General features: G+C 67.6%; 83 protein-coding genes, 4 tRNA genes, 2 pseudogenes and 1 other annotated feature (2 of these 90 cut by a window edge). Of the genes and pseudogenes, 60 read left to right on the forward strand and 29 right to left on the reverse strand.

All coding sequences use genetic code 11. The annotated features are described in order from the left end of the window. The 3 genes in view from BMH31_RS07860 to BMH31_RS07870 are tightly spaced (at most 8 nt apart) and all read left to right on the forward strand, a layout consistent with a single transcriptional unit that may run on beyond the window. Positions 1-18, forward strand: the 3' end of a protein-coding gene (locus BMH31_RS07860) for a DUF3151 domain-containing protein (RefSeq protein ID WP_046454927.1). Its footprint begins 417 nt before the window's first position; the window shows 18 of its 435 coding nt (coding positions 418-435); the start codon falls outside the window, past its left edge; its stop codon occupies positions 16-18. 1 nt (position 19) lies between these two features. Further along, entirely contained in the window at positions 20-1,306 is a 1,287-nt protein-coding gene (locus BMH31_RS07865) for an adenylosuccinate synthase (protein ID WP_099724699.1), read from the forward strand. Positions 1,307-1,314: 8 nt separating this feature from the next. After that, on the forward strand, positions 1,315-1,617 hold the full coding sequence (locus BMH31_RS07870) for a chorismate mutase (protein ID WP_099724765.1): 303 nt from the start codon (positions 1,315-1,317) through the stop codon (positions 1,615-1,617). 45 nt (positions 1,618-1,662) lie between these two features. Here the strand turns inward: BMH31_RS07870 and BMH31_RS07875 are convergent, their stop codons facing one another. Together BMH31_RS07875 and BMH31_RS07880 are read right to left on the reverse strand one after the other, a co-directional pair. Next, on the reverse strand, positions 1,663-1,902 hold the full coding sequence (locus tag BMH31_RS07875; protein ID WP_099724700.1) for a hypothetical protein: 240 nt from the start codon (positions 1,900-1,902) through the stop codon (positions 1,663-1,665). Positions 1,903-2,005: 103 nt separating this feature from the next. Further along, positions 2,006-2,371 (reverse strand): hypothetical protein, encoded by a 366-nt coding sequence (locus tag BMH31_RS07880; RefSeq protein WP_099724701.1) that lies wholly within the window; start codon positions 2,369-2,371, stop codon positions 2,006-2,008. 198 nt (positions 2,372-2,569) lie between these two features. On the opposite strand from BMH31_RS07880, the gene BMH31_RS07885 reads away from it, so the two are divergent. The 3 genes from BMH31_RS07885 to BMH31_RS07895 all read left to right on the forward strand — a co-directional run bounded on the left by BMH31_RS07885 (position 2,570) and on the right by BMH31_RS07895 (position 5,645). Beyond that, the gene (locus tag BMH31_RS07885) at positions 2,570-3,580 is read left to right on the forward strand and encodes an Rv2578c family radical SAM protein (protein ID WP_199068407.1); all 1,011 of its coding nucleotides are present in this window, start codon (positions 2,570-2,572) and stop codon (positions 3,578-3,580) included. A gap of 179 nt (positions 3,581-3,759) precedes the next feature. After that, on the forward strand, positions 3,760-4,692 hold the full coding sequence (locus BMH31_RS07890; RefSeq protein ID WP_099724703.1) for an ABC transporter ATP-binding protein: 933 nt from the start codon (positions 3,760-3,762) through the stop codon (positions 4,690-4,692). Between the two features lie 71 nt (positions 4,693-4,763). Continuing rightward, positions 4,764-5,645, forward strand: coding sequence for an ABC transporter permease (locus BMH31_RS07895; protein WP_099724704.1), 882 nt, complete (start codon positions 4,764-4,766; stop codon positions 5,643-5,645). A gap of 91 nt (positions 5,646-5,736) precedes the next feature. Here BMH31_RS07895 and BMH31_RS07900 read toward each other — a convergent pair whose 3' ends face one another. Next, entirely contained in the window at positions 5,737-6,369 is a 633-nt protein-coding gene (locus BMH31_RS07900) for a lipase (protein WP_099724705.1), read from the reverse strand. A gap of 355 nt (positions 6,370-6,724) precedes the next feature. On the opposite strand from BMH31_RS07900, the gene BMH31_RS07905 reads away from it, so the two are divergent. Next, positions 6,725-8,137: a dicarboxylate/amino acid:cation symporter gene (locus tag BMH31_RS07905; RefSeq protein WP_099724706.1), complete on the forward strand. Its 1,413-nt coding sequence runs from the start codon at positions 6,725-6,727 to the stop codon at positions 8,135-8,137. A 72-nt stretch (positions 8,138-8,209) separates the two neighbouring features. Here the strand turns inward: BMH31_RS07905 and BMH31_RS07910 are convergent, their stop codons facing one another. The 3 genes from BMH31_RS07910 to BMH31_RS07920 form a co-directional block, all read right to left on the reverse strand. Further along, entirely contained in the window at positions 8,210-9,625 is a 1,416-nt protein-coding gene (locus BMH31_RS07910) for a dipeptidase (protein WP_099724707.1), read from the reverse strand. 52 nt (positions 9,626-9,677) lie between these two features. Next, the gene (locus BMH31_RS07915; protein WP_241898194.1) at positions 9,678-10,505 is read right to left on the reverse strand and encodes an HNH endonuclease family protein; all 828 of its coding nucleotides are present in this window, start codon (positions 10,503-10,505) and stop codon (positions 9,678-9,680) included. Positions 10,506-10,606: 101 nt separating this feature from the next. Continuing rightward, positions 10,607-15,289: a hypothetical protein gene (locus BMH31_RS07920; RefSeq protein ID WP_143469811.1), complete on the reverse strand. Its 4,683-nt coding sequence runs from the start codon at positions 15,287-15,289 to the stop codon at positions 10,607-10,609. 220 nt (positions 15,290-15,509) lie between these two features. Between BMH31_RS07920 and BMH31_RS07925 the strand changes: the two genes are divergently transcribed. Further along, complete coding sequence (locus tag BMH31_RS07925) at positions 15,510-16,883, forward strand: RNA polymerase sigma factor (protein WP_158234897.1); 1,374 nt, start codon at positions 15,510-15,512, stop codon at positions 16,881-16,883. A 259-nt stretch (positions 16,884-17,142) separates the two neighbouring features. Here BMH31_RS07925 and BMH31_RS07930 read toward each other — a convergent pair whose 3' ends face one another. Continuing rightward, positions 17,143-17,805, reverse strand: coding sequence for a hypothetical protein (locus tag BMH31_RS07930; RefSeq protein WP_099724711.1), 663 nt, complete (start codon positions 17,803-17,805; stop codon positions 17,143-17,145). 168 nt (positions 17,806-17,973) lie between these two features. Next, the gene (locus BMH31_RS07935; RefSeq protein WP_099724712.1) at positions 17,974-18,414 is read right to left on the reverse strand and encodes a MarR family transcriptional regulator; all 441 of its coding nucleotides are present in this window, start codon (positions 18,412-18,414) and stop codon (positions 17,974-17,976) included. Between the two features lie 50 nt (positions 18,415-18,464). Here BMH31_RS07935 and BMH31_RS07940 point away from each other — a divergent pair, with 50 nt between their 5' ends. The 3 genes from BMH31_RS07940 to BMH31_RS07950 are packed head-to-tail and all read left to right on the forward strand — an operon-like array spanning position 18,465 to position 20,312. Then, positions 18,465-18,887, forward strand: coding sequence for an organic hydroperoxide resistance protein (locus tag BMH31_RS07940; RefSeq protein ID WP_099724766.1), 423 nt, complete (start codon positions 18,465-18,467; stop codon positions 18,885-18,887). Between the two features lies 1 nt (position 18,888). Beyond that, positions 18,889-19,284, forward strand: coding sequence for a DUF1304 domain-containing protein (locus BMH31_RS07945; RefSeq protein ID WP_099724713.1), 396 nt, complete (start codon positions 18,889-18,891; stop codon positions 19,282-19,284). Positions 19,285-19,301: 17 nt separating this feature from the next. After that, positions 19,302-20,312: an NADP-dependent oxidoreductase gene (locus tag BMH31_RS07950; RefSeq protein ID WP_099724714.1), complete on the forward strand. Its 1,011-nt coding sequence runs from the start codon at positions 19,302-19,304 to the stop codon at positions 20,310-20,312. A 218-nt stretch (positions 20,313-20,530) separates the two neighbouring features. On the opposite strand, the pseudogene BMH31_RS07955 reads toward BMH31_RS07950, so the two are convergent. Then, positions 20,531-20,893 (reverse strand): annotated as a pseudogene (locus tag BMH31_RS07955) (helix-turn-helix domain-containing protein); the annotation flags it as partial. Positions 20,894-20,987: 94 nt separating this feature from the next. On the opposite strand from BMH31_RS07955, the gene BMH31_RS07960 reads away from it, so the two are divergent. The 4 genes from BMH31_RS07960 (at position 20,988) to BMH31_RS07980 (ending at position 31,465) form a co-directional block, all read left to right on the forward strand. Then, on the forward strand, positions 20,988-21,833 hold the full coding sequence (locus BMH31_RS07960; RefSeq protein WP_099724716.1) for an SDR family oxidoreductase: 846 nt from the start codon (positions 20,988-20,990) through the stop codon (positions 21,831-21,833). Positions 21,834-25,414: 3,581 nt separating this feature from the next. After that, positions 25,415-28,861 carry a SpaA isopeptide-forming pilin-related protein gene (locus BMH31_RS07970; protein WP_158234896.1) on the forward strand — a complete coding sequence of 1,149 codons (3,447 nt, stop codon included), beginning with the start codon at positions 25,415-25,417 and terminating at the stop codon, positions 28,859-28,861. 50 nt (positions 28,862-28,911) lie between these two features. Next, positions 28,912-30,429 carry a SpaH/EbpB family LPXTG-anchored major pilin gene (locus BMH31_RS07975; protein ID WP_158234895.1) on the forward strand — a complete coding sequence of 506 codons (1,518 nt, stop codon included), beginning with the start codon at positions 28,912-28,914 and terminating at the stop codon, positions 30,427-30,429. Positions 30,430-30,523: 94 nt separating this feature from the next. Continuing rightward, a complete protein-coding gene (locus BMH31_RS07980) occupies positions 30,524-31,465 on the forward strand; it encodes a class C sortase (RefSeq protein WP_099724720.1) in 942 nt (313 codons plus the stop codon). A 497-nt stretch (positions 31,466-31,962) separates the two neighbouring features. On the opposite strand, the gene BMH31_RS07985 is transcribed toward BMH31_RS07980, so the two are convergent. After that, positions 31,963-33,552 (reverse strand): Ig-like domain-containing protein, encoded by a 1,590-nt coding sequence (locus tag BMH31_RS07985; protein WP_099724721.1) that lies wholly within the window; start codon positions 33,550-33,552, stop codon positions 31,963-31,965. Positions 33,553-33,921: 369 nt separating this feature from the next. Here BMH31_RS07985 and BMH31_RS07995 point away from each other — a divergent pair. From BMH31_RS07995 to BMH31_RS08010, 4 genes and pseudogenes are all read left to right on the forward strand, one after another. Continuing rightward, positions 33,922-34,419 (forward strand): annotated as a pseudogene (locus BMH31_RS07995) (DDE-type integrase/transposase/recombinase); the annotation flags it as partial. A gap of 950 nt (positions 34,420-35,369) precedes the next feature. Further along, a complete protein-coding gene (locus BMH31_RS08000; RefSeq protein ID WP_099724723.1) occupies positions 35,370-37,460 on the forward strand; it encodes a P-loop NTPase fold protein in 2,091 nt (696 codons plus the stop codon). 110 nt (positions 37,461-37,570) lie between these two features. Continuing rightward, positions 37,571-39,049 carry an RNA-binding domain-containing protein gene (locus BMH31_RS08005; protein WP_099724724.1) on the forward strand — a complete coding sequence of 493 codons (1,479 nt, stop codon included), beginning with the start codon at positions 37,571-37,573 and terminating at the stop codon, positions 39,047-39,049. Between the two features lie 359 nt (positions 39,050-39,408). Next, entirely contained in the window at positions 39,409-40,659 is a 1,251-nt protein-coding gene (locus tag BMH31_RS08010) for a hypothetical protein (protein ID WP_143469812.1), read from the forward strand. Positions 40,660-40,707: 48 nt separating this feature from the next. Here BMH31_RS08010 and BMH31_RS15350 read toward each other — a convergent pair whose 3' ends face one another. Together BMH31_RS15350 and BMH31_RS08025 are read right to left on the reverse strand one after the other, a co-directional pair. After that, complete coding sequence (locus BMH31_RS15350) at positions 40,708-42,324, reverse strand: hypothetical protein (protein ID WP_143469813.1); 1,617 nt, start codon at positions 42,322-42,324, stop codon at positions 40,708-40,710. 1,374 nt (positions 42,325-43,698) lie between these two features. Next, the gene (locus BMH31_RS08025) at positions 43,699-45,270 is read right to left on the reverse strand and encodes an SLC13 family permease (RefSeq protein WP_306460336.1); all 1,572 of its coding nucleotides are present in this window, start codon (positions 45,268-45,270) and stop codon (positions 43,699-43,701) included. A gap of 261 nt (positions 45,271-45,531) precedes the next feature. Between BMH31_RS08025 and BMH31_RS08030 the strand changes: the two genes are divergently transcribed. Then, positions 45,532-47,187 (forward strand): AbgT family transporter, encoded by a 1,656-nt coding sequence (locus BMH31_RS08030; RefSeq protein ID WP_099724728.1) that lies wholly within the window; start codon positions 45,532-45,534, stop codon positions 47,185-47,187. A gap of 49 nt (positions 47,188-47,236) precedes the next feature. Continuing rightward, positions 47,237-48,778, forward strand: coding sequence for a leucyl aminopeptidase (locus BMH31_RS08035; RefSeq protein ID WP_099724729.1), 1,542 nt, complete (start codon positions 47,237-47,239; stop codon positions 48,776-48,778). Between the two features lie 567 nt (positions 48,779-49,345). On the opposite strand, the gene BMH31_RS08040 is transcribed toward BMH31_RS08035, so the two are convergent. The 3 genes from BMH31_RS08040 to BMH31_RS08045 form a co-directional block, all read right to left on the reverse strand. Further along, entirely contained in the window at positions 49,346-51,901 is a 2,556-nt protein-coding gene (locus tag BMH31_RS08040; protein WP_099724730.1) for a helix-turn-helix transcriptional regulator, read from the reverse strand. Between the two features lie 795 nt (positions 51,902-52,696). Beyond that, the gene (locus BMH31_RS15355; protein ID WP_143469814.1) at positions 52,697-53,143 is read right to left on the reverse strand and encodes a hypothetical protein; all 447 of its coding nucleotides are present in this window, start codon (positions 53,141-53,143) and stop codon (positions 52,697-52,699) included. A gap of 96 nt (positions 53,144-53,239) precedes the next feature. Next, positions 53,240-53,878 carry a DUF4190 domain-containing protein gene (locus tag BMH31_RS08045; RefSeq protein ID WP_099723106.1) on the reverse strand — a complete coding sequence of 213 codons (639 nt, stop codon included), beginning with the start codon at positions 53,876-53,878 and terminating at the stop codon, positions 53,240-53,242. A gap of 1,877 nt (positions 53,879-55,755) precedes the next feature. On the opposite strand from BMH31_RS08045, the gene BMH31_RS15360 reads away from it, so the two are divergent. From BMH31_RS15360 to BMH31_RS08060, 4 genes are all read left to right on the forward strand, one after another. Beyond that, positions 55,756-57,519, forward strand: a complete 1,764-nt coding sequence (locus BMH31_RS15360) for an Ig-like domain-containing protein (protein WP_143469815.1) — start codon at positions 55,756-55,758, stop codon at positions 57,517-57,519. A gap of 206 nt (positions 57,520-57,725) precedes the next feature. Further along, positions 57,726-58,133: a hypothetical protein gene (locus BMH31_RS15365; RefSeq protein ID WP_143469816.1), complete on the forward strand. Its 408-nt coding sequence runs from the start codon at positions 57,726-57,728 to the stop codon at positions 58,131-58,133. Positions 58,134-58,985: 852 nt separating this feature from the next. Beyond that, positions 58,986-59,114: a sequence feature (AL1L pseudoknot), on the forward strand. Between the two features lie 256 nt (positions 59,115-59,370). Beyond that, complete coding sequence (locus tag BMH31_RS08055) at positions 59,371-59,931, forward strand: DDE-type integrase/transposase/recombinase (RefSeq protein ID WP_099723469.1); 561 nt, start codon at positions 59,371-59,373, stop codon at positions 59,929-59,931. 711 nt (positions 59,932-60,642) lie between these two features. Then, on the forward strand, positions 60,643-62,358 hold the full coding sequence (locus BMH31_RS08060) for an RNA-binding domain-containing protein (protein ID WP_158234907.1): 1,716 nt from the start codon (positions 60,643-60,645) through the stop codon (positions 62,356-62,358). Positions 62,359-62,396: 38 nt separating this feature from the next. On the opposite strand, the gene BMH31_RS15375 is transcribed toward BMH31_RS08060, so the two are convergent. Further along, positions 62,397-63,047, reverse strand: coding sequence for a hypothetical protein (locus BMH31_RS15375; RefSeq protein WP_143469818.1), 651 nt, complete (start codon positions 63,045-63,047; stop codon positions 62,397-62,399). 208 nt (positions 63,048-63,255) lie between these two features. Between BMH31_RS15375 and BMH31_RS08065 the strand changes: the two genes are divergently transcribed. From BMH31_RS08065 to BMH31_RS08075, 3 genes are read left to right on the forward strand one after another with little or no spacing between them, the layout of a single operon-like run. Next, positions 63,256-63,705, forward strand: a complete 450-nt coding sequence (locus tag BMH31_RS08065) for a hypothetical protein (protein WP_143469819.1) — start codon at positions 63,256-63,258, stop codon at positions 63,703-63,705. Between the two features lie 4 nt (positions 63,706-63,709). Beyond that, the gene (locus BMH31_RS08070; protein WP_099723466.1) at positions 63,710-64,036 is read left to right on the forward strand and encodes a hypothetical protein; all 327 of its coding nucleotides are present in this window, start codon (positions 63,710-63,712) and stop codon (positions 64,034-64,036) included. Between the two features lie 12 nt (positions 64,037-64,048). Further along, positions 64,049-64,390 carry a hypothetical protein gene (locus BMH31_RS08075; protein ID WP_099723465.1) on the forward strand — a complete coding sequence of 114 codons (342 nt, stop codon included), beginning with the start codon at positions 64,049-64,051 and terminating at the stop codon, positions 64,388-64,390. Between the two features lie 18 nt (positions 64,391-64,408). Here the strand turns inward: BMH31_RS08075 and BMH31_RS15605 are convergent, their stop codons facing one another. Continuing rightward, positions 64,409-64,693: a hypothetical protein gene (locus BMH31_RS15605; RefSeq protein ID WP_143470027.1), complete on the reverse strand. Its 285-nt coding sequence runs from the start codon at positions 64,691-64,693 to the stop codon at positions 64,409-64,411. A 501-nt stretch (positions 64,694-65,194) separates the two neighbouring features. Between BMH31_RS15605 and BMH31_RS08085 the strand changes: the two genes are divergently transcribed. Both BMH31_RS08085 and BMH31_RS08090 read left to right on the forward strand, forming a co-directional pair. Continuing rightward, the gene (locus BMH31_RS08085) at positions 65,195-66,088 is read left to right on the forward strand and encodes a hypothetical protein (RefSeq protein ID WP_099723463.1); all 894 of its coding nucleotides are present in this window, start codon (positions 65,195-65,197) and stop codon (positions 66,086-66,088) included. Beyond that, complete coding sequence (locus BMH31_RS08090; RefSeq protein ID WP_099723462.1) at positions 66,085-67,794, forward strand: hypothetical protein; 1,710 nt, start codon at positions 66,085-66,087, stop codon at positions 67,792-67,794. Before BMH31_RS08085 ends, BMH31_RS08090 begins: the two co-directional genes overlap by 4 nt. A 212-nt stretch (positions 67,795-68,006) precedes the next feature. On the opposite strand, the gene BMH31_RS08095 is transcribed toward BMH31_RS08090, so the two are convergent. Then, positions 68,007-68,094 (reverse strand) — tRNA-Ser (locus tag BMH31_RS08095). A gap of 117 nt (positions 68,095-68,211) precedes the next feature. Next, complete coding sequence (locus tag BMH31_RS15380; protein WP_143469821.1) at positions 68,212-68,694, reverse strand: hypothetical protein; 483 nt, start codon at positions 68,692-68,694, stop codon at positions 68,212-68,214. A 77-nt stretch (positions 68,695-68,771) separates the two neighbouring features. Here BMH31_RS15380 and BMH31_RS08100 point away from each other — a divergent pair. Beyond that, positions 68,772-68,843 (forward strand) — tRNA-Thr (locus tag BMH31_RS08100). Positions 68,844-68,878: 35 nt separating this feature from the next. Continuing rightward, positions 68,879-68,952, forward strand: a tRNA-Met gene (locus BMH31_RS08105). Between the two features lie 116 nt (positions 68,953-69,068). On the opposite strand, the gene BMH31_RS08110 is transcribed toward BMH31_RS08105, so the two are convergent. Continuing rightward, positions 69,069-70,142 carry a GNAT family N-acetyltransferase gene (locus BMH31_RS08110; RefSeq protein WP_099723460.1) on the reverse strand — a complete coding sequence of 358 codons (1,074 nt, stop codon included), beginning with the start codon at positions 70,140-70,142 and terminating at the stop codon, positions 69,069-69,071. Between the two features lie 129 nt (positions 70,143-70,271). Between BMH31_RS08110 and BMH31_RS15490 the strand changes: the two genes are divergently transcribed. Beyond that, the gene (locus BMH31_RS15490; RefSeq protein WP_158234908.1) at positions 70,272-70,874 is read left to right on the forward strand and encodes a TetR/AcrR family transcriptional regulator; all 603 of its coding nucleotides are present in this window, start codon (positions 70,272-70,274) and stop codon (positions 70,872-70,874) included. 191 nt (positions 70,875-71,065) lie between these two features. Beyond that, positions 71,066-72,100 carry an agmatine deiminase family protein gene (locus BMH31_RS08125; RefSeq protein WP_099723458.1) on the forward strand — a complete coding sequence of 345 codons (1,035 nt, stop codon included), beginning with the start codon at positions 71,066-71,068 and terminating at the stop codon, positions 72,098-72,100. On the opposite strand, the gene BMH31_RS15390 is transcribed toward BMH31_RS08125, so the two are convergent. After that, complete coding sequence (locus BMH31_RS15390; RefSeq protein WP_143469823.1) at positions 72,057-73,748, reverse strand: hypothetical protein; 1,692 nt, start codon at positions 73,746-73,748, stop codon at positions 72,057-72,059. The two genes, BMH31_RS08125 and BMH31_RS15390, sit on opposite strands and share 44 nt — an antisense overlap. A gap of 132 nt (positions 73,749-73,880) precedes the next feature. Between BMH31_RS15390 and BMH31_RS15395 the strand changes: the two genes are divergently transcribed. From BMH31_RS15395 to BMH31_RS15825, 5 genes are all read left to right on the forward strand, one after another. Then, positions 73,881-74,552, forward strand: a complete 672-nt coding sequence (locus BMH31_RS15395) for a pentapeptide repeat-containing protein (protein ID WP_143469824.1) — start codon at positions 73,881-73,883, stop codon at positions 74,550-74,552. Between the two features lie 29 nt (positions 74,553-74,581). Continuing rightward, the gene (locus BMH31_RS15400) at positions 74,582-75,298 is read left to right on the forward strand and encodes a DUF1361 domain-containing protein (protein ID WP_143469825.1); all 717 of its coding nucleotides are present in this window, start codon (positions 74,582-74,584) and stop codon (positions 75,296-75,298) included. Between the two features lie 62 nt (positions 75,299-75,360). Then, positions 75,361-76,113 carry a class I SAM-dependent methyltransferase gene (locus BMH31_RS08135; protein WP_099723457.1) on the forward strand — a complete coding sequence of 251 codons (753 nt, stop codon included), beginning with the start codon at positions 75,361-75,363 and terminating at the stop codon, positions 76,111-76,113. Positions 76,114-76,400: 287 nt separating this feature from the next. Continuing rightward, on the forward strand, positions 76,401-78,968 hold the full coding sequence (locus tag BMH31_RS08140) for a fibronectin type III domain-containing protein (RefSeq protein ID WP_099747398.1): 2,568 nt from the start codon (positions 76,401-76,403) through the stop codon (positions 78,966-78,968). Positions 78,969-79,164: 196 nt separating this feature from the next. Beyond that, the gene (locus BMH31_RS15825) at positions 79,165-81,231 is read left to right on the forward strand and encodes a sigma-70 family RNA polymerase sigma factor (protein ID WP_099723455.1); all 2,067 of its coding nucleotides are present in this window, start codon (positions 79,165-79,167) and stop codon (positions 81,229-81,231) included. Positions 81,232-81,247: 16 nt separating this feature from the next. Here BMH31_RS15825 and BMH31_RS08150 read toward each other — a convergent pair whose 3' ends face one another. After that, positions 81,248-82,525 carry a TRAM domain-containing protein gene (locus BMH31_RS08150; RefSeq protein WP_099723454.1) on the reverse strand — a complete coding sequence of 426 codons (1,278 nt, stop codon included), beginning with the start codon at positions 82,523-82,525 and terminating at the stop codon, positions 81,248-81,250. Between the two features lie 88 nt (positions 82,526-82,613). Between BMH31_RS08150 and BMH31_RS08155 the strand changes: the two genes are divergently transcribed. The 3 genes from BMH31_RS08155 to BMH31_RS08165 are packed head-to-tail and all read left to right on the forward strand — an operon-like array spanning position 82,614 to position 84,778. After that, positions 82,614-83,381, forward strand: a complete 768-nt coding sequence (locus tag BMH31_RS08155; RefSeq protein ID WP_099723453.1) for an ABC transporter ATP-binding protein — start codon at positions 82,614-82,616, stop codon at positions 83,379-83,381. After that, positions 83,378-84,112, forward strand: a complete 735-nt coding sequence (locus BMH31_RS08160) for an ABC transporter permease (RefSeq protein ID WP_099723452.1) — start codon at positions 83,378-83,380, stop codon at positions 84,110-84,112. The genes BMH31_RS08155 and BMH31_RS08160 overlap by 4 nt, the downstream gene beginning before the upstream one ends. Positions 84,113-84,121: 9 nt before the next feature. Continuing rightward, the gene (locus BMH31_RS08165; protein ID WP_099723451.1) at positions 84,122-84,778 is read left to right on the forward strand and encodes a Maf family protein; all 657 of its coding nucleotides are present in this window, start codon (positions 84,122-84,124) and stop codon (positions 84,776-84,778) included. A gap of 53 nt (positions 84,779-84,831) precedes the next feature. On the opposite strand, the gene BMH31_RS08170 is transcribed toward BMH31_RS08165, so the two are convergent. Beyond that, the gene (locus BMH31_RS08170) at positions 84,832-86,556 is read right to left on the reverse strand and encodes a PucR family transcriptional regulator (RefSeq protein ID WP_099723450.1); all 1,725 of its coding nucleotides are present in this window, start codon (positions 86,554-86,556) and stop codon (positions 84,832-84,834) included. A 255-nt stretch (positions 86,557-86,811) separates the two neighbouring features. On the opposite strand from BMH31_RS08170, the gene BMH31_RS08175 reads away from it, so the two are divergent. Both BMH31_RS08175 and BMH31_RS08180 read left to right on the forward strand, forming a co-directional pair. Beyond that, positions 86,812-88,176 (forward strand): aspartate aminotransferase family protein, encoded by a 1,365-nt coding sequence (locus BMH31_RS08175; RefSeq protein WP_099723449.1) that lies wholly within the window; start codon positions 86,812-86,814, stop codon positions 88,174-88,176. 167 nt (positions 88,177-88,343) lie between these two features. Further along, entirely contained in the window at positions 88,344-88,655 is a 312-nt protein-coding gene (locus tag BMH31_RS08180; RefSeq protein ID WP_099723448.1) for a DUF2853 family protein, read from the forward strand. A 103-nt stretch (positions 88,656-88,758) separates the two neighbouring features. Here the strand turns inward: BMH31_RS08180 and BMH31_RS08185 are convergent, their stop codons facing one another. The 4 genes from BMH31_RS08185 to BMH31_RS08200 form a co-directional block, all read right to left on the reverse strand. Further along, positions 88,759-89,148, reverse strand: coding sequence for a hypothetical protein (locus tag BMH31_RS08185; RefSeq protein ID WP_099723447.1), 390 nt, complete (start codon positions 89,146-89,148; stop codon positions 88,759-88,761). A gap of 126 nt (positions 89,149-89,274) precedes the next feature. Then, the gene (locus BMH31_RS08190; protein WP_099723446.1) at positions 89,275-89,922 is read right to left on the reverse strand and encodes a dihydrofolate reductase family protein; all 648 of its coding nucleotides are present in this window, start codon (positions 89,920-89,922) and stop codon (positions 89,275-89,277) included. Positions 89,923-89,934: 12 nt separating this feature from the next. Next, positions 89,935-90,651 (reverse strand): helix-turn-helix domain-containing protein, encoded by a 717-nt coding sequence (locus tag BMH31_RS08195; RefSeq protein WP_099723445.1) that lies wholly within the window; start codon positions 90,649-90,651, stop codon positions 89,935-89,937. Position 90,652: 1 nt separating this feature from the next. Then, positions 90,653-91,105, reverse strand: a complete 453-nt coding sequence (locus BMH31_RS08200) for a VOC family protein (RefSeq protein WP_241898196.1) — start codon at positions 91,103-91,105, stop codon at positions 90,653-90,655. A 153-nt stretch (positions 91,106-91,258) separates the two neighbouring features. Between BMH31_RS08200 and BMH31_RS08205 the strand changes: the two genes are divergently transcribed. The 5 genes from BMH31_RS08205 (at position 91,259) to BMH31_RS08225 (ending at position 97,168) form a co-directional block, all read left to right on the forward strand. Beyond that, positions 91,259-91,714 (forward strand): MarR family transcriptional regulator, encoded by a 456-nt coding sequence (locus BMH31_RS08205; RefSeq protein ID WP_241898197.1) that lies wholly within the window; start codon positions 91,259-91,261, stop codon positions 91,712-91,714. A gap of 125 nt (positions 91,715-91,839) precedes the next feature. Then, positions 91,840-93,117 (forward strand): MFS transporter, encoded by a 1,278-nt coding sequence (locus BMH31_RS08210; protein ID WP_241898198.1) that lies wholly within the window; start codon positions 91,840-91,842, stop codon positions 93,115-93,117. A 278-nt stretch (positions 93,118-93,395) separates the two neighbouring features. Continuing rightward, a complete protein-coding gene (locus BMH31_RS08215) occupies positions 93,396-94,145 on the forward strand; it encodes an ATP-binding cassette domain-containing protein (protein WP_199068268.1) in 750 nt (249 codons plus the stop codon). A gap of 61 nt (positions 94,146-94,206) precedes the next feature. Continuing rightward, on the forward strand, positions 94,207-96,480 hold the full coding sequence (locus BMH31_RS08220; RefSeq protein ID WP_099723443.1) for a YhgE/Pip domain-containing protein: 2,274 nt from the start codon (positions 94,207-94,209) through the stop codon (positions 96,478-96,480). Positions 96,481-96,607: 127 nt separating this feature from the next. Next, positions 96,608-97,168 carry a TetR/AcrR family transcriptional regulator gene (locus BMH31_RS08225; protein ID WP_099723442.1) on the forward strand — a complete coding sequence of 187 codons (561 nt, stop codon included), beginning with the start codon at positions 96,608-96,610 and terminating at the stop codon, positions 97,166-97,168. Positions 97,169-97,196: 28 nt separating this feature from the next. Here BMH31_RS08225 and BMH31_RS08230 read toward each other — a convergent pair whose 3' ends face one another. Continuing rightward, positions 97,197-98,288 carry an alpha/beta hydrolase-fold protein gene (locus BMH31_RS08230; RefSeq protein ID WP_099723441.1) on the reverse strand — a complete coding sequence of 364 codons (1,092 nt, stop codon included), beginning with the start codon at positions 98,286-98,288 and terminating at the stop codon, positions 97,197-97,199. Positions 98,289-98,300: 12 nt separating this feature from the next. Next, positions 98,301-99,506, reverse strand: coding sequence for a pyridoxal phosphate-dependent aminotransferase (locus tag BMH31_RS08235; RefSeq protein WP_099723440.1), 1,206 nt, complete (start codon positions 99,504-99,506; stop codon positions 98,301-98,303). A 212-nt stretch (positions 99,507-99,718) separates the two neighbouring features. Here BMH31_RS08235 and BMH31_RS08240 point away from each other — a divergent pair. The 11 genes from BMH31_RS08240 to BMH31_RS08290 form a co-directional block, all read left to right on the forward strand. Continuing rightward, positions 99,719-99,794, forward strand: a tRNA-Trp gene (locus BMH31_RS08240). Between the two features lie 55 nt (positions 99,795-99,849). Beyond that, positions 99,850-100,122, forward strand: a complete 273-nt coding sequence (gene secE, locus BMH31_RS08245; RefSeq protein ID WP_241898199.1) for a preprotein translocase subunit SecE — start codon at positions 99,850-99,852, stop codon at positions 100,120-100,122. A 49-nt stretch (positions 100,123-100,171) separates the two neighbouring features. Next, positions 100,172-100,987 (forward strand): transcription termination/antitermination protein NusG, encoded by an 816-nt coding sequence (gene nusG, locus BMH31_RS08250; RefSeq protein ID WP_099723438.1) that lies wholly within the window; start codon positions 100,172-100,174, stop codon positions 100,985-100,987. A gap of 318 nt (positions 100,988-101,305) precedes the next feature. After that, positions 101,306-101,737: a 50S ribosomal protein L11 gene (rplK, locus tag BMH31_RS08255; protein ID WP_046455296.1), complete on the forward strand. Its 432-nt coding sequence runs from the start codon at positions 101,306-101,308 to the stop codon at positions 101,735-101,737. Positions 101,738-101,748: 11 nt separating this feature from the next. After that, positions 101,749-102,438, forward strand: coding sequence for a 50S ribosomal protein L1 (gene rplA / locus BMH31_RS08260; RefSeq protein WP_046455295.1), 690 nt, complete (start codon positions 101,749-101,751; stop codon positions 102,436-102,438). A gap of 173 nt (positions 102,439-102,611) precedes the next feature. Beyond that, positions 102,612-103,748 (forward strand): serine/threonine-protein kinase, encoded by a 1,137-nt coding sequence (locus BMH31_RS08265; RefSeq protein WP_241898200.1) that lies wholly within the window; start codon positions 102,612-102,614, stop codon positions 103,746-103,748. Beyond that, the gene (locus tag BMH31_RS08270) at positions 103,745-109,801 is read left to right on the forward strand and encodes an Ig-like domain-containing protein (RefSeq protein WP_099723437.1); all 6,057 of its coding nucleotides are present in this window, start codon (positions 103,745-103,747) and stop codon (positions 109,799-109,801) included. The genes BMH31_RS08265 and BMH31_RS08270 overlap by 4 nt, the downstream gene beginning before the upstream one ends. A 43-nt stretch (positions 109,802-109,844) precedes the next feature. Then, positions 109,845-110,837 (forward strand): MoxR family ATPase, encoded by a 993-nt coding sequence (locus tag BMH31_RS08275; protein WP_099723436.1) that lies wholly within the window; start codon positions 109,845-109,847, stop codon positions 110,835-110,837. Further along, entirely contained in the window at positions 110,834-112,186 is a 1,353-nt protein-coding gene (locus tag BMH31_RS08280) for a DUF58 domain-containing protein (protein ID WP_099723435.1), read from the forward strand. The genes BMH31_RS08275 and BMH31_RS08280 overlap by 4 nt, the downstream gene beginning before the upstream one ends. After that, complete coding sequence (locus BMH31_RS08285) at positions 112,183-114,684, forward strand: transglutaminase domain-containing protein (RefSeq protein WP_099723434.1); 2,502 nt, start codon at positions 112,183-112,185, stop codon at positions 114,682-114,684. The genes BMH31_RS08280 and BMH31_RS08285 overlap by 4 nt, the downstream gene beginning before the upstream one ends. Beyond that, positions 114,681-115,343 carry the 5' portion of a hypothetical protein gene (locus BMH31_RS08290; RefSeq protein ID WP_099723433.1) on the forward strand. It continues 63 nt past the right edge of the window, so 663 of the gene's 726 nt are visible here — the first part of the coding sequence; its start codon is at positions 114,681-114,683; its stop codon lies beyond the right edge, outside the window. The genes BMH31_RS08285 and BMH31_RS08290 overlap by 4 nt, the downstream gene beginning before the upstream one ends.

Raw genomic sequence — 115,343 nt, forward strand, 5'->3', positions numbered from 1 at the left:
CTCGAGGGAAGGGGCTGAGATGCCCGCTGTACTCATCACCGGCGCCCAGTGGGGCGACGAGGGCAAGGGTCGCGCGACCGACCTGCTCGGCAGCCGGGTCGACTACGTCGTCAAGTTCAACGGCGGCAACAACGCGGGGCACACCGTGGTCGTCGGCGACGAGAAGTACGCGCTGCACCTGCTCCCCTCGGGCATCCTCACCCCCGGCGTCACCCCGGTGATCTCGAACGGCGTCGTCGTCGACCTCGAGGTGCTGCAGGGCGAGCTCGAGGCGCTGGGCGGCCGCGGGGTCGACGTGTCGCGGCTCAAGCTCAGCGCGAACGCGCACGTCATCACGGCCTACCACCGCACGCTCGACAAAGTCACCGAGCGGTTCCTCGGCAAGCGCCAGATCGGCACCACCGGCCGCGGCATCGGGCCGGCGTACGCCGACAAGATCAACCGCGTCGGGATCCGGATTCAGGACCTCTTCGACGAGGGGATCCTGCGCCAGAAGGTGGAGGCGGCGCTCGAGTTCAAGAACCAGGTGCTCGTGAAGATCTACAACCGCCGCGCGATCGGCGTCGACGAGGTCGTCGACGACCTGCTGAGCTACCGCGAGATGATCGCGCCGATGGTGTGCGACACCGGTCTGCTGCTGCACGAGGCGATGCAGGCGGGCAAGACCGTGCTGTTCGAAGCCGGCCAGGCGACCATGCTCGACATCGACCACGGCACCTACCCGTTCGTCACCTCGTCGAACGCGACCGCGGGCGGCGCGAGCACCGGATCGGGCCTGCCCCCGCACCAGATCGACCGCGTCATCTCGGTGGTCAAGGCCTACACGACCCGCGTCGGCGCCGGCCCGTTCCCGACCGAGCTGTTCGACGAATCGGGCGACTACCTGCGCAAGCAGGGCTTCGAGTTCGGCACCACCACGGGGCGTCCGCGCCGCTGCGGCTGGTACGACGCGCCGATCGCCCGCTACGCGGCGCGCATCAACGGCGTCACCGACTTCGTGCTCACCAAGCTCGACGTGCTCTCGGGGCTCGACACGATCCCCGTCTGCGTCGCGTACGACGTGAACGGCGTGCGCCACGACGAGATGCCGGTCAACCAGAGCGACTTCCACCACGCGAAGCCGATCTACGAGGAGTTCCCCGGCTGGAACGAGGACATCTCGGGCGCCCGCCGCTTCGAGGACCTGCCGAAGAACGCGCAGGATTACATCCGTGCGCTCGAGGCGATGAGCGGTTCACGCATCTCGGCGGTCGGCGTCGGCCCCGAGCGCGAGCAGGTCGTCGTGCTGCACGACCTGGTGGGGTGAAGGCCGTCGTGTCCGAGCCGTCCGCCCAGGAGCAGCTCGACCGGCTGCGGTCGAGCATCGACAACATCGACGCCGCGCTGATCCACATGCTCGCGGAGCGCTTCAAATGCACCCAGGCGGTCGGGCAGCTGAAGGCCGAGCACGAGATGCCCGCCTCCGACCCCGGTCGTGAGGCGCGGCAGATCGCCCGCCTGCGCGAGCTGGCCGAGGGCGCGAACCTCGACCCGGAGTTCGCCGAGAAGTGGTTCAACTTCGTCGTCGCAGAGGTGATCCACCACCACGTGCGCATTGCCGAGCAGCGGGACGCGTAGCCGCTGGTCGAGCCGCGAGGACCGCGGCTCGACCGCGCTGCTCCGCTAGTCGTCGAGCAGTTCCTCTTCGAGGTTCCAGACCGGATCGCCGCTGTCGCTCTCGGCGAGGGCCACGATGAGATCGTGCTGTTCGGGGTCGTCGTCGCGGAGCATGCCGCGGGCGGCCGCGATGATCTCGTCGCGTTCGGCGTCGTCCCCGGCCTCGCGCTGGGCGTCGCCGAGCGCCCAGCGGTAGTTCTCGAGCGCGGTGCGCAGCTCGTCGTCGGTGATGTGCGTCTGGTCCACGGGCCACCTCCTGCGCCGGGCGCGAACCCCTGTGGGCCCGCTTTCTGCCTCTGCGCACAGCCTAACCCGCGCATGCCCCGACTGTCTCGGGGCGGGGCGTCGATCAGGCGGCGCTCCGCACCGCCACTTTCCAGGCCAGGATCCCGGCGGTCGCGGCCAGCGCGACGCAACCGACGGCGACGAACCAGAGCCACGGCGTGGCGAGGGCGAACATGCCGGAGATCACGCCGCCGCCGAGCAGCAGCACGGCCATGACCCAGAGGCCCATGTGCGGCTCGATAACGGTCGGGCCCGCGGCCGTCGAGGCCTCCGGCTTCGCGGTCATCACGATGTAGGCGGTCGCGAACGGCCCGAGGAGCAGCGAGAGCAGGAACCAGTTCAGGCGCGATCGGTTCTTCTGCTCGGCCAGGCCGGCGTTGACGAGCGCCAGGGCGAACCAGCCCCAGCCGCCCTGCTGCCATCCGTCCACGGGTCTCCCATCGTCGCGTTCCAAGTACCGAGTCAGGATACTGCTTTCCGGCCGGCGAGTGGGTTGCAAATCATTCGAACGTATGTTCGAATGATTTGCATGCGATGGGACGGTCAACTGCGGGATCGCGGCGCCGCTGAGGCGGTCGACGACGCGGGATCGCCCGTGCCCGAGGCCGGCGGGGCTCCGGCGAGGGCGATGGATCCGGCCCTGCCGGGCCTCGAACGGTCGACGCTGGCGGCGCTGCCGGGGTACCTGCGCACGGTGCGGGCACCGGAGTTCCAGGGCGCAGTGTTCCACGAGGTGCTGGCGAAGAGCGCCCTCAACCGGGTGCCGGGGCAGTCCTCGATGCCGTTCGCGTGGACCATCAATCCCTACCGCGGCTGCAGCCATGCGTGCGTGTATTGCTTCGCCCGCGGCACGCACCGCTACCTCGACTTCGACGCTGGGGCCGACTTCGACCAGCAGATCGTGGTGAAGGTCAACGTCGCCGAGGTGCTGGCGCGCGAGCTCGCGCGGCCGAAGTGGGCGCGCGAGACCGTCGCGCTCGGCACCAACACCGATCCCTACCAGCGGGCCGAGGGACGGTACCGGCTCATGCCGGGCATCATCGAGGCGCTCTCGCGCAGCCGCACCCCGATCTCGATCCTCACCAAGGGCACCCTGCTGCGTCGTGACCTGCCGCAACTGGCTGATGCCGCCGAGCGCGCCCCGGTCGACCTCGCCATGTCGATCGCGATCGGCGACCACGACCTGCAGCAGTCGGTCGAGCCGGGCACCCCGAGCACCCGGGCGCGGCTCGAAACCGTCGCGCGGGCGCGTGAGGCGGGCCTGCCCATCGACGTCTTCGTCATGCCGGTGCTGCCGCACCTCAGCGACAGCCCGCAGCAGCTCGATGCGCTGCTGCGCGAGATCCGCGAAGCCGGAGCGCGGTCGGTCATGTACGGGCCCCTGCACCTGCGCGCCGGAGTGAAGCCCTGGTTCTTCGCCTGGCTGCGGCGCGAGCACCCCGACCTGGTCGCGCGGTACCGCGGCCTGTACCCCGAGGGCGCGAGCCGCGCGCCCCAGGAGTACCGCCGCGCGCTGGCCGCCAGGGTCCGCCCGCTGATCCGCAGGCACGGCCTCGAGCGGGCGCCCGGTCGGCCGGCGATCCGCGAGACTCCGGAGCCCGCGATCCCGCAGCTGCAGCCGCAGCCGACGCTGTTCTGACGACGCCCCTCCTCCGAGCGGACGATCTCCTCCCGGGGTCGGAGCCTCCGGGAGGGAAGTGGTACCTCAGGGGGACGTGCTCGATGGGGTGCCGCGCCTACCGTGGAATCATCCCGGAGCGGACCCACCGCTCGGAACCGACCCCTCGCCTTCGCGCGGGACCACGAGAAGGAGCCCCCATGATCGAGGCCACCGGACTCACGAAACGCTACGGAGCCAAGACCGCCGTCGACGGCATCAGCTTCAGCATCCAGCCGGGGCAGGTCACCGGCTTCCTCGGGCCGAACGGTGCGGGCAAGTCGACCTCGATGCGCATGATGGTCGGACTCGACCGGCCCACCAGCGGCACCGTCACCATCATGGGCAAGCCCTACGCCGAGCACGATGCCCCGCTCGCGGTCGCCGGTGCGCTGCTCGACGCCAAGGGCGTGCACCCGGGCCGCTCCGCCCGCAGCCACCTGCGGGCGCTCGCCGCGACGCACGGGATCCCTGAGCACCGCGTCGACGAGGTGCTCGAGATGACCGGTCTCTCCGCGGTCGGAGCGAAGCGCGTCGGCGGCTTCTCGCTCGGCATGGGTCAGCGGCTCGGGATCGCCGCGGCGCTGCTCGGCGATCCGAAGGTGCTGATCCTCGACGAACCCGTCAACGGTCTCGATCCCGACGGCGTGCTCTGGGTGCGCCAGCTGGTGCGCTACCTGGCCTCCGAGGGGCGCACCGTCCTGCTGTCGAGCCACCTGATGGGTGAGATGGCGCAGACCGCCGACCACGTGATCGTGCTGGGGCGCGGCCGCATCGTCGCCGACGCGCCGATCGATCGGCTCATCGCGAGTGCCCAGACCGACCGGGTCTCGGTGCGCGCCCCCGAGGCTGCCCGCCTGGCCGAGCTGCTGCTGCGAGTCCCCGAGGTCCGGGTCGAGCACGGTGCCGACGGCTCGTTGACCGTCGAGGGCGTGCCCGCGGCCGTGGTCGGTCGTGCGGCCTTCGAATCGGGGGTCGAGCTGCACGAGCTCACGCCGGTGCGGTCCAGCCTGGAGGACGCCTACCTGGCGCTCACCCGCGACGACGTCGAGTACCGCACCGACGCCGCGCACGCGTTCCCGCCGGCCGCCTGAGCCGAGCCGTCAGACACCGACTTTTCGCCTCGCGCTCACCCGCGACGCACCAGACGAACAGGATTCACACCATGACCACCACCGCTCCCGCCGGAAGCGCCCCGCAGGCGCCCGCCCGTCGATCCGACGCGCAACGGAACGCCGTGCGCCCCCGTCTCCGCTTCGGCGGCGTGCTGCGCTCGGAGGGCATCAAGCTCTCCTCGCTGCGCAGCATCCGCTGGACCCTCATCGCCACCGTCGTCGCCGGTCTCGGACTCAGCTTCCTCATCTCCTGGGGCCTCACGTCCACGGCCGGCATGGAGGGCGCCCCCACGATCCCGACCGAGACCTACGCGCTCTCCTCGGCCACCATCGCGGCACCGTTCATCGCGCTGGTGTTCGGCGTGCTGGGCGTCTTCGCGATCTCGAGCGAGTACTCGAGCGGCATGATCCTCTCGACGCTCACCGCGGTGCCGAAGCGCACCCCGGTGTTCCTGGCGAAGGCGATCGTGCTCGCCGTCGTCGCCGTCTTCACCGCGGCGATCCTGGTGATCGGCGGCCTGCTCATCGCGCTGCTGTTCAACTCCGAGGTCGGCTCGGTGATCTTCTCGAAGGTGGTCGTCTCGGGCGGTATCGGCGCGATCGTGTATCTGACGCTCATCGCGCTGCTCGCCTTCGGCGTCGCGACCCTGTTCCGCAGCACCGCCGGTGGCATCGCGGTGATCGCGGGAGTCACCTTCGTGCTGCCCCTCGGCCTCCAGATCGCCACGATGACCGGCTGGGAGTGGGTCAGCACCGTCTCGCACTACATCCCGGCCGCGCTGGGCAACACCATGTCGGCCGGCATCGCCGAGGCGGCCGTGCCTGGCGCGACGGGGCCCGACTACTGGGGCGCGATGCTCATCATGCTCGCCTGGGCGCTCGTCGCGGTGATCCCCGCCGGGATCCTGTTCCGCACCCGCGACGCGAAGTAGTCGCAGCCGGCGCCCGGTGGGGCGCCGGAACGGACGAAGGCCCGTGATGCGTGAGCATCACGGGCCTTCGTCGTCCGCGGAACGGGAAGTCTTAGAAGCGCCAGACGACGGCCTGGAAGCCGGCGGGGGGCTCGGGAGTCCAGTTCTCCTTCTTGGTCACGAGACCCGAACCGCCGGGGCTGTTCGACTGGATGATGGTGAGGGTGCCGTCCTTGTCGACGCCGGTGACGAGCACGGTGTGGACGCCGGTGACCCAGGAGGTGGGGGAGGCGATGTTCTCGTACTGGATGATGTCGCCGGGCTGGGCCTCGGACAGCGCGAGGCGGGTCGCGCCGGCGTAGTTCGCGACGGGATCGCCGCTGCCGACCCACTTGCCGCCGCCCGCGAGGATCCAACGCTGGGCCGACATGATGCACTCGCCGGGGGCGCTCCACCCGGTGGGGCGGCTGGTGCCGACCTCGCTCTCGGCGGCCGCGATCGTCTTCTCGACATCGAAGCCGTGCGGGGCGTTGGCGACATCGCTCATCTTCAGCATGGAATCGAGCGTGTTCGCGCTGACGTCCTCCTGCTGCGTGCGGAGCGTCTGCGCGGGCGGCTGGACCACTTCTGCCGCAGCTGCGGCGAAGTCGACCGGTGCGGGGGCTGCGCTTGCGGGCGCTGCGCCGAGGGCGAACGTCACGGACGCGACGAGCGTCACGATGAACGCCTTGGCGGGAGTCTGCACGCTGCGTTTCTCCTTGGATCCTCGGTTGAAGTTTCACGCTCTGATCGAGCGGCACAAGTTCCAGTATGCGTTACCGTACCGTTACAAAGCAAGTCTTGCCGCAAAATCGGCGGATTCATGCGGGTGAATCGGGTGCGGTGGGTCGCCTCGCGAGCGCTTCGCGGCCCACTGGGGAGCGGTTTGGTCACGGCCCGTTATGAAACATTGCGACATGGGTGGCATAAGCGGACGTGATGTGAGGCTATGCTGGACCGCTGTGGGTCCGCACGGACCCCTCCTCCGGATCCGGGTCCGGCCGAGCGCCGTCGATCCGCCACGACCTCGAACCCCGCGCACCGCGCAGGAAGGACGACCCATGTCGACCACCGCTCAGGCTCCGACCGCGAAGCGGAGGCTGCCCCGCTGGGCGACCTCCTTCGGCTGGCAGATCCTCGCCGCGCTCGTGCTCGGCGTCGTGCTCGGCGCGATCGCCCTATCGCTCGGTAAGGACGGGGCCGGCAACCCCAACGGCCTGCAGGTCACGCTCGACACCATCGGGTCGAAGTACGTCTCGCTGCTGAAGGCCGCGGTCGTGCCGCTCATCTTCACGGCGATCGTGTCGAGCATCGTCGGTCTGCGCCGGGTCACCAACGCGGCGCGCCTCGCGGGACAGACCCTGCTGTGGTTCGCGATCACGGCGCTCATCGCAGTGACCATCGGCATCGTCCTCGGCATCGTCATCCAGCCCGGATCCGCGGCCGCGCACGGCGAGCTGAAGACCGGTGATCCTTACACGGTCGGCACCTGGTGGAACTTCCTCGCGGGGCTCGTCCCGGGCAACTTCCTCGGCCTCGAGGTCCGCGGCGCCATCGCCGACCCGGCGACCGGCGCGCTCGACCTCGCCCCCAATTTCAACGTGCTGCAGGTCATCATCGTCTCGGCCGCGATCGGCATCGCCGCGCTCAAGATCGGCGAGAAGGCGGAGCCGTTCATCCGCGTCGTCGAGTCGGCGCTCGCGATCATCCAGAAGGTGCTGTGGTGGATCATCCGCCTCGCTCCGATCGGCACGCTCGGCCTCATCGGCAACGCGGTCGCCGAGTACGGCTGGAGCACCATGGGGTCGCTCACCTGGTTCGTCGTGACCATCTACATCGGTCTCGCGCTCGTGCTGTTCGTCGTCTACCCGATCCTCGTGAAGACCCACGGCCTCTCGATCAAGCAGTACTACTCGGGCGTCTGGCCCGCGGTGCAGCTCGCGTTCGTGAGCCGCTCCTCGATCGGCACCCTGCCGCTGACCGAGCGCGTGACCGAGCGCAACCTGGGCGTGCCCCGCGGCTACGCCTCGTTCGCGGTGCCGCTCGGCGCGACCACCAAGATGGACGGCTGCGCCGCGATCTACCCGGCCGTCGCCTCGATCTTCATCGCGCAGTTCTTCGGCCTCGAGCTCTCGTTCACGCAGTACCTGCTGATCGTGCTCGTCTCGGTGGTCGGCTCGGCGGCGACCGCGGGCACCACCGGCGCCACGGTCATGCTGACGCTCACCCTCTCGACGCTCGGCCTGCCGCTCGAGGGCGTCGGCCTGCTGCTCGCGGTCGACCCGATCCTCGACATGGGCCGCACCGCGGTGAACGTCGCCGGCCAGGCGCTCGTGCCCGCGATCGTGGCGAAGCGCGAGGGGATCCTCGACCTCGACCTTTACAACGCGCCGCGGAACGGCCGCGCGTTCGACAACGACGATGCGGACGCGGATCGCGGCGCGGAACTGGATGCGGAGCCCGCGAAGGCCTGATCGAGGGCCGCAGGATGACGAAGGGCCGGTGCCGGGATTCGATTCCCGGCACCGGCCCTTCGGCGTTCGGGGCTACGCCCGCGCGCCGAGCCGCTGCAGGAACAGCGCCTCGCCGAGCGCGATGCGTCGGATCTCGTTCGGGTCGACGCTCTCGTTGGTGGAGTGGATCCGGCTCTCCGGATCCGGAACGCCGAGGAGCACGATCTCGGCCTCGGGGTTGATGCCTGCGAGCACGTTCGTGAGGGGGATCGATCCGCCGCCGCCGCTCGTGACGGTCGCGACGCCGTCGTAGGCGTCGGTGAGCGCATCGCTGAGCAGGGTGAAGCTCTCGCCCGTCGTGTCGGCGCTGAACGGGTGGCCGAGCTCGCCCGCGCTCGTCTCGACGTGCACGCCCCACGGCGCGATCGCGTGCAGGTGCGCGATGAGCGCGTCGCGCAGCGCGGCGGGGTCGGCGCCCGGCGGCACGCGCAGGTTCAGCTTCGCGGCGGCGCGGGGCTGGATCGCGGCGACCGCGCCCACCACGGGAGGCGCGTCGATCCCGAGCACCGTCAGCGTCGGTCGCGCCCAGAGCTGGTCCGCGACCGCGCCCGATCCGATCCGCTCGGTGCCCTCGAGCATGCCCGCGTCGCCGCGGAACGCGTCCTCGCCGTACTCGACGCCGGGCCAGACCTGGTCGGTCGGGATCCCGGGCACGCTGAGGTCGCCCCGCTCGTCGCGCAGGGTCGCGAGCATGCGGATGAGTGCGGCGAGGGCGTCGGGTGCCGCGCCGCCGAACTCGCCGGAGTGCAGCGAGGCCTCGAGCGCGGAGACCTCGACGACGACGTCGACGGCGCCGCGCAGGCTCGTGGTCAGGGTCGGCACGCCGTTCGCGAAGTTGCCCGCGTCCTGGATCAGGATGACGTCCGCCTTGCGGAACAGCTCGGGGTTCGCCTCGGCGTAGCGGTCGAGGCTCGCGCGGCCCTGCTCCTCGGAACCCTCGGCGACGAGCACGAAGCCGACGGGGTAGGCGGCCGGGTCCGTCGCGGCGGTATCGGCGCGCAGGGCGCGCAGGGCCGCGAGGTGCGCGATGAGGTTGCCCTTGCAGTCGGCGGAACCGCGACCGTAGAGACGGCCGTCGCGCTCGGTGAGCTCGAAGGGCGGGCTCAGCCACTCGTGCTCGTCGAGGATCGGCTGCACGTCGTAGTGGCAGTAGAGCAGCACGGTCGGCGCCCCGGCGGGCGCGGGGCGGTGGCCGATCACGGCGTAGGTGCCGTCGGGGGTCTCCGTCAGCTCGGCCGGGATCCCCTCGGCGAGGAACGCCTCGCGCACCCACTCGGCTGCCCGAACGCACTCGGCCGGATCGACGACGCGCTCGTCGGCGATCGACGGGATCGCCACGAGCTCGGTGAGGTCGGTGAGCGCCTGCGGCATGAGCGCGTCGATGCGCGCGCCGATCTCGACGCGATCGGCGGGCGGGGTGAACGGGGTCTGGACTGCTTCGTCGGTCATGCCTCTATTCTGTCGCGCCCGGGCCCGCTCGGGCGAGCGCCCGGCTGCGCAGTCAGCCGGCCGGCAGCGGTTCCGCGGGGCACCGGTCGAGCACGACGCGCATCGCGTTCCGCTCGGCGTCCGTCACCCAGAGCGCGTACTTCGCCTTCACCGCGATCTGCCGCGCCACGTAGGCGCAGCGCGCCTCCGACCGCGGCGGGAGCCAGCTCGCGGCATCGGAGGCCTCCTTGCTGGAGTTCTGCGCACCCGAGACGGCGAGCAGGTTGAGGGGATCGTTCGCGAGGGCCTCGCGCTGCGCCTGCGTCAGCTGCTGCGCGCCCTTCTGCCAGGCGTCCGACAGCGCGACGACGTGGTCGATCTGCACGAGCGGCGAGGTCTGCGGGCCGCGCTCGAAGGCGATCGTGTCGCCCGAGTAGGGATCCCGCAGGACGCCCGAGGCGACCTTGCAGTTCTTCAGGCGTGCGGTGTCCGTCAGGTCGCGGGCGAGGATGTCGTTGCGGGTGTCGCAGCCGTTGCGGTCGACGTCGAGCCACGCCTTGCCGAACACGACGGTGCGCTCGTAGCCGGTCTTCGGGGCGCGGCCCTTGACCTCGAGCGTTTCGAGCGCGGCCGAGGCGGGGCCGGTGGCCGGTGCGGGACCCCCGGACGGCACGGGCGTCGGGAACGAGCCCTGATCGGGGGTGCGGCTCGGATCCGCGCTCGGCGACGCGGACACCTCCGGCGACGGAGATGCGGTCGGTGCGGCGGTCGGTACGGGATCGAACGCCTCGGGCAGCAGCTTCGCCCCGACGGCGATGGCGGCGACGAGGATCGCACCCAGCAGCCACGCGGCGGACTTCAGCCGGCGTCGGGCTCGGGCCAGGTCGTTCTTCGCGCTCACCGGCTCCATTCTTCCAAGGATCGGTGCGGGGGACTCCTCGCTGCGGCTCCGGGCGCGCCGAACCCGTCCCTCGGGTCCGGCACGCCCGGAGCCGCAGCGGATCAGCGCTCCGACACTGCGTGTCGCTGTTGCGCTCGAAGACGAGCACCCCACACGGTGAGTCCCGTGCCGAGCAGGATCATGACCGCGGCGAGCCATCCGATCTGCGGGGCGGAGGAGACCCCGGTGACCGAGAGGTCGCTGGTGGCGCCGCGAGTCGAGGCGCCTCCCTCGTGCGGATCCGCGCCGGTACCGCCGCTCGCCGCGCCGGCTTGCGGATCGTGATCTCCCTCGGCCCCCGTCGTGGCCGTGGTGTTCGCCGTCGCGGACGCGGCTGACTTCGCCTTCGCTTCCGCCGTTCCGGCAGTGCCGGCCTTCGCCGCGGCACCCGCTCCGGCCGCCGAGTTCGCGGAGGCTCCGGCCTTCGTTCCGGCATCCGCACTCGCGCCGGCTCCGGCACCCGCACCCGCTCCGGGCCCGGAGGTCGGATCCGCCGCGGCGCTCGCCGCCGCCTGAGTGCCGCCCACCGATGCGGATCCCTGCTGGTCGCCGGTCCCCGCGGCGGCCGCGGAGGCGTCGGTCGAGGCGTTCGCGATGGCGGCCGCGCGGGCGGCGCTCGACGAGTCGCCGTTCGCGGTCGCCGTGCCCGCGGAGTTCGCGCCCGCCCCGACATCGGCGGACGCCTGGGCGGCGGCCTGCGCGGAGGCGTTCGCGTGCGTCGACGCGTCGGCGGAGGCGGTGACCGCCCCGAGCGCCTGCGACGAGGCGTTCGCCTGCGACGCGAGGTCGGCGGCCCCGCGCGCTGCCGCTCGGGCGTCGGCGCTCGCCGCAGCGTCCGCGGAGGTGCTCTGATCCGCGTAGGCGGCGGCGCGCGCGGCGGCCTGCGCGCCCGCCCGGTTCGACCCGTCGGCGCTCGCGGACGCGGCGGCGGAGGCCGAGGCGTTCGCCAGGGCGCCCGCGTAGCCCGAGGCGGTGCTGGAGGCATCGCTCCGGGCCGCGGCCTGCGCGGACATGGATGCCTTGGCGAAGCCCTCGGCCGAAGCGGCGGCGTTCGCCGTGTCTCCGGCGTCCGCATCCGCCGCCGCGGTCGCGGCGGCCTGCGCGGCGGCTCCCGACCGGGCGGCCGCCGAGGCAGAGGCATCGACCGAGGCCCGCGCGAGCGCGGATCCCTGCGCTGCGGCCTTGGCCGAGGAGTCCGAGGCGGCGGAGGCCACCGAGGTCGCATCTCCGTACGCCGCCGACACTGCCGAGGCCTGGGCGGCGATCCGATGGTCGCCGTCCGCCTGTGCGGCGGCGGCGGCCGATGCCGAGGCGTTGGCGTTCGTATCGGAGTTCGCCCGGCTGAGCGCTTCCGACGAGGCGTCCGCTGCCGCGGTCGCCGTGGCATCGGTCGCGGCGGTGGCGGATGCCGTCGAGGACGCCGAGGCGATCGCCGCGGCTTCCGCCGACGTGTTCCCGCGGGCGTTCACCGCGATCGAAGCCGAGGCGTTCGCGGCGGCGGAGGCCTGGGAGTTCGCCGAGGCGATCGCCGCGGCGCGCGCCTGCGCGCTGGGTCCGGAGTCCGCGTTCGCCGAAGCCGTGGTCGATGCGTTCGCCCGTGCCGCGTTCCGTGCGGCGGCAGTCGCGTCGCCGTTCGCCGCCGCCGAGGCGGTGCTCTGCGCATTGGCGTACGCCGAGGCGACGGCCGCGGCGACGGCGTCGGCCGTGCCGTTCCCGTCCGCGCGTGCCGAGGCCGCGGCCGATGCGGATGCGTTCGCGTTCGTGTCGGCGGAGGCGACCGATGACGCCTGCGACGAAGCCATGTCCGTCGCCGAAGCCTGCGCAGCCGCGTTCTGCGCGGTCGTCGCCGTGGTCGAGGCGTTCTGCGAGGCGTCCGCCTGCACCGAACCGGCCACCCGGGCCGCTGCCGAAGCGGTGGCGTCCGCGGCGGCCGAGCTGATGCTCGTCGCGTCCGCGAAGGCCGCGGCTTGCGCGGCGGCCCGAGCCCGGGCCTCGGCGGAGAGGTCGCCCTGCGCCGAAGCTGCGGCCGATGCCGCGGCGTTCGCGTCCGCGCGGGCGGCGGATCCTGCGGATGCGGAGGCATCCGGGTCCGCGCTCGCGTCGGCCGTCGCGTCGGCGTCCGCTGCGGCCGATACCGAGGCCTCGCTCGATCCGTTGCTACTCGCAGCAGCGCGGGCCGCGGCCGCGGAGTTGCCTTCGCCGGCCACCGAGGCCGAGGCGCGGGAATCGCTCTTGGCGTCGCTCGTGCCTGCGGCGGTCGCGGCCGCCCGAGCGCTCGCGTTCGCCGTGCTCGTCGCGTCGGCGGACGCGTCGCTCGACGCGTCCGTGCTCGCCGCGGCCTGCGCCGCCGCTTCGGCGTCCGCTCGGGCGGCGGCCGAAGCGGACGCGTTGCTGTCCGCCCAGGCGGCGGACTGCGCCGCGGCCTGGGCGCCCGCCCGGTTGTCGCCGTCGGCTCGGGCCGAAGCCGCGGCGGATGCGGAGGCGTTGGAGTCCGCGGACGCGCGCGACGACGCCTGCGCGCTGGCATCCGCATCCGCCGCGGCGGACGCGGCGGATGCGGCATTGCCGTTGGCGTCGGCGGAGGATCCGGCTCGGGTCGCTGCGGTGCTGTCGGCGGATGCGCGCGCCGCGGCGAGGCCCGACGACCAGCCGGTGGCCGAAGCGTTGGCTGCTGCCTCGGCGGTCGCGGATCCGGCGGCGCGTGCGGCGGCCGACGCATCGACGGTCGCGGCGGCGTCGGCCGAGGTCGAGTTGTCGGCCATCGCAGCGGCCACGGCCGCGGCCTGGGCGGCCGCGTTGTTGTTGCCGTCGGCCATCGCCGATGCGGAGGCGGACGCGGCGGCGTTCCCGTTGTTCGGGCGGCACGCCTGCTGCGCGGTCAGCGAAGCGGCGTTGGTGGTGACGGTGCCCGAGCTGTTCGTGGCGCTGAGCCGGTACCGGGTGCCGGTCATACGGTTTTCGAAGTTCGCGGTGAAGGCGAGCCCGTCGCCCGACACCGTGCCCGTGGCGGGGACCCACTGGTCGCTGCCGGGCGCCTGCTGCTCCCAGCGGTACGCGGGCGCGGGGTACCCGTCGTAGTCGAGCTCGGCCCGGATCGTGAAGTCGGTCAGGCAGATGCCCTCGACGGTGTATGGGAGCTCGCGGAGGCCCGGCACGCCGAACACCTCGAACCCGCCGGGCACCCGGTAGCTGTACTCCGCGAGCGCGGGAGGGGTCGGACTCACGCATCCGCCGTAGCCGTTCCCGTAGCAGTAGGTGCCGGCCTCGCGCCAGGTGATGGTGAGGTCCTTGCGGCCCGGCTTGCCGAGGTTCATCCCGTTCCAGCTGACCGATTGCGGTTCGACGCCGGAGATGTTCCACGCGGTGTCGCGGATCGGCAGCTCCTGCCCGTCGAAGAACATCTTGGCCGAGCGCAGGGGCTGCAGGAGCCGGGACGGATCCGGTGCGCCGGTGCTCCGGTCGCGCGCGAACACGTCGCCGTCCTCGGTGACCCAGAGCGCGCCGGCGGTTCCGCCGTTCCCTGTGGGGACGCTGTTCACGACGCTCGCGATCTTCACCGAGTCGGGGACGGCGAGCGGCTGCGGCGCGGCGACGCAGGTCCCGTCGGCCGAACGGCCCCAGGTCCACAGCTTGCCGGTGCTGTCGAGAGCCGCGGGGGTGTTGGCTCCTCCGAAGATCCGGGTGATGGTGACGCCGCTCAGCCCCGCGATGGGCGCTGCGCCGGCGGTGCCCGACGCCGATCCGTTGCCGAGCTCGCCGCAGTTCTGCGTGCCCCAGGAGTAGACCCGGCCGTCGTCGGTGAGCGCGAGCCGGTACTGGGAGTCGCCGGTGACGTCCGTGAACCGGACCCCGCTCGGTGCGGTGCGGGTCCAGGGGGCGGTGTCGGTCTGCTGCCAGACCGCGCCGTTCGCATCGATGAGGGAGCGGGCCGAGCCGAAGAGGGAGAGGCTGGAGCCGAGGCTTCGGACGGTCGCGCCGGCCGGGGCCGCGAGCGGAACGAGCGCCGGCTGGGTCGGCGGGGCGTCGTACGAGAGTCGTCCGCCGGGGTCGACGCCCGCGAGCGAGCCGTCCGAGAGCAGCACCGTGCCCGGGGCGATGTCGCGCACCGAGACTCCGGATGGGAGCGGGACGGGACGGAACGTCATCGACCACCACGTGTTGCCGAGACTGTTCGCCCAGTACCGATCCCGAGCCGAGTACCAGAGGCTGCCGTCGGATCCGAGCGCGAGGATCAGCTCCTCACTCCAGCGGGCGCTGACGCCGTACTCGACCCGTGCGCTCATGCGCACCTTCGTGAAGCGCATGGCCGGGTCCGAGACCTCGGCGATGCGGTTGCTCTCGTACAGCCGGCCGTCGGCGCCCAGCAGCACGACGCGGCCCGAGGTGCCGCTGATCCCGGCCCAGATGTCGTCGACCTTGCTCGCGACGCCGTCCCGCATGGGGATCCGGAGGTCGGGGAGCCCGACGGTGAGATTCTGCCAGGTGAAGGCCTGCCCCTGCCGGGTGCTGAGCGTCGGCTCGTGCCCGGCGGGGGGTTGCGGCGGCGGCACGGGACCGGGCGCCGCCTGCGCCGGATCGGCCGCTCCCGCGAGCGATGCGAAGGCCAGCAGCCCGCCCGTGACGAGCACCGCGATCCCGTCCCGAAACGCCCGCCCGACGGACCGCCCGACGGGCCGTCGGGCCTCCGTCGGCCCGGTGCGCCGGATCCTTCTGTGCCTCGCGGCACCGAAGCTGCTCGCCCCCATACGTGTTCCCCCTTGCGATCGAGCACCGCCGGGCGGTTTCGCCCGATCGGTGTTCGTGGTCGATCCCCGGAAAACACCGGGTTCACCTATGAGAGACACCCAGGCGGCCCCAAAACCGTCGCTGATTGCACATTCCGGGCGTGTCGCGGCGACGATGCGGCGGTTGAAGCTTCATCAATTACGGTGAACACGTCGAAATCACGGCATGTTGGGGTGGAAGTTGGACGAAGAAGTCTTGCTCGCACGCGCGTCACGAGGCGACCGTGCCGCCGCCGGCGCGTACCTGGCGCAGCATCTTCCGGCGCTGCACCGATCCGCGCGGCGGATCGCCGGCCGGCGGATGGATCCGGACGACCTGCTCGCCGACGCCGTCGAGGGGCTGCTCGTCAGGTGGGCGGACGGCGGCGAGGAGATCGCGTCGCCCCGCGGCTACATCCTGGCGTCGATGCGCAACCGGGTCATCAACGAGGCGCGCTCGCCGCGGTCGCGCAGCACCGGGCTCGGATTCGGGGTCGGGTTCGACCGGGACGACCCGAGCGCGCTCGGTACCGACGAGGCGATCGAGCTGGAGCGGGAGCTCACCTGGCTGCGCCTGGCGCTCGTTCGGCTCTCGGCGGCGCACCGGAGCGCGCTGCAGGACGGCGCGGTACCGACCGGCGAGCCGGTTGCCGGGGTTCCGGACGCGCGGGACGGCGACGGTCGGAGCGCCGATGCGCGGCAGTCCCTTCGGGCCCGTGCGCGTCGCGCGCTGCGTCGCGCGTACCTGCAGGTCGTATTGGAGGAGGGCGCGGCCCCGGACTGCCACGCCGCCATCGCGCGGCTGCCGACACGGGTCGGGGACGACGCGGACGCCACCGGCGATGCGCCCGAGCACTTCCGATCCTGCGAGCGCTGTCGGAGGCGCTGGCTCGTGTTCGCGAGCCTGGCGGGCGGGCTCGGCATCGCGGGTGCCATTGCCGTCCCGGCGGGCTCGGCGCCCGCGCAGGCCCACGCCCCCGGCTCCGCCGGAACCTTCGGAACCGTCGGCTCGGGCCGCGGGGCGGGCGCGGGCTCCGGAGGGATCATCGCCTCGGGCGCCGCGCTGATCGGGATCGGGATCCTCCTCGCGGCCGCGGCGTTCTTCCCGCAAGCGCTCCGTCCGTGGGCGGCTGAGGGGGAGCCCGCGCAGCTCGGGCACTCGGTGGATGCTGCGGGAAGCGGCGCCGGTGCGGCGGTGACGGCGAGCATGGGTCTGGCCGTGACGGGCGGGTCGGTCGCGGGGGACGGGGTCCAGGAGGTCACGATCCGGCTGACCTTCGACGTGGCGGGGAGCGACTGGTCGACGCACGAGCTCAGCTTCGACCTGCCGTCGGCCTTCGACGCCGTCAGCGCGTCGGACGGCTGGAACTGCGCGGGGCGCCGCTGCGCGCCCGCAATCGCCGATGCGCGCGAGGGGGTGTTCGCGATCCGCGGGCTGCCCGGCGGAGGCGACGAGCGGATCGGGGTGCGCTGGCGGGCGGAGGCTGCGGGCCGCAGCGTGACAGCGGACGCATCCAGCTCGGTGCCGCTCACGGGCGAGACCTTCACGACCTCGGCGCGCGACCGTGCGCGCTGACCATCGCCCGCGCGCTGCTGACGCGATTGCGACAGGAATCCCAGGACGAGCCAGACGAGCAGCACCAGGAAGACGATGCCGACCAGGAGCACGATCGCCCCCTCGCCGGTGCCGGCCGAACCGGTGGGGTTCGGGCGTCCGCTCTCGAGCAGGATGAAGATCCCGCCGAAGAGGCCGAGCGTCGCGAGCAGCGCGGAGAATCCGATCTGGACGGCCCAATAGCCGACGCCGGTGTACGTCCGGCTGGTTCCGGGGCGCATCAGGGATCCAGCGGCGCGATGTGCACGCTCACGAAGCGGCGGGGCTCGGGATCCCACTTGCACGACATTCCGAGCCAGACCCGGAGCCCGGTGGCCGTCCCCTCCGGGGTGAAGTAGCCGAGGGTATTGCAGGTCGCCCGGGGATCATCCGCGTACGCCGTGAGCCAGGTATGGAGTCCCTCGTTCTCGGCGCCCGCGAGCGAGGCGAAGTCCCGCACCAGCGACAGGAACTGCTCGTCGGTCTCTGCGCCGGCGGTCAGCCAGAGTTCGCCGATCTCGTCGGAGCCTTCGGCGACGTAGGGGAAGATCCGCTCGCTCGACACTCGGATCGTCGTGTTCGGCGTCCGCACGGACACCTGGATCGGGTGCGAACGGTCCCTCGCGCTGACGGCGTTCGCGAAGTCCCCCGGGCCGGTGAGCCCCACGCTCCGGAGCAGGAGCCTGCCGCTGCTCCAATCGAAGGTCGCGGCGCCGGTGCGTGCGATCTCCTTCGCGCCGGCATCGCTCAGGGACGCGTTGCCTCGGGCCCCGTCGGTCGGACCGGTCGGCCCGACTTTCGACACGCTCCAGCCGAAGCAGCCCGCGAGCCCGAGGGTCGCGATCAGCGCGATCGCTGCGGCGGCGGCAGTGAAGCTCGCTCGTGTGCTCGCGCTCGGGCTCATGCCTCAAATCCTATGGACCCTCGAGTCCATGGGGCCCTCGGGCCAGGCGTTCGTGGCGGGGTATTTGCGATTCTCGAAATCCCCGGTCCCGCTTGGCTGCACTGATCTCACCAGGGCGGTCTTTCCCGGCTCGGCTCGGGAGCTTTCCCAAGCCGACCTTTCGGGAGATCAGCTTCGTAGGTCGATGGACTCCATGATCCGCCCCAGGAGGCCCTTCAACTGCTCGAGCTCGTCCGGCCCGAGGCCGGTCAGGGACGCCAGTTTCTGGGGAACCGGTTTCAGCTCCTCTCGCAGCCGGAGGCCCTCGGGCGTGGCCGATACCAGAACCTTCCGCTCGTCCTCGGTCGAACGCCGTCGGGCCACCCGCCCCGAACCCTCCAGCCGCTTCAGCACGGGCGTCAGGGTTCCGCTGTCCGATCGGAGGCGTTCCCCGAGCTCACCCACCGTGAGCGGCTGCTCCGCCTGCCAGAGCACCAGCATCACCAGGTACTGCGGATAGGTCAGTCCCGACTCCGAGAGGAGCTCACCGTACGCCTGGGTCACGGCTCGTGAAGCAGCATGCAGCGGGAAGCAGATCTGGGCCTCGAGGTCGAGGGGGTCGATGGACATGTCTCAAGTCTAGCTTGCGTCATTCAATTGTGCACAATAGAGTCGTGCTCATGACAAATTCTGCTCTCTACACCGCAACCGCTGCCGCCTACGGGGACGGCCGGAACGGCCAGGTCCAGTCCTCGGACGGCGTGCTCGACGTCCCGGTCCGAATGCCGAAGGAGCTCGGCGGTCCCGGCGGTGCCACCAACCCCGAGCAGCTGTTCGCCGCGGGATACGCCGCGTGCTTCCACTCCGCGCTCAAGCTCGTCGCGGGCCAGGAGAAGCTCGACGCGGGCGACTCCGAAGTCGTCGCGGATGTCTCCCTGCTGTCCGCGCCGGATGGCGGATACCGGCTCGCGGTCGGCCTCGAGATCACCGCTCCTGCTCTGTCGAGGGACGTCGCCGAGCGTCTGGTGGCGAAGGCGCACCAGGTGTGCCCGTATTCCCATGCGACTCGCGGCAACATCGAGGTCGCTCTCACGGTGGCGTGACATGGGAATCCTCATGATCATCGGCCTGACCCTTACCGGCCTGGCCGCACTGCTGCACGTCTTCATCTTCTGGCTGGAGTCCTACGCCTGGACCACGCCCCGCGCTCGCGCCGTGTTCGGCACGACCGAGGCCGAGGCGGCGGCCACGAAGCAGCTCGCCCTCAACCAGGGGTTCTACAACCTCTTCCTCGCGCTGATGGTCGCGTCCGGAGTGGTGCTCACCCTGTCCGGACAGTCCGCCGCCGGCATCGCTCTCGTCCTCGCCGGTGCCGGTTCCATGGCCGCGGCGAGTCTGGTCCTGCTCTGCTCCGACCGCAGCAAGACCGCGGCAGCGCTGAAACAGGGCACGGCGCCCGCCGTGGGCGTGGTCGCCGTACTCCTGAGCCTCTTCATCTGATCCCGAAAGGAACCGTCATGACCGACTTCACCAGCACCGAGATCCGGCTGGCGCGGCGCCCGCAGGGCTGGCCCGTCCCCGAAGACTTCCAGACGACCGTGGTCACCCACCCCGCGCTGCGCCCGGGAGAGGTGCGCGTACGCAACGAATTCATCTCCGTCGACCCCTATATGCGCGGCCGGATGAACGATACGCGGAGCTACGTCGCCCCCTACGCGATCGGGGCTCCGATCCAGGGCGGGGCCGTCGGGCGCGTGGTCGAATCCGCGGCCGAGGCGCTCCCCGTCGGTACCGCGGTGCTGCACCAGCACGGCTGGATGGACGCGGTGCAGGCGGACGCCGAGACCTTCCGCCCCGTACCGGAGATCCCGGGAGCGCCGCTCTCGCTCCGGCTGCACATCCTCGGGATGACGGGCCTGACGGCCTATGTCGGCCTGACCGCCGTCGCGCACCTGCGGGAAGGGGACACCGTGTTCGTCTCCGGGGCCGCCGGGGCCGTGGGCACCGCTGTCGGGCAGATCGCGAAGCTGTTGGGGGCCAAGCGCGTCATCGGTTCGGCGGGCTCCGCGGAGAAGGTCGCGCTGCTGACTGAGAAGTACGGCTACGACGCCGCCTTCAACTACAAGGACGGACCCGTGCGGGAGCAGCTCGCGCGGATCGAGCCGGACGGCATCGACGTCACCTTCGATAACGTCGGAGGCGACCATCTGGAAGCCGCGCTCGACGCGATGAACGACGGCGGTCGCCTCGCGCTGTGCGGCGCGATCACGAGCTACAACGCGACCGATCGTTCGGTCGGCCCCGACAATATGGCCAACATCATCACCCGAGGGTTGCGCCTGCAGGGCTTCACCCTCGGTTCATACCTCCACCTGAGCGAGGAGTTCAGCGGACGCATGGCCGAGTGGTTCGCCGCCGGCCAGATCGCCTACGACGAGACCGTCGTCACCGGCATCGAGCACACGGTCGAGGCCTTCCTCGCAATGATGCGCGGAGCCAACACCGGCAAGATGCTGGTCGCAGTCTGAATCCGAATCGGCCGACGCCGGGTCCGCTCGGCCGAGTCAACGCCTGAGGCCCCGCTTCCGAGTGGAAGCGGGGCCTCAGGCGTTGACGATCAGGCCTCGGCCGGGATCGTGGCGGCCGTGCCGGCCACTGACGCCTCAGGAGACGTCGGTCCGGATCCGACCAGTGAGGACGCCGAGCGCCCTCCAGAATTCTCTCCCGGAGATCCGGCCGCACCCGAGGAGCGTCCCAGCATCCCGTCCGAGTGGTCGGCGACCCATTCGATCAGCGGCAGCATCCGCTCCATCAGATCGCGTCCGAGCGGTGTGAGGCTGTACTCGACGTGAGGAGGCACCGTCGGGAACGACTCGCGATGCACGATCCCGTCGTCTGTCAGGGTGCGCAGCGTCGTCGCGAGCATCTTCTCGCTGATGCCGACGACCTCTCGGCGCAGCTCGCCCCAGCGCCGCGTCCCGTCGGAGAGCGCGGCGAGCACGAGCACCCCCCATTTGCTCATGATGTGGTCGAGGACGACCCGGGTCGAGCATCCGGGTTCGAACGCCATCGGCGTCGACGCCTTGATCTCCGCAAAACTCACCGTCATGTGCGTACCTTACTTCAAAGTGGGTACCCATAGACCGGAATGTTATGGACGCATTCGGGGGTTGTTGATCGTGTCACCTACGAAAGGACACCTCATGACCATCCTCGTCACCGGAGCCACCGGCCAGCTCGGTCGCCTGATCGTCGAGAGCCTGCTCGCGCGCGGCGCATCGGCGGACCAGATCATCGCCGGAGCACGCGACGTCTCGAAGGCCGCCGACCTCGGTGTCCGCGCCGTGCACCTCGACTACACCGATGCCGCCTCGATCGCCGCTGCGCTCGAGGGCGTCGATACGGTCATGCTCGTGTCGGGGTCGGAGGTGGGCCAGCGTGTCGCGCAGCACCGCGCCGTGATCGACGCCGCGGCCGCCGCCGGAGTGACGAAGTTCGTGTACACCAGCGCCCCCAAGGCCACCACGAGCGATCTCGTGCTCGCCCCCGAGCACAAGGCCACCGAGGAGGCCATCGTCGCCTCCGGCCTGCCCGCCGTGATCCTGCGCAACAACTGGTACACCGAGAACTACCTGGGCGACCTCGCCACGGCCGCCCAGACCGGAGTCCTGTCGGCCGGTGCCGGGGACGGGCGCGTCGCGTCGGCGAGCCGCAAGGACTTCGCGGATGCTGCCGCCGTTGTGCTGCTCGAAGACGGCCACATCGGCGAGGTGTATGAGCTGGCCGGCGACGTCGCCTGGAACTACTCCGACCTCGCTGCCGCGTTCGCGGAGGTCCTCGGCCGCGAAGTGACTTACGCGCCGCTGAGCTTCGACGAGCAGGTCTCCGCCCTGCGCTCCTTCGGCCTCGACGAAGGCACCGCCGGCTTCGTGGCGGCCCTCGACGCGGGCATCCGCGACGGCGCGCTCGCCGACACCGACGGCACCCTCGCCCGCCTGATCGGTCGCCCCACCACCCCGCTGGTCGAGGGACTCCGCGCGGGAGCCTGACACCTCGGCCCCTGAAAACGGCCGCACTGAGGCTCGAAGAAGACGTGATCATGCCAGGAAAACGCCTGAGGCCCTCGACTCCGAACGGAATCGAGGGCCTCAGGCGTTGGTGGTGGAGTGCTTGCAAGATTTCCGGAAGCCTTGTCTCGCAAGGGGGAGGGCGCTGTGGAACGAAACCTGCGTTTCCCGGCTAAAGCCATGAGCTCTCCCGGGCCTCTGCCCGGAGTGATGCGCGGTGCCAGGACGCCGCGTCCACGTCGGGCGTGCGTGCGGTCAGCATTCGTGCAAGAGAGATCCAGGGTTTTGAGGGACCCGCAGGAGCGAGCAGTCGGGGACGGCGGGTCTGCCCTGAGCGTGATCGATATCTGATCTGTGAGCATTCATCCTCGCTGGAGGGATATCACTTAGGCATGTAACCAGCCTTTGGCTTTCATCATGTCGAGACAGCGTTGCCCACCTGCCTGAGGGCGTGTCAATGCAAGGTGTGGAGAGCGGTGACCAGCAGAGGCGAGTGTGGCACCCCAAATCTGTCGAAGGGCGTGATCCTTATCCCATGTGCTCGCAACACCCCAGAGAAGAGTAACTATGGGGTTGGAGCGAGCCTCCAAACACGATACGGGCCTGTTGAAGTGTCGCCTTGCCAGAAACGGACATTGCCTAAGGATGTCCTCGAGTAGGGGACAACCGCGATTACTTCGTTAGAAGCGTCGGGCGTTCGCTTGGTGACCAGCGGACCAAGTATCGAGGACCGGGCGTTTCCTCTCTGATTCTTCGAAAGAGGGCCGAAACCGGTGATCTTGATCGTTGACTCATTTGGTGCGGTCGCGGTAATGGTCATCCGGAGGCCATCTCCGACCTGAAACGTGCCGAGTGTGGTGGACCCCTCAACATATTGGGCTCCATCCCTTTGGTACGTTTGTGAGGCGGTCACCGTAAGAGTGCCGCGCAGGGCGCTTGGCGTGTACTGCCAGGTGCCGTCGGATGCGACCGGGATTTGAGCGGTGGCTTGTTCGCCGAGGTCGTTTGCCACGGTCAGTGCGACTGTGCCTCCTGCGACGCCGGTCCCGACGAGACGGGGATAGACCCCAACTTCGACACCGTCTGCCGGGGCTGCGGTCAACGTGGACGGAACACGGATCGGGGACGCTGGTGCGGGTGACGGCCTTGGGTGCGGGGTAGAGGGCGACGTCGGCGTTGGAAGGGGTACCTGCTCCTCGGGGGTTTTGGGGGTCGGAGGAAGGGCTCCATAGCCGGCGGATGATGTCGAAGTCGGTGGTGTGACCTTTGATGCGACCTGAGGTTTCCTGGCTAAGCCTGATCCATCGCTTTCGGTGGCGGAAGTGGCTGTAGACGTTTCTGACTCTGAACCCAGTAATGTGGTTGGGGGCGCCTGCTGAGTATCGGGGACATCGGCCAGCGTCATGAAGGCGTACGCCCCACCTATCGATCCTGCGAGCACTGCCGCGGTAGGGATTAACCCGAGCTTCACGACCCTTGCTGCTCTTCCTGGTGGTCCAGATATGCGCGGCTGGCCGATCCCCTCATTCGCCTTATCTGACCGTATCCACTCCAGATATGCTGCGCCGGAGGTGCTTCCTAAGAAGGCGGGGAGTAGGACGAGTGCCAGTCTGGACTGCAGTACTTCGGATTCTTCTACGACTATTGCGCAGCGTGGGCAGGCTCCTAAATGGAATTCGAGCTTCTTGCGAATCGAAGCGGTGGACTTTCCTCGAATGTAACGCGGGAGGCGTTCGATTACCCATCGGCAGTCCGGATCGAGTCCGCCAGTTGGTGAGAGGTTCGCTGCGATCCACGCCTGTTTGAATCCTTCACGAGCGCGCTTGAGGAGCGCGCTCGTGCCGTTCTCACTCATCCCCAAGTAGGCGCAGAACACCTGGACGGGAAGGTCTTCGACCTCTCGGTACCAGAGCGCCTCCTGCCAGCGGATTGGGAGAGAGCGAAACACTGAGAGTGTGAAGCTGCTCTCAAGGAACCGCGGAGCAAAATCATCTTGCGGTTGGCTGAACGCCTCGAGCATCTCGTCGGACGCTCCGGTGATGTCGTCGCTCCCCCGTTGCCGCGCCATATTGGCAGCGACGTTCCTGGCGGTCATGATCGCGTATGCCCTGAACGCGGTGGCGGGCCCCTGCCCCGCCTGGAGCCTGCGCAAGATGCGATAGAAGGTCTCTTGTGTCACGTCATCTGGGTCGAAGCCGGTGAAGGAGCGCGCGGCGGCGGAAACTGCACCAGCGTGGCGCTTCCAGAGCTCTCCGAACGCATCTTGGTCACCCCCTCTGACCATGTTCACTAGCGCCATGTCCGCCTCATCTGCGAAACGCGAACTGTTTTTCATGCGTCCATCTCCCCCTCGTGCCAGGTGACGCCACGGCGTTGTGACTCCTCCGTAAAATCAACCAAGCGATTGAATCCTCAAGCTTCTAAGACACCGCGGCGGGGTGAAATCTGACGCGGGCGAGAAAGCTCGAAGCTGCTGGGGCTCGCGTCAGATCATGTGGCCGTAGGGGGTCTTAGTCGGTGCAGATGGTCAGCTTCATCCCCCTAGCGCGGCTGGCCGGTCTGCGAGGGTCGATGAGGATCTTGAACTGCACACCTCGGAGGCCTCCGCCGGGACACCCGCCCCCTCGGGATGTCCCGGCGGTCCCTCGTTCTTGAAGGTCCCTCTTCGCAGCTCTGCGCCCGGCGTCGTGTGAAGACGGAGCCCCGTCTTTGGCCGGGTCAGCGGTGCTATTGCACAGGTTGGGTCCGTCCGCCTCCCGACCAAGCGTGACTGCTTGTAGGGGCAGAAGTATCCCAACGCGTTGTGGAGTCTTTGCTCGGTGGTGGGAGGCGCGCAGAACCAGGCGGCATGTGCAGTCCGCAAGTAAGAAGACGCCTCAACTGCGTATGTTTCGACCTCAGGTTTGGCGGTCCCGAGCGCTCTGCTGTGATCGGGGCGTATCAGCGCGGCCTTACCCGAGCCTGGGCCCGGGGCGCTCTGCGCTGGGTGTGTCCTTGCTGCCGCCCCGGAGCGCATTCATGCTCAGTAGCCCAGGAGTCACCGCGGTGTCGGAAGCGCCCACACCCTTGCCTGGCGGCTGGCGATCGGCGCGGCAGTTCGGGCTCAGGCTGCTCACTGGCCTCGATTCAAGAGCGGGCCACCCTCCAGCGGTGGCAACACAGCAACGGCTCATCATCGCGAGCACTGGACCTGTTCGGCGGGTGCAAGGGGTTGAAAGAAACTTCTCGGTGGCGCGTCAGATGCACCCCGGAGGACGTGTCTATACCTTCGACGCTACTCGTGGGCCGATATCGAAGATGAGTCCAGGGTTGCGAATGCATGGTGCCAGCTGAAGGTGCTTGCTTGCGATATCTGGGCCCGCCCACTGAGCAGAAATGCGACTGAAGATGATGAAGATTTCACCTAATGCGATGAAAATGCGGCGCGGCGCGTTTTCTGTCGAGTTCAGTTTAGGTCCGCGTGAAGTTGGGGGAACGGCATGAATCGTTGGCTCGCAGGTTTCAGGCAAGGGAGAGCCCGTCGGGCCACTCCTCGAGCGGGCTCGTGTCCCCGCCTGCGGAAGTTGGGACGCGCGATTCTCGCGTCCGGTCTGTCGCTCGGCGTGGTCCTCACGGGGTTCGTGCTGCCGTCGGCCGCGAACGCAGTGACGACGGTGTACGAGATCGAAGGCAACTGGGCGGCGGGGACACCGGATCCGGTCAAATCCGGAACCGGGCTGACCGCGGTCTGGCGATACAACATCAACGATGCGGACCCTGCTCCGCTGAATCCGCCGCAGGACAACGTGACGATCACGTTCACCGCTCAGCACGCGGTGTTCACCGAGCTGCCCTCCGTGTGCCTCACCTCGGGCGTGACTCCGGCTTCTTCGATTCAGGACAATGGTGCGACCCTCGTGTGCAATCTCGGTACTCGAGACCTCGGCACCGCAGAACTGCTGCTCGCGGGTGTTGAGGCGAAGGGCAGCACCGGGGATAAGGTCTCCGTCTCCGCGTCAATCGGCACGCCCGGTCTCAACCAGGCGACGGCCACTCTTCCCCAGCTGTCCATCACGAACCCGTTCGCGATGGACATGAAGTTCGACGGTGGCACGCCGGGGCAGACGCTGGACGGCACGCAGAATGTGCTTACCTTCCCCTGGTCGCTCCGTCATGCTCCGGGCTCCACCGCGGGGCCGAACTCGGTCAGCTACACTCTGAGTTTTTCTTCGAGTGGTGGCGAGACGGTGGTGCCGTCGGTATCGGGCTGCAGTGCACAGGACGCCAGGAACCCCGGATACCCCTATTCGGGGAGCGGGTTCGCCGCGAATCAGACCGCGCCGTTCCCGACGACCTGCACGCTCGTGCAGACGGCTCCGAATGTGTTCCGCTTGACGTTGACCGGAATTGACTACTCCAAGACCTTGGATCCGACGGTGGACTCGTCGGGCACTGCCCTGCCAACGGATTGGGATGTGGTGGCTGCGGGCAAGATCTCCGTGCGCTTCACCTATGTGAATCAGACCACCGTCTCGTTCACCTCGAACGCTCCGACATACACCTCGACCAGCGGTGAGACGAGTGTCGACATCGCCTCGAACAACAGCAACTCTCGGGCCTCGACGCGCGGCACCTGGACGGGCGGCTGGTCACTCAGTAACCAGGTGCGGCCCGTGGAGGGAACGATCTGGACCGATACCTATCGGACGATGGCGGGACAGCCGGCGCTCGCCGTATCGGGCGTTCGACCGCCGCAGGGAGCAGAGGCCAGCACGCAGGTCTGCACGATCCTGGACACGAAGTACGTCACGTTCAACTCCTCGAAAGCGGGCACCATCTCCGGGGGCGTGGTCACCCCGTACCCGGGCGTCATCTACGAGTACTTCACGGGCACGGGCACCAATGGCATCGCCGATCCGAATAGTGCGAACTACAATCCGAACAGCTTCAAGTGCGACGGTTCGACTGGAACCACCTGGTCGTCGACGCTCCCGAGCGATCTCTCGACGGTGAAGGCGATCCGGGCGACGTTCCCCGCCTCGGCCAACATCCCGGACGCGGTCGCGCGTATGTATACGTCCACGACCATCAAGCCGAGCACGCCGGTCGGTACGGATGTCTGGACCTGGACGAGTTACAAGATGGGCGCGAATGCCTGGGTTGATCCGCATCGCACGATGAACGCGGGCGACGTGCCCCTTTCGGGAACGCTCACTCCGAATTCGCGCTACCCCTACACCGGGGGCGGACGTGACGTGCTCCGCATCGTGGCTGGAACGCCGCACGTGACGAAAGCCGTGGACCAGAAGATCACCATGCCAGGCGCGACCGTGAACTTCACGCTCAGCTACCGGGTCGACGCTCCGGTGAACACGACGGTCAACAACCTGAAACTCTCGGACCTGCTTCCCGCGGGCCTCACCTACGTCCCGGGCAGCGCGAGTGTCGCCCCGACGAGCGTCAGCGGGCAGACGCTGAACTGGACGATCAACAACGTGTCGACCAACACCGACTACACGATCCTGCTCAGCGCGGTGGTCGATTCCTCGGCCGCGCCGGGGACCGTCTTCACGAACACCGTGAACATCGATCTCGACGGGTCCAAGGGGTCCGCCACGGCGAGCACCAGCGTGCGCGACGGCGGATACACCTTCATCACGAAGACCGCCGACAACCAGCAGGTGCCGCATGTCAACGGGACGGCGCAGGACGGATGGACGGTGCGTCTCACCTCGGCCGACTCCGTCGCGCAGACCTTCACCGACACGGTCGACATCCTGCCCTACAACGGCGACGGTCGCGGAACGAGCTTCTCCGGCTCCTACCAGTTGTCCGGACCGGTAACCGCAGTCGCGGGGGCGACGGTCTACTACACGACCGCGAGTCCGGCGACGCTCAAGGACGACCCGGCGGATCCCTCGAACGGCTCCGCCGGGAGCATCACCGGGAACACCGTCGGGTGGTCGACGACGTTCAACGCCAACGCGACCGCGGTCCGCGTCATCGGGCCGTCGCTCGCAGCAGGCGCGACCCAGTCCTTCAGGGTCAACGTGAAGACCACCGGGGCGAAGTTCGACGACATCTACGTGAACCGCGCCGAGGCGCGCGCGTCGCGCACGAAGCTGACGATGCGGACCTCGAGCTGGTTCCAGATCGCCGCGGTCGATTCGCTCACGATCAAGAAGTACGTCCAGGATGCTGACGGGAACTGGCACGACGCGCAGAACGTCGACGACTATCCCTCGTTCCACACCGGCGACACGGCGAAGTACCGGCTCGTCGTGACCAACACCGGCGATCAGACGCTCACGAATGTGAAGGTGACCGACGACAAGGTCGACCTCGCAGCGTTGAATCCGCTGCCCGCGGGTCTCAGCGCGGGGGCCGTGATTCCCGAGCTGAAGCCGGGCGCGAGCAACGCGGTCACTATCGAATACGATGTGCTGCTCACCGGTCACGCAGCGGGGTCCCACCTCATCAACAATGCATGCGCAACTCCCTCGGACACGAAGGTCGACCCCTCGTGCGATCCGGCCGGACTCATCATCCTTCCGTCTTCGCTCGCCTGGGAGAAGGTGAACTCCGCCACTCCGCAGAAGCACCTGGCGGGCTCCGAATGGGAGCTCGTGAAAGTCGACAGCAGCCAGAATCCGGCCGGGACGCCGATTCAGGTGATGGACTGCGTCGCGGCGAACGCGTCGAGCTGCACTGGTCCGGACAAGGATCCAGCCGCCGGCAAGTTCTTGATCAACAACCTGCCAGATGGCAATTATCGGCTTACTGAGACGAAGGCGCCGGCCGGTTACGTGCTCGACGTTCAGCCGCACTACATCACCGTGCAGGGGGTGACGGCATTTGCGTCCCCCATCACGAACGAGCAGCACGTCGGTCCTGCGATGCCGCTTTCGGGTGGTGTGGGCACCTTCGGGATCTTCGTCGGCGCCGGCACCCTTGGCGGGCTCGCGGTGTTGCTGGTCCTGCTGCGTCGGCGCCGCCTGCGCGACTCCTTCGAAGGAAAGATCCTCGCATGACCCGTCCATCTATCTCTTCTCGATCCATCCAACAGAAAGGTCTTGACCTCATGAAGGCAAGTACGGCCAGACGCCGCATCACCACGATGGTGGGTGCTGCTGCTCTTGGCATCACAGCAATCCTCGGAAGCTCTTCGGCCGCACTCGCCGCTCCCCAGGACTACGGCAACATCGACCCCAACCGGACCGGTTCTCTGACCGTCCATAAGTTCCTGAACCAGGCCGGAAGCACCACTGGCGACGTGAGTCAGGCCCCGGCCGCAGGAGACTTCACTGACCCGGTCGCCGGCGTCGAGTTCACCGTCTACCCGCTGCTCAAGTCCGGGAGCGCGGTCGACCTGACGGTTCCCGCCAATTGGAACGGTCTCGATACGCTCACCCCCGGGGCCGCCTGCACCGCTCCGGCCGGGTACACGCTCGGCACGCCGACGGTGATGCCGCTGACTGCTGCTGATGGATCGGCCACGGCATCGCTGCCCGTCGGCCTTTACCAGGTGTGCGAGACGGCGGCACCGGCCAACATCATCGAGAAGTCTCTCCCTTTCATCATCACGATCCCTCTGCCGTACCAAAAGGGATGGGTGTATGACGCACACGCCTATCCGAAGAACGGCTCGGGGTCGATCGAGAAGACGATCGATCCTCAGCAGGACTACGGCCTCGGATCCGTCGTGAAGTTCCCGGTCACCGTTCCCGTGTCGCGCATGGCTCAGGCGTGGACCGGTTTCGCGGTCCGCGACACCCTGGACCCCCGTCTCACCCCGGTGGCCGCCTCGGCCATCGCGGTGACGGCCGATGGCACCGCCCTCGATCCCTCGTTCTACACGATCGACATCACCGGCCAGCAGATCACGATGAACTTCACCGCGGCCGGGATCGCATGGCTCAACGAGGGCCCCAACGCCCACGTCGGCGCCGAGATCCAGGTTGTATTCGCCGGTACCGTGAACGCGGTCGGTGGCGGAGTCATCCCCAACACGGCCCAGTTCTGGCCGAACAACCCGGGCTTCGATCCGAACTCCAACCCGCCGCTGCCTTCGAACGAGGTGCGCACCAACTGGGGCGACCTGCAGATCACCAAGCGCGCCGCAGGCACCTCGGGGTCGACCGGCACCCTCTCGGGCGCAGTGTTTGAGATCTACGCAGCCGCAGATCCCTACGCCGCCGACTGCTCCGCAGCCACGGCGACCGGGTCGCCGGTCTCCGTGGGCGGCCAGACGAGCTTCACCTCGAACTCGTCGGGGGTCATCTCCCTTGCCGGCCTCTTCGTGAGCGATAGCGTCAACCCCGTGATCGACAACCCCCAGCGCTGCTACGTGCTGAAGGAGACCGCGGCACCCGCAGGCTACGTCCTCCCGCCGAACCCGTTCACGCCGGTCGCAGTGCTCATCGGTAACACCACTTCCGACAACATCGACATCGAGAACACCCAGCAGGGCGTTCCTCCGCTGCCGATCACCGGAGCCGCGGGCCAGGTCCTCTTGATCGCCGGCGGAACCGCAGCACTCGCCGCCGCCGTCGGTCTGGTGCTGATGCGCCGCCGCCGTCAGGCTCAGCTGAGCGAGTAGCGCCCAAACGGCCTCCGGGCGGTGCCGCAACGTGAATCGTTGCGGCACCGCCCGGAGGCATGTTCGCCCACCCCTATCACTGAGACAGGACACCATGGCCGATACCGCCACCCCCACGAGGGCCGCGCTGCGGAAGAAGCAGCGTCGAACGTGGAAGCCGAGCCTTGTCACATACCTCATCATGGTGCTCGCGCTCGGAGGCCTCGGAACCGGCCTGTATCCGATGACCGCCGCCTGGGTGTCCTCCTACAACCAGTCCCGGGTTATCGAACGGGCCGAAACGAACCTGCATGCCGTCAAGCCGAACCCGGCGCGCCAGTTCGATCTCGCCTACGAATACAACAAAGCGCTGACCGCGGGGGTCAAGCTCGAGCCCGGCGGGAACGTGCCGGTCGGAGCGGGCAATTCCACCAACACGGAGCTCCGCTACGCAGACATGCTGAAGGCCGGAGACGATGGGCTCATGGGGAGAATCAAGATCCCCGGCATCGAAGTCGACCTTCCGATCTACCACGGCACCTCCGAGGCCACGCTGCTCCGAGGCGCGGGCCACCTCGAGGGATCGCATCTCCCTGTAGGAGGTGCGGGCACGAGAACCGTCATTACCGCGCATCGCGGGCTCGCCAACTCCACGATGTTCACGAACCTCAACGAGGTGAAGAAGGGTGACACCTTCAGTATCGAGGTCCTCGGTGAGGTGCTGGTCTATAAGGTCTTTGACATTCAAGTGATCGACCCGGAGGACAGCAGTTCGCTGCGTGCGGTCCCGGGGGAGGACCTCGCGACCCTCATCACCTGCACGCCGCTCGGTATCAACTCCCATCGCATCGTCGTGACTGGGCAGCGCATCACGCCGACGCCACCGGAAGCCATCCGGGACGTCGGGAAGGCTCCCGAGCTTCCCGGATTTCCCTGGTGGGTGGTGATCGGAGGCGCCGGGGTGCTGCTTGTGGGCGCATACGTGTGGCGGCGAGGATACCTGGACCCGAGACTTGCCTCCAAACGGAATACACATCGGCGCGACGCGGCCGAATAGTTGCGCTCCGGATCGCCTTCAGCGTGAACGAGTTCGACTGTTGGCCTGCTCCTGCTCCTGCACCGTGCACTCGCGGGACGGTTCCGTATCTCCGAGGCCGAGGCACACGGCCGGACACGAGGTTCCGATGGTGCCTTCTCAGCTGCGTAGGTGGAAGCGGTGTGGCGTCCGCGGTTTCTTTCTCCGGGCCGCAAGGTGGAAGACTCTGCTCGTCGCCCGGACCGGGCGACGAGATCGGGCGAGCTGAATGTCATCCACCGCCGGCCCGTGTCAGCGGCGGAGGACGTTCACGTTCTGTGGTTCGAATTTGGTCGCCTGCAGCAGCCCTTGTAGCACCATCAGACTTCTCTGCGCCGGATACTCCCGGGGGCAGCGTCGCAGGCCGCGTTGTCCCAGACGGGTGAGATCCTGATCGCATACGCTGCTCCTCGCATCACTGAAGGAGCAAGGTGCGTGAGCGTCTCTTTTCCGGGGCTCTGGTTGGTTCGAGTGCTGTCCTACCGTGCAATCCGCCTCCGCCACAACAGTGCGACGCCCGCGGCCAGTAGGAACCCTCCCGTCGCGGCCAATGGTGTCATCCAATCGCTCCCCGTCTGGGCCAGAGTGGAGCCCCTGCCCGGCACGGCAGAGGGTGTTGCGCACTTGGTGGGTGCGGAGATGCGGAATTCCCAGGCACTCTGGGAACCTGCGGCGAGCTTGTAGCCTTCGGCTGCGCGCGCGGTGACCCGAACAATACGGCCGGATTCCTCCCTGGTGTACCTGACGCCCTGCACCTTCGGAATCTGGACCGTCTGCGAAACACCGCATTCCGTCGAGTCGCTGATCCGCGGGGCGGCCGGCGTGACCTCGGTCAGGCAGGCAGCGACGGTGAGGAGTGCCGCCTCGCTGGTAGCAGTGCCGGCAGAATTGCTGGCGACTGCTCGATAGCGAGTTCCGTCATCCGCTTCTTTCGCGGAGACGGTGAGCATCTGCCCGTCGGAAGAGGCAGTGCCCTGGGCTGGTGTCCAGCTTTGGCCGCCGTCTGTCGACTGTTCCCATTTCACGACCGGGTCGGGTGTTCCTGTCGTGACTTTCGTGGTGAACACCGCGTCTCCCGTGCAGCTGAGGCTCACCGAGGTGGGGTTTGTGAGCGACGGGACGACGGGACGAGGTGCGACGGTCGTTTCGGCGACGCCTTCGAAGTCGAACTCGTCCACCGCGGTCGCGGTGAGTTCCCGGACATTGGTGTCGAGGGGAGAACCAAGATCGAGTGTCCATGTGAGATCCGACTGGACTACAGCGGTGCCCAACACGTTCCCGTCTTGATCCTTCACCGTGATCGCATCGCCGACGGTGGTTCCGGTTCCCGAGAGCGTCGCGTCCCCTTCGGTCGGCTGTGCGATCGTGGGTACCGGCAGGCAGGTCTTCACGCTGATCACTCGATAGGTGAGGCTCGCGTATGCGCCATTGTTCGTGGGCCGTTCGACACGCATGACCTGGATGAATCCTTGGTTGGCTCCCGCGGCAATGTCGGGGAGGATGTATCCGGGTCGGGTGGTGCCCGCCCCGATGCTCATCTTCCCGAGGGCATTGGGATCAATGATCGTCGCTGCCAGCGGATTGCCCGCGGCGGTACCTGGGATCAGGGTCGCCTGTGCGCCGGGGGTTCCCGGGTCCCGGGGCTGCCAGCCACTTGCCCACGGATACTGCGGCGGGACTTGGGTGTCAAAGAGGTTGAGGCTGGAGCTCCACGCCGCATAGTTGTGCTTGTTCGTCCCGTTCTCGCGGAGGAACAGCCAGGACGGGAAGTAGGTCGTCTCGTAGTAGGTGTGGTTCGAGAGGTTCGAGACGCCGATGCTGGTGCTGCGGAGATGAAAATTCGAGTCGTCCGGGTCCACCGGTGCCGAAGTGGAAGGGTTCCAGGACATGCTGGCCTTGGGGTTGGAGGCGTTCTCGTCGTCGAAGACAAGGTGGGGGTCGCTGAGGACGCACTCACCGCCGGGCCAGTTCGGGGCAGCTACGGCCGCCTTCGCTGCCGAGGGTTCTGTCGTGCTGGTAGGTTCTGCAGAGGCCATGCTGCTTCCGGCCGAGACGAGCAGCGCGGCCATCGTGCCGGCCAGTAGGAACTTTCCCGTTCGTTTGGCTCGAGTTGTCAAGATGCACTCCGATGTGGTCTTGCAGGTTGGAGGGCAAGCATAACCTGCCCTCGTCGGTTCAACGAACGGTCGCGGGGAAGCGGCCAGATATGGGCAAGCTTTGAAGTCTCGGCGTTGGGACTGCTGCACGGATAGGTGACATCTGATCTGGCTTGCCCGCGAAGCGGGCCTGGAAGGATGTTGCTGCGCCCAAGCCTTACCCGTCCGAGTTCCGTGACGACGTGGTCCGCGTCGCCAGGAACCGCGAGCCCGGAGTGACGATCGAGCAGATCGCGAAAGACTTCGGTGTTCACCCGATGACGCTGCAGAAGCGGATGCGACGCGCCGAATCAGCTCTGGCTGACGGACATCACGGGACACAAGACCGCGGAGGACAAGCTCTGCCTCTGCGTGATCGAGGACGTCTACTCCGGGTGGATCGTCGGGTACTCGATTGACTCCCGGATGAAGTCGCGACTGGCCGTTGAGGCGCCCGAGAACGCCGTCGCGATGCGCGGCGACGTCGCCGATTGCGTGGTGCATTCGGACAGGGGATTTCAGTTCCGCAGCCGGAAGATGCTCCGTGCCCTCAGTCGGCATCGCTTGGTCGGGAGCATGGGAAGAGTCGGCTCCAGCGGAGACAACGCTGTTATGGAGTCATTCTTCGCGTTGCTGCAGAAGAACCCGCCGATCCTGGACCACCCGGAACAGCTGCGCATCGCGATCGTAGCTTCGATCGAACGGACCTACCATCGGCGCCGACGTCAGGCCCGTCTGGGCCGTTCGAGGCCCATCGAGTTCGAGACCATCATGAACACGACCGTCGCGCTGGCGGCGTGACTACAACCTGTCACCTGCTCGTACAGCCGTCCCTCCGGCGAGGCATCAAAGACACGTACGAACCGAAGAAGCGGAAACCTGACTCGGTGAAGCCGGGGAGCCGGCGAAGCAAAGACGCGGCGCGCAAGGCCACGAACCGCCGCGGACGAACGAAGGCAGAGGTCGGCCCGCCGCGGACATAGCGGCCCGACGCTCCCGAACGGAACACCGCACGAAGAGGTCACTGACCGGAGGGGTCATTCGGCGTGTCTCGAACACCTCAACCCGCAGGCGGGGAGACGTGGGCAGGGCCCGATCAGGCGAGAAAACGTCTGAGGCCCTCGACTCCGAACGGAATCGAGGGCCTCAGGCGTTGGTGGCGGGGTATTTGCACAATTCCTTGTGGCTCTGTCCCGTAAGGGGTCGGCGGTGCCTGGAAACATCGTGTTTCCCAGCTAAGGTCCGAATTTTTCCCGGCCCGCTGAAGTTGGCGTTTGGCGCCACATGGGTGAAGCCCACCGGCAAGTGCGCATTGGCTGTTTGAGAACCGCCGTTACGCTCGGTCGTGGGCGTGGGGCAACGGAGCGGCGCCAATCTGACCGCCAGGAGACGTCTTCTGCGCAGGGTCCAACTGCGGGAAACTCGGATTCCGAGCACGTTTCTGGGCGCACCATTGGTCGGTATATCGGGGTCGGGATACTGTCCGGCAACTTGATCGGACCGAGCTTCGCGACATGCCAGCTGCAGGCCTTCAACGTGGAGAAGCTACATGTCGTCAGCTCGTTGAAAGCCCGCCTTGCGGAATCGCGGCTGGACCTCCTTGCGAGCTCTGCGGGGCCAGGGCCACAGACTTCGAGTTGAGCTTCCTGGGGAGACAGCAGCGGTCGATGACTGCTGCGTCCTGTTAGCGGCTTCCGTCGGTCGGCCACGGGTCTCCGGCTATCTCCGTATCTTGGGGCATTCTTGAATGCATGAGGAATATCAGGTCTGAGCGTCCGCACTGGTCGGACGAACCTCTCGCATCGGACGGCGCAGATCTATTCGGGCGGGAAGCCTTTGTCGATACTGTTGCGAACCGGATTCAGCTCGTGGGGCCGGAAGACCCGAGTACGGTCTTTGGGCTGGTGGGTCCTTGGGGATCCGGAAAGACATCGATTCTGAACCAGGTGCGCTCGCGACTTTCCGGTATTTGGGAAGTAGCGGACTTCTCTCCATGGTCCGGCGGTGACTCGGGCGCGGTGTCGCTCGAGTTTGTGCGGACGCTCACGTCTCTCTTAGGAGGGAAGCTCAGAGGTGAGCAGCGTCGGACGTTCGTCGGGTATGCCTCCTATGTCACCCCTCTTATTGGAATCGTGCCTTTCGTGGGCTCCGGAGCGAGGGGGAGTGTTGAGCGGGCCTTTGACGCCTTGGCTCAGCGGCCGCCCTGGCAGAAGCAGTTCGACGAGCTCTCCGCGAAGATTCAGGACCTTGGGAAGCGTGTTCTCGTCATCGTCGACGACGTTGACCGGCTGGGGGTCGAGGAGCTCATCACTCTCTTGAAAGTTCTGCGTCTACTTGGCCGGTTCCGTGGAGTTCACTACCTCATTGCCTACGACCAGGAAACTGTGGAAGGGCTTCTGCGCACGCCGGGGGCTGACTGGCGTACCGCTTCCTTCATGGAAAAGATAGTTCAATACCCGTTCGAGACGCCGCCGGTCCCTCAAGCGACAGCAAGACGCCTTCTCCAGGAGGGCCTTCAGGAACTCCTTGAAGCGACCGACGAGCGGCTCGATCCAGTCGGGGTGCAACGTGTTCAACGCATCATTGAAGTCATCGCCCCTCAGCTGCGCACGCCTCGCACGATCGGGCGCTTCCTCGAACACTTACATGCGTTCGCTTCTCACGTAACAAGCAGTCAGCTCGACTTGCCGGACTACGTCGCAATTACCTGGCTCCGTCTCGCAGCGCACGGGACGTGGTCGAAGCTTGCCGATTGGGGGCCCATGCTGCGCACCGGAAAGCGCCGACGCGGTGGCGCAACAGAATCCAAGATGTCGGAGGCAGATTGGGAGGAACTCATTCGGCAGACTGACTCCTCGGCAGAGATAGCCCCAACTCAGGCCCTCCTTGCGGTGATCTTTCCGGGGGTGAAAGCACAAGGAGAGAACTCCTATCAGCAGCATCGACGCTCGATTGCGGACAAAACCTACTTCGGCCGATACATGTTGCTTGCGATCCCGGAGGATGACGTCAGCGATAGCCTCGTCGAGGAAGTGATCCGAGGCGGGGGCGGGTCTGAGCAGGACGCGGAGCTCTCTGCCATCATCGACGGCACGGACTGGGCCCTCGCAAACTTAGCGATCAGCCGTCTCCGGGAACTGTGTGAGCAAATCCCCTCTCGCGGCTCGCACCTGGTGGAGTATGTTGTCGCGCGACTACAAGCGCGGTCGCATGAGGAAGAAGCGTTCTCGTCTCCAGTCGCCGCATTGCAGGAGCTTCTCGCGTTCGAGGTAGGTGCCGCAATGACCAAAGGCACGATGGATGCGCGCGCGGTGATAGCCCTGGTGGGAGAGAAGACGTCGCTGAGGTTGCTGTGGCGGTGGAGCAGCCCGGAGGTGCTCCGTGATGGGGATGGCGCAGTGCTCAAGCAGTTTGGTGAGTACTGGCTAGGGGAATTGCTCGCTCGTCCTGATCGGGTTCGGGGTTCGGGGATGTTTCCGGAGATCACCGAAGTTCTCCTGCACACTCATCCCGCAGAGTCGATGAGTTCGTTGCTGGATCCAATGATCCCTGACTACGAGTCATTCCTTCAACTTGCAGACTCCTTCGTTGAGTTGCAGACATGGGTGGGACCCACGAATCGCTACGCCTTGAGGTTTAGGGGGGAGCAGCTGATCTCGCTAGTGAGTCGAGAAAAGCTTGCTCCACTTCTGGATCAGGCTGCTGCCAAGGCGGGTCGCGAGGACTACACCGTTCAGGACCTCGAGAGCCCAGACATCGCGCCTGAGGTCCGTCGAGCCTTTCTGCTGGGCTCTCTTCGCAATCTGAAGAACTCGATCGACTACATGGACCTTGCGGATTGATGGCGAGCCGGTAGTGACCGGTGATCAGACTCGACCAGGGCTCTTCATGGCATCGACCGCACAGGGTAGTGCCGCGACGGCATCTCCATGCGTCAGCGTATGCTAAACGCATGTCGCCATTGATGACCGATGACCGCGCCCTTGAGATCATTGCGGCGCTGATCAAGCCCGAAGCATCCGAGAATGAAGTCGTCGAGTTCAAGAGCAACCATCTAGAGCCGCAAGAAATCGGCGAATACATTTCCGCTCTCGCGAACGCTGCGGTCATTTTGGGACGCAAGTATGCGTACCTCATTTTTGGAATCGAAGACAAAACAAAGAAAGTCATTGGCACGACATTTGACCCTGAGTCGAAGGCGGCGGGTAACCAGGCACTGGTGCCGTGGCTGCATGCGCTTCTTTCGGATCAGGCGCATTTTGAATTCCGTGAGGTGGATTTTGACGGAACGAAACTTGTGCTGCTTATTATTCAAGCTGCGAATACTATGCCAGTCACTTTCAAGAAGGATGGGTGGTGTCGCGTCAAGTCCCATAAGAAGCGACTCGCCGATCATCCCGCTATCGCTAAGGAGCTTTGGCGCTCGCTAGACGATACGCCGATCGAGCTCGGGGCGGCGAGTGAGGCCATTTCCGGTGAAGAAGTTCTCGCGCGATTGAGCTACGCAACATATTTTGATCTAAGAGGAATCCCGGAGTCGACAGACGAAGAGGAAATCCTGTCCGAGCTCGCCAAGGGCTCAATGATTACCCCGGCAGAAGTTACGGGATGGTACGTCACGACCATGGGGGCATTGTTGCTTGCTCGGGAAATTGAAGACTTCCCATCGGTGAGTCGAAAATCTGTTCGTCTGATCAAGTACGGCGGCGAGTCCAAAGCCGCCAATGCAAAGGAACTGCGTGGCGTCAAGGGTTACGCGGTAGGTTTCGAGGGCCTGGTCGCGACGGCAGGGAGCTGGCTTCCTAGTGATGAGTCTTTTGAGGGGGGCATTCGAAGAAACATTCCCATGGTTACTCCGCGGGTGATGAGAGAGCTGATTGCGAATGCACTTATCCATCAGGACCTTGCGGTGCAAGGGGCTGGGCCAATGGTTGAGATATATGATGATCGCGTGGAAGTGGGCAATCCCGGTGAATCTCTTGTGGAGCCGGACCGAATTATCGGAAGCGCACCCAAGTCGAGAAATGAGAAGTTTGCCTTCGCGGCCAGAAGCATGGGTATGTGTGATGAGCGAGGATCCGGATGGGATTTGATCGGTGACTTCATCGAGGCCCAGGGTCTTCCTGCTCCCTTGATCGAGAGTAACGGTGGTTCGATGCGGGTGACTGTCTGGTGGCAGCGGGCCTTCAGCGACTACACGAAAGACGAGGCGCTGAACGCTCTGTTCTTCCACGCCCTCGTGCAGAACGCGAAGAAGAAGCGCGTGACGAACGCGTCGGTCAAGGAGCGGTTCGGGCTGCCGGACAAGGACGGCGGAAAGACCTCAAAGTTGCTCGGGTCTGCCGTCGCTGCTGGTCTGATCAAGATCTACGACGAGGATGCAGGTTTCAAGAGTCGTTCATACGTGCCGTACTTCGTTAGTTCGAAGTAGCAGCTTCTTTGCCCGTGTTTGCTGCGAGCCGGCGTTGTGGCCGGCTTGGCCAATGGTGGAGCCGAAGTTCGTGGAAGATTTGTGTGCCGGTGTTTGCTCGCGGGGCGGGGTGAGGCGGTTCTGCAGCGGTCAGCTCTACACGCTACGTCTCGTGGGGTTGGAGTGCGAACGTGCGTCTGCGGCGTGCCCTGGGTCTCGGGGTCTTCTCCTGTGTTACTTCGCACGAGAGCCATCGCCAAGGGATGGAGCCTCGGCCGGTGTCGTCGCTGGTTTGGGCGCACAGGGACGCAATTGAAGGTCGCGTTCCTGCACTAGCCGTCCGGACATAATGACTGAGCTTTCCTGAGATACTCAGAGGCATGACTTGGCAGGAAGCGTACTCAAACCATGGAGTTTGGGCGGAGGCGCGGGAACTTAACGCCCATATTCTCGATCTGATCCAACGCGGCGCACTTGAAACTCCAAGCGAAGGTGTTTCGCAGGCTCGGGCGGCGCTTACGGCGTTCGTTCGTCTACAGAATGCTCCTGATCCATTCGTCACCCGGAGATACCTCGATGAGGTTCACGACCTCATTGTGGCGCTCCGGCAGGAGATGCGTCCAGAGAGCAGCTGGTGGTCGGAGAGCCTTCTTACTGGCGTGCTTAATGGCCTCACTCGGGCGCTGCGTACGATGCCCTCGACGGCTCGAGGCCGTCTAAAGGGGATCACGGAGCGGGCGGACGAGGTTGAGCGGTCACTCGAAGCGGGCCTCGCAAATATGCAGGACGCTGTCGAAGAGCTCCGGGTTGAACAGGAAGCTCGTCTCGAGGAGATCAGAGATGAGGCCTCCAGGTATAGAAATTCGCTCGATACAGAGCTAGCGGTCGCCGATCAAAAGCTTGCCAGCCTGAGCGAGGCGATCCAGGCTGCCAACCAGACAGTGCAGGAGCAAGCTGGTCGCCTGGACCGGGTATTGAGCGATCAGCAAGCGTCGTTCGAGAAGGGCGACCAAGAGAGGCGGACGCGTTGGGAGAAGACGCGAGAGGAGCTTACTGCCGAGGTCGATGCTCATCGTCAGCTCATGGAAGAACAGCGTGACCAGTCAAGGAAGGTTCTCGAAGCCATTGGCGTCGAAGCTACCGCTTCTGGATACGGGACCTACGCGAAGGAGCAGGGCGAAGCCGCGGACCGCTGGCGGATCATCGCGGTCGCTGTGTTTGGGGTTGCCATTGTTTGGTTTATCGCTTCCCCGTTCCTCTTGCACCCAGAGGGAAGCGTGTCGCCGGATTCCGGGTGGCTATCGTTTCTGCCTAAGTGGGGCGGCACCTTGCTCGCAGCTGGCGCCGGCGCTTGGGCCAGTCGCGAGTCAGGTCTGCACCGAAAAGAACAGCGCAAGGCAAAGCAGATCCAGCTCGCCCTTGCCGCCCTGGAACCGTTCGTCGCTAACATGCACGAAGATCACCAGGAGGAGCTGCGTGTTGACACTGCCCGCTCAATCTTCGTGAGGGGTCGCGAGGTCGACGCCATGACCAACGGTAAGGCCGGCAGTGACAATGGTCCGGAACTCCAGGCCGCCCTCACGCAGCTGGCCTCGATGATCGGCGAAGCGGTGGGACGCGCAACGAAATAGCAGCAACCTTGAGTATCCATGCTGCCTCCGACGATCCGCATTGCCTTTCTAGAAGATCCCAACCTCGGGAAGGGTGGCGATCACCGCTCGGCCAATCCCGGGGGCGGGAACCTGCATGACTGCAGCCAGCGCAGGAAGGATGTCCCGGGCGGGTACCATGAGTCGCCCGTCCTCGGGGACTTGCGAGATCTCCGAACGCAGCTGTTTGGGGCCGTATAGGAGGAAATGCGCGAGAAAGTCGATCTCGTCGCAGACGTAGCTGCGACCGCTCGCAATATAGGCGGTGCGGAGCTCCAGGTAGGCGATGAGCTCCGCATCGTCCTTGAGGACAGTGGTGATGACGGCCAGGTCCCCGATCGTGATGATGTTCACAGCCTTCCCCGGGCTCTTCGGTTCTGCCTTCCAGATGAGGCCGGAGTAATCGTGAAGAGTGACGGCGAGTCCCAGGAAGTCGGCCTCCTTCCTTAACGCGAGAGGTGCTCCGTCGAGGCAGACGGGAACACCCGATTCAAATGCCTCTTGCCGCAGCGCGATCTGCTCCGCGACCGCTTCAACTCCTCGGCTATGCAATTTGGGAGTCGTCGGGATGGTGTCGCCCTCGTAGTGCGCCTTTACCTCGAGGTCAATCACCTTGGTTGCCGTGCGATCGATCGCGACGACGTCCAACTCTCCTTCATTAGTCGGGGAGACGCGCAGGGTCAGATCCCCATGATGCACCGTCAAGCCAGGGGTTCGTTGAAGCAAGCGTGCACACACCTGTTCCATGAGATCTGCCGACTCGTGCGGTTGGAGGCCTCTCCTGGCGAGCGCGAGGACGGGGAGATGGATTCGCAGCGTTGCTTCAAGATTTGCGGGAACAAGCTGGTCACCGAGATCAATGAACGGCCGCAAGGCGGCCTCTCGTGAGGAATTCAGCCTGCTGAATCGGCTGCCGGCGTACTCTCCAGGAAGGACTGACATGTCCCGCGCGAGAGGACGCGCGAGCTCGGGTACGGGGGCGGCGGCTCCGTAGAACCAAGCAGGAGATTCCCCGACATGCTCGATGTGCGCAAGCAACTGCTCCAGTGCTTCTCCGGGGATCTCAGAAGGTCGCAATGAAGCGATCTCGCGAGCGACTCCCGCGGACCCCCAACCTATTCTGATCTTTGAACCGAGCAGCAGTTCGTGGTCCATCGAGGTCAGGCGCTCCAGGTTCGTGCCTTCAAAGGAGCTGAGGAAGCCGCGCAGGGTGGAGAGGTTTCGCCAATCTTGCGCGGCCTGCACGAAGTCTTTGATTCCGGCGAGTGGTCGGGTTCCGCCGCCGCCAACTGCTGCGATCCAGCCCCACCTTCGTAGGGGAACCTGTTGCGGGTCCGGCGCGCCCCGTAGGCGAGAAACGGCCCCCAAGAACGGAGCGAAGCTGGCAATGCTCTTCGGGCTCACGCGCTCCAGCGCCTCTGTCGCACGTGCGTCGTAGAGCTCGACCCATCCAGCGAGGCGCTGTGCGAGCTCATCCCGAACGATTGAAGAGAAGCCTGGCGGAGGTTTGCCCCGGTACTGGTCCGGAGCCTCGAGCACCCTGCGCATCAAAGCTACGCCCGCTGCGGCGTCCTTCGCGTCTACGGAGCTCAGGAATTCTGGCGGCAAGCCACCGACGACGTTCGCGAACTCAAAAATCTCTTCCATGGGAACTCCTCTTCAGTATTCCTCATAGGTCCAAAGCGGCGATCTAGCTCTCCCGGCACAAAATCTAGTGGCCGTTCCGTTTTGAAATCGCGCGTGAATGCTGCCAAGATGCAGGCGGCCCCATCGGGCCGGACGGGTGTGCATTAGTAGTCCACTACGTTTGACAGTCCGACTGGAAAATTCCCGGTGACGCCTAGCCGGAGCGCGGCGACGTAGAAACTGAGGTTCCACTCTTATTGGGTGGTTAAAGCGGGCTTCTCTAGCTGGGGCCATCCTGTTGCGGGTATCGAAGTCGCGGAGGTTCACGGATACGCCCTGCTGTGAACCGGATGCTCGTAACGGTGGCCAGCTGAGGGCAATAGGTCCCCGGCCGCGTTGGTCCGGCTGGGGTTCGACTGCGCTTCGAGATTCGGAAGTATATACGAGATCCCGTTTCGTACTCTATCCGCACAATGGCCCCGTTCGAGAGAGCTAAGAACTCCAACGAGGAAGGCGACCAAGAGTGAAGCGCGGTCCCTTGCCTGAACGGGAGAGCAATCTGTTTGCCGAAGAAGCTCTCGGTATATATATGCCTTCCACTCACCAAAAGGCCATCCTGCTGGGAGTGATATCTCCCCCGGCGACTCGACCAAAAGGTGCAGCCCTCCTTGCACCACTGGGTCGATTTCCAACTGACGGGCAAGCTTGAAGCAAACTTCGCCTAAGGATGACCCAACCGCCTGATGGCCAGGCTGCGTCTCTAAGCGTGACGTGATCGAGCGAAACCTCCTGCGTTGCTCAAAAACCAGCTCTCTCGCGAGATCCGCTTTGGTCCCAAAATGTCGGAGAACTGTTCCCACGCCGCGGCCTGAGGCTTCCGCGATGTTGTCGTAGGTGACTCCTCGGTAGCCCCGTGCCGCGATCAGCTTTCCGGCCGCTTGCAGAATTCGCGCATGCGTTTCCACGTACCTAGACTGCCTTGCTTTCACAACCGGAACTCCTTCCCATCGAGGAGCAGGGGCACTCGCCCGACCCCCGCATCGCATCAGCCCGCTTGTTTGAAGCTGACCTTAGAGTGAATTCTTCGCCCCACTCGCTCCTCGCCTGGAAAAATCAGTAGGTTTGCATGGCCTCTCCGTGGAGCTGTGTAAGTGATGCCATCGCGATGGGTGTGCAAGTGTCGTCGCTTGAGCTCTCAGGCCAGATGGATTCCTGTTGGGGCAATTGAGGCCTGCCTCTCGCTCTTCCTCGGTCGGACCAGCGCCGGCCTATCGGGCGTAAAGAAAGTAGGTCGATGCGTGCAGTAAATCGGTCTCGGTAAACTGGTTGTGGCGCCAGAAACCTGTTCGCCGCCGCCCAGTCGCGCTCAACTGGTAGAACCAGGGCGTCCGCCGGTCACGCAGTGAACGGCCAGACCAGGGGCACGTAGAACACCGCGATCACGAAATACAAGGCGGCTAGTGGCAGGCCGAGCCTGGCGTAGTCGCCGAATCGGTAGCCGCCGGGTTCCATGACCATCAGATTTGCGGGGGTCGCGACCGGTGTCAGGAGAGCAGCGGCTCCGGCTACGGTCAGTGCCATGAGGAACGGCATCACTGACAACTGCATGGTGTGGGCAAGCGCAACGGCGACCGGGGCGATGATCAGCACGGTGGCAGTGTTGCTGATGAGCTGTCCGAGGAAAAGAGTGAGGAGGACGATCACTGCCAGCGCGGTGTGAGGTCCTGCGCTCCCCAGCCAGGATCCGAGCCAGTCCGCGATCACGGTTGCGGCACCGGTTGTCTGGAACGCGGTCGAGAGCGGGATCATGCCGGCGATCAGCACGACCGTGGTCCAGGAGATCGATCGATATGCGCGGGTGACGGAGACGACCTTCGTGAGCACGAGTGCGATCGCGGCAAGCACACCGGCCACGGCTGCGGGCACGATACCGGTCGCTAGGAGCACGATCATGAGTGTCAGGATCACCGCGGCTCGCTTTGCCCCGGTGCCCAGCGGCACTGAACGCCGCAAAGCTGTCGGTTCGTCGACGACGAGCACCTCTGCGCTGCCCGCGGTGTGCCTGTGGAGGTCGTCCCAGGTGCCATCAAGCAACAGAGCATCGCCCGCCTGCAAGTCCACACCGCTCTCCTCGATGATTTCTCCGCCTCGGGTGACACCGAGGATCACCAGATCGCCACTGGGAGTGCACATGCCGGGGAACACGTGCAGCCCGATGAGTGTGGAACGCGGAGGGACTACTGCCTCGGTAACACCTCGGCTGGGACTCATGAGCGTGCGACCGGGGTCAATCGCGTAGTCAGAGCGCAGCGTTGACGCGAGCTGTTCCAAGTCGACTGGCACAGCCTGCGGAGTGCGTTTCGGGAGCAGACGAGACCCGAACAGTCCGATGATCGCGAGCGTGCCAGCTACAAGCGGGAGGCCTGCGAGTGCGAACTCGAAGAACCCGAACGGACGTCCTCCAGATTCCTCAGCAAGGTCCGACACGATGATGTTTACCGGTGTGCCGGTCAGCGTCAACACAGATCCGGCATGGGCGGAGAACGCCAGCGGAATGAGCATCTGCGATGGGCTGATCTGGGCACGAGCGGCGATGACCACGACAAGGGGAAGGAGGGCAGCGACGGAGCCGGTCACGCTGATCACCGCCGCCACCACGGCGACGAGCACACCGATCGTCAGCAGCAGAGGCACGCGCCGAGTACCTGCACGACTGGTGACCTGGTGGCCGGCCCACGCCACGATCCCTGTGGACTCGAGGGATTCACTGACCACGAACAAAGACGCGATGAACAGCACCGTCGGGTCACCGAAGCCCGCGAACGCCTGGGTGAGATCGAGCACGCCCGTCAAATAGAGCGCGAGAGAGACACCGATCGCAACCACGCCGAGCGGTATCCGATTCGACACGAAAGCGACCACGGCCAGAACCAGGATGGCCAGGGTGACGACGATCGGACTCATCATCCACACATTATGTGCGCACACGACTGCATCCGTCTTCCCCATGACGTGACCAATCCGCGCGGAGAAATACCGAAAACCAGGGGCGCCGAAAATTAGGGGTACTGAAATCTTCTTCGCGGAGACCTGCTGGGTGATGCGCGGGTATAGCCTGTATCGCCACACTCCCTCGCACACGCTATTGAAAGGGTGTACGCGCGTGACTAGTCAACGACGACTTCCCTCACAGGTCCTCCCTGCGCTGAACCGTGCGGAGCACGGCCAATGAGCGCGGCAAAAGCGGCTCGGCAGAAGGCAGGCCAGTCCAGCGGGCTTCTGAACTGGATCGAGCGGGTCGGCAATCGAGTGCCGGATCCCACGATCATGTTCTTGTACCTGATCGCGTTCATTGCAGTACTGAGCTGGATACTGAGCTGGGTCGGAGTCTCAGTGACTGACCAGGTCGCGACTCCGGTCTCGAACGGCGAGTTCGAACAGTTGAACAACCACTTCGGCAACCCCTGGGCGATCTACGACACCTCGACAGGCGAGCCCGCGGTCATGCCGAAGTACATCGTGGAAGACCGCACCTATGACGTGCGAAACCTGATCTCCATCGAGGGCGTGCGCTTCTTCTTCACCTCGTTCGTCGACAACTTCGCCGGGTTCAGCGTGGTGGCGACGGTCCTGATCGCCATGGCGGGTGTCGGAGTTGCGGAGCATGCGGGCCTCATGGGAGCGCTGATCCGCAAGGTCGTCAAGGTCGCCCCGCGGCGTTGGCTCGCCGCCATCCTGCTGTTCGTCGGTGTGCTGTCCTCAGTGGCTACCGACGCGGGCTACCTGATCCTGGTGCCGCTGGCCGCGGCCGCGTTTCTCACCGTGGGCCGCCACCCGTTGGCCGGGTTGGCGGGTGCGTTCGCCGCCGTCGGCGCGGCATTCGGTGCAAACCTCATCATCACCCCCAGCGACAGCATGCTCACCGAGATCACCAACGGGGTGCTCACCGCGGCTGGGATGGAACCCATCCAAGTCACTCACAACCTGTACTTCGGAATCGTGTCGACCTTCTTGCTCACCATCGTGGCGCTGCTGGTGACCATGCTCATCACGGAGAAGCGACTCGGCTCCTACGACCGTTCCGAGATGACCATTTCTCAGGACGATAGCGATATCGATCACAGCGCCGAAACGCGTGGGCTGAAGTTCGCGGGGTTCTCGCTTCTGGGCTTCGTGCTGGTGATCCTCGCGCTCACGCTACCGCCCGGTGCGCCACTGCGCGCACCGCAGACCGATGACATCGCCGGCACGAGCCCGTTCATGGCGAGCCTGGTATTCATCATCTCGCTCGCGTTCCTGGTCTGCGGTGTCGCCTACGGGTACGGCGCGAAGACGCTCCGCGGCGGCTCAGCGGCTGTCTCGGCGATCGCCAAGACGTTCGGGAGCCTGGGCGGGCTGCTCGTGATGTTCTTGATGATCGCCCAGTTCATCGCCCTGTTCAACTGGACCAACCTCCCAACTGTGGCCGCCATCGCGGCCGCCGAAGTCCTGCAAACCGCGAATGTGCCTGCGATCGTGCTGCTGATCGCGTTCATCCTGGTGATCCTGCTCCTGGACTTCATCCTGCCGGGACTGGTCCCGAAGTGGGTGATCTTCGCGCCGGTGTTCATTCCGATCTTCGCGTCGCTCGACGTCGCCCCCCAGACCTTGCTCGCGGCATACCGGGTCGGTGATTCGCCCGTGAACGTGCTGACCCCGCTGATGGTCTACTTGCCATTCATGGTGACGGTAGCGCAACGCTACAAGAAAGACGCGGGTATCGGGACGATCATCGCCCTGATGATTCCGTATGCCCTGTGGATGTTGCTGGCCTGGGCCGCCCTGTACATCGTGTGGTTCCTCACCGGGATCCCCTGGGGCCCGGGCTCACCCGTCCAGATGTGACCGTGGACCACACGAACCCGATGCAGTGTCGGACGAAGGAGCAGAAACCATGACGCGCAGCCCAAACAAACTCATCCCGACAGGCTTCCGCACCGTGCCCGGGCTCGAGGCGCTGGATGCGGTCGTGGTCACCGCGGGCCCGCCCTCAGCCGACGTGCGGGCGCTCGGCGTGGGCGTCACGAGCGACGGCGAGGTGCCGCCCGAGCTCGGCTTCGACCGTGCCGCGCTCGCCGACGCCGGCTTCGAAGCGAAGGCCGGATCTGTGCTGGTGCTGCCTCAGGCAGCAGGCCCCCAACTCGTCGCCGTGGGTCTCGGGCCGAGCGAGCAGCTCACCGTCGCCGTGCTGCGCGATGCGGCGGCGGTATTCGCGCGGGCCGTGTCGAGCTGCGCCGAACTGGCGCTGCGCCTTGATGCTACGGGTGCGGTCAGCGCCTCGGATGCGGTGCGGGCTCTCGCGGAAGGGGCGCTGCTGGGGCGCTATCGCTATACCGAGCTCACTGCGACGTCGAAACACGTCCCGCTCGAAGCGCTGTCGCTCGAGGTGCCAGGAGCGGGGACGGCGGAGCAAGCGATCGCGGAGGCCACCGTCTCGGCCCGTGCTGCGATCGTCGCACGGGATCTCGCGAATACCCCACCCGGACATCTGACCGCTACAGACCTGGGAGACATCGCGGTCGCCCTGGGCGAACGCTTCGGGTTCGCGGTCGAGCTGTTCGACAAGCAGGCGCTCATCGAGCTGGGCTGCGGAGGGCTGCTCGGAGTCAACCAGGGTTCTACGGAGGAGCCAAGGATGATTCGCTTGGAGTACGCGCCCGACGGAGCGAAGCGGCATCTGGGCCTCGTCGGCAAAGGCATCATGTACGACTCCGGCGGTATCAGTCTCAAACCGAGCGACCCAATGCATTTACTCATGAAGATGGACATGGGCGGGGCTGCTGCGGTGCTGGGGGCTTTCGCGGGACTGCGTGATGCTGGAGTGGATGCCCGGGTCATCGGCTGGCTCATGTGCACCGACAACATGCCTTCCGGGACGGCGTACAAGCTTGGTGACGTACTCACCGCGCGCGGAGGAACCACGGTCGAGGTGAAGAACACCGATGCCGAGGGACGCCTCGTCATGATGGACGCACTCGTTCTCGCGAACGAGGCCGCGGTCGATGCAATTATCGACATCGCGACGCTTACGGGAGCCGCCCTGGTCGCCTTGGGCCCTGCGACAGCACCCGTGCTCGGCAACGATCAGGGCACGATCGACCTCGTCCGCACAGCCGCCACGGTGGTAGACGAGCCCGTCTGGCAGCTGCCTCTCGAGAAGAAGTACCGTCCGCAGCTCGATTCCACGATCGCCGACATCGCGAACTTGGGCGGTCCGTTCGCGGGTGCGACCACGGCCGCGCTGTTCCTGGCCCACTTCGTAGGGAACACCCCCTGGGCGCATCTCGACATCGCCGGCACCATGCAGACCGAAAAGGACGACTCCTGGCGCTCGGCTGGCGCGACCGGGTTCGGCGCGAGGATCCTGCTCGAGACCGCCCGCACTTTCACCGTGGAGAAAGCCGAATCAGTAGCGCGAAGTACAACGGACCGTTGAGCTTCGTGGTCTTCGCGATGCCCGCAGAAGCGGATCACGCAACCACGCTGGAGCAACTGCAACTGCAACTGCAGTTGCAAGCAGGACGAAGCCGGCCCTTATGGACACCAGCGGTTCACCGTGGCTTGTCGTGGGGGGGGCATTGAAGTGGCGGGGCTGGCTTTTCCGGGGACGAAAAGCCAGCCCCGCTTTGCAAGAGTGCACAAGGGAACATCTCTCACGGTTTTCGCGGTGTCGTGATGGAGAACTTCACCGCTCGAGCTGGACGTGAACATGTTGCCGGGGTGTGAGTACCAGGACCCAGGGGAGTGAGGTCCTGTTTGGCAACAAGACACTTCATCGGTCCTGCTCTGGAATTAAGAATTCCAGAGCAGGAGACGTGTGCGACGCCCCGTTGGGTAGGTTCGGTAGATTTGAGTGTTTCTTTCGAGGGACTTGCGTACCGAATTCCCAATTGCTTCGGTCGCCGCGAGAGCCCAGCCGGACCGCGCGGTATCGCCAACAGTCGCACAGGGTCTGCGCTGCCGAGAGCATTACCGGCCTACTCGCGTCAGAAGGCTTTGCCCCCTAGGAAGCTGACCCGCCTCGTACCAATCGATCCAGGTCGCGCCGGCTCGTGAGGTTCATTTTCCTCAGGATCCGGTGCATGTGACTTTCGACAGTGCGGGGACTCAGTACGAGTCGAGCAGCGATCTCAGGATTCGAGAGGCCAGTGCTAGCCAACTGGGCCACTTCGCGTTCTCTCCGTGTCAACAGAACGCCAGACACGCGGAACGACTTGGAATCGATGGCGCGCCCCCCGAACTCTTTGAGATACTCCTGAATCTGAACATCGATGTCGTCGGCCTTGGAGGCGTCGTCCGCATCTCGGGCCCAGGACGCCGAGAGCTTCAAGGCATCGAGCGCACGTCCATGCTGCCCTCCCGCACGCAAAAGCGGCGCCAGCTGGAGCATTCCTGCGACATCCTTTTGCTCCTTGCAGCGGAGGAACCGACACCACAGGTCGAAGAGTCCGCCACCGATCTCCTCGGCGCTTTGGAGGAGCTGATCAAGGGGAGTCTTGGCGCCCTCTAGGTCCGCGGCATTGAGCCAGAGAGTAGCGGCAGAGAACCTCGCGCCTCGCTCCCAAAGAGCGCTCGCGCTGGTGCATAGCATCTCCTCTGCCACCTCGCTTTGCCCGTCGAAGACCGCGAGCTGGGCCTGAGCCCAAGCTTTCGCGTGAGTCGGGAGCAAACCGTCAGGCCTCTGAACCTCGGAGACCTTGCGAACGAACCGCTCTCCCAGTCCAATATCACCCGAGCGCACACCGACAACTGCGGCGGCGGTTAGAAAGGTGAGATGTATCCATGTGGCAAACGGCGAGGGTTCTCCCGTCGCGAAAATGGTCTCGAGGAGACGGCGCGCCTGCTCAAGGTCTCCAGCGATTAGGTAGCACAAGATCGCGACGGCACCGAATGACCGCACCCCCTCGATGTCCAGCATCCCGCGGGCTTCCTCAACGCCTCTGACGCAGAGGGCGAGTGCTTCTTCGCCACGCCCGGCCCCCAGCAGCGCCAAGGAGTACAGTGCTTGGTTCTGCGAAGATGGCGCTTCAGGTATCTCGGTGAGCCATTCGTAGGTGCGTAACGCGTCTTCAAAGCGGCCTAGGCCAATCAGGACAAATAGTTGACCCTCAAGCTCGGCTATCTTCACCGGAGTTGGATAAGAATCGTCCACTTCGAGTCGCATTGAGAAGTCGCGGGGAACTTGACGAAAATTCGAAAGAAGGGTAACTTCTGTTGTATCCAGAATGCGTTTGAAGACGCCCAGGTCCTCGCCGTGATTCCGGAGCTCAAGTAGGGCACGATCGAGATCGCCAGCATCAACGTACGCATACCAGCGTGCCCTCATTGCTGCGTATCGTGCGCGACTGAGTGGGTCTCCTTCCGCTGGATCGGTGCATTCGAAGACTTCGGCGACTTCTTTCCCCGAGTCAGGGGTTTGCATAAGAGTGTTGAGATAGGTCACGGCGGTGGCTGGGCATGGGCGTCGTACCCACTCAGCTCGGCTCACGAGATTGCTTGCCCTAGCGCGTTCCCGAAGTAGTCGCACGAAGAGAGCGTCAGATTCACCGATTTTTCGCCCGAAGAGCTCTTCCGTGTCCAAGCGAACTTCGAACTGATCGCTCTCCCCGAGTCTTGAAGCTATGGATTCGCGGATCCGAATCCGTCTCGCGAAGAGTGCCTCGTGACGAAAGTAGTCGACCACGAGCGGTGGAGTCACCGTTACTAGACCGCGAGACTCCGATTGCACGATCTGAATCAGTCCGCGCTCCTCCAAACGCTCGAGGACCTCCCACTCGATCAGTCCTCGCGCGGCGTCCAAGTCGATGACGCCAACGATTGCGAGCGTCTCGAGTGTCTCGACTTCATTTCTCTGGAGGCCTCCGAGGAACCGACGAACCGGTCCCCGCATCCCCGAAGTCCACAAGTCTCGTGGGTCGGACCACAGCCCACCGTCAAAACGGATATGCCCGTTCCGCCTTGCAGCCTCGACAAGTTGAACCGCGAGCCCCACGATCCCGCCAGAAGCCTCAAGGATTCTACTCATGGTCGCGACTGAGATGGCGCCGCCGAGTCGCTCGCTGACAACGGCTTCGAGCTCCTCGAAACCGAGAGGGAGCATCTCGATAACTTGCGCTGACCCTGGAAGAAGTGCGTGTGACTCATCTGTCTCCGAATGCAAGCCGCGGGCTACCACCACGGGTACATGAAGCTCTCTCCGCACGCCGTCGAGCACCCCCCACGAGGCGCTATCGAGGCTGTCCCAGTCATCCACCAGGAGCACTGCAAACTCTTGTCCGAGCCGTTGTCGAATTTCTTGTGCGGCGGATCCGATCAGGTCTCGCGACCGATTGTCCGTCCTTACGAGCCCAAAGCTCTGCAACGCAGCCAGCGGGCGGTTCTCAAACGCCCGCACGCCTCGAACGATGAACGGAGAAAACCCGGCCTGCGTGAGCTGGCTTCCCAGCGCCGACAAGAATGTGCTTCGCCCGCTTCCAGGTGTCCCAAACACCTCAAGATTTACTCCGGCTTCAATCAATCCCGCAGCGAGAGAAAGCTCATGCTCGCGTGTGACGGCCATACCAGGTACCCCCCTACATCCTTGGAGAGCAGTAACGCTGCTTCCCCAAGACTACGACGCCTCCGCGCATCTACGAAGGCTTTGCTCGATCTTCTTGCGCTTCGAAACCGTCAACGTTGGTAGTGCGGCTTCATCAGTACGCGTTAGGTGATCGGACTGCCGAACTCAGTGCTTGCAGGCACGGAGAAGGGTGACGCTGCTGTCTCGTGTAAGCATGCACTCATGTACGCATGAAGGTGAAGCTTCTTCTCCGTGCGGCAGTGAGGCTGAAGTGGCTCGGACCAACCGCAGTGAGCAGGGAGAGCGACGACCGGGCTAGCTGGCCGGAATTGGTCATCACCCGCCTGGAGTGCCGTTGACTCGCAACGGCGAGGCATGCCAGATAGGCGCTGTCTCTAACGAAAGAGCCTTGCCCCGCCACGGGGCACCGGATCTGCACAGAAGAGCTCGTTCGCAGGGGAGAGGCATGGGTTCGGAGCAGCGGTGGAGCTGGAGCTGCATCGCGGCTCGGGTGGGGTCCGGACCGGCCAGGTCTGGTCTCTGACGGCAGCCAGCGGGTTTCCACCCTGGCCTTGATTACGGAAGGAGTAGGCCCTCGAAACGCACTCACGCAGGAGTCCGCCCGCCTGCCGATCATGCGTAGACCGACCAGGTGCGACATCAATGAAATCGAGGGTTCTGCTATCAGGCGCGGTTCAAAGCGAAGAGCGTCACCCCGACTGGAGGCATGGATGCCTCGCCGAGTCAGGGTGACGCTCTGCTCTTTCTCCTCTTTCGCTATCGGGGGGGGGGGGGTTAGGCGGCGTAGAAGGTGGTGGAACTGCAGTTGTAGCCGACGCGCTTCGCCGCCGGTGCTGACATGTTGATCAGGCAACTGGTGAGGCGAAGGTTGGTGCCCCTTGCGGGCCTGACGACACCACGCTTCATGGACGTGTTGACTCCATTGCTGGCGATGACCCGGGCTATTTCGATCCACTTCCCGTTCTGCTTCTTCTGTAGAACAGTCAGTGCACTGTTGCCGTCGGTGCGCAAGTCACTAGCTCTGATGAGCGACATGCCCGCACCCGCATTCGCATTGGTTCCGTAGTACTCGGCAAAGGCTGCCCGGTTCGGGTTCGTAATGCCAAGGTACCCCGTCATGCCATAGGACGTATCAGCTTGCGCAGGTATGGCACCTCCACAGGCAAGAGCGAGCGCTACCATCGTGATCACGGGCAGCTTTTTTAGAGTGTGGGATTTCATGATTCCAATCATTTCGAATTAACTAAGTGAATATCTTGATCGTGGAGGGCGAACGTGATCATGCGGCGACAATCGGAGCTTCGTGCCGGGAAGTGTCTAGCGTCCCGTGCAGCCGGCATCTTCCGCTTCGAGCGCGGCTACGACGTCGTCTTCGATCGCATCGATCTTTTCGCCGTCAAGCTCCGGGGCTGAGAGGAGGGTTGTGACCTCCTTGTAGAGGGCACGATGCTCCTTGTCCGGAGTGATCATGGCGATCCCAAGGAACGCGTTCCGCAGTTTCGTCTGATTCTCGGCAGACGGATCGACTCCGTACTCGCGATCGGCAACCTTGACCTTCGCCAGTGCTTGACACACAGCCGGCGAAGTTGAAGTCGAAGGTGTTTCGAGGCTCGTCGTCGGTGGAGTGTTTGCTGTCGCCGACGATTCGGGAAGATTGGGAAGAGCTGCCGGAGCAGCCAGAGCAATGAGCACTGCGGCCACCACGCTGAGCAGCATGTTGGTGAAACCGACAATGATCCCGGCGATGGCTAATCCTCGACCTCGACTGCGGTCCCGTTTGACCTGGCTCAACGCGATGAAGCCGAGAACAGGGCCAAGCGGGCTAAGAAGGAAGGATCCGATGAATGAAATCACGGCGAGGATGTTTATCGAGGCAGGAGAGTCAACTGGTGCGGCTGACGGAGTCTCCACCGAAATGGGAGGTGCTTCTTCTGAGGCGTTTGGTGTGATGTCCATAGATTCTCCCCTTTATCTGATGGCTAAGGACGTGGTGGCCGTTGGGTACGCGGTACGGACGATCTGATTGAACGCGTGACGTTGCCGTCCGATTCGTTGACCTAGGCGCATGCCCGCGGACGCTGAGGCGGGACTACCGGCCTGACGCAACGTAGTGCCGGGCATGCCGCCTTAGATTCTGTCCTTGGTCGGTCGCTGAGTATCCGGGGCTGGCAATGATTGCGTGACTCCGGGCGGCCTTCCCGTCGTTCTCGGTGTCGAGGGTGGGCGAAGCTAAGCAGGTACGGTCGGCCAATGTGGCCGTAGCCCTTCGGCTTCAAGGGATGAGCGGCTTCGGGAAGCGGGGTGGAAGCCAACGCTCAAGTGGTAGGTACCTCGGCCGGATTGGAGGCGTTGGTTCTGTGAAGGCTTGGGCCGATTAGCTGACTCGGAGGAGTTGGCGCTGTGCGTCGGGTTGTTGTTCGGCTGACTGCTCAGTCGTTTCTGAGCAGCAGTTGACTTAGCGCAATGGGCGCCTCTGCTGCCGTGAGAGGCGACACATGGTTGCCGTGGGACGTGGTCAGACTTGCGTGCCCACGTAGGTCGGGATCTGTAGCACGCATAGTCGCCGCAAAACGGTACTTGGATCACCGGGATGTGGCGCTGGAACCTCGCCAACCTGCAATTATGAACTTGTGCCATGCGCGATTAGCCTGACCTTCGATCTCGGCACAGTTGAGAACAAGCCGCTCAAGACAACAGGCCCGCCCACGGAACCTCCGAACACAAAGCCCCTCACCGCGCCTACTGGCAACAACAATGGTGGCAATCTAGCGGCCACAGGAGGAGCGGACGCGGTGCCGTGGATCCCGATCGCCGGGGAGTTCTGTTGCCTGGCCTGACGCCCTTGAGAGCCACACGGCTGACCGCGCGTAAGAAGTAGTCCGCATAGCGCTGTGGTCGAGGGTATGGAAATCGCAACCTGTCACACTTTCGGCCGCCCGCGGTGCTGACCCAGAAGAGGCCGGCGGCGGTCCCAACCTGGAGCAGCCGTTCGCAACGCCACGGCTGCTTTCGAGGCTGGTCTGGTGCCCCAGTATTGCAGCAGCCGTCGGGGGGGGGGGGGCAGCTGCATTCGCTGCCCAATCAAAATATGTTCCGCCGCCGCGCGACGGGGGCAGGTGCTGCGTGCTCTAGGTAGGTACCTAATCGTCTGGACGTCGTCACCCGGAGTTCAACCCTAGAGCTACCAGGCAACGCGTAAGGGAGTGCGCACTGGCGGCGCTTATGAGTTGTCGTTTGGTGAACTACTGCGGACTAGTGTTCGCGGTACCTGCGGGCTCTGATGCCCTGCGAAGGGCTACCATGTGGGCTTCGCGCGACGTATGATGCGATCCCCGACGACATTTGCGAGTCGTCACTCGGTGGCGTCGAACAGCGCATCAAGTCCTACTTAGTCCCTCTGTGTGACAGGCCAGAACCGACGCCTCAGCGCCCAGCGCGCCTCCCACGTCCGGAAGCGAGCCGAACTCGAGTCGAGAAGAAAGAAAATTGACTGATAGGGGAACCATGCAGAATCGCGACAATACTTCTTTGAGCCTATATAGGCTACCGCAATTGCCGAGCCCTTTGTGGTCGACAGGTGTGAACGCGTTCAGGCGCAAGTTTTCCTGGGAAGAATTGGGGGGGGTAATCAAATGAGCTCAACTACCTGGAGATTTCGCTTACGCGGACTTGGGTTCGCCATGGCGGCATTCGCGGTCGCGGTGGCGGCCGGTGGGGTTCTGGGGGCCACCTCCGCGCAAGCTGCGGGATCATCGTGCGCCGCCACGACAACCTCTGTAACCCTCAGTGGGCCGCCTCGCGTGGACCGCAATGGCACGGTCACGGAGGCCTGGGTGAATCCAAACTGGACATTTACCAACAATGTGCAGTCTGGCATAGCGGGCAATGCCTCTTTTGTGATCAAGGTAAACAGTGATGCCAAAAGTGGCGATCAGTTTAGTGTAGTCGCGTCTGGAATTGGAACGTTCCGCGGTACTCCCGTGAATCTGAAGGATGCGAACCAGAATGTCATTGCGACGGCAGTGGCATCCAGTACTCAAAAGATCACTTTTACGTTTACGAACTACGTCGAAACACACACCGATGTTGCGGCTACTTACACGCAGTCTTACGGGTACTCAAGCGACTATGCGCCTGGAAAAGTGCTGCAGCCGGGAGTAGAATACTCGCCGAGTTTCGCGGGGTGTGATGGTGGTGCTTCCGCCTCTTTCGTCGTCACCACACAAGCGCCTTTCAATACCCCTGGTCTGCGGTCCTCATGGAGCGGTAGTCAGAATGTTGCTCGGACTCTCGTTACTTACAACGGGCCTCAGGCAAAGACTGCCAATGAGCTGCACACGATCACGCTGGGAATCGACCGGCCCGGCACTAAGATGGATTGTAGTGTTTTCGAGAACCAGATTAGTCCCTACGGCGTGGGATACGGGATATGGCAGGGGCGCCTGATGACAGACTCTCCCTTGAGTTCTCGGACGACCGGCACTCCTGGACCGGGTGAGTACCGTATCGTGAGCTGCTCTGACCGCGAGGTAATCATCGAGTGGATGCCAGCCGCTGTGGGAGAGAGCTTCCGAACTCAGTTCCGAACCGTCGAGGACGGAACCACAGGCTGGGAGGTTCTCGGTGACCGGCCATTCACCTTCACTGCGGTGGAGACCACGAGCGATGGCGTCACTCGAAGCACTAACCAGCCGGCACGCCCTGTCTCGGATGGCGGCGGTGGCGGTGTCGCCTACACGGATCCCGTGGTTACGAAAACAAGAGGCAAAGACGGTAGCTTCCTCTTGACCGTCTCGAACCCTACAACCGACAAGGTTGTGCCCTCTAAAACCTATACCGACGCCCTGTATAACGCTGCGCGTGAATTGGATCCTGACCAGTTGACCATCTCCGAACCGACGATGGGGACCGTCTCGGGGAATGAATGGACATTGCCTGCGCTCGCACCAGGTGAAAAAGCAACGGCCCGGGTCGAATTTGACGAGGTGCAGCGTGTCGAACCGGGAACTAGCGTTCTGAACCGTTTTGGCGTCACTGGGTCCGAGTGCGTCACGGGCGCTCCAGACCCGAGTGAACTGGGGGCACTCTGCGCCGAAGTCGTGGTAAATCGTCCACCTGCGAAGGGTCAACTTGCCTGGACCAAAGTAGATCCAGGTGGGACTCTACTCTCCGGATCCGAATGGCTCCTCACCGGGCCGAACGGTGATGAAACCAAGGTTTTCGATAACGCCCTGAACGATACAGATCCCCGGGCTGGCTACCTGCGGGTTTCAGAGCTCCCCCAAGGCGATTACACCCTCAAAGAAACTCGGGCTCCGGATGGGTTCCAGCTCAGTGAAGATGTCCTTGCAGCGGAGATCAGTCATGACCGCCTGGTGATTGATCTCGGTGCTGTCGAGAACCTTCCGATCAAAACAACTCCCCCGACCAAGAGTTCTCCCTCGCCGTCTCCACCCGGCAGCAACGGCGGGGACCTGGCCGTCACGGGTGGGACTGACGCCTTGACGTGGATCCCGGTTGCTGTGGGAGCTCTGCTGCTCGGCTTGACGCTCTTGGGGGCCGCGCGGTTGGACGCACGCAAGAAACAGTCGGTGTAGCGCTGTGGCCCGGGGGCGGCGTCTGGTCAACACCGCCCCCCCCGGGGGGGGGCAGTCCTGGACCGCCCCGCCATGAACAAATCGGGAGCGGTTCTCCGACGAAATCTTCACCCAAGGAACGAGTTTTGCTCGACAGGCTGCCTGCCGACCTTCTGGGGTGCTCACCTGAACGGAGTAGTTAGAAAATGGGCAAGTCAACACTTCTGATGGCCAGTGTCGCGGCAGTCACTGCCCTCGCTTCTATGGCATTTGCGGTGTCGCCCGCGACTGCGGCACCGGTTAGCGGCGCCGCTCAGAGCGGCGCGCCCCGCGGAACGATCCAAGATATCACTGTCGGCAACCAAATGGATCAGAAGTTTGAACTCTTCGTCGAGCAACCCTCGCAGCTTAGCCCGCATACTAGTGCGGAAATTACTGACTCCTCGGGCATCGTTTTTGGCCACATGGCAAGCCTCAGCGGAGGCGACTTGCATCTCACGTTCGAAGCCGACGTCACTGCTCGCCCAGAGCTGAGCGGGAGCTCGCTTACATTTACTGCGCATCCTGCCAAAAACGACCAGCGAGGCCTGGCTTTTGTCGTCAGCGGTAGCGACGATGCGGAGCCTGGCAAATAGGCTGAACTGTCGGAGACGGGCTTTGCGTTCTTGAGAGAATTCGAGGTCGAAGCTGTTGAGAGTTCGAGCACTATTCACATTACTGGCTCGGTGAAAAAGGAGACAGTTTGCGTTCGAAGCAGCAAAGCCGATGGGGTGTCCAGGCGCGCCAAACAGTAGTGTCAGTGACGATGGCGGAGAAGCAGTGCGAGCGTGGCGTCTTCCTGATGAAGCAGGCCCAGCGAGGTCCAAAATGGCTTCCAGGGTTGTGTCGGTTTTCCCTTTGGGCGTCTGCGTTTCTGATCGGCGTCTCTTTCATGGTCCTCCGCGGCGGAGTCACATCATCCTTCCCGTCTTACGCACATAGGCGGGGCGATGCTACGAAGTATCTCCTCGAGAATCTTTCTGCCTTGTTCTCGGGTCAGGCGTCCCCGCTTGCCTGCCTAGTGTTCGTTGCCGCGCTCTTGATTGCAGGTGGCGCATTCGGTCTTCTGCTCTGGTCGCTGTGGCCACCGGAAAACAAGCGACCATCTGGTTCCGAAACGCCTTAAGGCGCATTCGAAATCCCGAAACGGGATGGTGTGCGGAGCGAATGCCCCGGGTAGATTCAAGTTCGCCCGAAACTATTACGCCGGTCTCTGCCTCCTCGACATCCCCTGCCGAGCCACCAACGGGTGAAGACTGCCCTCGAAGGCCGCAGACTTTCCAGGCCGGATTTCTCCAGGCGTAGTCCCCGGCAAGTTGCACCAGGCAGGCGGAGATCCATGGAGGTGCTCGGTCGGGGCAGGCGACCGCAGAGATCGCGGAGGTCCGTGAACCCAAGCGGGAGATTGCGGAGCTGCGGCGGGCGAACGGGGTCCTGAAGGCGGCGTCGGCTTTCTTCGCGGCAGAGCTCGACCGCCCATCCAGGTTCTGAACCAGTTCGTAGAGGAGCATCGTGAGGAGCTCGGGGTCGAGCCGATCTTCCGGGTGCTTACTGAGAACGGCATCCCGATAGCCCCGTCAACATGCTGCGAAGCCCGAAGCAGCTACCGTCGAGAGGGCAGCTGCAGGATGCGGGGATCGTGGAGGTGATCCTCCAGCCACGCGCCCAGCGGTTCGTCGCCCGCCTCGGCGCCCGGAAGGCGTGGTTGCATCTGCGCCGCCGCGGCCACGATGAGGCGCGCTGCACGGTCGAGCGGCTGATGACACAGAGCGGATAGGGGGGGGCGGGCGCTGCGGGGCAACCGGGTGCTTACCACGATCCCGAACCCAGACGATGCCCGCTCGCCCGACTTGGTGGATCGGGATTTTACCGCGACGGCCCTGGGTCGCGGACTTCACCTATGTCGCGACATGGTCCGGGATGGTCTACGTCGCGTTCATCTTCGATGTGTTCTCCCGCCGGATCGTGGGCTGGCGGGCCGCGACACGGATGACCACCGATCTCGTCCTCGACACCCTTGAGTGCGCGATTTGGGCCCGGTCGCAGGACGGCGTCACCAGTTTGTCCGGACTGATCCAGCACAACGATGCCGGTAGCCAGTACACGTCGTTGGCGTTCACCCAGCGCCTCATCGGCACCGGCGTCGTATCGGTCGGCTCCGTCGGCGACGTCTACGACAATGCGATGGCCGAGTCGCAGATCGGGATCTACAAGACCGAACTGGTTCGCCCCGAAGGGTCCTGGCGCGGCGTCGATCGCGTCGAGATGGAGACCCTGCACTGGGTGCACTGGTTGAATCACGAACGCACCCATGCATCCATCGACGACCTGACCCCGATCGAGGTCGAACAAGCCCACGATGCCACACGAAGCCGTCTCGTCCCGACCGGGTGAGGGAAAGAGTGTCCGGACATCCTGGAGCGATTCAGAGCACAAGACAAGCGAAGGACGGCTCTACTGCTGTGCTGTTAAGGACGTGTTCAGCAGCCGCATCGTCGGGTACTTGAACAACTCGCGGATAAAGTCCCGGCTGGCGGTCCAAGCGCTCGAGGACGCCGCCTTGATGCGCGGCGACGTCGCCGGCTGCGTGGTCCACTCAGACCGAGAATCTCAGTTTTGAAGCCGGAAATTTCGGCGTGCGTTGACCTGTCATCGCATGGTTGGGAGTGTGGAAAGAGTCGGTTCCAGCGGAGACGATGCGGCCATGGGACCGTTCGTCGCCCTGCTCTAGAAGAACGTCCTCGATCGACCCTCCTGGGCCCCACGGGAACAGCTGCGGATAGCGATCGTCACTTGGGTTGAACGGACCTACCAGGCCGCCGACGGCAGCGTCGGCAACGACGGTAGCGTCGGCTGGGGCGTTTGGCGCCCGTCGAGTCCGAGACCATCATGAATACGACCGTCGTCCTGGCGGTATGACTACAACCTGTCACCTACACGTGCAGCAGTCCCAACTTGCGTTCGCGTAAGTTTGCAGCGCTCCAGACCTGCACACTTGCAAGACATGAAAACAGAACGGGTGCCGCCTTTGCAGTTTAGATGCAACTCTGGTTCAAGTCTTGCTAGTCTGGGTGCATGTCTGGGCAATCGAGTACGCTCTCCGCCATGGTTCACGACCTCCGCCAGCGAGGTTCGGACCACACGGAAGTGGAGGCGAAACGTGCGGCGGGCGGCACTCCCGAACTGGGCGAGACGCTGGCCGCATTCGCGAACATGCCTGGTGGGGGAACGATTCTCCTCGGGCTTGATGAAGCGGCGGGGTTCCGCGCAGTCGGGGTGGAAGACCCAGCCCAGATAATCAAAGCGGTCGCCTCTCAGGCCCGGAACGCGATCAAACCTCAGGTGCAGGTGTCCTTCGAAGAGGAGACGTTCGAAGGCGTTCAAATCATCGTGGTTTCGGTCGCTCCGCTGCCGTTGCACGATCGGCCCGCGCGCTACAAGGGTCAGCCCTATTTGCGTCTGGCCGATGGCGATTATGTGATGAGCGAACAGGAGATTCAGCAGGTCTACGCGATGCGGACCAAGCCGCGTCACGATGCGGACCCGGTCGCAGGGAGCTCTCTGACTGATCTGGACCCTGCTTTGGTCGAAGCATTCGTGCAGCAGGCCAGGCAGGCGAAGCCGCAGTTCCAAGGGGTTGACGCGAACACGATTCTCACGCGGAAAGCGGTACTGGACGCAAGCGGCCAGCATGCGACGGTCGCTGGCTTGTACGCGATGGGCGTCTACCCGCAGCAGTTCCTGCCGTCGCTCGCAATCACCGCTGCTGTGCAACACAATCTCGCCGGCGAACGAGGTCTATCCGCGTTGACGGATATCACCGGTCCAATCCCGGAGATGCTGGACCAAGCCATGGACTGGGTGCGACGGAATACGAAAACCCGGATCCGGTTCGAAGCATCTGGAAGCGCATTCGACGAGGACGAACTTCCCATGATCGCGGTCCGTGAGCTCATCGCCAATGCTCTGGTGCACCGCGACCTTAGCCAGCATGCACAAGGCAAACGGGTCGAGCTTCGACTCAAAGATGACACGCTCATCATCGCAAGCCCCGGCGGGCTCTTCGGCGTCAGCACGGGCCAGCTGGGACATCCGCAGGGGAAGTCTGCGGTGAACGAGTTTCTCTATGACATCTGCAAACTCGTCCGGAGAACTGATGGCGCCCGGATTATTGAGGGAGAAGGCGGAGGCATTCGGGACGCCCAGAGGGCGCTACGGCAAGCGAACATGCGACCTCCGAAGTTCATCGACCGCGGCGTCAACTTCACGGTCCTATTGCCGAGGCATGCGTTGCTGGAGCAGGAAGACTTGTCCTGGCTTGACGTTGTCGATCCCGCGCATCGTCTGAGTGAGATCCAACGACAAGTCGCGGCCTCCATGCGCCACGGAGATGTGTGGTCAAACAGTCTCGTGCGGAAGCGATTCGCGCCGATCGATTCGGTGGAAGCCAGATTCGCCCTCCAAGGGCTCGTCACCTTGGGGCTTGCAGAACGACGCGGTGAGCGTGCGCAAACCGAGTACGTGATTGACGAGAAGCATGCGCTTCCCGGTGTCATCGTCGACCCGTACGTGGATTCGCTCCTCTCAGGGGAGCGACTACGTGAACTCGAACACGAGGCGGTGGAGATATTGAACTTCGACCCCATACAGGAGGCCCTTGACGGAGGCGTGCGACTGAGTCTGCGCGAATTGGTAGACGCGACGGGTCTGAGTGAGGGGCAGACGAGGTACGCGTTGAATCGTGCCGTCAAGGCCGGGTACATCGAACGTGAAGGCGGGCAGGGGGTCCGCAACACCCGATACCGCCTCCCCTCCGCGTAGAGCGCCATCGGGTGCTGGCCGAGCGCGAACCGCAGCGCTCAGAGTGAGGGCAGCAGCATCGATGCGGGTGCGACGGTGTCCCAGAACTCCCGGAACCAAGCATCGTAGGTGCTCGAGAATACGGGGACGGCCAAACTGATCTCGCCGGTTGGCTGGCCGGGTTCGCCTTCCAGAAGGGCGCTCTGGTTGGGGGTGAGCCGGCCTTCGGAATCGGCGATCCGTTGGCGCTTCAGCCAGTATGCAAGGGCGCGTTCGTGTTCCCACTTGGAACGAATTCGTGGTTCTCGCTCGTAGTTGGTGCGGAACAGATTGAGTTCTGTCACGCGTTCGTCCCAGCTGGACCGACGCGGCGTCCAAGCCCATCCCGGTATCTGTTCCAGCGCCGCCACCTGGTAACTGCAGAGCGCGCCCCTGCGTTGGTTCTTCACCCACGTCACACTGTGTTCGTCTCGAGGGAACAGGCCGTGTGCGCAGACATACAGGTAGATCGCGACGCAGGATCTGAGCCAGCGCACCTCCGGCGTATCTGGCGGTTTCCGTCCATCTTCGACTTCGCGGGTGAGGTGGATTTGGGCGTCGATGAATTTGAGTGTGCGGAGCTCGTTTCTGGTGACCCGTCCCTCGATCTGTGCCCACCGTTCGGGGTGCGCAGACTGCCATTCTTCAAGGGTGAGAAGGTTCGCGCTCATCGGGAATTTCCGTTTCTCGTCGATGCGGTGTGGGCGGAAAGTGTAGAAACCGTGGGCGGGAGAGCACGGGGTTCGGTGCGTCGGGTGTGGGCGGCAAGTGCTGGACCGGCCATGGCACAACTCCTACGGTCCCACCATGAACATCACACAGTCGTCCGCCCCGAATCCGGGACGAGTCCAGCCCGCCGAAGAACCGCGCAGCATGCGGATGGCCCAGTCCGAGCTTCTCTTCCTCGAGGTCGCGCGGGATTGGTGGTGGGCTGCCAACCACCTCGAGAACATGCGGCTTCCGGTCGTGGGCGGTCTTCCGCAGGCGCGGATGCTCGTGCAGGCGCTCAACGGGGAAGCCTGGCCGTGGACAACGATCGGCACAGCCGGAGAAGCCTGGTTTCAGGTGCTCGGCGCCGCAGACGCCTGCACGATTGAGCTCGGCGTACAGGGTCGCGCTTGCCGCGTCGCGCACGCGTACCGGCCCGACGCCTCCCGCCACCTGATGCCGCCCGGTTGCTGGTGGTGGGCGAAGTCCTGCCGCGCAGACGAGGTCTTCACCGCTCTCGAGGCGGCATCGATCGGGATCCGGCACCTGCTCGGGTACCCGTTTCGGAAGAATCTCGTGCTGCACGAGATCCGTGCTGGCCGGCCAGGATCGAGGAGGTGATGCCATGTCTATTCGGGATCTGCCGCAGTACGAGTGCACGCTCATCTTCCGGGTGCGTCTCAAGGACGAGGAGGCTTTGTCTCGCGACGTTGTCGACCTCGTCACCCACGGTTCCGGGGACGAGGTGTTCCGAGAGGAAGCCTGTCGCCTGATCACACCGGACCCTGCAACCGCGATGATGCACATCCTCATGCGTCGGCACGAGTTCGGGCCGATGGGCGGCACGACCCGTATCGGACGCACCATCGTCACCGTCACGGAGCTCAGCTCCGACGGCACCGCCGCTGTAGAGGCCCGCAGCACCGTAGATCTCCGTTGGGACCGAGAGTAGGGAGGGCCAGTCATGAGCCGCGAGAAGTGGAGGCCGTACCGGAACATGTCGGTGTTCGAGTGCACGATGACGTTCCAGGTCCTCGTCCCGAACGAGGGCCTCTTGTATATGGCGGTGATCGAGCACCGGTTCAAGGGCCGCACGCGGGCGCGCTTGGACGCCGGCGAAGTGGCGCAGGCGCTCGAGTCTCCGGAGGACGCTTTGCGGGCGCTGATGCCGATGACGTTCCTTCGGGTCAGCCCGATGCCGGCGGTAGCGAAAGTCGGTCCGTCGACGTACACGGCCGTGAGGGTCGACCCGTTCGGGAACGAGCCGAAGCCGCCGCCCTCTCCGGATGAGTCCGGGGAATCGTGAGGGTGGCGGGTCATGGTGTTACCGGTCCTGGAACCGTTTCAAGTCCTGCATGGCTTTCGCCGCGGCGTTGCAGGTGCATCCCCTCATCGCCCAGCTCAAGATCATGTGGGAGTCCTCGAGCGCTTTTACGGGTCTGGGGTCGACTCCGATCGCGTCCTGCACCGCCTGAACGCCATCTTTCGCGATCTGCGTGAACAGGAGGAGGTCCGCGACCTGCAGCATCGTTTCGCCGCGCAGCATCCGATGCATCCGATCCGTGCTCAGCCCCGGATGCCCTGCCTTCGACGACGCCAGCCATGCCACCGTCTTACTCCTGGACGACAGATGCTCACGGATCTCTTTGGAGAGACGGTGCTGCAGCTGGGCGGCTTTGAACCGGGGATCCAGAATGCTGACGCCCTTGGCGGGACGGAGGTCTTCTCGGGTCTTCCCGAACCGTCTCGGGGACTCGAACAGATCCCGGGGAACGAACGTGAATCCCTTCCCCGGGAGAACCTCAGTCGATTTTGCAGCCATTAGGACGGACTTTACGTCGTGAACTAGGTACATAGGTGGAGAAAGCACGGCGTTTCGGGGGAGTGCACCGCCCATCCCTGACCCGAGATGAGAAAACAACACTTCACCAGCACCCCTGAAAGCCAGGCACCCCGCAGGCGCACGCCCGCCCGCACGGCTGCCTTCGGCCCCGAAACCCGAGACGTGCTCGCCGGGGCACTCGGGACGTTCACTCGGCCATCGGAACCTGTCGCAGATGCACTGCGGCGGGCCGGCTATCACGCCCTCCCGGAGGAGGTGATCAGGCATATGCGGGACACGAAACCCAAGCAGGTGGATCCGGAGCGGTGGGCGCACATTCGTGCGTTCGTCACCGACTCGGTCGCTCTGACACTGCCCCAGTCGCAGCGTACGGCGCGCCTGTACACCTCCACTGCCGCGATCTATGTCGCCTGGGTCGTGTTCGAACGCGGCTACCCGTTGAAAGCCAGCATCGTGTGGCGGCGCGACGTGATCGACGAATGGGTGCAGGAAGGCGCCCCGCACCTGACGGTTGTGACACGGCGCAACTATCGGACGTCGCTGTCGCGTATCGCGGAAGCTGTCGCGGTGGACTCCTCCGGGATGGAGTTCACGCGCATCCCGAAGGAGAACACCGCGTTCCCGTACTCGCGGGCGGAGATGCTCGTGTTCCGGGACTGGGCGACCGGGCAGACCACGCCGCTCAAAGTGCGGCGCGGCATGCTGATGCTCATCCTGTGCGCCGGCGCCGGTCTCACGTCCAGTGAAGTCGCACTCGTCCGCCCGGAAGACGTACACGTTTCAAGTGCCGGCATCCTGGTCGACGTGCGCGGCAGGAACCCCCGCGCAGTGCCCCTCTTGGCCGAGTGGGATGCGTGGATGCTCGCCCTCCTGGGTCAGAAGCCGCCGGCCGGGAAGCCGCTGTGGGGAGAGCTCCGCACCAAGAACAAGAGTCGCATCCTGTCCACATTCACCATGGGCACGGTCGGGAACGCGCCGCGTGGCGACCGGCTCCGTAACACCTGGCTGATCGCGCTCATGAACGCCCGCGCACCGATGCGTGAAGTGTTCCAAGCCGCAGGCGTGCGGAAACTCGAAAACCTCGGAGTCATCCTCGACTTCGCGACCCCCGTCCCACCGGACGAATATCTGGCGGCCCTTCGCGGGGTGGTGTCCCGATGAACGCACAGACGGACGCAGCCCTGACCGAGGTCCTCGGTGGCACCGAGGACGAGCTCGACCGGGCTGCCGCGATCAAGGGCCCCATGGTGAACGCCTACTTCAACACGATCGCACGGCTCATCGAAAACAGCGGCGCGCTCGAAGAAATCGAGGCCTGGGAAGCAGGGAAGCGCAAGAGCGGCGCCGGCCGGAAACCCTTCGTGACCGCGAAAGCTGTCCTGTGCGTGTTCGCGATGAACGCCATCTGGGGCGAGGCATACAGCTTCACCGAACTCTCCAAGACCCTGCAGTACCGCTTCACGCCCGAACAGCTCGAGCGGCTCGGGATCCGCGTCGATGGTGCGACCAAGCAGACTTGGTACACGCGGCTCTGGCGTGCCAGCAAGCGTCTTCGTGATGCGATCGACCCATGGCGCGGAGCACCCCTGAACCACGTGATGAGCCGTGAAGAGTTCGAACGGGCGAGACTCGGCTACGACCCCGTCTACGAAGCACGCGCGCACCGTCTCTCGGACCTCCTCGTTGCTGCCTCCGCGAGGATCTTGCCGAAGCGATACCTCGAAGGCCACAACGGCGACTGGGCAATCGACGCGACCTGTGTCCCCGTCGGGGGTGGCCCGAACCCGAACGAGAAGAACTGGCCCGACTACAAGTGGCTGACAAACGTCGACTACCAGTGCGGCTGGCACACCCGCGACGGAGACCACAACGGGAAACACCTCAAAACCTCCACCCCGGGATACGAGATCGAAACCCCCGTCCTCATCGACGCGAAAAACGGCGGCTACATGTTCAAGCTCATCCCCGCGATGCGCATGCACCTCCCCGGCGAGATCACCGTGCAACCGAGAGAGCTCCTCACCCGCATGGCCGAGTTCAGCGAGAAACGAGGACTCGTGGCCGTCGACCGCGCCTACAGCAGCCTGAAAGTCGAGAACTTCCAAGAACCCCTCCGCAAACTCGGCTACGAAGGCGTGTTCGACTTCACCAAGAAGCAACTCGGCATCAACGGCAGCCTCGCCGACGGCAAGATCATCTTCCTCGAAGGCAGCCCGTACGTGAACCTCATGCCGAAAGAGCTCCGCGAGATCGTGAACTGGGGCGAGAACGGCGTCCCCAAGGGCGAGACGGAAGCGACCCAGCCGAAGTACTCGAAAAAAGACGTCAGTCGGATCCTTAAGCTGCGTGAGCCATACCGGCTGAAAAGGTGGGGCGTGATCGAAGCCGACGGTAAGCAACGATACGTCTACCCCGACCCGGACGGCTACCATGCGTTCGACCCCGGAACGAACGAACTGTCCGACGCGGAAAAGCCGACAGGGAAGATTCGCATCCCAGCGGACCTGCCTGAGATCAAGTTCCTCCAGCGGTTCCCCTATCTTTCGGATGACTGGATTCGGGCGTACGGGCAGCGAAACCAGGTCGAGTCGAGCAACAACGAGCTGAAACGCCTCGGCGGGCCCGACCTCAAAGACACCCGGGCCCGGACCGGGCGCGGCTTCGCATACAACTACCTGTGCGCCATCGCGGCAGTCATCGCGACCAACCTCGACCGCATCCGGCGCGGCATCAAAGACATCTACGAGCCGAAGAAGCCGAAACCCGACGCGGTGAAGCCGTGCAGCCGACGAGGCAAAGACGCGGCGCGCAAGGCCACGAGCCGCCGCGGACGAACGAAGGCAGAGGCCGGCCCGCCGCGGACATAGCGGCTAGGCGCTCCCGAACCGAATATCGCTCGAAGAGGCCCCTGACCGGAGGGGTCATTCGGCGTGTCACGAACACCTCAGCTCACAGGCGGGGAGACGCGGGCAGCGCCGGATCGGGCGAGGAAACACCTGAGGCCCTCGACTCCGAACGGAATCGAGGGCCTCAGCAGGTATTTTGCAAACATTTCCGAGAAATTCTGCAAATACCCCGGTGGCGGAGGATGGGGGATTTGAACCCCCGAGGGCGTGAACCCAACACGCGTTCCAGGCGTGCGCCATAGGCCGCTAGGCGAATCCTCCAGCGCCGACTGCGAGCAGCCAGCTTTTCCATACTAGCCGGTTCTCGGTCGACTTGCTGACACGGGTCACCCGCGGGTCCGATGATCCGGGCCTCGGGGTGCCCGGCGCCGCGCTGCCTCAGCGATCCGCGAGCGGGTGCCGCACCATGCCGGACTCGTCGATCAGATCCTCGTCCTCCTCGGGGCGGGGGTCCCGCCCGTCGGCCGCCGCGAACGCGACGGCGGCGACGGCGCACGCGATCGCGATGATGCCGAACGGGTTGCAGAGCGCGATCGACATCTCGTTCGCGCCCGCGCCGCCGAGCTCGCCGAAGAGCGTGCGGAACGCGCCGTCCGCGTACTCGGGAGCCGTGAGGCCGAAGGCGATCGCGCACACGGCGGAGAGCACCAGGGCGACCCGGGTGCGCGGGCGGATCCGGTAGCCGCGGGCGACGGTCTGCGTCATGCGCCGGGCGGTCCAGATCCAGAGCCAGACGAAGGCGAGCCCGAGCGTCGGGCCGAGCCAGGCTGCGACGGGTCCGACGAGTCCGAACGACACGCGGGCGAGGGTGATCCACAGGCCCAGGACCAGGGAAAAAACAGTGATCAGGGTGGTGCGCACACGCCCGAGTCAAGCAGATTTCGCATCGCGTCGCCAACAGTGCTATTCTCTAACGGTTGTCATCGCAAGGTGGCCGCGCCCCGATAGCTCAGTGGTAGAGCACTTCCATGGTAAGGAAGGGGTCGCCAGTTCAATCCTGGCTCGGGGCTCTGACTCTCTGGCCCGCATTCGTGCGGGCCAGTTTGGCTGAGTAGCTCAGCTGGTTAGAGCGCACGACTCATAATCGTGAGGTCGCGGGATCGAGCCCCGCCTCAGCTACAGAGAGTCACGAGAAAACCCCCGGTCCGACCGGGGGTTTTCTCGTTTTTGCGCCGCGCCGCGTCGCGGCACCTGGGCGCTGCGTTGCCGCGCCCGCCGTAGCGCAAACACCCGCACTACACCCGCTTCGCGAAGGTGACCGCGCGATCCTCGGCGCGGAATCCGAGACGCTCGTACATGCCGAGCGCTCCGCTCGGATTCTCGGCGTCGACGTTGAGCATGGCCCGTTCGAGCCCGGCGCCGCGGTACGCCCGCAGCGTGTCCGCGATCAGCGCTGTGGAGAGCCCACGGCCGCGCCAGTCGCGCACCACGCCGATCATGCCGAGCTCGCCGAACGGGCCGCCGTTCGCCGTCCACGCGCCGCGATCGACCTCGCTGAGCGCGAAGCCAACGACCCGGTTCGGGTCGGCGAGCGTGCCGCTTCCGAGGATCGCGAGGCGGGAGAGCTTCGGCGCGAACCCCGAGGCCCTCCCGCCGGCCTCCCATTCCCGGCGCGTGATCGGTTGCGTGCCCCAGTGGTCGCGGAACGCGTCGTTCACCGCTGTCCGGGTCGCTTCCGAGCGGCGGCCGGTGAAGGGGACGAGTGCGATGCCCGTGGGAGGGGCAACGGTCGGGAGATCGGTGGACAGCGGGCGCCAGAGCTCGAGCCACCAGCGCACCGGTGCGAAGCCCGCTGAGGAATACAGCGCCTGGTTCTGCGGATTCGCCTCGCGGCTGGCGACGGTGATGATGGCGGGCAGGTCCCCGCCGGTCTCGGCGAGGATCTGGCGTGCGCGGGCCTCCTGCCAGGAGAGCAGCGCGCGGCCGATGCCGAGCCCGCGGTGGTCGGGGCGCACCGTGCCTTCGAGCGCGACTTCGACCTCGGTCGTCGGATCCTCGGTGCGCTTTGCGGATCCGAAGGCGATGGCCGTGCCGTCGGGACCGAGCGCGATCATCGAGTCGGTCCGACGGCTGAAGTGCGCTCCCGAGAGGCCGAAGGCGATCTGGTCCTTCGCGAATCGGGTGCGCGGGTGGTCGATCCGGCCGGCCTCGGCCACGAGTGCGTGGATGCGCCGGATGTCGGTGCGGCGTGCGCGCCGCCAGGCGAGCGGCGTCAGGCCGGCGAAAGCCGGGAGCACCGGAAGCGCGGCGGGGGCATTCGCGCGCGCGGCGAGCGGCGTACGGGCAGCGGCGGGCTCGGGCGAGTGCATGCGCTCCTCCTTCGGGAGTCGGGTGCGCCGGCGGCGCAAAGTATCTCAAGCGCTACGATCGGACCCAGTTTGATAGATCGGCCTGTGGGGTCGCTGGGGGCGCAGGGCGCGGATCGGTATTGTGGAGCCGTGGGAGCACGGGAGACGAATCGGGAGAGCCGCGAGCGCGCGCTGCTCGAAGCGGCCATCGAGTCCTTCGCCGAACTCGGCTTCTCGGAGGTCCGCCTGTCGGACATCGCGAAGCGCGCGGGCATGACCGCCGGCCATCTGAGCTACTACTTCCCCTCGAAGTCGGAGCTGCTGCGGCGCGCGATCGAGATGAGCGAGGGCCGGCTCATCGAGGACGCCCGCGCGGCGCTCGAGCGCCTGGAGCGCCCCGAGGACCGTTTGCGCACGCTGATCGACCTGTCCCTCGCGGACCGGGTGCGGGATCCGGGCTGGCTGCTCTGGTTCCAGGTCTGGGCCGGCGCCGCGCTGCACCCCGAGATCACCGAGTCGCACCACGCGCTCGACGGCGAGTGGCGTGCGCTGCTGCGTCAGGTGATCGACGAGGGCATCGCCGCGGGCGGTTTCCGCGCCGAGGACCCCGACGCGACCGCCGCCGCGATCGCGAGCATGCTCGACGGCCTCTCGATCCAGCTCGTGCTGGAGGCGCCCGGGTACGGGCCCGAGCGCATTCGGGCCATCGCCGACGCGGCGGTCGCCGCGCTGCTCGGCCTGCGTGACGCCTGATTCCTGCGGCTCACGGCCGTTCCCGACGGTTCCGGGCGGTCTTCTTCCACCGGATATCCGGCTTCTACCGGATCCTCCCCGCGGGGATCGTCCGGCCCCAGCCCGATATCCGGTGCTCGCCGTGCGAGCGGGGCTTGCGCAATATTTGGTTTTCAGCAAAACTTTGTTGAGAACCAAATTTTGGAGTGATGATGACCGAGATCCAGAGCACCCCGGCCGCGGCCGGATTCGCCATGCCCGCCGAGTGGGAACCGCACGACGGCTGCATCATGGTGTGGCCGTTCCGAAAGCAGCTGTGGGGATCGCAGCTCGCCGCCGCGAAGCGCGACTACGCGGCGGTCGCGAACGCCGTCGCCCGCTTCGAACCCGTGTTCATGGTGTGCCCGCCCGGGCTCGCCGACGAGGTGCGCGCCGCCTGCGGCCCCGGGGTCGAACCCATCGAAGTGCCCGTCGACGACTCGTGGGCCCGCGACAGCGGCCCGATCTTCCTCCGCAACGACGAGACCGGCGAGTTCGCCGTGATGGACTTCCGCTTCAACGCCTGGGGCGAGCGCTGGCCGCACGCGGAGGACGCGCAGCTCGCGGTGCGCCTCGCCGACCACTTCGGCCTGCCGCACTTCCGCACCTCATTCGTGCTCGAGGGCGGTGCATTCTTCGTCGACGGCGAGGGCACGGTCTACGTCACCGAGCAGTGCCTGCTGAACCCGAACCGCAACCCCGAGCTGGACCGGGAGCAGATCGAGCAGGAACTGCGCGCGGGCCTCGGTGCCGAACGCGTCGTCTGGCTGCCCTACGGGCACGCGCTCGACACGGGCCCCGCCGGCACCGACGGGCACATCGACGGCGTCGCCCAGCTCGTCGGTCCCGGCCGGATCCTGCTCGAGGTGCCGAGCGATCCGGCATCCACCGAGTACGAGCGATCGCGCGCCAACCTCGAGGCGCTCGCCGCCGGGCCGGACGCGCGCGGGCGCCGGATCGAGGTGCTCGAGGTCGACGTCCCCGCCGAGGGGCAGGTGGCCTACGCCAACCACTACCTCGCGAACGGCGCCGTGATCGTCCCCATCGGCGAGGACGAGCACGATGCAGGCATGCTCGCGGTACTGCAGCGCATCTATCCCGATCGGGAGATCGTGGGCGTTCCCGGCCGCACCATCGGGTACGGCGGCGGCGGACCGCACTGCATCACCCAGCAGATCCCGGCCGGGATCCTCTCGCCGCGCGGCTGAACCCGAGCGTCCCGCAGGCCGCCCCGGCGAACAGCAGAGCGATCACCCAGGGGGCGGCGCTCAGCGGCTCCGAGCCGGTGGCGGCGAGCTCGGTCGGGTCGACCCTGGTGCCGGTGGCCGGCGGCGTCCGGGTCGGATCCGTGCCGGTGCCGTCCGTTGGCGCGGGCGGCACCGGCACGGTGTCGTCCGCGACCTCGGCGTCGGCTTCCTGCCCCGACGGGGTCTCGCCCTCGGTCGTACCGCTGATCCTGATCTCTCCGGCCGAACCGCCGGCGTGCTTCGCGGTGACGGTATAGGCGATGCGGGCCCGCTGCCCGGGTTGCAGGTCGCCCGACCATTCGACGGCCCCGCCCACCACGCGCACCGTTCCACGATCGGCGGTCGCCGCGTCGATCGAGACCGCGGCACGGTCGGCGGTGACCCGCTCGACCGCGGTCGCGTGCAGGGGAGTGTTCCCCGAGTTGGTGATGGCGAGGTCGACTCGGGCGACCGCGCGCGACGGCGAGGAGTCGGTCTCGACGGTGCGGACCGCGCCGAGGGACGGCTTCGCCGCCGCGGCGGACCCGTCGGCGCCCGAGGCGACGAAGTACGCCAGGCTCGAGCTTCCGTTCGAAGCGCCCCCGCTCTGCGCGTGCGCGAGCACGGAACTCGTGTCGACCTGCGAGCCCGTCGCGTAGATCGAGCGCGCCCCCTTGGGGAGCGTCTCGCCGGGGATCTCGAAGATGGAGGGGCCCGGGGAATCGAGCGAGAACAGCTGCTCGATCACATAGAAGCCGTCGCGCGGGGACGGCACCGTGACGCCCATCGTGACGGTGCCGGGCGCCTGGCCCTCGGCCGCGACGGAGTACGCCGAGGCCGGCACGGCCGCCGCAGGATCACCGAGCGCGCCCGAGGTGCTCGGCAGTTCGTCGAAGGCGAAGAGCCGCGTCGTCCCCGGGACCGGGCGCAGCAGTCCGGGCCAGGAATCGGCCCCGCGCGCCCCGATCCACTGGCCGCCCTCGGCCGCGTCGGCCGCGTGACCGGCCACGGCGCCGCGGACCCGGAGTCGTGCGCCCTCGCCGTTCGGGCCGGGCACCCAGGTGGAGGAGATGTTCCCCATGGTCCACGACATCGCGCCGTAGCTCAGCGATAGCGGGAAGACGGAGGAGCCGCTGCGCGCCTCACCGGTGAACGAACCCCCGGCGGCCCCGACGTCGTCGAGGTTGGCGAAGAGTGCGATGCGGGCCCGGAAGTCCTTCTTCGCGGCGACTCCCGGCGCGAACGCGAAGCGGACGGTGCGGCCGTCGGCGTCGACGCGGTAGTCGGCGATCGTCTCGCCCGCCTCGTCCGTCACGGTTCCGGGATCCGCGACGGCGATGAGGTGTTCGGGCAGCGCGAGCGAGAACCGTGCGCCGGGTTGCGCGTACTCGGTCTCGATCCTGATCATCAGCGCGAACGAGGGGGCGAAGCTCGACGGCCAGGTCTGCTCGCCGGGAAGGTAGGGCTGCAGCGCGACCTCGGAAATGGGCGATGCCGCGGGTGCCGCGGGTGCGGGATCGGCGGGTGTCGGATCGGCGACGGCGGCCTGCGCGGGGAGCATCGGGATCCCGAGGATCAGCGCTCCGGCGAGCAGAGCCGCGGCGGCGGAACGGAAACGGGAAAGTGCCACGGGAATCCTCCGGGTCGGGTCCGTGGCCGTCCCCCACGCGGCGGCCCGCAACCGAGCCCACACTATCCGCGGTGTCGGTGGCCGAGTGTAGGGTCGTGCCCGTCCCGACACGTCGATCGCAGAGGAGCCGCCATGGTCGCACGCACGCGCAGGATCGATCCCACGCCCCACCTCGACCCGGTGCGGCTCGACGAGCTCCGCGACGGCGATCCCGAGGCGATCGGGCCGCGCCGCGTGTTCGAGGGCGAGCGCTTCGCGGGCGGCGACCTCTCGGGGCGCGCCGCCGCCGGGCTCACGCTGATGGAGTGCGAGCTGCTCGACCTGCAGGCGCACGACGCCGACCTGCAGGGATCCCGATTCGTCGAGACCCGCTTCGAGCGCCTCGACGCCCCGAATCTCAAGGCTCGCCGCAGCACTTGGAAGGACGTCGAGGTCCTTTCGTCCCGCGTCGGCGCGGCGGAACTGTACGATTCCGGGCTGCACCAGGTGCTCTTCGAAGGGTCGAAGCTGGGCTGGGTCAACCTGCGCGCCTCCGAGCTGCGCGACGTGCTGTTCCGCGGCTGCCGCATCGAGGAGCTCGACCTCGGCGGGGCGCGCATCACCCGCATGGCGTTCGACGGGTGCACGGTCGGCAAGCTCGTGCTCACGGGCGCGCGATCCGAAGGGCTCGACCTGCGCGGCCTCGAGTTCTCGAGCATCGAGGGCCTCGAGGGCCTGCGCGGTGCGATCGTCTCCGAGATGCAGGCCATCGACCTCGCCCCGATCTTCGCCGCGCACTTCGGCATGGAGATCCGCGCGAGCTGACCCGGCGGCTTCACGAGATAATCGTCTCCGTGTTCTTCCTCCCCGTCGGTGCCGTCCTGCTGAACGTCTACGCCCTGATCCTCGTGCTCGCCCGGGCCTGGGTGTACCGCACGCCGCTGTACCGGCCGATGCTGTGGAACATCCTGCTCTCGGTCCTGCCCGTCTTCATCCTCGGCATCGGCGGGCTGTTCGGCTTCGCGCTGCTCGTCGCGGCTCCCGTGGTCGGACTCGCGGTGCTCGCCGTCACGGCGATCCTCTGGCTGCTCATGCTGCCGAACGCGAGCTACCTCATCACCGAGCTCAACCAGTCGCACCGGCGGGACGACGACCCGGTGCCGCTCTGGTACGACATCATCCTCGTGATCACCCTCGCGATGTCGGGCGTGGTCAACACGGTCTTCAACGTGTTCCTCGCGCACATGTTCTTCACGACGAGCGTGTACGGCGACTCGGCGCGCAACTTCCTGGAGCCGGGCGCGCTCGCGGCGGTCGGGGTCGTCATGCTGCTGCTCGGGTTCGGCATGTACCTGGGGCGCTACCTGCGCTTCAACTCCTGGGACCTGCGCCACCCCGTCTCGTTCCTGCGCAAGTTCTTCGCGCACTTCCGCACGCGCGACCACATCGCGGCGGCCGCCGGCTTCACCGTGACCTACGCCGTGTTCCTCGCGCTCATCTACTGCGTCGTCGCGGGGCCGATGATCGACGGCCTGCTGTCGATCGAGCGGGTGCGGAGCCTGCTGCAGTAGCCTGCGGTCAGCGCGGGTCGGATGCGGCCCGCTCCGGCAGGGAATCGGGAATCGGGGTCGCGATGGCGGATCAGGAAGCGCGGGCCACCTCGTTCGGCTCGGTGGCCGAGCTGTACGAGCGGGGGCGTCCCGAGTATCCGGCCACGGCCATCGAGTGGATGCTCGCGCCCGTCCGCGGCACCGCCGCATCGCCGAGGGTGCTCGATGTCGGGGCGGGCACCGGCAAGCTGAGCCGCGGCCTCCTCGCGGCCGGGTGCCGGGTCACCGCGGTGGATCCCGATGCGCAGATGCTCGAGCAGCTGCGCGACTCGGTGCCCGGGGTCCCGACGGGGATCGGCACCGCCGAATCCCTGCCCTGCGCCGACGCGAGCGCGGACGCCGTCGTGCTCGGGCAGGCCTGGCACTGGGTCGATCCCGTGCTCGCGTCCCGCGAGATCGCACGGGTGCTGCGTCCGGGCGGCGTACTGGGTCTTGTCTGGAACCTGCGGGATCCCCGCACCGCGTGGGCGACCGAGCTCGAAGCGCTGGTGCGGACGAGCGGGTCGCGCGACACGATCGCCGCGGGCGGTCCCGAACTGGCGCCTCCGTTCGGCGCTCCCGAGCACGCGAGCTGGGCCTGGGAGCACCCTGCGACTCGAGCGACGTTGGGCGGGATGCTGCGCTCCCGCAGTTACTACATCACCGGATCTCCGCTCGAACGCGCGGAGCTCGACGCGGGGCTGGCGCGGATCCTGGACGGGCTCGGTCTGCGCGACGGCGAGTCGATCGGCATGCCCTACGTCACGCACGCGTTCCGCGCGATCCTGCCGGGGTAGGGCGGTCGGCGGTCTCGGGCTCCTGCGTGGGACCGCAGAACGTGCGGCCCCGCAGTGCGCGAGCGCCGACTCCTGGGCTCCCAAACCACGAATCCGGACCCAAGTCAGGGAATATCCTGGACGAACGCGCGATCCCCGGGTACGCTCAACTCGATTCGGGGAAGTTTCAAGTATTCTGCCGTGCCGCTCGGGGCGCACGGCGCTTCGCCGAAGTCGGGGTCGTGCCAACGCTCCCGGACAGCTCGAGCGGTCGGAGGGGCCGGCGCTCCTGACACGTGGGGAACCTCATGAATACAGCAGCACCACCTCGTCGCGGTTTCGCGCGCGCGGCCGCGTGGGCGACCGCAGCGCTGATCGCACTCCCGCTCGGCGCGCTCGGAGCGACCGCGGCCTCGGCCGTCGTCGGCGACCCGACCGTCGCCACCACCGCTCCGGGCACCACCAGCGTCGTCCAAACCGCGGGCAAGGCGCGCGGGAGCGGCCTCTGGGGGTACGCCGGCGATGTTCGGACCCGCACGAGCGACCTCGTCTACAGCTACGGTGTGACGACCAGCCCGTCCGACGGCAGCCTCTGGGTGACCGACAGCGCCAAGATCGCGTACGGAACCCTCGCGACGCTCTTCTGCTCGACCCAGGGCGGTGTGCTCGTCGACAACGGCAGGGCCTGCTACAGCGGCCAGTCCCGAGTGCAGCGGCACGAGCTGGCCGCGACGCCGGACTGGGCGGCGGGTCAGTACACCGGCAACGGCGCGTACGGAACGGTCGCCGCGGGCGACAACGCGGGCGTCGGTGCGAACTACGCGAAGATCGCCGACTCCCAGGTGTGGGACGGCAGCACCATGCCGAGCGGGAAGTTCGGCGGTGTGCGCGGCATCGCCGTGACCCAGGCGGGCACGGCGTGGGCGATCGACGCTGACGGCCAGGCCGGGTGGCTGAACAACCAGAAGAAGGTCGTCCGCATGATCGCTCCCGGCGGCACGGAAGCCGGCGCCATCGGCAAGTCGAGCTGGCCGAGCGGCAACGGCTGGGCGAACCGCTACGACCCCGAGACCTTCGACTACGCGGTCGGCGTCGCGCGCATGCTGAACGGCGACATGGTCGTCACGAGCCAGACGCCGGAGCTGCTGAAGCAGTACAAGCCCGACGGCACGTTCGTGCGCAACATCTATCTGAACCAGCCGGCGGGCACGGCGTATCCCACGGACGGCGGGTACCGTTCGCCGTACGCGATCGCGGTGGATCCGGCCGACGGCACGCTGCTCGTGGGCTTCATCGATCCGGGTGCCGGGAACCAGACCTTCATCCAGCGGATCGATCCCAACAATTGCACGACCGAGGCCGTCGGGAATCCGACGGGGTCCTCGCGGGATCGGTGCGCGGTGACGCAGACGATCGGCTTGGGGACGCTCGCGACGGGTGATGGGCAGACGAATGCCACGTTCACGATTCAGGTGGAGCCGCGCACGGGCGACATCTACGTCGGGCAGCGCGGCGGGCTCATCTCGGTCTTCGCCCAGGACGGCACAGCGAAGGGCAAGTTCTCGGCCTTCGGCGGAGGCACCGGCAACGGACAGCTCTCGACGGTCCGCGGTCTCGCCTTCGACGAGCGCGGCTTCCTCTACGCGACCGTCGCCGAGGGGTCCTCGGCGACCCGCGTGGTGATCTTCGCCCGCACCCCGGACGCCGTGACGCAGTTCGCGGCGCAGTACACGAGCCCGGCGAAGACCTCGGTCGATCTCACCTGGAACGCGCTGCCCGCCGGTGTCACCGCCGATGCGCAGGCGCCGGTGCGCGACTACGTGATCGAGCAGTCGGAGGACGCCGGAACCACCTGGACCGTGGTGCCCGCGGCCGCGTCGACCGCCGCGACCCGCACCGTCTCGGGCCTCGACCCCGCGAAGACCTACCAGTTCCGCATCTCGGCGTGGAACGAGGCCGGCAACGGCGATACCGCGGTCGCGACCGTGCGTGCTCCGCTCTCGCACCCGTCGATCTCGGTGACGAAGACCGGCAACGGTCAGCAGAACGGCACGCAGGCCGCCGCGCTGCATGTCGCGGCGGGAGCCACCGTCCAGTTCGCCTACACCGTGAAGAACACGGGCGATGTGCCGGTGCAGATCGACGACGTGACCGACAGCGTGCTCGGTGCGATCCCCGCGCCGAGCGGCTTCAGCGGCACCCTCGGGGTCGGCGAAGAGGTCGTCTTCACCGCGAGCGGGCCTGTGGCCAAGGGCGATTACCACAACCGGGTCACCGTCAAGGCGACCGAGGCGGGCGTGCCGAACGAGCTGCAGCCGGTGCAGGCCGACTGGTACGGCTTCGGCGCGACCGCGGGTCTGCAGGTCGTGAAGACCGGTGACGGCGTTCGCGCTGCCACCGCCGCGGACCGCCACAGCGTCTCCACGAAGAAGCCGGTTCCGTTCGTGTACACGGTCACGAACACGGGCAACGTGCCCGTGCGCGTCGACAGCGTGAAGGACGACCGGCTCGGCACCATCGCCGCGCCGAGCGGGTTCGACGGCACGCTGGCCCCCGGAGCCTCCATCGCCTACACGGCCTCGGGCAAGCTGCCGAAGGGCGACTACGTCAACACGGTGACGGTGTCCGGAACCGCGACGGGGACGGATGCGGACCTGACCGTGGATCCGGCGAAGGACAGCTGGTACGGCAAGGGGACCGCCGATCGGGTGCCGCCGACCACGACGCCTCCGACATCCCCGATCAAGAAGCCGAACGGCGGTGGACTCGCCGACACCGGTGACGCGACCGCCGCGGGCGTGCTCGGTCTGGCGGGCGTGCTGCTGCTCGGCGGCGGTGCGCTGCTGACGGTGAGGCGACTGCGCCGAACGGCATAGCGCGACGCGACGAGTGCGCGGGCGCGGATGGGCGAACAGCCCGTTCGCGCCCGCGCATTTGCGTGTTCCGGGCAGGTTTCCCCCGTGTTCTTGCGGGAACCCGACAAACAGTATTGGTGTAGGCGGTTTCGGGGTGCACAATCGACCGGTGCCGTAATTCGGCGGCGCAGGATCTGGAACCGGGCTATTCGAGACGATGAGCGAGTCGGGAACGGCTGAGCGCGACGCGGTCGTGTTCGGGCCCGATCCTGCCCGATCCGCGTTCGCCGAGGACCCGGTCGATCCCGATATCGATGCCCGCCTGCTCGATGCTGCGGCGCGCGGCGACGCCGACGCGTTCGCCGAGCTCTGGTCGCTGCACCGCGGCTCGGCCTACGCGGTCGCCCGCTCGGTCGCACCGGGCAACGCGGACGACGTGGTGTCGGAGGCCTATGCGACGATCTGGGCTCAGCTGCAGCGCGAACCCGCCCCGATGAAGGCGTTCCGCGCCCATCTGCTCGAGACCGTGCGCGAGATCTCCGCGCGGTGGTTCCGTGCCGGCCGACGAGTCGTCCCGGTGCCCGACGTCGAGGAGGCCCCGGATCCGAGCGTCGGAGACGCGATGGAGTCGGTCGAAGAGCGCGCCATGATCCTCAGTGCCTTCGCCGCGCTGCCGGACCGCTGGCAGCAGGTGCTGCAGTGGCGTTCCGTCGAGCGGTTGCCCCGAGCGGAGACCGCCCGGCGGCTCGGGATCAGTCCGAACTCCGTCTCGGTGCTCGGTCGCCGCGCGACCGAGGGGCTCCGAGTCGCCTGGCTCGCGCAGTGGTTGCCGACGCCGCCAGCCGGGATCGAGCACGCGCGGGTGTTCGAGGCGTTGCCGCGGTACGTCAGGGATTCCCTGCCACGCGAGCGGGCCGCGCTGCTGCGCTCGCACCTGCGCGGCTGCGGCCAGTGCCGATCCGCCGAGCAGCAACTGCTCGAGGCGAATCGCCGTATCGGCGGGGGGATCCTCGGCGTGCTGCTCCTCGGAGGCGCGGGCAGCGCACTGATCGCGGCGCTGCGGGCGGCCGATCCGGTCGCTCCTGCGGCGTTCGCCGCGACGGGCGGGGCGACCGCCGTACACGGAGCGGCGATGGTTCGTCCGCTCGCCGCGCTGGCGCAGGCCGGCGGACTCCGCGCAGGTTTCGGCAAGCTCGCGGCCGCCGTCGGCGGCAAGGTCGCGATCGGATCCACCGGACTCGTGCTGGGATCCACGCTCGCCGCCACCGCGATCGCCGGAACGGTGGTGCTCGCGCACCCCTTCGACCCCCAACTGCCCGCCACCGTCGAAGCGGGCAGCGGCTGGAGCACCGGGCGGCACGCGGCGCCGTCGGACAACGGATCGGCGACCGGCGGTGCGGCCCGCTCTCCGGCGAAGCGGAGTTCCGGCACCTCGGGCGCCGCGGCCGGAGTGGAACCGGGAGCGGGTCTCGGGAACGTCGCCGGACAGCAGGAGGACGGAAGGCCCGCGCAGCTCTCGAACGAGGTCGTCCCGCGGGAGGACTCGCTGCTCCCGGAGGCGCCGCTGAGGCCCGAACCCGAGCCCGACGGAGGCGACCGGGTCGGGCCTCCGAACCCTGCACCGGTGCCGCGTCCGGACCTTCCCGCGCTGCCGGCCCCGACTGTCCAGAGCTCCGGCGACGCCGGTGGGACCATCGCGCCGCGCCTCAGCGGTACGGCGGAACCCGGGGCGAGGATCGCCGTCGCCGTCGCGGGCGCGCGGATTCTGCCGCCCGTCGCCGCGGACGGGAAGTGGGCCGTGGATCTCGCGGAGCTCGAACTGCGGCCGGGTGCGCAGCGAGCCGAGATCACCCAGACCCAGGGCGACAGCGTGTCGCCCGTCGCCCCCGTCAGGTTCTCGCTCACCGTGCCGAAGGTCGAACTGACCGCCCTTCCGGTGCGCTCCATCGACACGAGCCGCTTCGCCGCCGCCGTCTCGATCACCGGCGGCGTGCCCGGTGCCACCGTCTGCGTGAGCACCGGCACTGCCAGATCGCCCAGGATCCAGCTGGACGCGCAGGGCGCGTACGAGCGGGGGCTGGTGCTGTACCCCTCCGGAACGAAGGCGCTGGTGTTCGCCTACTGCGACGGCGACGGGGCCGATGCGCGGTTCGGCGTGCGGCAGAGCATCGCTATCCCGACCGCGGCCGACCAGGGCGCTCCGGCGGATTCCGGCGTGACCGCGAGCCCGGCGGACCCGGGCACGCCGCAGACCGCCGAAACCGGGAACGGCTCGGCGGACTGAGCCGGGACGGCCCGGGTCAGGCCCGGGTGAAGACCGCGAGCGCCTCGAGGTGGTGCGTGTGCGGGAACAGATCGAACGCGCGCACCGGCCCCAGCTCGTAACCGAGGCCCAGCAGGGTCGCGGTATCGCGTGCCAGCGCCACCGGGTCGCAGGCCACGTAGACGATGTTCGCGGGCGCGAGCTCGCCGAGCTGCTGGCTCACCGCTCCGCCTGCGCCCGAGCGCGGGGGATCGAGCACGACGGTCGAGCGACGGAAGCGGTCGCGGACCGCGGCGGGCGCGGCGAGCAGATCGGCGAGGTATCGATCGACACGGGCCGTCACCGCGAGCGCTCCGACGAGCTCCGAGAGGTTCTCGGCGGCATCGTCGGTCGCGCCGGGATCGGCCTCGACCGTGGTCACCTTGAGCGCGGGGCCGACGGCCTCGGCCATCGCCGCAGCGAGCAGGCCGGCGCCCCCGAAGAGATCGAGATTCGCCGCGCCCGCATCGACGCGACCGGCCTCGTCCAGCGCGATGATCGCGTCGCGCACGGCGGTGAAGAGCACCTCGGGCGCTTCGCGGTGCACCTGCCAGAACCCTCCGGCGCGCACCAGGAACTCGCGGTCGCCGACGAGCTCGCGCACGGCGTCGTTCTCGCCAGCGCGGGCCACGTCCTCCTCCGCCGTGATCAGCATGCGGGGATCGTCGGCGCTGGGAGCGATCAGGTCGATCGACACCAGGTGGTGCATCGGCTCGTCGAGCGGGGCGATCATGTTGACACCCTCGACCGCGAGCGGCAGGGACTCGACGGGCACGATGGTCCGGCTGCGCGCCGCGTACGGGCCGACGGCGCCGGTCTCGGGGTCCACGTGCAGGCGCACGCGGCTGCGCCAGCCGAGGCCGTTCGCCTCGTCGTCGCCGGGCGCCGCCTCGACGGTCACGTCGCGCTCCACGCCCGCGAAGCGCTGCAGGGACTCGGCGAGCACCTGCGCTTTGAGGGCGCGCTGGCGCTCGAGCGCGATGTGGCCGAACTCGGCACCGCCGGCGCGCTCCTCGGGATCGCGTTCCAGGGCGGCCTCGGGCCAGACGTGGGGGCGCCGGTCGGGCGACGCCTCGAGCACCTCGAGGGTGACCGCGCGCGCGAACGACTTCTTGCGGGCTTCGGTCACACGCGCGCGCACGCGCTCGCCTGGGATCGCGTCGGCGACGAAGACGACGCGGCCGTCATGCCGGGCCACGCTCACCCCGCCGTGCGCGATGTTGGTGATCTCGAGCTCGATCTCGTCGCCGGGCTGCAGGGGTGAGGTATTCGCCATGCACCCATTCTCCCATCCCTCCTGCGCCGGTGCGCGCGGATCGACGGCGGGGCTCGCGCCAGCGCCCCGCCGGGGCTACGCTGAGGCCATGAAGCCCAGCGCCCCGGCCGGTGCGGCCATCGAGATCCGGGGACTCGGCGTGCGTCGCGGACGGCGGGCCGTGATCGAGCACCTCGACCTCCTGGTGCAGGCCGGGCGGGTGACCGGACTCCTCGGGCCGTCGGGATGCGGCAAGTCCACCCTCATGCGCACGGTCGTCGGCGCGCAGGCCGGGGTCAGCGGCAGCGTGCGAGTGCTGGGCGAACCCGCCGGCTCCCGCGGGCTGCGCCGCCGGGTCGCATACGCCACGCAAGCGGCGTCGGTCTACGACGACCTCACGGTGCACCAGAACCTCCGCGCCTTCGCCAGCGCCGTCGGCGCCCCGCGCGACGACCCGGAGCGGGTCGTCGCGCTCGTCGGATTGGAAGCCGAGGCCTCCCGCAGAGTGGACGCGCTCAGCGGCGGGCAGCGCAATCGGGTCTCGCTGGCGGCCGCCCTGCTCGGTTCCCCGGAGCTGCTCGTCCTCGACGAGCCCACCGTCGGGCTCGACCCCGTGCTGCGCGCCGAGCTCTGGGAACTGTTCCACCGCCTCGCCGACGGGGGCACGACCCTGCTCGTCAGCAGCCACGTCATGGACGAGGCGCTCCGCTGTGACGACCTCCTGCTCATGCGCGAGGGCCGGATCCTGACCCACACGACCCCGGGCGCGCTCATGCGGCAGACCGGGACCGGGGACCCGGAATCCGCGTTCCTCGCCGTCATCGCGGTCGCCGCGGAGGGCCCGGCCGGGCCCGACGGGGAAGGACGGACGCCGTGAATCCCGCACGCACCCTCTCGACCGCCGCGCGCGTGCTGCGGCAGCTCGTGCACGACCCCCGATCGGTCGCACTGGTGCTCATCGCCCCCGCGCTGCTGGTCGGGCTCTTCTCCTGGCTGTTCAGCGATCAGCCCGGCGTCTTCGACCGACTCGGCGGACCGATCCTCGCGCTCTTCCCGTTCATCCTCATGTTCCTCATCACCTCCGTCACCACGCTCCGCGAGCGACGATCCGGCACCCTCGAGCGGCTCATGACGACCCCGCTCGGCAAGGCCGACTTCATCGTCGGCTACGCGCTCGCCTTCGGGCTCGCCGCGACCCTGCAGGCCGTGATCACCGTCGGCTTCGCCGTGATCGTCTGCGGTCTCAGCACGACCGGTCCCGTCTGGCAGCTGGGTCTCGTCGCCGTGCTCGACGCCCTGCTCGGCACCGCGCTCGGCCTGCTCGCCAGCGCGTTCGCCCGCACCGAGTTCCAGGCCGTGCAGTTCATGCCCGTGCTCGTGTTCCCGCAGATCCTGCTCGGCGGCCTGTTCATGCCCCGCGACCAGATGCCCGACGTGCTCCACGCCATCTCCGACTGGCTCCCGCTCAGCTACGCGATCGACGCGGTCACCGCCGTCACGAAGGGCGACGAGGACTGGACGCTCTGGGGGCCGCTGATCGTGATCGCCGCGGTTTCAGCGGTCGCCCTCGCGCTCGCCGCCGCGACCCTGCGGAGGCGGACGCCGTAAACTCGCGGCATGCGCCTGATCCTCGCCTCGACCTCGCCCGCCCGTCTCTCGGTGCTGCGCGCCGCCGGCATCGAGCCGGTCTGCTTCTCGCCCCAGGTCGACGAGGAAGCCGAGGTCGTCGCGCGCGAGGCGGAGTTGGGGCGGGCCCTCACCGCGCCCGAGCTCGTCGAGTACCTCGGTCGGTTGAAGGCCGAGGACGTGGTGCGCCGGCACGCCGCGGAGATCGCGGAGCTCGGCGGCGGACTCGTGCTCGGCGGCGACTCGGCGTTCCTCATCGACGAGCAGATCCTCGGCAAGCCGCACCTACCCGAGGTGGCGCTCGCACGCGCCAGGCAGCACCGGGGCCGCAGCGGAGTGCTGCACTCGGGGCACTGGCTCGTCGACGTCGCGGCCGACGGATCCCCGCGCGGGGCGGCGGGCGCCGTCGACACCGCGACGGTGTCGCTGGCCGCCGATGTCACCGACGCGGAGCTCGAGGCCTACGTCGCGACGGGCGAACCGCTGGAACTCGCCGGCGGATTCGCGATCGACGGCCTCGCCGGCGCGTTCATCGACCGGGTCGAAGGTGCGACCAGCTGCGTCATCGGGCTCTCGCTGCCGGCGTTCCGCCGCCTCGTTCGCGAGCTCGGGCACGATTACCCGTCGCTCTGGAACCGCGCAGCATAGGATCCTGCGACTCGTTCCTCGCGCGGGATGACCGATGGCTCCTCGTGCGGGGGCTACCGCTCGCGGCGGGCGAGCAGCGCGACCGTGAGCGTCGCGACGGTCATGCCGTCGGTCAGGTCGACGCCAAGGAGCTCCTCGATGAGCGCGATCCGCTGGTAGAACACCGAGCGTGAGAGCCGCGCCCGCTGCGCCGCGAGCGAGCGGTTCGCGGGGTGCGCCGTCACGGCGTCGAGCACGCGCACCAGATCGCCGTGGTGCTCGCGGTCGTACTCGACGAGGGGCGACAGCACGTCGCTCGCGAACTCCTGCACCTCGGGGGTGCCCGACAGCTCGCGCACGAGGAACGCGAGCGGTTGGCGCTCGGCCTGCTGCACGCTGACCCGACCAGCGCGGGTGGCCGCGGGCAGAATCCCGACCGCGCGCACCGTCTCGAGCGACGAGATGGCGCCGCGCAGGCGCCGGGCGGGAACCCCGAGGCCGAGGTGCGCGCGCCAGCCCGCCGGTGTAGCGGCGGGCGCGAGTGCATCGATCTCGCGGGCGAGCCGGGCGGCCAGGGGCGAGGCGATCCCGCGGTCCCCGGTCGGGGCGACCCGGGCGTCGCCGTCAGGGAAGGACAGGAGGGCGAGGAGCACGGGGCGCTCACCGTTCGCTCCCCGCACCCCGGCATCGCCCGGCCCGCCGCCGGGCGTGCCGGGACCGAATGTGGACAGTTCGCCGTCGTCGACCGCGATGAGCGCTCGCCCCTCGGGCGCGATGGCCCGGCGCAGGGCCGATTCCAGCACCGAGCGCTCCTTGGCGGCGGGCCCGCCGAAATCACCGGCGCCGCGGAGCGTGACACCGACGGTCACCCGGCCCGCGACGGGCAGCCCGCCGGCCGCGAGCTGCGCCGCGAGCTCGGTCTCGTGCCGGTATCGGCCGCCGAGCAGCGCGCCGACGAGCCGCTTCGACGAGAACCGCACCCAGGCGTCGCCGTCGGGATCGGCCAGGCGTCCGAGCGCGAGGGCGAACGCGCCCAGCTCGAGCACTGTGCGCCGGCCGGCGGGGTGCGGCGCGCCGGGGAGCGCGGTGAGGAACCCCCAGCGGCTGCCCCGGGCCTCGACGGGCACTCGGACCCAGCTCGCCGGCAGCTCGAATCCGCGTCCGTCCGATGCGACCCAGGCCGACAGGACCTCCTCGGGCGGGTGCCCCGGACCCGACCACGCGACGACCCGGTGCGCGGAGTCCTCGAGCACGACCGGGGCGCCGATGGTCTCGGCGAGCCGCTCGATCACGTAGTCGACGGGGCTGCGGTTGAGTCCGAGCTCCGTGAGCATGTCGTGCACCTGCGCTCGAGCGCGCAGCGCCTCGTTCTGAGCAGCGAGGATCCGCTGGTGCACGCGCTGGGTGATCTGGACGAAGCGGACCTCGCGACGCAGCACGGCGAGGGGGATCCCGTCGCGCTCGCACGCGGCGACGAGCGGTGCCGGGGCCTCGGCGAAGTGGACGCCGAGCTCCAGCACGATCGCGGCGACGTCGGCGGCGACGAGCGCCTCGGCGATGCGGGCCAGGCCGACTTCGTCGCGGGGCCAGCCCGCCCCCGTGGTGAGGACGAGCTCGCCCCCGTCGAGCAGCGAGGCGCCGCCATCGGCGCCGCTGCCGGCGACCACGTGGGCCCAGCGCACCTCGCGGTCGAGCCCGCCGCGACCGGCGATCAGCTCGAGGCGTCCGTCGGCGAGCTCGGGGAGGGCGAGCACCGAGCGCACGCTCGGCAGCGGGGGGCGTTCGAGGGGGTCGGCCATGGTGTGCTCCGCTCGCTCCGGGACTCCGCCCTGAACGGGGCGACGCGGCTATCATACAGAGTGTCCGGTCGGCTTCAGAAGTGCGGTCGCTTTGCGTGATTCCAGCGATGATCCTCGCTGAAATACTGGTGACAGTGCGCCGCGTTCGAGGTCGAACACACTGCCCGATGCGGCGCGGATGCGGCGGTCGTGCAGTCGGCACGGCCCGCTGCCCGCAGCGAGACACCACGAAGAAGAGGATCCGGAGCAGAACCCATGAGCGACTTCATCGACCAGAACGGCGCCGAGCAGAGCTTCGGCGACTCCGATGCCCAGCGCGAGGTGCGCGCGAACGACCGCCAGTACGTCTTCCACTCCTGGTCGGCGCAGGGCAAGATCGACCCGATCCCCGTCGCCAAGGGCGAGGGCGTGCGCTTCTGGGACTACGACGGCAAGGAGTACCTCGACTTCTCCTCGCAGCTCGTCAACCTGAACCTCGGGCACCAGCACCCGGGGCTCGTGAAGGCGATCCAGGAGCAGGCCGGTCGCCTGGCGACGATCCAGCCCGCGATGGCGAACGACGTGCGCGGCGAGCTCGCGAAGCGCATCGTCGAGCGCAGCTTCGACGGCGCCCGCTCGGTGTTCTTCACCAACGGCGGCGCCGAGGCCAACGAGTACGCGGTGCGCATGGCCCGTCAGCACACCGGCCGCCAGAAGGTGCTCGCCCGGTTCCGCTCGTACCACGGTTCCACCGCGACGGCGATCACGCTGACCGGCGAATCGCGCCGCTGGGCGAACGGCACCCCCGACGCCGGCGTCGTGCACTTCTTCGGCCCGTACCAGTACCGTTCCGAGTTCTACGCTGAGACGCCGGAACAGGAGGCGGAGCGGGCGCTCACCCACCTGGAGCACACGATCCAGCTCGAGGGCCCGGCGACGATCGCGGCGATCATCCTCGAGACGGTCACCGGCACCAACGGCATCTTCGTCCCGCCGCCCGGCTACCTCGCGGGCGTGCGTGCGCTCTGCGACAAGTACGGCATCGTCCTGATCTGCGACGAGGTCATGGCGGGCTTCGGGCGCACGGGCGAGTGGTTCGCCTACCAGGCGTTCGACGTGAAGCCCGATCTCGTGAGCTTCGCGAAGGGCGTCAACTCGGGCTACGTGCCGCTCGGCGGCGTCGTGATCTCCGAGGAGATCCACAACAGCTTCGTCGAGAAGCCGTTCCCCGGCGGCCTCACCTACAGCGGTCACCCCCTGGGTTGCGCCGCGGGCGTCGCCACCTTCGACATCTTCGAGGAGGAGGGGATCATCGAGCGGGTGCGCGACCTGGGCGCTCGGGTGGTCGAGCCTCGCTTGCGTGAGCTCGCCGAGAAGCACCCGTCGATCGGCGAGGTGCGCGGTACCGGACTGTTCTGGGCGCTCGAGCTCGTCACCGACCGCGGCACGCGTGCTCCGCTCGAGGGCGACGGCTACAACGCGGTCATCGCGGCCTGCAAGAACGCGGGTCTGTGGCCGTTCGCTGCGGGCAACCGCCTGCAGATCGCACCGCCGCTCGTCATCAGCGAGGAGGACCTGGTGCGCGGTCTCGACATCATCGATGCGGCGCTCGACGTCGCCGACGGGTACGTCGCAGCCTGATCCGAGCGAGTGCTCGTGCGACGGGCCCCGGAGCTTCGGCTCCGGGGCCCGTCGTCGTCCGCGTGCGGTCGGTGAATTCTCAGATCCGACTCTCGACTCGGGCGCGACCTGGGGTCAGACTGATGCCAGGCCCGTTGGGGGCCGGCGTCCCGAAAGGATCAATGTAGATGAGCGCTCTGGAAGACATCAGGAAGTACGCCCCGCGGGCCGAGGAATCGGTGGTCGCCGCGATGGAGAAGACGTATGCGCTCGCGCTGCGCGACGCCGATGCGCGCCAGGTCTCCTTCAGCGATCCGGCTGAGTTGAAGACGGTGCGGGACAGCTTCGTGAAGGGCAAGCTCGGGGTCGCTGATTCCGATGCGGATATCGATGCGGCGATCGCGAAGGTGGGGGAGCAGGTGCCCGGTCACAAGCAGCGGCTCACCGTCTACTACTTGCTCGCAGAGCACTACGACAAGCTCTCCGTCTTCGGCGGCTGAGCGGGTGCCGAACGGCTCGCAATCGGGGGTGGCCGTGTTGGCCAGGCCCGGCTGCGGGCCGTATTGGTCCTCCGCGAGCGAGCCACGTAGCGGGGGCCGCCGCCTACGCGGATCGTGGTTCCGGTCCCAACTGCTCGGGGTGAGAGAAATCGAGTGGGCTCGCGTGAGCGGCCAGAGCGAACAGCCGATCGTCGACCCGGTCGAAGCGCGCCCCGAAACGATTCTCCGCTCGGTCGATCCGCTTGGTGAGTTTCGTCTCGACGGCGTCGACGCGGTTGGTGAGGGCGGTCTCGACCTCGCGGATCTGAGCGGTGAGCCGGACATCGACGTGGCCGAGGGCGGTTCCGACGGCATCGATGCGGTGTTCCAAGCCGTCGATGCGATGGGTGAGGCGACCCTCTGACCGGCGGCTGGTCGTCAGGATCATGCCGCCGAGGGTGGCGCCGAGCGTCACGAAGCCGACGAGGACGGTGACGAGCGAGCTGAGTTCCAAGCTGCCTCCTCGGCCTATCGGATGGGCGGATACCAGACAGGCTAGGCGTCGTCGGTGCGCCGTGCGGCCGCCGAACCCAATCTGTGGAGAACTGGTGCCGGGCCCGAGCTGTGCGGGGCGATTCGGCTACTCGGATGAGTCGGAAGCGCCCATGATTCCGGTCGCGGGCTCCCCGGGGAGCGGCGCGTAACGCAGCAGGAGGACGCCGGCGCTTCCCGAGACCGGCGGTTCGACGAGCCGGAGATTGCGCGGTGCGGCGCCATCGGGAAACACGCGGCGTCCTTCCCCGAGAACGACGGGGTAGACCCAGAGCCGCAGCTCGTCGAAGAGCCGCTCCGCGAACAGCGTCTGTGCCAGGTCGATGCTGCCGATCACGTGCGTCTCGCGGTGCCGGGCGCGCAGCGCTGCGATCTCGCTCGCGAGGTCGTCCCCGATCCGAGTGCTGCCGTCCCAATCGAGCCGCGTCCCCGGATCCCGTGAAGCGATGTACTTCGGGAGGGAGTTGAGGATCCTCCCGATCTCGGTGTCGTCGTGCAGCGGCCAGTAGGCGGTGAAGATGTCGGCGGTGCGGCGGCCCAGGAGCAGCGCGTCCATGTCCCGGATCCCGTCCAGGATCGTGCGGCCGGCCAGGTCGTCGGCGAACGGCGCCTGCCAGCCGCCGAAGCGGAAGCCGCCGCCCGGATCCTCGTCGGGCCCGCCCGGAGCCTGGGCGACTCCGTCGAGGGTGGTGAAGAGGTCGATCACGATGCGACCGGCCGGATTCTGCTCAGTCATGGCGGACTCCGTTCAGGTGAGTGCGCGCTCGGCGACGTCGCGGTCGGGCGCGGGGACGATGCGATCGATGCGGAACGTCTCGGCGAAGGTGTCGAGTAGCGAGGCGTCGCCCCGCACCACGGCGACGAGATCCTGGTCGAGGGCCTCGGCGGCGTCGACCTCGCCGCCGATGAGGCGCCGGATGCCGGGTCCCGTGACGATCACCCCGTCGGGGTCGCCGTCGGGGATGCGGTTGCCCGCAACGGTCGGATCCGGAGCGATCCTCGCGATGGCCAGTGCACGATCGCGGACGGTCGCGCGGAGGGCCACCTCGCCAACGTGGAGCTCGTAGTCGGCGTCGGCGGCGTGCTCCGGGCGGAACGAGGTGCGTAGCGCCATGCTGAGCGAGTCGGGGGTGACGATGTCGCCGTCCTCGGGGTCGCCCATGGCCTGGAACCCCCACCGCCCCAACGCGATCATGATCGGCTCCAGTGCGCGCCCGTATTCGGTGAGTTCGTAGACGAGGCCGCATCGGGCGAGCGGGACCCGGCGCACCACTCCGCCCTCCTGCAGCTCCTTGAGCCGGGTGCTGAGGATGTTGGTCGGGATGCGGGGGAGTCCCTGCTTCAGGTCGGTGTATCGGCGGGGGCCGACGAGCAGGTCGCGGAGGATGAGCAAGGCCCATCGCTCCCCGACCAGCTCGACGGCGGAGGTGACGCCGCAGTACTGGCCGTAGCTGCGCGCGGCCATCTCAGGATCCGGGGACCGGATCCGGGCCCGCGCCGTGCTCGGCGACGTATGCCTCAGGGCCCTGATCGGCGGCGGCCTGCGCCATCCAGTTGAAGTCGATGATGTTCCCGTCGGGGTCGTGCAGACCGCGCTGGTACATGAACCCGTAGTCCTTGGCCTCGCCGGCTTCGGAGCCGCCGGCGGCGACGCCGGCTTCCACGATCGCGTCGACGGCCTCGCGGGAGTCGCGGGTGAAGGCGACCGACACCTGCGCGCTCGTCGCGGGGTCCGCGATCGGCTTCTCGGTGAACTGCGAGAAGTGCTGGTGCGTCAGCATCATGAAGTACGTGTTCTCGTCCCAGACGATGCATGCGGCGTTCTCGTCGGTGAAGAGCGGGTTGATGTCGGCGCCGAGCGCCGTGTAGAACGCCTTGCTGCGTTCGAGGTCCTTGGTGGTGAGATTGACGAAGATCACGATGACTCCCTTGTGCGTTCGGTGACTCGGGCCTGCCCGATGGCAATAGCTTGCAAAAAACAAGCAAACTTGTCAACGGCAAGTTTCGAGCGGAATGGGCTTGAGTGCCATTTGCATAGCGAGGCTATGTAAATGGTGCTACAGTTGCTTGCTGTGGAAGAGAACAGCGCCGGTGCCGGTGGGCAGATGGATCACCTGGCTCTCGAATTGACTCGGGCGGCATCCAGGTTCACCCGGCTCGCGGGTCGGGTCCCGGGCAGCACCTACTCGACCGTGGCGTGGCGGGTGCTCGCCGAACTCGAGCTGCAGGGCCCCGCCCGGGTCAGCGAACTCGCCCAGCGCGAGCGCATCGCGCAGCCCTCCATGACCGCGCTCGTGCAGCGCCTCGAGTCCGAGGGCTGGGTCGACCGCAGACCCGATCCGGACGACGGGCGGGCCACCCGCATCGAGGTCACCGCGGCCGGATCCGCGGCGCTCGCCGACTACCGGCGTGCGGCGTCCGAACGCTTCCGTCCGCTGCTCGCCGACCTCACCGCCTTCGACCGGGCCACGCTCGCGCGCGCGTCCGAGCTGCTCCAGCAGCTTGCCGACGGCGTCGACCGCGTCTGACCCGTCGTCCCACCACCACCAGTTCCGAAGGAGTCATCACGAGTACGCTCACCGATCCCCAGCCATCCACCGGATCCGTACCGGTACCGAGCCCGGGCAGTGCCCGCGCGGCCGGCCGGGCCGCCGTGCCCCGCAAGGCCTCGATCCTGCGCCAGCCCACCGCGGTCTGGGCGATCGCCTTCGCCTGCGCCATCTCCTTCATGGGGATCGGGCTCGTGGACCCGATCCTCCCTGCGATCAGCCACGAGCTCGGCGCGAGCTCGGGGCAGACGATGCTCCTCTTCACGAGCTACCTCTTCATCACCGGCATCGCGATGTTCTTCACCAGCTGGGTCTCGGGCCTGCTCGGTGTGCGCTGGACCCTGGTGCTCGGGCTGATCCTCATCGTGGTGTTCGCGGCCTTCGCCGGACTCTCGGGCACCGTGGACGAGATCATCGGATTCCGGGCCGGCTGGGGCCTCGGCAACGCGCTCTTCATCTCGACCGCCCTCGCGGCCATCGTCGGCGCGGCATCGGGCGGATCCCGGCAGGCGATCGTGCTCTACGAGGCCGCGTTGGGCGTCGGGATGGCGATCGGTCCGCTCGTCGGCGGCGCTCTCGGGTCGATCTCGTGGCGCGGCCCGTTCTTCGGCACCTCGGCGCTCATGGCGATCGCCCTCATCGCGATCCTCGTGCTGCTGCGCGCTCCGAAGCAGAGCGTGGCCGAGCGTGCGGTGGCACGTGCGGCGCGGCCCTCGTTCACGGCCAGCTTCCGGGCGCTCCGCAACCCGGCGCTGCTCGCGCTCGCCGCGGTGGCCTTCTTCTACAACTTCGGCTTCTTCGTGCTGCTGGCCTACAGCCCGTATCCGATGGAGGCCGCGGCGAAGGCGGCGGGCATGACCGCGTTCGGAGCGCATGAGCTCGGCCTCGTGTTCTTCGGCTGGGGTCTCGCGCTCGCGGTGACCTCGGTGCTCGTCGCACCCGTGCTCACGCGCCGGTTCGGCCTGCGCCCCGTGCTCTTCACGATGCTCGGCGGGCTCACCGTCTGCCTCGCGCTGCTCGGCGTCTTCGTCGACAGCTTCGCCGGACTGGTCGTGGTGATCATCGTCAGCGGCCTGCTGCTCGGCATCATGAACACCGCCCTCACCGAGGCGGTCATGGAGGCGACGGACCTGCCGCGCAACGTGGCATCCTCCACCTACTCGGCCGTGCGCTTCATCGGCGGCGCGATCGCGCCAGCCGTCGCCGGACCCATCGCCGCGGGTCTGGGCGCTGCGGCTCCCTACTGGATCGGCGCGGCATCTCTCGTCGTCTCGATCGTCGTGCTCGCGAGCGTCGGGCACCTGCTGCACCGCGTCGGTGCGACCCCGCACGAGAGCGCGGAGGGTGAGGCGCAGGTCATCGCGACGGGCGACGCGGCCTAGACGCGCGGTTCGGCCGGCCCGCTCCTCCGCGGGCTCGTCTGCCACCCACTCAGCCGGATATTCGCCTTCGGCCGGACGGATCCCAGTGATCCATCCGGCCGAAGGTGAATATCCGGCTGAGCGCGTTTCGGGGCGGCCGAGCGGCCGGGCGGCCGGGCGGCCGCCCGGCCGCCAGGTGCCGGGTCGATCCGCTGCCGCCCGACGCTCCTTGCGCTCTCAGGTTCATCGTTTTAGACTGACTAGTCAGTTTAGAAATGCATCGAACCAGAGGAATCTCCGTGAACGCATCGGATCCGACCCAGATCCTGGAACTCGATCGGCCGACCGGGACCCCCGCACCCGCGACCGTCGCCGGACCCGCCGACACCGTCGGCGCCGCCGGCCCCGCCTTCGAGCTGCGCGGCGCGACCGTGACCGCCGACCGCGGCACCGTCTTCGGTCCGGTCACCGTCGCGAGCGCGAGCCCGGTGTCGGTGGTGCTCGGCTCCCGCGGCACGGGGCGGACCGCGCTGCTGCTCAGCATCTCCGGCCGCATGAAGCTGAGCGGGGGCGAGCTCACCACCCTTGGCGAGACCCGCCTCTCCGAGATCCGCAGCCGCACCGGCGTCGTCGGCTTCGAGGCCATCGATGCGCTCGAGCACGCTGTCACGCTCGGCGCCATCCTGCGCGAGCGACTCGCCTGGGCGATGCCCTGGTACCGGCGCACACCCCGCATCACTCCCGAACTCTCGTCCGAGCTGCTGGCCGCGGCCTTCGGCGAGTTCGAGCAGCCGGACCCCAGCACGCTCGTGCGCGAGCTGGGGGCCGCCGAGGAGATGCTCGTGCGCATCGCGCTCGCTCTGATGGAGGGACCCGAACTGCTGGTCGTCGACGACTTCGACGCCGTGCGGGATCCCGCGGAGCGCGCTGTCGTCGCCGAACGCCTGAGCGCCCTCGCGACGCAGGGGATCAGCGTCGTGCTCGCCACCAGCGACCCGGGCGACGCCGAACTCTTCGCCACACACGAGCCGATCGTCATCGAGCTCTGATCCTTCCGCTCCGGCCGCCCCGCAGCACCGACGAACGTCACCGATAGTCGAAAGAACCGTAATGTCACTCCTCACCCGCAGCACCGAGCTGAAGCGCTTCAAGCAGGGCACCCTGCCGAAGATCGCGCTCGTCGTGCTCCTCGTCATCCCGCTCATCTACGGCGCGCTGTACCTCTGGGCGTTCTGGGCGCCCACAGACAACCTGAACAAGCTGCCCGTGGCGATCGTCAACCTCGACGAGTCCGCCGAGAAGCCCGACGGATCCGAGCTCGCCGCGGGCCACGACGTCGTCGAGCAGTTGCAGGACCGCAAGGACCTCGACTGGAAGGCGCTCGACGCCGACGAGGCCGCGACGGCGGTCTCGGACGGAGACGTCTACTTCTCGGTCACGATCCCGAAGGACTTCTCGAGCACGCTCGCGGGGCTGCAGGACGATCCCAAGGCCGGCGAGATCCAGGTCGTCTACAACGACAACAACTCGTTCCTCGCCTCGACCCTGGGGAAGCAGGCGATGGTGCAGCTGCGCGGCGCGGTCGCCGAGACAGCGACGCAGACCGCTGCCGAACAGGTGCTCGTGGGCGTCGAGAAGCTGAGCGACGGCACCCGGACCGCCGCCGATGCCGCGGGCACGCTCGAGCAGGGCACGTCCGCACTTTCGGCGGGCAGCGGCAAGCTCAGCGTCGGCCTCGGCAAGCTCGCCGACGGCACGGCCGAGATCGCGGCGGGAGCCCCGGCACTCGTCGACGGGACGCAGCAGCTCGCGACCGGCGCCGGCGCCGCGCGTGACGGCAGCGCGAAGCTCGCCGCGGGCAGCCAGGCGCTCGCAGAGGGCACCGGCAAGGTATCGGACGGCGCGACGCAGCTGTCGGCGGGCGCGAAGACGCTGAGCGACAAGCTCCCGGCCGCCGCAGCGGGCGCGACGCAGTTGCGCGCGGGGATGGACGAGCTCGCCGGGAAGGCGCCCGCGCTCGCGAAGGGAACGAACGACGCTCTGGCTGGCTCGAAGCAGCTCGCGGAAGGCTTGCCTCAGCTGCAGGCCGGTGCTGAGACCGTCTCGGGATCGCTGGCGCGGATCGCCGCACTCGCTCAAGAACGCCCCGATCTGACGCTGGGCGAACTGGATCAGATGCTCGTCAGCCAGGGCGGATCGTTGAACGCGCTCGTCGGTGGATCGGAGGATCTCGCGACGAAGCTTGAGGGAGCTTCGACCGGCGCCCAGCGGCTCACCGCCGGACTCACCGAGTTGAACACCGGCGCCTCGGCGCTCCCCGCAAAGGCCGCCCAGGCCCAGACCGGCGCCAAGCAGCTCGAGACCGGATTGCAGCAGCTCCAGGCCGGGGCAGGCACCCTCGCCCAGAAGTCGGGCGAGCTCGCGGCCGGCGCGCAGCAGGTCGCGGCGAAGAGCCCGGAGCTTGCGTCCGGTGCGGGTCAGCTCGCCGCCGGCACCCAGCAGCTCGCGGACGGCGCGGGCGAACTCGCTTCGAAGACGCCCGAGCTGGCCGCCGGTGCGACGAAGCTCAACGACGGCGCGCAGGAGGCCAGCTCGAAGTCGAAGGACCTCGCGAAGGGCGCGACGAAGGTCGACGACGGCGCGGGCACCTTCGCGTCGAAGCTCAAGGACGGCGCCGCCGAGGCGCCGACCTTCGCCGAGGGCCAGACCACGAAGATCTCCGAGACGATGGCCGCCCCGGTCGAGCTCGACGAGACGACCGAGAACGGCGTGCAGGGCTTCGGCGGCGGTTTCGCCCCGTTCTTCATTGCGCTCGCGTCCTTCGTCGGCGCACTCATCACGTGGCTGATCCTGCGCCCGATGCCGCGCCGTCCGCTGGCGTCGAACGTCTCGGGGCTGCGTTCGGTGCTCACCGGCTTCGGCCCTGCGGCGCTGATCGGCGTCGGCCAGGTGATCATCATGATGTCGGTGCTGGTGTTCGGGATCGGTTTGCGACCGGTGCACTGGGTCGGCATGAGCCTGTTCATGCTGCTGACGACGTTTGCGTTCCTCGCGCTGCAGCAGATGTTCATCGCAGTGCTCGGCACGGCGACGGGCCGCGTGGTCAGCCTCGTGCTGCTCATGCTGATGCTCTCGTCGTCGGGCGGCACGTACCCGGTCGAGACGACGCCCGGATTCTTCCAGGTGCTGCACCCGTTCATGCCCGCGTCCTACGTGGTCGACGGCCTGCGCCAGCTGATCGGCGGCGGCATCGACGGTCGATTCTGGGGGTCGCTCCTGGTGATGCTCGCGGTGCTCATCGGTTCGCTCGCGATCAGCGCGGTCGCCGCGCGCCGGCAGAAGGTGTGGACGATCAAGCGCCTGCACCCGGAGCTCGCGATCTAGCGACCGGGGTTGCGGCCCTCGCGCGGAGATCCGCACGAAATCGGAGATTCCACGGGAATCGGATCCGGGATCGTGCGGATCTCCGCGCGGAGGCGCGGCGGCACCCGCGGTAGGGGAGGATGGACGCATGGCACGCGTGAACACGAAGCAGCTCATCCGCGACGCGGCGGTGCGCGTGGCCGCCGAGCACGGCATCAGCGGCGCCTCGATGGATCAGATCGCCGAGGCCGCCGGGGTCGCGAAGGGCAGCCTGTACTATAACTTCGCGTCGAAGGACGCGATCTTCGAGGCCGTGATTCAGGGCGGGTTCGAGCACCTGGCCGAGGCCATCGACGCCGCGCGCGAGGGCGTCGCACCGGCGGATGCGCCGCGCGCGGTCGCGGGCGCCACGCTCGAGACGCTGCGCGGCAACCTGGATCTCGCGAAGCTGATGGCGTCCGAGGTGTTCCGCACGGATCGGCCCTGGGCTTCGGCCATGGATCTGGCGCGGTCGTCCGTGGTGGTGCGATTCCGCGACGTGCTTCGCGAGGCCCGCAGGACCGCCGGGGACCCGACTGCTGACGAGGTGACCGAGATCGCGGGCGCAGCCTTCTTCGGCGCGCTCGCAGGCGCCTGCCTCGATTGGCTGCTGTTCCGGCAGGACCAGTCGATGGATCAGGTGCTCGACCAGGTGCTGCGCGCGCACTGACTCCGCGGCCCGCACCGCATCTCGCCGCTCAGCGCATCGCGGTGAGTCCGATGCGCGGGAACAGGACCGGGAACGCTTTCAGGAGCCCGGGTACGAGGGCGCCGCTGTGGTCCGCGTCGGGGATCGCGAACCACGAGGTCTCGAACCCCGCATCGCGGGTGATCTGCGCGGCGAGCTGCGTCTGCTCCGTGAACTGGGCGTCCTGATCTCCTGCCGTGAACACCGCGACGTGTCCGGCGTAGCCGCCGGTGTTCTCCGCCGCTTTCGTCGCGGGCTTCGCGGCCTCATATGCGGCCTCGTCGCCGCGGAACACCTGCTGCAGCACCTCCTCGGGGAACTCCGTCCCCTGGTAGGACTCGCCGGACAGGCTGACGACGTTGCCCCACAGTTCGGGGTGCGCGAGGCCCCAGTCCAGTGCGCAGCCGCCACCGTTCGAGAAGCCCGCGATCGTCCAGGACGATGCGTTCGAGAGGATTCGGAGGTGCGCCCGGGCCCAGCGCGGGATATCGGTGGTGAAGTACTCCTCGACGCCGCCGAAGGCGGCCGAGTCGACGCAGGCGGGGTTGTTGTCGACCGCGCCGAGCTGGTCGGCGACGATGACGATCGGAGCGAGGCCGTGGTGCTCCGCGGCGAGCCGGTCCATCGCCTCGCTGATCGGCCCGGGGTCCGGGGAACCGGGTTGCCCCATCATGAAGACGACGAAGGGCAGCGGCGGCGGATCCCGCGTCAGCGCGGCGGGCGGCAGGTAGAGCGACGCGGTGCGCGCGGCGAAACCGGCGGTCGACGGGATCTGGAGCGCGCCGTTCAAGGGCACGACCGCGCCGTGCTTCGGCAGGTCGGCCGGGGCGCGCCAGGTCCCCGCGATCGGGGCCGCGGGATCGGGGCCGGGCAGTGGAGCCGCGATCCGCACGGTCGCGCCCTGGGTCGTGGTGCCCGTCGCCCCGGCAGCCGGGGCGACCCTGGTGAGCGTCTCGTGCACCGCGAACACGGCGACCAGCAGCAGGAGCACGAGCAGCAGCGAGAGCAGGTGGCCCCGGCGCGACCGGAGGCCGTGCGCTGCGATCGGGACGCCGAAGGGCGGCAGGATCCGAGGATCCTGCCGCCCTTCGAGTCGACGCATGATGCGCTCGCGTCAGTTCGTGCCGAGCAGCTTCTGGATGCGCTGGATGCCCTCGAGCAGTGCGTCGTCGCCGAGCGCGTAGCTGAAGCGCAGGAACCCGGACGGGCCGAAGGCCTCGCCGGGGACCGCAGCGACCTCTGCCCGATCGAGGATCAGGTCGGCCAGCTCGAGCGAGGTGGCCGGCGTGACGCCGTCGATCTCGCGCCCGAGCGCGCCCGCGACGTCGACGTAGGCGTAGAACGCGCCCTCGGGGGTCGGGGCGTGGAAGCCGTCGACCTTGTTGAGTTCGGCGATGATCGTCTTGCGGCGACGATCGAAGGCCTGGCGCATCTGCTCGATCGGCTCCTGCGGGCCGTTCAGCGCCGCGACCGCCGCGCGCTGCGCGATGTTGTTGATGTTCGAGCTGAGGTGCGACTGGAGGTTCGCGGCGCCCTTGATCACGTCCGCGGGGCCGAGCATCCAGCCGAGGCGCCAGCCGGTCATGGCGTAGGTCTTCGCGACGCCGTTCACCAGGATCGTGCGGTCGGCGAGCGCCGGAACGGCCTCGACGATCGAGACGGCGCGCACGCCGTCGTAGGTGAGGTTCTGGTAGATCTCGTCCGAGATGACCCAGAGGCCGTTGGCGTCGGCCCACTCGCCGATCGCCTTCGTCTCCTCGGGGGAGTAGACGGCGCCGGTCGGGTTCGAGGGGGACACGAAGAGCAGCACCTTGGTGCGATCCGTGCGCGCGGCCTCGAGCTGCTCGACGGTCACCTTGTAGCCCTGCTCGGAGCCTGCGAAGACCTCGACGGGCACGCCGTCGGCGAGGCGGATGGCCTCGGGGTAGGTGGTCCAGTACGGCGCCGGGAGCAGGACCTCATCGCCCGGATCGAGCAGCGCCTGGAAGGACTCGTAGACGGCCTGCTTGCCGCCGTTCGTCACGATGATCTGCGAAGCGGGGATCTCGAGCCCGGAGTCGCGGAGCGTCTTGGCGGCGATCGCCTCGCGCAGCTCGGGGAGGCCCGCCGCCGCGGTGTAGCGGAAGTTCTTCGGGTCGTCGAGCGCGGCACGGGCCGCGTCGACGATGTGCGCGGGAGTCGCGAAATCGGGTTCGCCCGCGGCATAGCTGATGACGGGACGCCCCGCGGCCTGGAGGGCTTTCGCCTTCGCGTCGACCTTGAGCGTTGCGGACTCGGCGATGGCGCCGATCTTCTTTGAAAGACGGGAGATGTGGCTCACGGTTCCATCCTACGGCGGAGGGGTGCGGTCCGTTCGCATGCGTTCGCTGGGAGAACCGGAACCGGGTCTCCGATCGGGGTGCGGCGCGCCCGGGATGACGGGGCCGCGTTCGACATCCGGGCGGTGATCCCGTAGACTCATCAGCGGTAGTTGACTTCTGCCAGAATTTCCTATGCCCGAAGGGGTTGGGAATTCGGCGGTAAGCACTCCATAGGGCGGTGGCGCAATTGGTAGCGCAGCGGTCTCCAAAACCGCAGGTTGCAGGTTCGAGTCCTGTCCGCCCTGCCACACCTCGTCGCATCGCGGTCGCGAAAGCGACGGGGCGATGAAAGGACGGGAATCCGTGAGCAGCAGTGAAATCGAAGAGTCCGGTGGCGGCCTCGTCGAGCGCGCGAAGGCCGATCGTGCCAAGCGCGGCTGGTTTGGTCGGATTCTCCTGTTCTTCCGGCAGGTCGTCGCTGAGCTGAAGAAGGTCGTCACGCCGACCCGCAAGGAGCTCATCAACTACACCCTCGTGGTGATCGGCTTCGTCGTCGTGATGATGGCGCTCGTCTGGGTGCTCGACCTCGCGGCGGGTGCGGCCACCCTGTTCATCTTCGGAACTCCGCTCAACTAGCGCTCCGATCCCAGAGATTTCGTTTTTCGCGAGAGAGCAAGAAAGTCAGATGACGACCGAGAACAACACCCCCGAGTCCGACCTCGACGCTGCCCTCGACGCGCTGGCCCGCTCCGCCGACCCCGAGGCGGACGCCGTGGTCGAGGACGCGCTCGAGATCGACCAGCCGACCGAGGCTGATGCTGCTGCGGCCGCTATCGCCGAGTCCACTGCGGACGGCGAGGCCGCCGCGGACGCCGAAGCGGACTCCGAAGACCCCTACGCCGCGTTCAAGCGCGAGCTGCGGATCAAGCCGGGCAAGTGGTACGTCGTGCACAGCTACGCGGGCTACGAGCGCAAGGTCAAGTCGAACCTCTGGAACCGCCGCGAGACCATGGGCGCCGTCGATGACATCTTCGAGATCCAGGTCCCCATGGAAGAGGTCATGGAGGTCAAGAACGGTCAGCGCAAGATGGTGACCCGCGTGCGGATCCCCGGCTACGTGCTGGTCCGTATGCACCTCAACGAGAACTCCTGGTCCGTCGTGCGTCACACCCCTGGTGTGACCGGCTTCGTCGGCAACGCGCACAACCCGGTTCCGCTGCGCTTCAAGGAAGCGTTCGAGATGCTGAAGAGCACCGTCGAGCTCGAGCCGGTCGCGACCGCCAAGGGCAAGGCCGCGGCCACCGCCGCCGCGCAGGGCAACGTCGAGATCGACTTCGAGGTCGGCGAGACCATCACCATCAAGTCGGGCTCCTTCGAGGGCCTGCCCGGCACGATCAGCGAGATCAACCCGGCGAGCGGCAAGCTCACCGTGCTCGTCTCCCTGTTCGAGCGCGAGACTCCGGTCGAGCTCAGCTTCGACCAGGTCACCAAGATGGTCTGACCCTCGAGGTCCGCATTCCCCGAACGCCTCGCTGCTCCCGAGCAGCGGGGCGTTCGCGTTCGTGGGCGACCCGGGGGTTGCAGGGGGATCGCCCGCGCTTCGGCGGCTCGCTAGGGTGCTCGGCGGTCTGGCTGCTGCCGATTGCCGCGGCCTCGCCAGCGCCCCCGATCCCTGCTAGACTGTTCTGGTTTGCGTCCGCGCGATCCTGCTTCCTCGAAGCGGTGAGCGCCGATGCGAACCGCGCACCGCGTTCCGGAACGGCCGGAAGTCGCGGGAGAGCACGTGCGGAAGCGCGCGCGTTCGAGGAAAGGAAACATCATGGCAAAGGCCAAGAAGGTTACCGGTCTGATCAAGCTTCAGATCGCAGCCGGCGCCGCCAACCCCGCACCCCCCGTGGGTCCTGCGCTGGGTCAGCACGGCGTCAACATCATGGAATTCTGCAAGGCCTACAACGCGGCCACGGAATCCCAGCGGGGCAACATCGTCCCCGTCGAGATCACCGTTTACGAGGATCGTTCGTTCACGTTCGTCCTGAAGACCCCGCCGGCCGCCGAGCTCCTGAAGAAGGCAGCTGGCGTGCAGAAGGGTTCGGGCACCCCGCACACCGTCAAGGTCGCGAAGGTCACCGCTGAGCAGGTTCGTCAGATCGCCGAGCAGAAGCAGGCCGATCTCAACGCGAACGACATCGACGCGGCTTCGAAGATCATCGCGGGCACCGCTCGCTCCATGGGCATCACGGTCGAAGGCTAAGGGGTACGGAAATGGCACAGAAGTCCAAGGCGTACCGCGCCGCTGCCGAGAAGATCGAAGCAGGCAAGTTCTACTCCCCCGCCGAGGCCGTGGCCCTGGCGAAGGAGACCGGTTCCACCAAGACCGACTCGACCGTCGAGGTCGCCGTCAAGCTCGGTGTGGATCCCCGCAAGGCGGACCAGATGGTCCGCGGCACCGTCAGCCTGCCCCACGGCACCGGCAAGACGGCGCGCGTCATCGTGTTCGCGACCGGCCCCGCGGCTGAGGCGGCTCTCGCCGCCGGTGCCGACGAGGTCGGCGGCGACGAGCTGATCGAGAAGGTGGCCGCTGGCTACACCGACTTCGACTCGGCCGTCTCGACCCCCGAGCTCATGGGCAAGGTCGGTCGTCTGGGTAAGGTGCTCGGCCCCCGCGGTCTGATGCCGAACCCCAAGACCGGCACCGTCACCCCGAACGCGGCTCAGGCCGTGACCGACATCAAGGGTGGCAAGATCGAGTTCCGCGTCGATAAGCACGCCAACGTGCACTTCATCGTCGGCAAGGCCTCGTTCTCGGCCGAGCAGCTGAACGACAACATCGCTTCGGTGCTCGAGGAGATCGTGCGTCTGAAGCCGGCGTCGTCGAAGGGCAAGTACCTGATCAAGGGTGCCGTCTCGACCACGTTCGGCCCGGGCATCCCGCTCGACGTCAACAACATCTGATCGAAGCGCGTCCGCAGGACGTGCGATCGGAACCGGAGGCCCCGGCAGTTTCGACTGCCGGGGCCTCCGGCTTTTCCACAGATTGCCGGCGAGCGCTGCCGGACTCCCGATACCGTTTAATATGAGTTGATGATGTCTCGCATTCCCCCCTGCGGTCACGGACGGTGGCTGTCGTGAGCGCGCGCGCATCGATCAATGCACCGGCGATCCCGGGGTTCAGCTACGTGCGGCCGCTGGGCGCCGGCGGCTTCGCGCAGGTGTTCCTCTACGAACAGGACATGCCTCGCCGTCTGGTCGCGATCAAGGTACTGAACGGGTCGGTCGCGGGCGACGGTGCCGGTGCCGAGCTGCGGGCGACGTTCGAGAGCGAGGCGGATGTGATGGCCCGCCTCAGCAGCCACCCCTCGGTGGTGTCGATCTACGAGGCGAGCATCTCACTCGAAGGGCACCCCTATCTCGCGATGGAGTTCTGCCCGGGCTCACTGGGCCAACTGACCAAGGGCAAGCCGGCACGGCTCGTCGACGTGCTCGACGCGGGCGTACGCATCGCCGGAGCGCTCGAGACGGCGCACCGTTCGGGGGTGCTGCACCGCGACATCAAACCGTCCAACGTGCTGCTCACGACCCTGGGCAAGCCCGCGCTGTCCGACTTCGGTATCGCGCACGTGCTGGGCGGCCGGCAGGCGGAGGGCGAGCTCGCGATGTCGATCCCGTGGTCCGCGCCCGAGGTCGTGCAGCTCGAGAGCAGCGGCAGCGTGGCGACGGAGGTGTGGTCGCTGGGGGCGACCCTGTACTCGTTCGCCTCGGGGCGCTCGCCGTTCGAACTCGCGGATCGCGCGCAGAACACGCGTGCGAAGCTGTCCGAGCGGATCGCCAAGGCGGTCTACCAGGGGATCCCGGGAGCGCAGGGCTACGAACACTTCGACGAGGTCATCGCGCGTGCCCTGCGGCGACTGCCGCACGAGCGCTACGCGTCGATGGCCGAGTTCGGCGAGGCGCTGCAGGCGCTGCAGCGCGCCTACGGCTTCGACGTCACTCCGCTCGAGGTGACTCCCGACGCCTGGGTGCCGCGCGCCGAATCGGTCGAGGCCGGCACTCGCGGCCCCGTGGTGACCTCGGTCGGCCGCGCGACCCGTGCCGAGGCTCGCGCCGAGATGCTTGCCCAGAAGCACGGTACTGACGACGACGGCCTGCTGCTCGACCGGCCCGCTTCGCCGCTGCGCGCCGGGCTGATCGGCGCCGGCGCTGCGCTCGCGGGCGTCGCCGCGATCGCGGTCGTGGTGTGGGCGCTGACCGGTGGTGGCGGATGACTTCGACGGTATCGGGCGAGCGGCGCGGTCCTCGCCGACTGCAGTGGTGGATCGCCGGCGGCGTCGTGACCGCGCTGGTCGCGACGGTCGCCGTGATCGCGAGCGGATACGACGCGAGGCAGACTCCGCGCGAGGAGCCCGGGGTCTGGGTCGCGCGCGAATCGGGCCAGTACGCCCGGGTGAACACCGATACCGGGGAGCTCGATCTCGTCCGCAAGGTCTCGGATCCGAGCGGGATCATCCAGAGCGGCGGCCGCGGCGCCGTGCTCTCGAACGGCAACGGCCGGGCCTGGAGTCTCGATCCCTCCAACCCGGTCGACCTCGACGTCAAGCCCGCGACGTCCGGCGGGGAGCAGGCCGCGACGTCGGCTCGACCGGCCTCGAACCAGTCCGCGCAGTCCCAGGATTCCGCGGATTCGGTGCGCATGCCCGAGGGCACGCGCGACATCGTGAGCGCCGGCCGCTTCGTCGCGATCCGGACCGAGTCCGGCGCCGTCTACGCGGGTGAACTCGCGCCGTCCGAAGCGGAGGAGCTCGGGGCGAACGCCGCAACCTCGAGCACTGCGGACACTGCGGACCTGGAGCGGCGATTGTCGTCACTGGTCCGCGTCGACCCTTCCGGTGAGGGCCAGAAGAAGCCTTCCGCCGGAGCGGACGCGGGCTACCGCGCCACGGCGATCACGCTGACCTCGGCGGGTGTGATCGGCGCATACTCCAGCGCCGACGGCTCGGTGCTCCGATTCGACATCGCCGCCGGCGAGCCCGTCGGGCGAGCCGATCAAGTACCCGATGCGGCCAGGAAACTCCAGTCGCCGCAGCTCGCGCTGCTCGGCGACGACTGGGTGCTGCTCGACGGCGAGAGCGGGCGACTGTGGCGCTCGGGCGGCGGCGAGACCACGGTGAAGCTCGAGGGTTCCGGAGTGCTGCAGGGCAGCCTCGATCCCGATCAGCGGAAGCGGGTATCGGCCGGTGAACGCCGGAGCGGCCAGGACGCCGCGGTCGATGCGGTGCTCATCGCCGATACCGGCGGCCTGCTCGCGGTGTCCTCCGGCGGTACGGCGAAGCGCGTGCTGCAGGCGAGCGGGGCGCCGGCGCAGCCGACGGCGGTCGAGGGCGCGGTCTACGCGGCCTGGCTGGGGCAGCGCTCGGGCACGCTGTGGAACTCGAACGAGGGCGACAAGCCGCTCGCGTTCGACGACGCCGCCCGCGAGTCCGGCGACCTCCAGCCGACCATCCGGAGCAACGGCTCCCGGGCCGTGCTCAACGAGACGCGCACGGGCATGCTCTGGACGCTGCCCGACGGCAAGCGGATCCCGCTCTCCCAGTGGAGCATCTCGGATCCGCCCAAGCAGGATCGCGGTTCGGTCGTCGTGACCGACGTGACCGACCAGCAGCCGCCGACCGCGGTGAACGACACCTTCGGGGTGCGAGCCGGAGCATCGGCACCGCTCCCGGTCCTGCTCAACGACTTCGATCCCAACAAGCGCGACGTGCTGACGATCGTGCCGGACTCCCTCACCGCGAGCAGCCTGCCGAAGCCGTTCGGTTCGCTCGAGCTGATGCCCGACGGGCAGTCCCTCATGGTCCGCGTCGCCGCGAAGGCGAGCGGAACCGCGACCTTCACCTACCGGGTGACCGACGGCGCGCTGACCTCGAACCCGGCGACGGTGACCCTGCGGGTCGCGCCCGAGGCCGAGAACGCCGCGCCGGCGTGGTGCCCGGTCGACGGCTGCCGACGCGAGTGGCGGGTACCTCCGCTCGCCCCCGGCGGCACGCTCGTCGCCCCGCTGCTCGACGGCTGGGTCGATCCCGAGGGCGACGTGATGACCCTCACGAGCGTCGAGCCGCTGCGCAAGGAGGATCCGTTGCGCGCCATGGTGACCGCGGACGGTCGTCTCGCGCTGCGGCACACCGATCCCAACGCCGGAGCGGCCGAGATGACGCTCCGGGTCACCGTCACCGACAGCCGCGGCAAGCAGACCCGCAAGAACCTGGGCGTCTCGGTGCAGCCGGGTGCGGCGGCGGAGTTCACCGCGTCGGCCGCGACCGTGCGGGTCGCCCAGACCATGACCGTGCAGCCGCTCGAGCGGGTGGCGGGCGGTTCGGGCAGCTTCGCGCTGCTGGACGCGACCTCGCCGAGCCCCAATCTGCGCGTCACCCCGCACACGTCGAACGGCACGATCGATCTGCAGGCCGCGCAGGCCGGCAGCACGACCGTCTCGGTGATGGTCCGCGATACGGCCACCGGTACCGAGGTCACGGGCCAGCTCCGCGTCACGGCGACCCCGGCCGGTCCGCCGCTCGCGCTTCCCGAACTGCGCGCGTTCGTGCGCCCCCTCACCGACACGACCGTCGAGATCCTCGACGCGATCCCCGGCGCCGGGTCCCGCGCGCTCGCGGTGCAGAGTGCGAAGGCGGGCGGCGGAGAGCTCCAGGCCTCCGTGATCGACCACTCCAAGGTCCACGTGTCCGGCAGCACCCCGGACGGGGCGCCCGGCCGCATCGGCGCGGTCGATGTCGCGGTGGCCGAGGGAAGCACGACCGCGACGGGCAAGCTGACCGTGTTCCAGGTCGCGGCGAACGCACCCTCGGGCGTGATCGCCGTCGCCGACACCGCGACCGTTCGCGCCGGTTCGGTGGTCGACATCCGCGTGCTCGACAACGATGTGGCCGCTCCGGGCGAGCGGCTGGTCCTGCAGCCCGAGATCGTCGGCTCGGGAACGAAGGGCGAGCTCGCGTTCGCCTCGGGCAACGTGCTCCGATACCTGGCGCCCAAGAAGCCCGGCACCTACCGGCTCAGCTACACCGCGTATGGCGCGAGCGATCCGACCTCCGGTGATGTCGGCGCCGTGATCGTGACCGTGCTGCCGACGGGATCGAACCGCGACCCGCAGCCGGCGGCGCTCACCGCCCGAGTCGCAGCGGGTGCCACGGCCCAGGTGACGGTCCCGCTCTCGGGCGTCGACCCCGACGGCGACCGGGTGCGCCTCACCGGTGTGCAGACCGAAGAGGGATCCGGCATTGTGGCGACCCTGAACGACACCGGCACCGGGATCGAGGTGTCCGCCGCGGCCGGCGCCAAATCGGGCACGAAGCAGCTCAAGTACACCGTCGTCGATCCGTCGGGCGCGCGCGGCACCGGCAAGCTCGGCGTCGTCGTGCTGCCCGAGCAGGAAGCTGCGGGCATCGTCGCGACGACGGATTCGCTCCGCGTGGGTCCGGGTGGCGACGCGGTCGTGCTGAGCCCGCTCGACAACGATGTCGATCAGTCGGGCGGCACGCTCGAACTCACCTCCGTGACTCCGAATCTTCCGGGTGGGAAGACGAACCCCGCCTACCGGGCGCTCGCCGGGCGCCTCGACCTGTCCGAGATGAAGCAGGGCCGGATCTCGATCGAGCCCGGCCGCGAGCTCGGCACCGACTCGTTCCGGTACACGGTCCGCTCGACCAAGACCAAGAGCACGGCGGACGGACTGATCGTCGTGCAGACCTCCGAGCATGTCGGCGCGCAAGCGCCCGCGGTGAGCGACACCGTCCTCAACGTCCGCGACCGTGCCGACCTCGCGTCGAAGGGCGTCGACGTGCTCACCGGCAAGACCCGCTGGGCCACGGGCGACGTGTCGAAGCTGAAGCTCTCGATCTGGGGGAGCAGGGCCGCCGACTACCGGGTGAAGGGATCGCGGATCCTCGGGCAGTACCGTGCGGAGGGCGACACCGTGGTGTTCAAGCTCAGCGGAACCGACGTGTCAGGCAAGCAGGTCGCGACCTACGGCCTCCTCCTGATCCTGCCGCTCGACGAGCTGCCGCTGACGCTGAAGCCTGGTCTGAAGCCGCTGACGGTCGACGAGAACCAGCAGACCGAGGTCGACGTGGCCGACCTCGTCGATGTCGGTCCCAGCGATCGGGTCGAACTGCGCAAGGGCTCATTCGCCGTCGGGCGCGCACAGGCGAGCTGCGAGGCGGTCTCGGGCGACCGGCTCCGGTACTCGGCCGGCGGGGAAGCCCCGTGGACCGACAGCTGCCTCATCGAGGCCCGGCTGGTCGGCCAGGACCGCTGGACCGCGCTGCCGGTCCCGGTCGTGATCGTGCCCAAGCAGCCGGTGGCGCAGGCGCAGGCGCTCACGCGCACCGTCGACCCCGGTGCGACCCAGACCATCTCCCTCACCGACATGGTGACCTGGGAGGGCGGCCGCAAGGGCGACACGGGCAAGCTGAGCTTCGCGGAGTCCGGCGGGACCTCGCTGTTCGATGTGCAGCAGAACGGCAGCTCGCTGCGTGTCACGGCGCGCGCGGACGCGGTGCCGGGCACGCAGGAGACGGTGTCCATCGCCGTCAGCGGCGCCGGTGACTCCCGGGCCCCGCTGACCCTGCAGGTCGGCCAGGCACCGCGTGATCTGCCGCGCGGCGGCACCGTCGCGCTGCAGTGCACCGTGGGCAGCTCCTGCCAGGCGCAGCTCGTCGGCGTCGCCGGCGAGCACGATCCGTTCGCGGGCAAGACGGGAGGCGGCCTCAAGCTCGCCTCGGTGAACGGCGATTCCTGCACCTTCGGTTCCTTCTCGCGGGTGGGCGACTCGGGCATCTCGGTGTCGTGGCCGAACGCGCGCGGCATCGGGGGCACCTGCCGGGTCGGTTTCACCGTGCGCGATGCGCAGGGGCGAACCGGCGAGGGCACGGTCGAGTTCGACGCGCAGGGACTGCCGGGCACGCCCAGCATCCAGCAGACCGGGTACACGGCCAGCAGCGCGAGCTTCACCGTGACGCTCGGAGCGCAGCAGGCGCATCCGGCGGTCTCGGGCGTGACGCTCTCGGGCGGCGGATCGGGCTCCTGCACCGCGGTCGGATCCGCGACCTACCAGTGCACGGCCGATGGGCTGAGCAACGGCCAGAAGCACCAGTTCACCGCGCAGGCGGTCAACGCCGTCGGGTCCTCGCAGGCCTCCACCGCCGTGACGGCGTGGGCGTACAGTCCCCCCAGGACTCCCACTGTGAAGGCGTCCCCTCTCGAGGACCGCCAAAACCGGAACTCCGGGAAGGGAGCGGTACGGGTAGTTGTGTCTGACGTGTCTAAAGACACGAAACAGATCCGTCTGCAGCGAATCGGCGGCGACACCGAAACTGTTGAGGTCCGGCCGGAACAGAGCACCTTCTCGAGAGACTTCAGGGATCTTGCAGCCGGCAGTACCGCCGGATTCACCGCGACTCCGGTCACGGGGTTCGATGTGCCGAACATTGGCGGAGGTAACAGCACTGGCGCGCCTGGAAGCGATGAGACAACGGTGATCGGAGCCCCTGCGATTTCTTCGGTCACTCTCGTGAGCACGGGAGACAACTCTGCCAGGATCAACTACTCGGGCACCGAGGGCGCGACCGCCACTTACACGATCAGTAAGGGAGCGCTGCAAGACCCGCCGGACTGCCTCGCGGGCGGCGGCCAGAACGAGCCCGATTTTGGCGGGTTGCGCAAGTACAGCTTGCTCCGCGGGATGGTGTGCCTGCGTAGCGCCTATGGTATGAACTCGGCGGTTTCGGATGCAAAGTTCATCGGGAACGAACTGCGGGCACCTCGCGTCACGTACACGATTCTCGCCGCGCCTACCGCCGTGAGCGACGGCGTCATCTACGACGTCGCGAAGAACCAGGACGGCACTCCGCAGCTTGACGTGCAGAGCGCTGAGAGCGACACGAAGCTCATCTACAGCAACACCGGAACCGAGGAGTTCGCGCTCGATCCGGCCTCGGCCGCGGAATTCAAGGTCAAGCAGTGCTACGGCGACAGTCCCTGCTCCGCCGAGTCGATCGTCAGATGGAGGAATGCGCCGACCGTCGTGACGGCGAAGCCGAACGGCCAGTGCTTCCCGCTGACGAACGGTTCCGTGGGCAATCCGAGCTCCGACGAGTTGAAGACCCACCTGACGATCTCGGCGGCTGCAGCGCCGGACGCGACGGTGAAGGCGGGAGCGCCGGCCAACGGGATGGTCCCGGTGACCATCACCTGGGGCGGCTCGTTCCAAGCACTGCAACAGGCGACCCTCAACGTCTGCACCACCCCGTAGTCTCGACTCACCTCCCCCTACCTCTCCCAGCAGAAGGCCCAGCATGAACACGCAGCCCCAGACCGACTCGACGGCGATCTCACCCGAGCAGGCCCAGTGGGTCGCGCGCCTGTTCTCGACCACGGCGGACGCGATCGAGCAGTCGATCCACGGCAAGCGCCGTGTGGTCGAGCTGGTGATCGCCTGCGTGCTCGCAGGAGGCCACGTGCTGCTCGAGGACGTGCCGGGGACGGGCAAGACGGCGCTCGCCCGCGCCCTCGGCGAAGTGATCCAGGGCTCGTCATCGCGCGTGCAGTTCACCCCCGACCTGCTGCCGAGCGACATCACCGGCATGTCGGTCTTCGACCAGCGCGCGGGAGCCTTCGAGTTCCACCCGGGCCCGATCTTCGCGAACGTCGTCCTGGCCGACGAGATCAACCGGGCCAGCCCGAAGACCCAGTCGGCGCTGCTCGAGGTGATGGAGGAGGGCCGGGTCACGGTCGACCGCACCTCGCACGACGTCGGCAGCCCGTTCCTCGTGATCGCGACCCAGAACCCGGTCGAGCAGGCGGGCACCTACCGGCTGCCCGAGGCCCAGCTCGACCGGTTCATGGTGAAGACCTCGATCGGCTACCCCGACCAGGCGGCGATGACCCGGATCCTGCAGGGCGACCGCTCGCACCAGCAGCCCCTCGCCCCGGTCGTCACGACGGGAATGGTGACCCAGGCGCAGGACCTGATCAACCGCGTGCACGTGAGCCCGCTCGTCGCCGAGTACGCGGTGCGCCTCGTCGAGGCCACCCGCCGCGCGAACGAAGTGCGTCTCGGCGCGAGCGTGCGCGGCGCGCTGTCCCTCGTGCGCCTCGCCTCCGCCTGGGCCGCCGCGAGCGGCCGGCACTTCGTCACTCCCGACGACGTCCGCGACCTCGCGATGCCGGTGCTGACGCACCGCCTCGTGCTCGAGCCCGAGGCCGAGTTCGACGGGGTGACGGCGGCGCAGGTGCTCGGCCAGATCCTGCTCGACGTCTCCGCGCCCCAGGAGAACGGCTCGGTGTGAGACAGAACACCTCACGCGCCCCGATCTCCGACACCGGTACGGCGACCCGGGGCACCACCAGCACGCGCTTCGGCGACACCCAGCGCTCGACGGGATACCTCAGCGCTGGGCGCCGGCGCGCGCGCCGCTGGTGGCGCCGCAATCGACGCCGCATGCGCCGGACCGCGGAGACCGTCACGCCGACCGGCTACTTCGTGCTGGGCGCCGCGATCCTCTCGCTCGTGCTCGCCGCGACCCTCGGCTGGATCGAGGCCTGGTTCGTCGCAGCGGCGTTCGGGATCCTGCTGCTGCTCGGCCTCCCGTTCCTGCTGGGCTCCCGCGCCTACCTGATCCGCATCGCCGTCGACCGTACACGGGTGACCGCGGGCGGGCGGGTGCGCCTCGGCATCGAGGTCGAGAACGCCGGTGCGCGGCCCGCGCTCCCCGCGACCGCGGAACTGCCCGTGGGGGAGGCGCTGCGCGAGATCGCGATCCCGTTCATCGGGCCGCACGGCGAGACGACCGTCCCCGTGGAGATCGCGACGACCGCGCGCGGAGTCATCGGCGTCGGGCCGCTGAAACTCGCTCGCCGCGACCCGCTCGGGCTCGTACGCCGCGAGATCACCTGGCGCGACCGCCACCTCATCCACGTGCACCCGCGCACGGTGCTGCTCCCGCCGGGATCCGTCGGACTCGTGCGCGACCTCGAGGGCGCGTCGAGCCGCCGACTCACCGACTCCGACCTCTCGTTCCACGCGGTCCGCGAATACGTGCACGGTGACGCGCTCCGGCACGTGCACTGGAAGTCGACCGCGAAGACCGGCACGCTGATGGTGCGCCAGTACGAGGAGTCGCAGACCGCGCGGGCCGCGGTCCTCTTCGACGCCGACCGCACCTCCTACGCCGACGACGAGGAGTTCGAACTCGGCGTCAGCGCGGCGGCCTCCCTCGGCCTGCTCGCGGTGCGCGAGGGCCGCGAACGCTTCATCGCCTCGCAGTGGGCCCCCGGCCGGATCCGCCCGAGCATCGACGGGCTCGAAGAACTGCCCGCGCAGACGCCGACCCAGCTGCTCGACGCCTGGGCCGAGCTCGAAGGCGCCGAGGATCCACTGCCGATCGAACGCCTGGCGCGCAACCTCGCCGAGTCGCGGCGTCCGCTCTCGATCGTGATGCTCGTCACCGGATCGGTCCCCGACCCGTCGCGCCTGCGGCGCGCGGCCGCCGCGTTCGCCGAGGACATCGACGTGCTCGTGGTGCGCTGCGAACGGCTCGCCGACCCCGCCGCCCGGCTGTTCGACGCCGGAACCATGTTCACCGTCGGCGCGCTCGACGACCTGCCGCAGCTCATGGTGCGCGGAGGCTTCGCGTGAGCGGCGAGGTGCGGTCGGCCCCGCGACGACGCGCACGACGTTCGAACACGTCGAGACGGCCGTCCGCGGCGATCTCGCTCGGCGCGCTGCTGCTGAGCGCCGCCGCCGCCGCGCTCGGGGCCGCCTCGGCGATGCCGATCTACCGCACCCCGCAGGTCTGGCTCGTGGCGGGGGCCGGCTGGGCGCTCGCCGCCGGGATCGTGTGGTGCGGACGCCGGTGGGGCTGGGGCCTCATGACCCCGGTGGCGCTGATCGGCGCGTTCGTCGCGGCGGTCGTGCCGCTCGCCGTCCCCGGAGCCCTGGCCACCGGTCCCGCCGGCTGGGTGCGCGGGCTGAGCGACGGTCTCGCCTCGGTCGCGCTCGGCTGGAAGCAGCTGCTCACCCTGACACTGCCCGTCGGCAGCTACCAGGCGGTGCTCGTCCCGCTGCTCGTCGTCACGATGGTCACCACCGCGGCGGTCGTCGCACTCGCGCTCTCCGGACGCCGCACGGCCCCGTTCGCGGCGCTCCCCGTGCTCGTGCCGGTGCTCTTCGGCGTCGTGTTCGGCGCCTCTCGGGTCAGTGCGCCCCTCGGCCTCGGGCCGCTGCGGATCGAAGCGCCGAGGGAGCTCGTCCTGTGGGCCGGGGCCTGCCTGATCGGCGCGGTCTGGGTCGCATGGTCGTCCGGGATCGAACGCCGTGCGGCGCTCAGGCTGGGTCGCCTCGGCCAACCCGAGGAGCGTTCCGGCGGGGCGCGTCGCAACACCGCGATGCGCGCGCTCAGCGCCGCGGTGATCGCAGTGGTCGCGCTCGGCGCGGGCGCGCTGATCGCGCCGGCCATCGGCTCGGACCGCACGGTGCCGCGCGACAGCATCGATCCCCAGCTCGTCGTTCGTCAGCAGACCAGTCCGCTCGCCTCCTACCGGTCGGCGAAGCGGGACGACGAGTTCGATCGGACCCTGTTCACCGTGTCCGGGGACGGGGCGCTGCCGGCCCGGCTGCGCATGGCCGTGCTCGACGACTACGACGGGGTCGACTTCTTCGTGGACCCGGGCGAGGACGGCCGATTCACCCGGTTCCCGAGCGGCGATCCCATCGCGGAACCGACCGAGGTCCGGATCCGGATCGACGGCTACCGGGGGATCTGGCTGCCGGTCGCGCCCCCGCTCGCCGAACCGCCCGCCTTCCTCGGGCCGCGGGCGTCCGAGCTGGGCGACAGCTTCTACATCAGCCGCGGCAGCTGGGCGGCGATCGCGGTGCCCGGCGGCAGCGGTCTGCGCACGGGCGACGAGTACTCGGTCCGGATGAGCGCCGCCAGCGACGCCAAGCCCGCCGAGCGCCCCGCGAACGCGAAACCGCTCATCGACCTCGAACGCATGCCGCAGCTGAAGCGCTGGCTCGACGAACAGCGGCTCCCCGCTGACCGCGACGGACTTCTCGAAGCCATCGACCGGCTGCGCCAGCGTGGCTACCTCAGCCACTCGCTCACCGATGGCGAGGGCGAACGGAACTGGATCACCGCGCTCGCGCCGCAGTACGGCACGCGCTTCGTGCCGAGCGCCGGCGGGCACTCGGTCGCCCGGATCGAGCAGCTCTTCCAGCAGCTGAACGAACAACAGGCGGCCGCGGGCGAGACGAGCGACGAGCGGGCGCTCGTTGCGGGCATCGGCGACGACGAGCAGTTCTCGGCCGCAGCCGCGCTCATCGCCCGGGCTATGGGCTACGACTCCCGGGTCGTGCTCGGTGTGCGGCTCGGCGGCGAACGTGCGGGGGTGCCCGGTATCCCGGCGTGCGCCGAGGCCTGCACCGGCGAGAATCTCGCGGCGTGGATCGAGGTGCGCGGTGATGGTGGCGACTGGGCTCCGCTCGACACGAGCCCGCAGGTCGCGATGCCGCCAGTCACGCTCGACCGCGGCGAGCAGCTCCCCGAATTTCCGACGGTGCCCGAGGACCGCAATGCGACGGTCGCGGACCCGCCGAGCGGGTCGAGCAGCGACTCCACCGATCCGGTGCCCGACCCGCAGCGCAACAGCTTCGCGGCGCTCTGGCCGATCCTGAAGAGCGTGGGGCTCTCGGCGCTGGCGCTGGTGCTGCTCGCCCTGCCGCTGCTCTTCGTCCCGGTCGCGAAGCGGCTCCGCATCCGCCGCAGGCGGCAGACCGCGGCCCCCGAAATCCGCGCGCTCGGCGCCTGGGACGAGCTCGTCGACGGGTACACGGACAGCGGCGCCGCGCCCCGATCCCGGGGCAGCCGCCGCGATGTCGCCGAAGAGCTCGGGGTGGCCGGCGGTGACTGGGCTGCCTGGACCGTGGACCGCGCGGTCTACGCCCGAGAGGGCATCGGCGACGCGGAGGCCGAGCAGGTCTGGGCCGTGGTCGACGAGGCGCTGCTCGAACGGCGCCAGCGGATCGGGTTCTGGGGGCGGATGCGCGCGCGGTTCTCGCTGCGCTCGCTGCTGCCCGAAGCGCGGCGCGCACGGACCCGGCGCCCACGACGATCGCGCGGAGGGAGCCGAAGATGACGGAGGAACACGCAGGAGCCGGAACCGGCACCGGCCCGGGCGGGGAGGACGAGCTCGACGCGACCGTCGTCGCGCCGCGCGCCCGCACCGCGGCGGATGCCGCCGGATCGGCCGCCGAATCGGCCGCAGACCCGAAGGCGTCGGCAGCGCCGGACGACGCGACCATCGTGGCGGCTCGACCGCCGCGGAGTGCGGACCCTGCTCAGGCGGACGACGACGGGACGATCGTCGTCGCGCGGCGCCCGCGACCCGAGCAGACCCCGCGGCCCGAACCGACCGTCGAGGATTCGGGACGGTCGACCCGCAGCGGCACGGCGAACCCGGCGCCGCCCATCGAGGAGCCGTCCGCGGGGCAGCTGCCGGCCGATGTCGTCGCGCGCATGTTCAAGTCCCCGCTCGACGCGAAGCTGCGGATCCCCGACGCGCCGACCCCTCCCGAGGAGCACACCCTGCCGCGGCGGGGCGTCGCGCCGGGCATCCCGGTCCTGAGTCCGGTGCGGAGCCTCGGCGAAGCTGACGCGAGCCGGGGAAGCGCCCTCTCGGAACGGTTCGGCCCGCCGCCGGCGTCGGTACCCGAGCCGCCTTCGGCCGTGCGGGACGGGCTGCGCTCGACCGCCCGCGCGAACCGGCGCTTCGGGCTCGGTACGATCATCGGTCTC

Source organism: Leucobacter sp. OLIS6, from assembly GCF_002752355.1.
Taxonomy (GTDB): Bacteria; Actinomycetota; Actinomycetes; order Actinomycetales; family Microbacteriaceae; genus Leucobacter.

Excerpts from the sequence above, each read along its gene's own strand:
- BMH31_RS08190 (WP_099723446.1), bottom strand. The coding sequence starts at position 89,922 with ATGACTGAGCAGAATCCGGCCGGTCGCATCGTGATCGACCTCTTCACC.
- BMH31_RS08165 (WP_099723451.1), top strand. The coding sequence starts at position 84,122 with ATGCGCCTGATCCTCGCCTCGACCTCGCCCGCCCGTCTCTCGGTGCTG.
- BMH31_RS07885 (WP_199068407.1), top strand. The coding sequence starts at position 2,570 with ATGGATCCGGCCCTGCCGGGCCTCGAACGGTCGACGCTGGCGGCGCTG.
- BMH31_RS08155 (WP_099723453.1), top strand. The coding sequence starts at position 82,614 with ATGAAGCCCAGCGCCCCGGCCGGTGCGGCCATCGAGATCCGGGGACTC.
- BMH31_RS08195 (WP_099723445.1), bottom strand. The coding sequence starts at position 90,651 with ATGGCCGCGCGCAGCTACGGCCAGTACTGCGGCGTCACCTCCGCCGTC.
- BMH31_RS08055 (WP_099723469.1), top strand. The coding sequence starts at position 59,371 with ATGCCCGCTCGCCCGACTTGGTGGATCGGGATTTTACCGCGACGGCCC.
- nusG (WP_099723438.1), top strand. The coding sequence starts at position 100,172 with ATGACGACCGAGAACAACACCCCCGAGTCCGACCTCGACGCTGCCCTC.
- BMH31_RS08220 (WP_099723443.1), top strand. The coding sequence starts at position 94,207 with ATGTCACTCCTCACCCGCAGCACCGAGCTGAAGCGCTTCAAGCAGGGC.
- BMH31_RS08065 (WP_143469819.1), top strand. The coding sequence starts at position 63,256 with ATGGCCCAGTCCGAGCTTCTCTTCCTCGAGGTCGCGCGGGATTGGTGG.
- BMH31_RS07895 (WP_099724704.1), top strand. The coding sequence starts at position 4,764 with ATGACCACCACCGCTCCCGCCGGAAGCGCCCCGCAGGCGCCCGCCCGT.
- BMH31_RS08000 (WP_099724723.1), top strand. The coding sequence starts at position 35,370 with ATGAGGAATATCAGGTCTGAGCGTCCGCACTGGTCGGACGAACCTCTC.
- BMH31_RS15365 (WP_143469816.1), top strand. The coding sequence starts at position 57,726 with ATGGCCAGTGTCGCGGCAGTCACTGCCCTCGCTTCTATGGCATTTGCG.
- BMH31_RS08085 (WP_099723463.1), top strand. The coding sequence starts at position 65,195 with ATGCGGGACACGAAACCCAAGCAGGTGGATCCGGAGCGGTGGGCGCAC.
- BMH31_RS07975 (WP_158234895.1), top strand. The coding sequence starts at position 28,912 with ATGAAGGCAAGTACGGCCAGACGCCGCATCACCACGATGGTGGGTGCT.
- BMH31_RS07890 (WP_099724703.1), top strand. The coding sequence starts at position 3,760 with ATGATCGAGGCCACCGGACTCACGAAACGCTACGGAGCCAAGACCGCC.
- BMH31_RS08030 (WP_099724728.1), top strand. The coding sequence starts at position 45,532 with ATGAGCGCGGCAAAAGCGGCTCGGCAGAAGGCAGGCCAGTCCAGCGGG.
- BMH31_RS15350 (WP_143469813.1), bottom strand. The coding sequence starts at position 42,324 with ATGGAAGAGATTTTTGAGTTCGCGAACGTCGTCGGTGGCTTGCCGCCA.
- BMH31_RS07960 (WP_099724716.1), top strand. The coding sequence starts at position 20,988 with ATGACCATCCTCGTCACCGGAGCCACCGGCCAGCTCGGTCGCCTGATC.
- BMH31_RS08170 (WP_099723450.1), bottom strand. The coding sequence starts at position 86,556 with ATGGCCGACCCCCTCGAACGCCCCCCGCTGCCGAGCGTGCGCTCGGTG.
- BMH31_RS08225 (WP_099723442.1), top strand. The coding sequence starts at position 96,608 with ATGGCACGCGTGAACACGAAGCAGCTCATCCGCGACGCGGCGGTGCGC.
- BMH31_RS07945 (WP_099724713.1), top strand. The coding sequence starts at position 18,889 with ATGGGAATCCTCATGATCATCGGCCTGACCCTTACCGGCCTGGCCGCA.
- BMH31_RS08175 (WP_099723449.1), top strand. The coding sequence starts at position 86,812 with ATGAGCGACTTCATCGACCAGAACGGCGCCGAGCAGAGCTTCGGCGAC.
- BMH31_RS08180 (WP_099723448.1), top strand. The coding sequence starts at position 88,344 with ATGAGCGCTCTGGAAGACATCAGGAAGTACGCCCCGCGGGCCGAGGAA.
- BMH31_RS08060 (WP_158234907.1), top strand. The coding sequence starts at position 60,643 with ATGGTTCACGACCTCCGCCAGCGAGGTTCGGACCACACGGAAGTGGAG.
- rplK (WP_046455296.1), top strand. The coding sequence starts at position 101,306 with ATGGCAAAGGCCAAGAAGGTTACCGGTCTGATCAAGCTTCAGATCGCA.
- BMH31_RS08010 (WP_143469812.1), top strand. The coding sequence starts at position 39,409 with ATGACTTGGCAGGAAGCGTACTCAAACCATGGAGTTTGGGCGGAGGCG.
- BMH31_RS07950 (WP_099724714.1), top strand. The coding sequence starts at position 19,302 with ATGACCGACTTCACCAGCACCGAGATCCGGCTGGCGCGGCGCCCGCAG.
- BMH31_RS07940 (WP_099724766.1), top strand. The coding sequence starts at position 18,465 with ATGACAAATTCTGCTCTCTACACCGCAACCGCTGCCGCCTACGGGGAC.
- BMH31_RS08035 (WP_099724729.1), top strand. The coding sequence starts at position 47,237 with ATGACGCGCAGCCCAAACAAACTCATCCCGACAGGCTTCCGCACCGTG.
- BMH31_RS08150 (WP_099723454.1), bottom strand. The coding sequence starts at position 82,525 with ATGGCGAATACCTCACCCCTGCAGCCCGGCGACGAGATCGAGCTCGAG.
- BMH31_RS08270 (WP_099723437.1), top strand. The coding sequence starts at position 103,745 with ATGACTTCGACGGTATCGGGCGAGCGGCGCGGTCCTCGCCGACTGCAG.
- BMH31_RS07910 (WP_099724707.1), bottom strand. The coding sequence starts at position 9,625 with ATGACCGACGAAGCAGTCCAGACCCCGTTCACCCCGCCCGCCGATCGC.
- BMH31_RS15355 (WP_143469814.1), bottom strand. The coding sequence starts at position 53,143 with ATGAAATCCCACACTCTAAAAAAGCTGCCCGTGATCACGATGGTAGCG.
- BMH31_RS07985 (WP_099724721.1), bottom strand. The coding sequence starts at position 33,552 with ATGGCCGCGCTGCTCGTCTCGGCCGGAAGCAGCATGGCCTCTGCAGAA.
- BMH31_RS08090 (WP_099723462.1), top strand. The coding sequence starts at position 66,085 with ATGAACGCACAGACGGACGCAGCCCTGACCGAGGTCCTCGGTGGCACC.
- BMH31_RS15825 (WP_099723455.1), top strand. The coding sequence starts at position 79,165 with ATGAGCGAGTCGGGAACGGCTGAGCGCGACGCGGTCGTGTTCGGGCCC.
- BMH31_RS07930 (WP_099724711.1), bottom strand. The coding sequence starts at position 17,805 with ATGAGCCCGAGCGCGAGCACACGAGCGAGCTTCACTGCCGCCGCCGCA.
- BMH31_RS08040 (WP_099724730.1), bottom strand. The coding sequence starts at position 51,901 with ATGGCCGTCACACGCGAGCATGAGCTTTCTCTCGCTGCGGGATTGATT.
- BMH31_RS08070 (WP_099723466.1), top strand. The coding sequence starts at position 63,710 with ATGTCTATTCGGGATCTGCCGCAGTACGAGTGCACGCTCATCTTCCGG.
- BMH31_RS08110 (WP_099723460.1), bottom strand. The coding sequence starts at position 70,142 with ATGCACTCGCCCGAGCCCGCCGCTGCCCGTACGCCGCTCGCCGCGCGC.
- BMH31_RS08275 (WP_099723436.1), top strand. The coding sequence starts at position 109,845 with ATGAACACGCAGCCCCAGACCGACTCGACGGCGATCTCACCCGAGCAG.
- BMH31_RS08135 (WP_099723457.1), top strand. The coding sequence starts at position 75,361 with ATGGCGGATCAGGAAGCGCGGGCCACCTCGTTCGGCTCGGTGGCCGAG.
- BMH31_RS07980 (WP_099724720.1), top strand. The coding sequence starts at position 30,524 with ATGGCCGATACCGCCACCCCCACGAGGGCCGCGCTGCGGAAGAAGCAG.
- BMH31_RS07905 (WP_099724706.1), top strand. The coding sequence starts at position 6,725 with ATGTCGACCACCGCTCAGGCTCCGACCGCGAAGCGGAGGCTGCCCCGC.
- BMH31_RS07920 (WP_143469811.1), bottom strand. The coding sequence starts at position 15,289 with ATGGGGGCGAGCAGCTTCGGTGCCGCGAGGCACAGAAGGATCCGGCGC.
- BMH31_RS08005 (WP_099724724.1), top strand. The coding sequence starts at position 37,571 with ATGTCGCCATTGATGACCGATGACCGCGCCCTTGAGATCATTGCGGCG.
- BMH31_RS08025 (WP_306460336.1), bottom strand. The coding sequence starts at position 45,270 with ATGATGAGTCCGATCGTCGTCACCCTGGCCATCCTGGTTCTGGCCGTG.
- BMH31_RS08125 (WP_099723458.1), top strand. The coding sequence starts at position 71,066 with ATGACCGAGATCCAGAGCACCCCGGCCGCGGCCGGATTCGCCATGCCC.
- BMH31_RS08230 (WP_099723441.1), bottom strand. The coding sequence starts at position 98,288 with ATGCGTCGACTCGAAGGGCGGCAGGATCCTCGGATCCTGCCGCCCTTC.
- BMH31_RS08045 (WP_099723106.1), bottom strand. The coding sequence starts at position 53,878 with ATGGACATCACACCAAACGCCTCAGAAGAAGCACCTCCCATTTCGGTG.
- BMH31_RS15395 (WP_143469824.1), top strand. The coding sequence starts at position 73,881 with ATGGTCGCACGCACGCGCAGGATCGATCCCACGCCCCACCTCGACCCG.
- BMH31_RS07865 (WP_099724699.1), top strand. The coding sequence starts at position 20 with ATGCCCGCTGTACTCATCACCGGCGCCCAGTGGGGCGACGAGGGCAAG.
- BMH31_RS07935 (WP_099724712.1), bottom strand. The coding sequence starts at position 18,414 with ATGTCCATCGACCCCCTCGACCTCGAGGCCCAGATCTGCTTCCCGCTG.
- BMH31_RS08075 (WP_099723465.1), top strand. The coding sequence starts at position 64,049 with ATGAGCCGCGAGAAGTGGAGGCCGTACCGGAACATGTCGGTGTTCGAG.
- BMH31_RS15375 (WP_143469818.1), bottom strand. The coding sequence starts at position 63,047 with ATGAGCGCGAACCTTCTCACCCTTGAAGAATGGCAGTCTGCGCACCCC.
- rplA (WP_046455295.1), top strand. The coding sequence starts at position 101,749 with ATGGCACAGAAGTCCAAGGCGTACCGCGCCGCTGCCGAGAAGATCGAA.
- BMH31_RS08140 (WP_099747398.1), top strand. The coding sequence starts at position 76,401 with ATGAATACAGCAGCACCACCTCGTCGCGGTTTCGCGCGCGCGGCCGCG.